At 62.8% G+C, this 115343-nt stretch carries 100 protein-coding genes, 2 tRNA genes and 1 riboswitch (2 of these 103 cut by a window edge); of the genes, 40 read left to right on the top strand and 62 right to left on the bottom strand.

Annotated elements, in window-relative coordinates; translation table 11 throughout:
• Positions 1–2735 carry the 3' portion of a hybrid sensor histidine kinase/response regulator gene (locus tag EKO19_RS26280; protein WP_129780099.1) on the top strand. 115 nt of this gene lie to the left of the window's left edge, so the window shows 2735 of its 2850 coding nt (coding positions 116–2850); the start codon falls outside the window, past its left edge; its stop codon occupies positions 2733–2735.
• 133 nt (positions 2736–2868) lie between these two features.
• Positions 2869–6726, top strand: a complete 3858-nt coding sequence (locus EKO19_RS26275) for an ATP-binding protein (RefSeq protein WP_129780097.1) — start codon at positions 2869–2871, stop codon at positions 6724–6726.
• On the opposite strand, the gene EKO19_RS26270 is transcribed toward EKO19_RS26275, so the two are convergent.
• From EKO19_RS26270 to ccmA, 11 genes are all read right to left on the bottom strand, one after another.
• Entirely contained in the window at positions 6713–7255 is a 543-nt protein-coding gene (locus EKO19_RS26270; protein WP_129780095.1) for a nitroreductase family protein, read from the bottom strand. The genes EKO19_RS26275 and EKO19_RS26270 overlap by 14 nt on opposite strands.
• A gap of 11 nt (positions 7256–7266) precedes the next feature.
• Positions 7267–8154: a MaoC family dehydratase gene (locus tag EKO19_RS26265; protein WP_129780093.1), complete on the bottom strand. Its 888-nt coding sequence runs from the start codon at positions 8152–8154 to the stop codon at positions 7267–7269.
• 46 nt (positions 8155–8200) lie between these two features.
• Positions 8201–9280, bottom strand: coding sequence for a tetratricopeptide repeat protein (locus tag EKO19_RS26260; RefSeq protein WP_129780091.1), 1080 nt, complete (start codon positions 9278–9280; stop codon positions 8201–8203).
• Complete coding sequence (locus EKO19_RS26255) at positions 9277–9708, bottom strand: cytochrome c-type biogenesis protein (protein ID WP_129780089.1); 432 nt, start codon at positions 9706–9708, stop codon at positions 9277–9279. The genes EKO19_RS26260 and EKO19_RS26255 overlap by 4 nt, the downstream gene beginning before the upstream one ends.
• Positions 9705–10238 carry a DsbE family thiol:disulfide interchange protein gene (locus tag EKO19_RS26250; RefSeq protein WP_217705594.1) on the bottom strand — a complete coding sequence of 178 codons (534 nt, stop codon included), beginning with the start codon at positions 10236–10238 and terminating at the stop codon, positions 9705–9707. Before EKO19_RS26250 ends, EKO19_RS26255 begins: the two co-directional genes overlap by 4 nt.
• 13 nt (positions 10239–10251) lie before the next feature.
• Positions 10252–12207 carry a heme lyase CcmF/NrfE family subunit gene (locus EKO19_RS26245; RefSeq protein WP_129780085.1) on the bottom strand — a complete coding sequence of 652 codons (1956 nt, stop codon included), beginning with the start codon at positions 12205–12207 and terminating at the stop codon, positions 10252–10254.
• A gap of 121 nt (positions 12208–12328) precedes the next feature.
• Positions 12329–12787, bottom strand: a complete 459-nt coding sequence (gene ccmE, locus EKO19_RS26240) for a cytochrome c maturation protein CcmE (RefSeq protein ID WP_129780083.1) — start codon at positions 12785–12787, stop codon at positions 12329–12331.
• Positions 12784–12966, bottom strand: a complete 183-nt coding sequence (gene ccmD / locus EKO19_RS26235; RefSeq protein WP_217705593.1) for a heme exporter protein CcmD — start codon at positions 12964–12966, stop codon at positions 12784–12786. The genes ccmE and ccmD overlap by 4 nt, the downstream gene beginning before the upstream one ends.
• Positions 12967–12974: 8 nt before the next feature.
• Positions 12975–13706: a heme ABC transporter permease CcmC gene (gene ccmC, locus EKO19_RS26230; RefSeq protein ID WP_129780079.1), complete on the bottom strand. Its 732-nt coding sequence runs from the start codon at positions 13704–13706 to the stop codon at positions 12975–12977.
• A 7-nt stretch (positions 13707–13713) separates the two neighbouring features.
• Positions 13714–14385 carry a heme exporter protein CcmB gene (ccmB, locus tag EKO19_RS26225; RefSeq protein WP_380595260.1) on the bottom strand — a complete coding sequence of 224 codons (672 nt, stop codon included), beginning with the start codon at positions 14383–14385 and terminating at the stop codon, positions 13714–13716.
• 29 nt (positions 14386–14414) lie between these two features.
• On the bottom strand, positions 14415–15062 hold the full coding sequence (gene ccmA, locus EKO19_RS26220) for a cytochrome c biogenesis heme-transporting ATPase CcmA (RefSeq protein WP_129780077.1): 648 nt from the start codon (positions 15060–15062) through the stop codon (positions 14415–14417).
• 556 nt (positions 15063–15618) lie between these two features.
• Between ccmA and EKO19_RS26215 the strand changes: the two genes are divergently transcribed.
• Positions 15619–16155, top strand: a complete 537-nt coding sequence (locus EKO19_RS26215) for an HAD family hydrolase (protein ID WP_129780075.1) — start codon at positions 15619–15621, stop codon at positions 16153–16155.
• A gap of 82 nt (positions 16156–16237) precedes the next feature.
• Here EKO19_RS26215 and EKO19_RS26210 read toward each other — a convergent pair whose 3' ends face one another.
• Both EKO19_RS26210 and EKO19_RS26205 read right to left on the bottom strand, forming a co-directional pair.
• Positions 16238–16537, bottom strand: coding sequence for an addiction module antidote protein (locus EKO19_RS26210; RefSeq protein WP_129780073.1), 300 nt, complete (start codon positions 16535–16537; stop codon positions 16238–16240).
• 2 nt (positions 16538–16539) lie between these two features.
• On the bottom strand, positions 16540–16836 hold the full coding sequence (locus tag EKO19_RS26205; RefSeq protein WP_129780337.1) for a type II toxin-antitoxin system RelE/ParE family toxin: 297 nt from the start codon (positions 16834–16836) through the stop codon (positions 16540–16542).
• Positions 16837–17149: 313 nt separating this feature from the next.
• On the opposite strand from EKO19_RS26205, the gene EKO19_RS26200 reads away from it, so the two are divergent.
• Both EKO19_RS26200 and EKO19_RS26195 read left to right on the top strand, forming a co-directional pair.
• Positions 17150–18244: a VWA domain-containing protein gene (locus tag EKO19_RS26200; RefSeq protein ID WP_129780071.1), complete on the top strand. Its 1095-nt coding sequence runs from the start codon at positions 17150–17152 to the stop codon at positions 18242–18244.
• Positions 18245–18249: 5 nt separating this feature from the next.
• Entirely contained in the window at positions 18250–19275 is a 1026-nt protein-coding gene (locus tag EKO19_RS26195) for a VWA domain-containing protein (protein WP_129780069.1), read from the top strand.
• 281 nt (positions 19276–19556) lie between these two features.
• Here the strand turns inward: EKO19_RS26195 and EKO19_RS26190 are convergent, their stop codons facing one another.
• From EKO19_RS26190 to EKO19_RS26120, 15 genes are read right to left on the bottom strand one after another with little or no spacing between them, the layout of a single operon-like run.
• Positions 19557–20312, bottom strand: a complete 756-nt coding sequence (locus EKO19_RS26190) for an ABC transporter ATP-binding protein (RefSeq protein ID WP_129780067.1) — start codon at positions 20310–20312, stop codon at positions 19557–19559.
• Entirely contained in the window at positions 20302–21060 is a 759-nt protein-coding gene (locus tag EKO19_RS26185; protein ID WP_129780065.1) for an ABC transporter permease, read from the bottom strand. Before EKO19_RS26185 ends, EKO19_RS26190 begins: the two co-directional genes overlap by 11 nt.
• A 21-nt stretch (positions 21061–21081) precedes the next feature.
• Entirely contained in the window at positions 21082–21531 is a 450-nt protein-coding gene (locus EKO19_RS26180) for a cupredoxin domain-containing protein (protein WP_129780063.1), read from the bottom strand.
• The gene (locus EKO19_RS26175; protein ID WP_217705592.1) at positions 21531–22124 is read right to left on the bottom strand and encodes an SCO family protein; all 594 of its coding nucleotides are present in this window, start codon (positions 22122–22124) and stop codon (positions 21531–21533) included. Before EKO19_RS26175 ends, EKO19_RS26180 begins: the two co-directional genes overlap by 1 nt.
• A gap of 7 nt (positions 22125–22131) precedes the next feature.
• Complete coding sequence (locus EKO19_RS26170; protein WP_129780061.1) at positions 22132–23157, bottom strand: ABC transporter substrate-binding protein; 1026 nt, start codon at positions 23155–23157, stop codon at positions 22132–22134.
• A 58-nt stretch (positions 23158–23215) separates the two neighbouring features.
• Entirely contained in the window at positions 23216–24436 is a 1221-nt protein-coding gene (locus EKO19_RS26165) for an EAL domain-containing response regulator (protein WP_129780059.1), read from the bottom strand.
• A 13-nt stretch (positions 24437–24449) separates the two neighbouring features.
• The gene (locus EKO19_RS26160) at positions 24450–25592 is read right to left on the bottom strand and encodes a protein-glutamate methylesterase/protein-glutamine glutaminase (RefSeq protein WP_129780057.1); all 1143 of its coding nucleotides are present in this window, start codon (positions 25590–25592) and stop codon (positions 24450–24452) included.
• A complete protein-coding gene (locus EKO19_RS26155) occupies positions 25586–26392 on the bottom strand; it encodes a CheR family methyltransferase (protein WP_129780055.1) in 807 nt (268 codons plus the stop codon). The genes EKO19_RS26160 and EKO19_RS26155 overlap by 7 nt, the downstream gene beginning before the upstream one ends.
• 49 nt (positions 26393–26441) lie before the next feature.
• Complete coding sequence (locus EKO19_RS26150; RefSeq protein WP_456107273.1) at positions 26442–28217, bottom strand: methyl-accepting chemotaxis protein; 1776 nt, start codon at positions 28215–28217, stop codon at positions 26442–26444.
• Between the two features lie 47 nt (positions 28218–28264).
• Positions 28265–28630, bottom strand: a complete 366-nt coding sequence (locus EKO19_RS26145) for a response regulator (protein ID WP_129780051.1) — start codon at positions 28628–28630, stop codon at positions 28265–28267.
• 15 nt (positions 28631–28645) lie between these two features.
• Positions 28646–29647, bottom strand: a complete 1002-nt coding sequence (locus EKO19_RS26140; RefSeq protein ID WP_129780049.1) for a methyl-accepting chemotaxis protein — start codon at positions 29645–29647, stop codon at positions 28646–28648.
• Positions 29648–29657: 10 nt separating this feature from the next.
• Positions 29658–30197 (bottom strand): chemotaxis protein CheW, encoded by a 540-nt coding sequence (locus EKO19_RS26135; protein WP_129780047.1) that lies wholly within the window; start codon positions 30195–30197, stop codon positions 29658–29660.
• Between the two features lie 9 nt (positions 30198–30206).
• Positions 30207–31910, bottom strand: coding sequence for a methyl-accepting chemotaxis protein (locus EKO19_RS26130; protein WP_129780045.1), 1704 nt, complete (start codon positions 31908–31910; stop codon positions 30207–30209).
• An 18-nt stretch (positions 31911–31928) separates the two neighbouring features.
• On the bottom strand, positions 31929–33917 hold the full coding sequence (locus EKO19_RS26125) for a chemotaxis protein CheA (protein ID WP_217705591.1): 1989 nt from the start codon (positions 33915–33917) through the stop codon (positions 31929–31931).
• Entirely contained in the window at positions 33914–34222 is a 309-nt protein-coding gene (locus EKO19_RS26120; RefSeq protein WP_129780041.1) for an STAS domain-containing protein, read from the bottom strand. The genes EKO19_RS26125 and EKO19_RS26120 overlap by 4 nt, the downstream gene beginning before the upstream one ends.
• A gap of 269 nt (positions 34223–34491) precedes the next feature.
• Here EKO19_RS26120 and EKO19_RS26115 point away from each other — a divergent pair, with 269 nt between their 5' ends.
• Together EKO19_RS26115 and EKO19_RS26110 are read left to right on the top strand one after the other, a co-directional pair.
• Positions 34492–35127, top strand: a complete 636-nt coding sequence (locus EKO19_RS26115; RefSeq protein WP_129780039.1) for a glutathione S-transferase family protein — start codon at positions 34492–34494, stop codon at positions 35125–35127.
• 171 nt (positions 35128–35298) lie between these two features.
• Complete coding sequence (locus EKO19_RS26110) at positions 35299–36888, top strand: GAF domain-containing sensor histidine kinase (protein WP_129780037.1); 1590 nt, start codon at positions 35299–35301, stop codon at positions 36886–36888.
• Here EKO19_RS26110 and EKO19_RS26105 read toward each other — a convergent pair.
• The 6 genes from EKO19_RS26105 to EKO19_RS26080 all read right to left on the bottom strand — a co-directional run bounded on the left by EKO19_RS26105 (position 36885) and on the right by EKO19_RS26080 (position 42940).
• Entirely contained in the window at positions 36885–37358 is a 474-nt protein-coding gene (locus tag EKO19_RS26105) for a DUF6644 family protein (RefSeq protein ID WP_129780035.1), read from the bottom strand. The genes EKO19_RS26110 and EKO19_RS26105 overlap by 4 nt on opposite strands.
• 4 nt (positions 37359–37362) lie before the next feature.
• A complete protein-coding gene (locus EKO19_RS26100) occupies positions 37363–37866 on the bottom strand; it encodes a DUF6644 family protein (RefSeq protein WP_129780033.1) in 504 nt (167 codons plus the stop codon).
• Positions 37867–38161: 295 nt separating this feature from the next.
• Positions 38162–39112 carry a biotin/lipoyl attachment domain-containing protein gene (locus EKO19_RS26095; protein ID WP_175597193.1) on the bottom strand — a complete coding sequence of 317 codons (951 nt, stop codon included), beginning with the start codon at positions 39110–39112 and terminating at the stop codon, positions 38162–38164.
• A gap of 11 nt (positions 39113–39123) precedes the next feature.
• Positions 39124–39906: a hypothetical protein gene (locus EKO19_RS26090; protein ID WP_217705590.1), complete on the bottom strand. Its 783-nt coding sequence runs from the start codon at positions 39904–39906 to the stop codon at positions 39124–39126.
• Between the two features lie 5 nt (positions 39907–39911).
• Positions 39912–40349, bottom strand: coding sequence for a DUF6152 family protein (locus EKO19_RS26085; RefSeq protein ID WP_129780031.1), 438 nt, complete (start codon positions 40347–40349; stop codon positions 39912–39914).
• A 14-nt stretch (positions 40350–40363) separates the two neighbouring features.
• Positions 40364–42940: a TonB-dependent receptor plug domain-containing protein gene (locus EKO19_RS26080; RefSeq protein WP_129780029.1), complete on the bottom strand. Its 2577-nt coding sequence runs from the start codon at positions 42938–42940 to the stop codon at positions 40364–40366.
• Positions 42941–43314: 374 nt separating this feature from the next.
• Here EKO19_RS26080 and EKO19_RS26075 point away from each other — a divergent pair, with 374 nt between their 5' ends.
• A complete protein-coding gene (locus EKO19_RS26075; protein WP_129780027.1) occupies positions 43315–44769 on the top strand; it encodes an esterase-like activity of phytase family protein in 1455 nt (484 codons plus the stop codon).
• A gap of 206 nt (positions 44770–44975) precedes the next feature.
• On the opposite strand, the gene EKO19_RS26070 is transcribed toward EKO19_RS26075, so the two are convergent.
• The 3 genes from EKO19_RS26070 to EKO19_RS26060 all read right to left on the bottom strand — a co-directional run bounded on the left by EKO19_RS26070 (position 44976) and on the right by EKO19_RS26060 (position 48880).
• Positions 44976–47378, bottom strand: coding sequence for a TonB-dependent receptor (locus EKO19_RS26070; RefSeq protein WP_129780025.1), 2403 nt, complete (start codon positions 47376–47378; stop codon positions 44976–44978).
• A 184-nt stretch (positions 47379–47562) separates the two neighbouring features.
• Positions 47563–48315, bottom strand: coding sequence for a TfpX/TfpZ family type IV pilin accessory protein (tfpZ, locus tag EKO19_RS26065; RefSeq protein WP_129780023.1), 753 nt, complete (start codon positions 48313–48315; stop codon positions 47563–47565).
• Positions 48316–48418: 103 nt separating this feature from the next.
• Complete coding sequence (locus EKO19_RS26060; RefSeq protein ID WP_129780021.1) at positions 48419–48880, bottom strand: hypothetical protein; 462 nt, start codon at positions 48878–48880, stop codon at positions 48419–48421.
• A 184-nt stretch (positions 48881–49064) separates the two neighbouring features.
• Here EKO19_RS26060 and zwf point away from each other — a divergent pair, with 184 nt between their 5' ends.
• The gene (gene zwf / locus EKO19_RS26055; RefSeq protein ID WP_129780019.1) at positions 49065–50528 is read left to right on the top strand and encodes a glucose-6-phosphate dehydrogenase; all 1464 of its coding nucleotides are present in this window, start codon (positions 49065–49067) and stop codon (positions 50526–50528) included.
• Here the strand turns inward: zwf and EKO19_RS26050 are convergent.
• Positions 50525–51214 (bottom strand): PEP-CTERM sorting domain-containing protein, encoded by a 690-nt coding sequence (locus tag EKO19_RS26050; RefSeq protein ID WP_129780017.1) that lies wholly within the window; start codon positions 51212–51214, stop codon positions 50525–50527. The two genes, zwf and EKO19_RS26050, sit on opposite strands and share 4 nt — an antisense overlap.
• A 406-nt stretch (positions 51215–51620) precedes the next feature.
• Entirely contained in the window at positions 51621–53030 is a 1410-nt protein-coding gene (locus tag EKO19_RS26045) for a serine hydrolase domain-containing protein (RefSeq protein ID WP_157995444.1), read from the bottom strand.
• Positions 53031–53201: 171 nt separating this feature from the next.
• On the opposite strand from EKO19_RS26045, the gene EKO19_RS26040 reads away from it, so the two are divergent.
• The 7 genes from EKO19_RS26040 (at position 53202) to EKO19_RS26010 (ending at position 60497) form a co-directional block, all read left to right on the top strand.
• Complete coding sequence (locus EKO19_RS26040; RefSeq protein ID WP_129780013.1) at positions 53202–54821, top strand: amidase; 1620 nt, start codon at positions 53202–53204, stop codon at positions 54819–54821.
• 61 nt (positions 54822–54882) lie between these two features.
• Positions 54883–55869 carry a glycosyltransferase family 2 protein gene (locus EKO19_RS26035; RefSeq protein WP_157995443.1) on the top strand — a complete coding sequence of 329 codons (987 nt, stop codon included), beginning with the start codon at positions 54883–54885 and terminating at the stop codon, positions 55867–55869.
• 110 nt (positions 55870–55979) lie between these two features.
• On the top strand, positions 55980–56195 hold the full coding sequence (locus EKO19_RS26030; RefSeq protein ID WP_129780009.1) for a hypothetical protein: 216 nt from the start codon (positions 55980–55982) through the stop codon (positions 56193–56195).
• Between the two features lie 175 nt (positions 56196–56370).
• Entirely contained in the window at positions 56371–57507 is a 1137-nt protein-coding gene (locus tag EKO19_RS26025; RefSeq protein ID WP_157995442.1) for a DegT/DnrJ/EryC1/StrS family aminotransferase, read from the top strand.
• Positions 57504–58676 (top strand): glycosyltransferase, encoded by a 1173-nt coding sequence (locus EKO19_RS26020; protein WP_129780005.1) that lies wholly within the window; start codon positions 57504–57506, stop codon positions 58674–58676. Before EKO19_RS26025 ends, EKO19_RS26020 begins: the two co-directional genes overlap by 4 nt.
• Positions 58677–58757: 81 nt before the next feature.
• Entirely contained in the window at positions 58758–59411 is a 654-nt protein-coding gene (locus tag EKO19_RS26015; protein WP_129780003.1) for a BON domain-containing protein, read from the top strand.
• A 75-nt stretch (positions 59412–59486) separates the two neighbouring features.
• Positions 59487–60497 carry an ATP-grasp domain-containing protein gene (locus EKO19_RS26010; RefSeq protein WP_129780001.1) on the top strand — a complete coding sequence of 337 codons (1011 nt, stop codon included), beginning with the start codon at positions 59487–59489 and terminating at the stop codon, positions 60495–60497.
• On the opposite strand, the gene EKO19_RS26005 is transcribed toward EKO19_RS26010, so the two are convergent.
• Positions 60490–62613 carry a spermidine synthase gene (locus EKO19_RS26005; protein WP_129779999.1) on the bottom strand — a complete coding sequence of 708 codons (2124 nt, stop codon included), beginning with the start codon at positions 62611–62613 and terminating at the stop codon, positions 60490–60492. The genes EKO19_RS26010 and EKO19_RS26005 overlap by 8 nt on opposite strands.
• A 73-nt stretch (positions 62614–62686) precedes the next feature.
• On the opposite strand from EKO19_RS26005, the gene EKO19_RS26000 reads away from it, so the two are divergent.
• Positions 62687–63970 (top strand): PQQ-dependent sugar dehydrogenase, encoded by a 1284-nt coding sequence (locus tag EKO19_RS26000; RefSeq protein WP_129779997.1) that lies wholly within the window; start codon positions 62687–62689, stop codon positions 63968–63970.
• 131 nt (positions 63971–64101) lie between these two features.
• Here EKO19_RS26000 and EKO19_RS25995 read toward each other — a convergent pair whose 3' ends face one another.
• A complete protein-coding gene (locus tag EKO19_RS25995) occupies positions 64102–66840 on the bottom strand; it encodes an exo-rhamnogalacturonan lyase family protein (RefSeq protein WP_129779995.1) in 2739 nt (912 codons plus the stop codon).
• Between the two features lie 491 nt (positions 66841–67331).
• Here EKO19_RS25995 and EKO19_RS25990 point away from each other — a divergent pair, with 491 nt between their 5' ends.
• From EKO19_RS25990 to EKO19_RS25975, 4 genes are read left to right on the top strand one after another with little or no spacing between them, the layout of a single operon-like run.
• Entirely contained in the window at positions 67332–68879 is a 1548-nt protein-coding gene (locus EKO19_RS25990) for an alpha-N-arabinofuranosidase (RefSeq protein ID WP_129779993.1), read from the top strand.
• Positions 68880–68882: 3 nt separating this feature from the next.
• Complete coding sequence (locus EKO19_RS25985; protein WP_175597192.1) at positions 68883–69206, top strand: L-rhamnose mutarotase; 324 nt, start codon at positions 68883–68885, stop codon at positions 69204–69206.
• 11 nt (positions 69207–69217) lie between these two features.
• Positions 69218–70324: a beta-galactosidase BglB gene (gene bglB, locus EKO19_RS25980; RefSeq protein ID WP_129779991.1), complete on the top strand. Its 1107-nt coding sequence runs from the start codon at positions 69218–69220 to the stop codon at positions 70322–70324.
• A gap of 5 nt (positions 70325–70329) precedes the next feature.
• A complete protein-coding gene (locus EKO19_RS25975; RefSeq protein ID WP_129779989.1) occupies positions 70330–71874 on the top strand; it encodes an MFS transporter in 1545 nt (514 codons plus the stop codon).
• Positions 71875–71878: 4 nt separating this feature from the next.
• Here the strand turns inward: EKO19_RS25975 and EKO19_RS25970 are convergent, their stop codons facing one another.
• From EKO19_RS25970 to aceB, 8 genes are all read right to left on the bottom strand, one after another.
• Positions 71879–72193 (bottom strand): helix-turn-helix domain-containing protein, encoded by a 315-nt coding sequence (locus EKO19_RS25970; protein ID WP_129779987.1) that lies wholly within the window; start codon positions 72191–72193, stop codon positions 71879–71881.
• Complete coding sequence (locus tag EKO19_RS25965) at positions 72186–72560, bottom strand: type II toxin-antitoxin system RelE/ParE family toxin (protein WP_129779985.1); 375 nt, start codon at positions 72558–72560, stop codon at positions 72186–72188. The genes EKO19_RS25970 and EKO19_RS25965 overlap by 8 nt, the downstream gene beginning before the upstream one ends.
• Positions 72561–72704: 144 nt before the next feature.
• A tRNA-Cys gene (locus tag EKO19_RS25960) sits at positions 72705–72778 on the bottom strand.
• A gap of 92 nt (positions 72779–72870) precedes the next feature.
• Positions 72871–72946 (bottom strand) — tRNA-Gly (locus tag EKO19_RS25955).
• A gap of 103 nt (positions 72947–73049) precedes the next feature.
• Complete coding sequence (gene pgsA, locus EKO19_RS25950) at positions 73050–73646, bottom strand: CDP-diacylglycerol--glycerol-3-phosphate 3-phosphatidyltransferase (protein WP_281281108.1); 597 nt, start codon at positions 73644–73646, stop codon at positions 73050–73052.
• Between the two features lie 22 nt (positions 73647–73668).
• Positions 73669–75501: an excinuclease ABC subunit UvrC gene (gene uvrC / locus EKO19_RS25945; RefSeq protein ID WP_129779981.1), complete on the bottom strand. Its 1833-nt coding sequence runs from the start codon at positions 75499–75501 to the stop codon at positions 73669–73671.
• Positions 75502–75580: 79 nt separating this feature from the next.
• A complete protein-coding gene (locus EKO19_RS25940; protein WP_407676666.1) occupies positions 75581–76234 on the bottom strand; it encodes a uracil-DNA glycosylase in 654 nt (217 codons plus the stop codon).
• Between the two features lie 334 nt (positions 76235–76568).
• Positions 76569–78173, bottom strand: a complete 1605-nt coding sequence (gene aceB, locus EKO19_RS25935) for a malate synthase A (RefSeq protein WP_129779977.1) — start codon at positions 78171–78173, stop codon at positions 76569–76571.
• A gap of 101 nt (positions 78174–78274) precedes the next feature.
• Here aceB and EKO19_RS25930 point away from each other — a divergent pair, with 101 nt between their 5' ends.
• Together EKO19_RS25930 and EKO19_RS25925 are read left to right on the top strand one after the other, a co-directional pair.
• Entirely contained in the window at positions 78275–79189 is a 915-nt protein-coding gene (locus tag EKO19_RS25930) for a LysR substrate-binding domain-containing protein (RefSeq protein ID WP_129779975.1), read from the top strand.
• Positions 79190–79197: 8 nt separating this feature from the next.
• Positions 79198–79827 carry a pseudouridine synthase gene (locus tag EKO19_RS25925; protein ID WP_129779973.1) on the top strand — a complete coding sequence of 210 codons (630 nt, stop codon included), beginning with the start codon at positions 79198–79200 and terminating at the stop codon, positions 79825–79827.
• Between the two features lie 80 nt (positions 79828–79907).
• On the opposite strand, the gene EKO19_RS25920 is transcribed toward EKO19_RS25925, so the two are convergent.
• Both EKO19_RS25920 and EKO19_RS25915 read right to left on the bottom strand, forming a co-directional pair.
• Positions 79908–80819: a DMT family transporter gene (locus tag EKO19_RS25920; protein WP_129779971.1), complete on the bottom strand. Its 912-nt coding sequence runs from the start codon at positions 80817–80819 to the stop codon at positions 79908–79910.
• A 3-nt stretch (positions 80820–80822) separates the two neighbouring features.
• Positions 80823–82196: a leucyl aminopeptidase family protein gene (locus EKO19_RS25915; protein ID WP_217705588.1), complete on the bottom strand. Its 1374-nt coding sequence runs from the start codon at positions 82194–82196 to the stop codon at positions 80823–80825.
• Positions 82197–82631: 435 nt separating this feature from the next.
• Here EKO19_RS25915 and ilvC point away from each other — a divergent pair, with 435 nt between their 5' ends.
• The 5 genes from ilvC (at position 82632) to leuB (ending at position 87897) form a co-directional block, all read left to right on the top strand.
• Positions 82632–83630: a ketol-acid reductoisomerase gene (gene ilvC, locus EKO19_RS25910; protein WP_129779969.1), complete on the top strand. Its 999-nt coding sequence runs from the start codon at positions 82632–82634 to the stop codon at positions 83628–83630.
• A gap of 76 nt (positions 83631–83706) precedes the next feature.
• Entirely contained in the window at positions 83707–84663 is a 957-nt protein-coding gene (locus EKO19_RS25905) for a branched-chain amino acid transaminase (RefSeq protein WP_129779967.1), read from the top strand.
• 137 nt (positions 84664–84800) lie between these two features.
• Positions 84801–86207 carry a 3-isopropylmalate dehydratase large subunit gene (gene leuC / locus EKO19_RS25900; protein ID WP_129779965.1) on the top strand — a complete coding sequence of 469 codons (1407 nt, stop codon included), beginning with the start codon at positions 84801–84803 and terminating at the stop codon, positions 86205–86207.
• Between the two features lie 10 nt (positions 86208–86217).
• Positions 86218–86796: a 3-isopropylmalate dehydratase small subunit gene (gene leuD, locus EKO19_RS25895; protein WP_129779963.1), complete on the top strand. Its 579-nt coding sequence runs from the start codon at positions 86218–86220 to the stop codon at positions 86794–86796.
• Positions 86797–86835: 39 nt separating this feature from the next.
• A complete protein-coding gene (gene leuB, locus EKO19_RS25890) occupies positions 86836–87897 on the top strand; it encodes a 3-isopropylmalate dehydrogenase (RefSeq protein WP_129779961.1) in 1062 nt (353 codons plus the stop codon).
• A gap of 662 nt (positions 87898–88559) precedes the next feature.
• On the opposite strand, the gene EKO19_RS25880 is transcribed toward leuB, so the two are convergent.
• The 4 genes from EKO19_RS25880 to metX form a co-directional block, all read right to left on the bottom strand.
• The gene (locus EKO19_RS25880; protein ID WP_129779959.1) at positions 88560–89525 is read right to left on the bottom strand and encodes an NAD(P)H-dependent flavin oxidoreductase; all 966 of its coding nucleotides are present in this window, start codon (positions 89523–89525) and stop codon (positions 88560–88562) included.
• Between the two features lie 14 nt (positions 89526–89539).
• The gene (locus EKO19_RS25875) at positions 89540–91837 is read right to left on the bottom strand and encodes a hypothetical protein (RefSeq protein WP_129779957.1); all 2298 of its coding nucleotides are present in this window, start codon (positions 91835–91837) and stop codon (positions 89540–89542) included.
• A 139-nt stretch (positions 91838–91976) separates the two neighbouring features.
• Positions 91977–93143, bottom strand: a complete 1167-nt coding sequence (gene metB / locus EKO19_RS25870; protein ID WP_129779955.1) for a cystathionine gamma-synthase — start codon at positions 93141–93143, stop codon at positions 91977–91979.
• On the bottom strand, positions 93140–94156 hold the full coding sequence (gene metX, locus EKO19_RS25865; RefSeq protein ID WP_129779953.1) for a homoserine O-succinyltransferase MetX: 1017 nt from the start codon (positions 94154–94156) through the stop codon (positions 93140–93142). The genes metB and metX overlap by 4 nt, the downstream gene beginning before the upstream one ends.
• A 142-nt stretch (positions 94157–94298) precedes the next feature.
• Positions 94299–94419, bottom strand: a riboswitch (SAM riboswitch).
• Positions 94420–94624: 205 nt separating this feature from the next.
• Here metX and EKO19_RS25860 point away from each other — a divergent pair.
• The 10 genes from EKO19_RS25860 to EKO19_RS25815 all read left to right on the top strand — a co-directional run bounded on the left by EKO19_RS25860 (position 94625) and on the right by EKO19_RS25815 (position 103438).
• Positions 94625–94972 carry a YerC/YecD family TrpR-related protein gene (locus EKO19_RS25860; protein ID WP_129779951.1) on the top strand — a complete coding sequence of 116 codons (348 nt, stop codon included), beginning with the start codon at positions 94625–94627 and terminating at the stop codon, positions 94970–94972.
• Positions 94972–95871, top strand: coding sequence for an ATP phosphoribosyltransferase (gene hisG, locus EKO19_RS25855; protein WP_157995452.1), 900 nt, complete (start codon positions 94972–94974; stop codon positions 95869–95871). Before EKO19_RS25860 ends, hisG begins: the two co-directional genes overlap by 1 nt.
• A 189-nt stretch (positions 95872–96060) precedes the next feature.
• On the top strand, positions 96061–97368 hold the full coding sequence (gene hisD / locus EKO19_RS25850; protein ID WP_129780327.1) for a histidinol dehydrogenase: 1308 nt from the start codon (positions 96061–96063) through the stop codon (positions 97366–97368).
• Positions 97365–98441: a histidinol-phosphate transaminase gene (gene hisC, locus EKO19_RS25845; protein ID WP_129779947.1), complete on the top strand. Its 1077-nt coding sequence runs from the start codon at positions 97365–97367 to the stop codon at positions 98439–98441. The genes hisD and hisC overlap by 4 nt, the downstream gene beginning before the upstream one ends.
• A complete protein-coding gene (gene hisB / locus EKO19_RS25840; protein WP_129779945.1) occupies positions 98438–99514 on the top strand; it encodes a bifunctional histidinol-phosphatase/imidazoleglycerol-phosphate dehydratase HisB in 1077 nt (358 codons plus the stop codon). Before hisC ends, hisB begins: the two co-directional genes overlap by 4 nt.
• The gene (gene hisH, locus EKO19_RS25835) at positions 99514–100119 is read left to right on the top strand and encodes an imidazole glycerol phosphate synthase subunit HisH (protein WP_129779943.1); all 606 of its coding nucleotides are present in this window, start codon (positions 99514–99516) and stop codon (positions 100117–100119) included. The genes hisB and hisH overlap by 1 nt, the downstream gene beginning before the upstream one ends.
• Before the next feature lie 7 nt (positions 100120–100126).
• On the top strand, positions 100127–100885 hold the full coding sequence (gene hisA, locus EKO19_RS25830; RefSeq protein WP_157995441.1) for a 1-(5-phosphoribosyl)-5-[(5-phosphoribosylamino)methylideneamino]imidazole-4-carboxamide isomerase: 759 nt from the start codon (positions 100127–100129) through the stop codon (positions 100883–100885).
• Complete coding sequence (gene hisF, locus EKO19_RS25825; protein WP_129779939.1) at positions 100849–101616, top strand: imidazole glycerol phosphate synthase subunit HisF; 768 nt, start codon at positions 100849–100851, stop codon at positions 101614–101616. The genes hisA and hisF overlap by 37 nt, the downstream gene beginning before the upstream one ends.
• Positions 101613–102242 (top strand): bifunctional phosphoribosyl-AMP cyclohydrolase/phosphoribosyl-ATP diphosphatase HisIE, encoded by a 630-nt coding sequence (gene hisIE, locus EKO19_RS25820; RefSeq protein WP_129779937.1) that lies wholly within the window; start codon positions 101613–101615, stop codon positions 102240–102242. Before hisF ends, hisIE begins: the two co-directional genes overlap by 4 nt.
• A 107-nt stretch (positions 102243–102349) precedes the next feature.
• The gene (locus EKO19_RS25815) at positions 102350–103438 is read left to right on the top strand and encodes a glycosyltransferase family 4 protein (RefSeq protein ID WP_129779935.1); all 1089 of its coding nucleotides are present in this window, start codon (positions 102350–102352) and stop codon (positions 103436–103438) included.
• A 4-nt stretch (positions 103439–103442) separates the two neighbouring features.
• Here EKO19_RS25815 and EKO19_RS25810 read toward each other — a convergent pair whose 3' ends face one another.
• The 6 genes from EKO19_RS25810 to EKO19_RS25785 all read right to left on the bottom strand — a co-directional run bounded on the left by EKO19_RS25810 (position 103443) and on the right by EKO19_RS25785 (position 111155).
• Complete coding sequence (locus tag EKO19_RS25810) at positions 103443–104225, bottom strand: DUF4198 domain-containing protein (protein WP_157995440.1); 783 nt, start codon at positions 104223–104225, stop codon at positions 103443–103445.
• Positions 104226–104403: 178 nt separating this feature from the next.
• Positions 104404–106731 carry a TonB-dependent hemoglobin/transferrin/lactoferrin family receptor gene (locus EKO19_RS25805; RefSeq protein ID WP_129779931.1) on the bottom strand — a complete coding sequence of 776 codons (2328 nt, stop codon included), beginning with the start codon at positions 106729–106731 and terminating at the stop codon, positions 104404–104406.
• Between the two features lie 90 nt (positions 106732–106821).
• Positions 106822–107772 carry an EF-hand domain-containing protein gene (locus EKO19_RS25800; RefSeq protein WP_129779929.1) on the bottom strand — a complete coding sequence of 317 codons (951 nt, stop codon included), beginning with the start codon at positions 107770–107772 and terminating at the stop codon, positions 106822–106824.
• A gap of 179 nt (positions 107773–107951) precedes the next feature.
• Positions 107952–108761, bottom strand: a complete 810-nt coding sequence (locus tag EKO19_RS25795) for a copper resistance protein B (RefSeq protein ID WP_157995439.1) — start codon at positions 108759–108761, stop codon at positions 107952–107954.
• The gene (locus tag EKO19_RS25790; protein ID WP_129780325.1) at positions 108758–110668 is read right to left on the bottom strand and encodes a copper resistance system multicopper oxidase; all 1911 of its coding nucleotides are present in this window, start codon (positions 110666–110668) and stop codon (positions 108758–108760) included. The genes EKO19_RS25795 and EKO19_RS25790 overlap by 4 nt, the downstream gene beginning before the upstream one ends.
• A 94-nt stretch (positions 110669–110762) precedes the next feature.
• Positions 110763–111155: a CopL family metal-binding regulatory protein gene (locus tag EKO19_RS25785; protein ID WP_129779925.1), complete on the bottom strand. Its 393-nt coding sequence runs from the start codon at positions 111153–111155 to the stop codon at positions 110763–110765.
• Between the two features lie 234 nt (positions 111156–111389).
• Here EKO19_RS25785 and EKO19_RS25780 point away from each other — a divergent pair, with 234 nt between their 5' ends.
• Positions 111390–111917 carry an EF-hand domain-containing protein gene (locus EKO19_RS25780; protein ID WP_129779923.1) on the top strand — a complete coding sequence of 176 codons (528 nt, stop codon included), beginning with the start codon at positions 111390–111392 and terminating at the stop codon, positions 111915–111917.
• A 68-nt stretch (positions 111918–111985) separates the two neighbouring features.
• Positions 111986–114490 (top strand): serine/threonine-protein kinase, encoded by a 2505-nt coding sequence (locus tag EKO19_RS25775; RefSeq protein ID WP_129779921.1) that lies wholly within the window; start codon positions 111986–111988, stop codon positions 114488–114490.
• Between the two features lie 4 nt (positions 114491–114494).
• Here EKO19_RS25775 and EKO19_RS25770 read toward each other — a convergent pair whose 3' ends face one another.
• Positions 114495–115343, bottom strand: partial view of a bifunctional aspartate kinase/diaminopimelate decarboxylase gene (locus tag EKO19_RS25770; protein ID WP_217705586.1) — the end only. It continues 1770 nt past the right edge of the window; only the last 849 of its 2619 coding nucleotides appear in the window; the start codon falls outside the window, past its right edge; it ends in the stop codon at positions 114495–114497.

Below are 115343 nucleotides of genomic sequence, written 5' to 3'. Positions count from 1 at the left end.
CCGCCCGCTTTCAAGACAGCTTGGTCCCCACGGCCCGCGCAGTGGACAACCTGCTGCTCGATGCCGTGCGCGGCATGTCTCTGCTCGTCGACGATCCCATCATTCACAAAGACACGCGCGCCGAGATGATCGCGCGCCTGCAGAACTTCACCTATGTCTATCCCTACATGCGGCGGATTTATCTGACCAACCTGCAGGGCAAGGTGCTGGCGTCTTCCGATGCAACCGACATCGGTCACTCGGTATTCGACTTCACCGCCGGGCTGGGCGCGAATTTCGCGACTGTCGTGCAACGCGCCGCCGGCTCGGCGGAACTCGTGAGTCTCACGCACGAACGTGACGCTGACGATTCCGCGTTCTACCTCATGATCACGGTACGCGACGCCGACAATCACGTGGGCGGCGTGATGATCGCAGAGCTGCTGGACGCGCCATTCGAGGAGATGTTGCGCGATATCAGCAAACGAGCCTCGGCCGAGCGACAGGCCTACCTGATCGAGCTCGACGGCGACAAGCTGCTTGGCTCGCACGCCTCGAAAGACGACCAACCGCTGCGATCGGTGCTCCAGGCCGATCCGACCTTGCTGGAACGCATGGGCCGCGATGATGCCGGTTGGGCGCTCATCCCAAACACGGATGTGCCCATGCTCGTCGCCTTCACCCGCCTGCCGACGTACGGCGCCAATCGCGCGGGCGGCTGGCGCGTCGTCACCGTCGCCAACTATGCGGACGTGATCGCGCCGCTGCGAGGCATGTTCTTCCAGATCGCCGGGCTCGTCGCACTGGCGCTCGTCTTCTGCGCGGTCGCGGCCATCGTCATCGCCCGCCGCACGGCGCAGCCCATCGTCAATCTCACCCAGGTCGTGCGTCGAATCGCCGCGGGTGAGTCGTCGGCGCGGGCGGTGGTGACCGGTCGCGATGAGTCCACCGAGCTGGCGCGCGCGTTCAACGAAATGGCCGATACGCTTCAGAGCAAGACGATCGCGCTCGAAGCCGAGATGACGGAGCGAATCAAGCAAGCCGAAGAGTTGCGCCGGACCAGTGTGCTCGAAGCGGAGATCGCCGAGCGCGAGCGGCAGGCCGAGGTACTTCACCAGGCGCGTGTGACGGCCGAATCGGCGAGCCGCGCCAAGAGCGAGTTCCTCGCCAACATGAGCCACGAGATCCGCACGCCCATGAACGGCGTGCTCGGCTTCACCAACCTGCTGCTCGATACCGAGCTCGACAAGGATCAGCGCGAGCACGTGCAGATCATCCGCCACTCCGCCGAGTCGTTGCTCCACGTGATCAACGACATTCTGGATTTCTCCAAGGTCGAGGCCGGCAAGTTGCGCGTGGAGATGATTCCCTTCGATCTGGCGCGCGCCGCCGAGGAAGTCGCCGAACTGCTCGCGCATCAGGCGCATGCGAAAGGCCTGGAGATCGGCATCCGCGTCGCGCCCGACGTGCCGGCCATGCTCGAAGGCGATCCGGGCCGCGTGCGTCAGGTGTTGCTGAACCTCGTCGGCAACGCCATCAAGTTCACTCGCAGCGGACACGTGCTCATCGAAGTGGATCGCATCGTCGGTGCGACCGGTACCGGGTTCGTGCGCTGTGCAGTTACCGATACCGGCATCGGCATTGCGCCGGAAAAACAGCCGCTGCTGTTCCAGCAATTCTCACAAGCGGATTCCTCGACCACGCGTGAGTTCGGCGGCACGGGCCTGGGCCTGGTCATCGGCAAACGGCTGGTGGAATTGATGGGCGGTCAGATCGGCTTCAGCAGTGCGCTCGGTAAAGGCTCGCAATTCTGGTTCAGCCTGCCGGCGCCCGCGAGCAACACGCCGACGCTCGATTGGGGAGATGCCTCGTTCCTGTCGCGGCTTCGGATTCTCGTCGTCGATGACGACGCATTGAACCGTCGCCTGCTCAGCGAGCAGCTGCGACTGTGGGGCGTGGATCATGCGTGCGCCGAGACCGGACAGATCGCACTCTCGATGCTCCAGTCGGCACACAACGCGGGACGCGCCTATGACATCGCCCTGATCGACTTCATGATGCCGCAGATGGATGGCCTGGAGCTGGCGCTCCACATCAGGCGCCACGCGGATCTGAGCGACACCGCGATGATCATGCTCATCTCCAGCAGTCAGCGATCGGCTGCGGAGGCCTGCGTCGCCGCCGGATGCACGGTGCTGTTGACCAAGCCCGTCGTTCGACCCGCTCAGCTCCTCGATGCCCTGCGCTGCGCCTGGCCGGTCGATCAGCCCATGGCCGCCCCGGCAGTCGATGGCGATCTCACCGCCAAACTGCCGGCCATCGGCGAAGACGCGCCCGAGGAACAGAGCACTGCTCGCGTCCTCGTCGCCGAAGACAATGCCGTCAACCGGCTGCTGGTAAAGCGTATGTTCGACAAGCTGGGCTGCCGGATCGATCTGGCCTGCAATGGACGCGAGGCGGTGGAGATGGCGAGGCAATTGCACTACGACGTGATCTTCATGGACTGCTTCATGCCGGAGCTGGATGGTTACAGCGCCTCTCGCGAGATCCGCGCGCTCGAACCTGGCGGGCGACGCGTGCCGATCGTCGCGCTCACCGCGAACGCCATGGCCGACGATCGCGCCAGATGCATCGCCGCCGGCATGGACGATTTCCTCAGCAAGCCGGTGAGCCTGGAAGACATCCGCAAGGCGCTGCAACGCTGGGTTTACGACGGGCGCAGCACCCGGCCCACCGGCCACTCCTCGGCCGCGTAATCGGGTCCGCGTCGGCATCCTGCCGACCTCGAGGGTGCCAAAACGGCCCTCTTCTTGGGCCCTCGATGGAACCCAATAAGTACAATCGCTGTTGTGCAGGATCACTTACGCACAGGCGATACCTGGGACTCTGATGCCGCCGTCCGCCACCCCTCCCACCTTCAACAATGGCAGTGAACTGGGTCGCCTGGTGGCCGCCTTCGACTGGTCCAAAACGCCGCTGGGCCCCGTCGAGCATTGGCCGCAGAGCCTGCGAACCGCGGTCAATCTGGTGCTCGATTCCCGACATCCGATGTGGATGGGCTGGGGGCCCGAAGCAACCTTTCTTTACAACGACGCTTACGTTCAAGTGCTCGGCCCCGTGAAGCATCCAGGCGCGCTCGGCCTGCCCGCCGAGAAAGTGTGGGCCGAGATCTGGGACGTGTGCGGCCCGCTCGCCGACAAGGTGTTTCAGCATGGCGAGGCGAGCTTCGTCGACGACGTGCAGTTGTTCATGAGCCGCGGCGACTTCATCGAGGAAACGTATTACTCGTTCTCGTACAGCCCGATTCGCGACGAAACCGGCCGCGTCGCCGGCCTGTTCTGCCCGAGCGCCGAGACCACTCATAAGGTCCTCAACGCGCGTCGCCTGCGCACGCTGTCGGAGCTCGCGGCCAAAGCGCTGGTGGAGCGCTCGGTCGATACCGCCTGCGCGTCGGCGATCGACACGCTCGGCAAGAATCCGGAGGACGTGCCGTTCGCCCTGCTCTATTGGATCGACCCCGTGAATCGCCGGGCCGTGCTCAATCGCAGCGCTGGCGTGGTCGCGGACGATCACGAATGCGCGCCACCGGTGCTGGGTCTGGACGCCGGGAGCGCGATGTGGCCGGTGCAGGAAGTGGTGGAGACCTGTCAGCCTCGCGCCATCCATATCGAACCCTGCAAATCGCTGCCGCTCGGGCCGGCCGGACGCCCCATCGTCGAGGCGATGCTGGTGCCGGTCATGTCGGGCGGCCAGGATCAGCCGACCGCGGTGCTGATCGGCGGCGTGAACCCCACGCGCCGGCTCGATGAGGAATACCTCACCTTCTTCAACCTGATCGCCAGCCACGTCGCCACCGCGATTCACAATGCCCGCGCGGTCGAAGAGGAACGCGAGCGATTGGAAAAACTGGCGGAGCTGGATCGCGCCAAGACCACGTTCTTCTCCAACGTCAGCCATGAGTTCCGCACACCGCTCACGCTGATGATGGGCCCGCTGGAAGACGCGATCGCCGATGCGGACGCCTCGCTGCCGATGGCGCAGAAGGAACGTCTGCATACCGCGCATCGCAACTCGCTGCGACTGTTGCGGCTGGTGAATACGCTGCTGGATTTCTCGCGCATCGAAGCGGGCCGCACCAAGGCCAGGTTCCAGCCCACCGATCTTGCGATGTTGACTGCCGAGCTCGCTTCCACGTTCCGCTCGGCGCTCGCTCGCGCCTCGCTCGAGCTCGTCGTCGACTGCTCGCCCCTGCCCGAGCCGGTGTTCGTCGATCGGGAGATGTGGGAAAAGATCGTCTTGAACCTGCTGTCCAATGCATTCAAGTTCACCTTCGCTGGTGGTGTTCGAGTGAGTCTGCGCGCCACCCCGCAGGGCGCGGAGCTGACCGTACGAGATACCGGCGTCGGCGTGCCACCCGAGGAACTGCCGAAGCTGTTCGAGCGGTTCCATCGCATCGAGGGACAGAAGAGTCGCACGCACGAGGGCAGCGGCATCGGCCTCGCCCTCATCCTGGAGCTGGTGCGCCTCCACCACGGCGTGATCCACGCGGAAAGCCGCGTGCACGAAGGCACGACCTTCACCGTCACCGTGCCTTTCGGCTCACAGCATCTGCCAGCCGATCAGATTTACGACGCGACCGCCGAGCGCACGGGCGAGCGCTCGCGGGCCTTCGTGCAGGAGGCGTTGACGTGGCTGTCGAATGACGGCCTGGGTCTGCAGGAATATCACGATGATGCCGCGGGCGATGATCTCGCGCAGGTCGAAGGCTCCCGACTGCTGCTCGCGGATGACAATGCCGACATGCGTCGCTACGTCTCGCGGCTGCTCAGTAAACATTTGCAGGTCGAAGCGGTGTCCGACGGTGCTGCCGCCCTCGCCGCCATTCGCGCCAGCCGGCCCGATCTGGTGCTGACGGACGTGATGATGCCCGAGCTCGACGGCTTCGGTTTGCTCAAAGCGATTCGCGACGATGCCGAGCTGCGCGATCTGCCGGTCATCATGCTCTCCGCGCGCGCTGGCGAAGAAGCTCGAATCGAGGGGCTGGATGCAGGCGCGGATGATTATCTCATCAAGCCTTTCTCGGCTCGCGAGCTGACCGCACGCGTGCACGCCAACCTCAAGCTCGCCCACGTGCGCCGGGAAAGCATGGCGGCGCTGGCGGAAAGCGAGCAGCGCTTCCGAAACATGGCGGAAAGCTCACCGGTGATGATGTGGATCACCGATGCCGACGGTCAGTGCATCTATCTGAACAAGAGCTGGTACGACTGTACCGGCCAGGCCGAGGCGGATGCCCTCGGGCTGGGCTGGACGAACGCGGTTCATCCCGACGATCGCGGGGCGGCCGCGCGCACCTTCGTCGACTCCAGCGCGGCTCGAAAGGAATTCCGCATGGAATATCGCCTGCGCCGGCGCGACGGCGAATACCGCTGGGCCATCGACGCCGCCTCCCCCCGCTTCACCGGCGAGGGCGAATTCCTGGGCTACATCGGCTCGGTGATCGACATTACCGAGCGCAAGCTGGCCGAAGAAGCCTTGCTGAATCTGAACGAGACACTCAAGCAACGCGTCGAGGCTGAAATCGAAGCGCGCGGCGACGCCGAGAAGGCGTTGCGCCAGGCACAGAAGATGGAATCGCTCGGCCAGCTCACCGGCGGCATCGCGCACGACTTCAACAACATGTTGAACGTCGTCATCGGTAACCTGGACATGCTGTTGCGACGACTGGCGCGCGGCGACTCGAATGTGCAGCGGTTTGCTTCGTTCGCATTGGATGGCGCCACGCGCGCCGCTCAGTTGACCGAGCGGCTGCTCGCCTTCGCCCGTCAGCAGCCGCTGCGGCCCGAACCGATCAATGCAAACAAACTGGTGGCGGGCATGTCAGATCTGTTGCATCGGACCCTCGGTGAGACCATTCGCACCGAGACCGTGCTCGCCGGCGGCCTGTGGCGGCTGCACACCGACGCCAATCAGCTGGAGAGCGCGATCCTGAATCTCGCGGTCAACGCCCGCGATGCGATGCCCAACGGCGGCAAGCTCACCGTCGAAACCGGCAATGCGCATCTCGATGACATCTACGCCGCTCAACACGCCGGCGTGCCACAAGGTCAGTACGTGATGATCGCGGTCTCCGACACCGGCTGCGGCATGTCCGCCGACGTGATCCAAAAGGCGTTCGATCCGTTCTTCACCACCAAGTCCGTCGGCAAAGGCACGGGGCTGGGGCTGAGCCAGGTGCACGGCTTCGTGCATCAGTCCGGCGGACACGTGAAGATCTACAGCGAGATCGATCAAGGCACGACGGTGAAAATCTATCTGCCACGCTTCTATGGCCCGTCGGAGGAGATCCTGGCGAATGCCCGCTTCACACCGGCGCTATCCGGCGCCGGCACGACCATTCTGGTGGTCGAAGATGAGGAAAGCGTGCGCCACGTGAGCGTCGAGGCGCTCAACGAGCTGGGCTACAACGTGCTGGAAGCCAATGGCGCGGCGACGGCGCTACAACTGCTCGACCAGCATCCCGAGATCGGCATCATGTTCACCGACGTGGTGATGCCGGAGGTCAACGGCCGCATGCTGGCGGATGAAGCGCGCCAGCGGCGACCGAATCTGAAGGTGCTGTTTACGACCGGCTATACGCGCAACGCCATCGTCCACAACGGTGTGCTCGATCCCGGCGTGCATCTGATCGGCAAGCCGTTCAACCTGGAACAGCTCGCCCGCAAACTGGCCGAAATCAAAGACGAGTGATGTCCACCGGCGCTTCGACCAGCGGACCGGGCGACGCCACGGTGCCGAGATACACGATCGCCACGATGTGATCTTCCGGCGCGAGGCCACAAAGCGCTTTGACGCCCGCGTCGTACGCAGCCGCGCCCGTCTTCCACTGCGCGCCGAAGCCGAGGGCCTGCGCGGCCAGCAGCATGTTCTGTACCGCTGCGGCGGTGGCGCACACCTGCTCGATCTCGGGGATCTTGCCCTTGCCGATCTTCGCGCCCACCAGGATCACGACCGGCGCGCGCATGGCCTTGTTCTTCTCGGCATCAAGATGTTCTTGCGGCGAGCCCGGCACGCGCGTGCGCAGAGAATTCGCCATTGCATCGCCGAGCTTTTCGCGAGCCGCGCCCTCGAGCACGGTGAAGCGCCAGGGACGCAGGCGTCCATGATCGGGAGCACGCGTGCCGGCGCGAATGATCTGCTCCACCTGCGCGGCGCTCGGCGCCGGCGCGGCGAGCTTCAACGGCGACGTCCGCGACTGAATGCCTTCCAACAAATCCATCGTCTGTCCTCTCAGATCGTCCGCACTTGCATGGCCAGATGCAGCCGGTCGCCCTTCATCGTGCACATCGAAATGTCGGCGCCGCCCGGCACGGCCCAGGTCCGGGCCAGCGCCTGCGAAGGAATGTAGACCGGCAGCTTGAACTGCGTGTCGATCTGAATCCTCATGTTCGGAATGTGCGGCGCCGCCGCCGCCAGACACCGGCCCATGGACCACATGCCGTGCGCCACCGCCTGTTTGAAACCAAACATCTGCGCGGTACGCGCCGTCAGATGAATCGGATTGAAATCGCCGGACACGCGCGCGTAACGCCAGCCGGTGTTGTCCGCCACCTCGACCGGATCGGTGTGCGTGCCGGTCTCGGGATGATTCGAGCGCTCGATCACCGGCCGCTTGCTGCCCTCTTTCGGGCCCGACGTGCCGCGAGCAAACATCGTGCTGATCTCTTCCCACACCCGCACGCCGTTCTGCTCGTAGCTGGTGGTGAAGTCATACTCCTGGCCGAAATCCGTCAGGCGCATGGTGTCGAAGTGCACGCTCAGCCGCAGCGGCGCGCGCTCATCGACCGGCGCGAGCACGCGGATCGTATTGCGCAGATGGATCAGGCCCAGCACCTTCACCGGGAAATTCTTCACGACGAACAGCTGCATGTGAAGCGGCATCGCGAGCACGTGCAGATACGCCGGCGGCAATCCCGTCGTCGACGCAGGCACTGCGCACACGTCGCGATAGCTGCGCAGATGCGACGCTGACAGCACCACCTTGCGCGCTTCGAGCACGACCGGCTCGATCACCGTGCCTTCGGGGGCGCTGTACGGCTTCTTGCCGAGCAGCACACGCGCGTACGCAGGCACCATCGAAGGGCGGCGGGCAAAAGAAATCTTGGTCGGTGCTGACATCAATAAACGATCAGTGAGCGGGCTGAGTCAATGACGGTGGCGCGGCTCAAGGCACGACGCGGTCGATGATGATAGCCAACGGACCGCTGCTCTTGCCGAATTCATATTCGGCCTCGCCATAGTAGTCTCCGCTTTGCTGCTGAGGCGCGCCTGAGCGCGACAACCGTGCAACAACTACCACCTTCGGCACGGTGGCAATGGAGCGGGATGGAATCATCGCATCCCTTTCCGAGAGTGTCACATTCAGCGGCAGCGAATCGGAGCTGTGCCGCTGCACGGCAAGCGGCGGACCGCCCGCACTCGGGTCCCGCGCCAGGATGAAAAGCGGCAAGGTGCCACTGACCTGCGGGCGCAGTTGCGGTGACAAAGCGACGGATACTTGTATTGCACGCCCTGGGCCTGCGGCCGGCGCTGCGGAGGGTTGAGCAGCAGAGGCTCCACCTTCGCCCGAAGCTGCGAGCTGCTCGTCCAGGTCCTGGATCTGCCGAGCCAGCACGCCGCGGATTTCCTCGGGCGGATTCTGCGCCATCAGCATCTGCAGGCGGTCCCGCCCCAGACGCAGATTGCCCGAGCGCAATGCCGCCACGCCGCCGTACCACAGCGCCTTGGGATGATTCGGCGCCATCGTCAACGCCTGATCGAACAGCTGGCCGGCACGACCATTCAGCGAGGCCTCGTCGGTCAGCGCCAGCGCTTCACCGAGGCCGACCAGCACTTCGACGTTCTGGCCCTTCGACAGGTCATACGCCTGCTGAAACGCATCGGCCGCGCGCGGATAGCGGCCCATGGCCACATACGAGCGACCGAGCATGATCCAGCCATCCAGGTTGTCGGGATTCTGCTTGAGCTTCTCTTCCAGCCCGGTGACGGCCTGCTCCATGTTGGCCGCCTGCGTGGTCTCGACCTGCACGGCCTTCCAGTCCCAGTTGCTCAGACCGGCGTACATGACGATGGCGAGCACCGGCACCAGCAGCGCCACGGCGAGACCGGAGAAACGACGCTCGGAGCGATACGAGGCGAGCTCCGCCGAGTCGGCGGTCGACTTCGCCGAGCGCACCAGCGGCAACACCATCCACAACAGCGCCGCCACCAGCATGGCGACGCAGACGACGATAAAAGCGGTCACGTGTCACCCAGGCCGGGATCGGCGGGATCGGTGTCGGAAAGTTTGGACTTGCGCGAGATCACGATGGCCGCGGCGATGCCGCCACCGATGACCAGCAACGCCGGCGCCGCCCAGAGCAACCAGGTGCGAGGCGAAACCGGCGGCTTGTACAGCACATAGTCGCCGTATCGATCCGTCATGTACTTCATGATCTCCTGATCGCTCTTGCCGGCGGCCATCAGCTCACGCAGCTGCCGGCGCAGATCGGTGGCGAGTTGCGCGTTGGAATCGGCGATGGTCTCGCTCCGGCACACCAGACAGCGCAGCTCGCGCGACAGTCGCTCATAACGAGCCTGCTGCACCGGATCCTCGAACGCCGGCGCCTTGTCGATCGCGAAAGCCTGCAGGCCGCACAGCGCAAGCACCAGGGCCAAAAAAAACTGTTTCATGGCGAACCCGCCTTTGCCTGCGGCAGCAGCGGCACGAACTCCTGCTCCCAGATCTCCACCGTCAGCGGCGCGATGTGTTTCTTGATCACTGTACCGTTCGCGCCGACCAGAAAGGTTTCCGGCGCGCCGTACACGCCCCAGTCGATGGCGGCGCGGCCCTCGCCGTCGAATGCGGTCACGGCGTAGGGATTGCCGAGTTGCTGCAGCCAGCCCAGCGCCGCTTCCCGATCGTCGTTCCAGTTCAGACCGACGATGGGCACTTCGCCCCGACGCGCGATCTCGAGCAACGCACCGTGCTCCTGACGGCAACCCACGCACCAGGTGCCCCAGACATTCAGCACATAGGGCTTGCCGGCAAGCTCGGCGTTCGAAAAGGTTTTCGCCGGATCTTCCAGGCGCGTCAGCTCGAAGACCGGCGCGCTCTTGCCGATCAACGGCGACGGCAGCGTCTGTTTGTCGCGGCCCAGACCGAAATACAGAAAGCCGACCAGCGCCGCGAACAGTCCGATGGGAACGAGATATTTAAGCATTCGGTGGCGAGGCTCAGGCCGTCTTCGCGCCGGCCGCGGCGGCGGCGCCTTCATCGACGGTCACACGCTTGCGATAGCGCCGGTCGCAGATGGCGATCAATCCGCCGAGCGCCATCACGGCCGCGCCCAACCAGATGAATCGAACCATCGGCTTGTACTGCAGGCGCAGGCTCCAGGCGTCGCCCCCCAGCGGCTCGCCCATGGCGACGAACAGGTCGCGGTTCCAATGCGCGTCGATGCCGGCTTCCGTCATGGCGTTCTTCTGCACCCGATAGACCCGCTTCTGCGGATGCACGACCGCCACTTGCTTGCCGTCGCGCGTGATCACCACTTCGCTCTGAACGGCTTCGTAGTTGGGACCTTTCACGTCGCTGAGCTGAGTCATGGTGAACGTGAAGCCGGCATGCTCGGCCGACTGGCCGGGCTTCAGGCTGAGGTCCGTCTCCTGCTTGTACGACTCCACTGTGGTCGCGCCAACGATGAACATCGCGAGGCCAAAGTGCGCGACGCTCATGCCGATGATGCTCGCCGGCAGCGAATGACCTTTGCGCCAGCGGCTGATCGGATCGACCAGTGCCGCGCCCGCCACCCAGAACGCCGCCGTCAGGCCGACGATGGTCATCACCGACTTCCAGCCGTACACGCCCACGGACACGACCAGTGCGAGCACGACCGCGACGACCAACAGCACGGCCAGAATCTTCTTGGTCGACTCGAACGATGCCTTCTTCCAGGCCGCGTGCATGCCCGGTGCGAGCAGGAACACCATCGGCAACATCGGCACCAGGAACATCGCTTCGAAATACGGCGGGCCGACCGAGACTTTGTCGAGCCCGAACGCATCCATGAACATCGGATAGGTCGTGCCGATCAGGATCACCGCGGTCGCACCCACCAGCAGGATGTTGTTGAAGAGCAGGAACGACTCACGCGACACCGGCGAGAAGCCGGCATTCGAACGAAACAATGGCGCGCGCCAGGCATACAGCCCCAGAGCTCCGCCGACGCACACGCCCAGGAACGACAGGATGAACAGGCCACGACCCGGATCGCTCGCGAACGCGTGCACCGACTCGATCACGCCGGAGCGGACCAGGAACGTGCCGAGCAACGACAGCGAGAACGCAGTGATCGACAGCAGCAGCGTCCAGCTCTTGAACAGGCCGCGCTTCTCGGTCGCCGCCAGCGAGTGAATCAGCGCCGTGCCGATGAGCCACGGCATGAACGAGGCGTTCTCCACCGGATCCCAGAACCACCAGCCGCCCCAGCCGAGCTCGTAGTACGCCCACCAGCTGCCGAGCGCGATACCGCAGGTCAGAAACATCCAGGCGACGGTGGCCCACGGACGCACCCAACGCGCCCATATCGAATCAAGCTTGCCTTCGAGCATCGCAGCGACGGCGAATGCAAAGGGCACCGAGAAGCCGACGTAACCGATGTAGAGCATCGGCGGATGAATCGCCAACGCGGGGTCCTGCAGCAGCGGATTCAAATCGCGGCCATCGGGCGCGGCCGGCCACAGGCGCAGGAACGGATTGGAGGTCAGCAGAATGAACAACGCAAAGCCGGCACTGATCAGGCCCAACACGCCGAGCACGCGACTCGTCATCTGTTGCGGCATGTTGCCGCTGAACGCCGCGACTCCAAGTGCCCAGGTCACCTGCACCAGCAGCCACAGCAACAGCGAGCCTTCGTGCGCGCCCCACACGGCGGCGAATCGATAGAACGTCGGCAGCTCCGAGTTGGAGTTCTGCGCGACGTACAGCACCGAGAAATCGTTCTGATAGAAAACGTACGACAGACAGGCGAACGAGAACAGCGTGAACACCCACTGCCCGGCGACCGCGCGATTGGCGAGCGCGATCCAGTGCGGACGACGCCAGTGCGCGCCCATCAGGCCGAAAAATGCCTGTGGCAGCGACAGGCAGAACGCCAGGATCAGCGCGAAGTGTCCGAGTTCGGCGGCCATGTCACTTCCATTAAATCTCTAATCTCAATTCAGTCTTCGCACAGGGTAGCTTCGACGAACGAAACATCCCAACCAGTGGATGGATTGCCCAGTTCAGGGAAGTCGATGCATTCGAGCTTCCCTAAGTGGTGGGCAACGGCCCGCTGTTCGTGGGCTTCTCATGCTGCTTCTTCAGCGTCTTCGCCACTTCCGGCGGCATGTAGTTCTCATCGTGCTTGGCGAGCACTTCCTCGGCGACGAACACGCCGTCCGCCCCCATGCGACCGCGCGCGATCACACCCTGCCCTTCACGAAACAGATCGGGCAACACGCCGGTGTAGCTGACTTTCACTTCGTGCGCATAGTCGGTGAGGATGAAGTGCGCCTCGAGGCTGCCCTGGGCGCGCGTGAAGCTGCCTTCCGGGACCATGCCACCGACGCGGAACACGCGGTCCGTCGGCGCCTTGCCGGCCGTCACATCCGAGGGTGAATAGAAGTACAGCAGGTTGTCCTGGAACGCGGTGAGCGCGAAGGCGGCGGCCGAGCCCACGCCCAGCACGATCAGTGCGACCATCACCATGCGGCGGCGGCGAGGGGTCATGACGATGGCGACTCCGGGCTGATCGATTCAGACATCTTCAAACGGCGCCTGGCACTGAGTACCTGCTCGGCCAGCGAGCGTTTCCCGAGCCACAGGTTGAGCACCAGCACGGCAAACGTCAGCCCATAGCAGGACCAGACGTAAACGCCGTAATCCCCCATGTCAAGTACGTCTTTCAAGTTCATGATCAGGCAACGCTTTCGCTCAACCAACTGGCGTTCCGCTCACGCCGGAGGATTTCCGCCCGCAAGCGGTCGCAGACCACCGCGCCGACATACAGAGCGAAGGCCAGCAGCATGACCAGCAACGGCCAGAGCATGGACCCCGCGATCGAGGGGGCGGCAATCTTCGAGATACTGGGGCCTTGGTGCAAGCTGTTCCACCAGACCACCGAGTATTTGACGATGGGCACATTGACCACGCCCACGATGGCCAGGATCGCACTGGCCCGGTCGGCCCGCTGCGTGTCGTCAAATGACGCTCGCAAGGCCATGTAGCCCAGATACAGGAAAAGCAGGATCAATTCCGAGGTCAGCCGCGGATCCCACTCCCACCACGTGCCCCACATGGGCTTGCCGTAGATGGAGCCGGTTGCCAGGCACACTGCCGTGAACCACGCCCCGATGGGCGCGCAGGCCGCGGCGACCGCATGAGCCAGCTTGATCCTCCAGATGACGCCGACCGCCGCGCCCACCGCCATCACGGTGTAGATCGACAACGACAGGATCGCGGTCGGCACATGGACGTAAATAATGCGAAACGCATCCTTCTGTTGGTAGTCCTCGGGCGCAAGCAGCAGGCCGCCGATGGCACCGACGATCATCAGCACGACCGCCGGCCAGAACAGCCACGGGCGCACCAGACCGGCCGTGCGGTAGGCGTAAGGCGGCGAGCTGAGCTTGTGAAACCACAGCCACATAGCTTTTTTAGGACTCCACACTGATCCGCATGGCGGCAGCCATGGCGAAGGGCCCGAGGCTGACGAAGAACAACAATAGCGCAGCCAGCAAGTTTAACGGACCGGCCACCGGTTCGCCGTGCATGGCCAGATCCACGGCGCGGGCGCCGAAGATCAGCACCGGCATCTCCAGCGGCAGCACCAGCAACGCTAGCAGCACGCTCCCCCTTCGGACACTCACCGTAAGAGCGGCGCCGATGGCTCCAAGGACGGACAGCGATCCGGTCCCCAAGGCCAGCGTTGCCGCCAGTACCGGCCATACAGACTGCGGCATTCCCAAAGCAGTTCCCACGATCGGCGCCATCAACACCAGCGGCAGCCCGGTGAGCAGCCAATGCGTGCCGGTTTTGGCCAGCAGCAGCAGCGACAGCGGCTGACCCGACAGTACCCACTGCTCCATGGTGCCGTCTTCGACGTCGGGCCTGAATAGCGATTCAAGTGCCAGCAACGAAGCCAGCATGGCCGCGACCCACACCACGCCCGGCGAGATCTTGCGCAGCTCGTCCAGTGCCGGACTGATCGCCAGCGGGAACAGGGTCGTGACGATCACGAAAAAGATCAGCGGCTGGAGCACCTGATCCCAATGGCGCACGGCCAGCCGCAGATCGCGCGCCAGCACCAGCATCAGGATTTTGCCCAGTCCGGGCGTCGTCTGAACGGACGACTGCATCAGCGCAGCTCCAAGGTGCGCACGTCGGGCTGGCCCTGTAGCAGCAGTTGGTGGGCCGCTGTGAGGATCATGCCGCCAGCTCGCATGTGCTCGGCGATCCGCGCCTCGAACAGCGCGATGCCGGCTTTGTCGAGATTGGTGATGGGCTCGTCGAGAATCCACAGCGACGCGCGCGTCAGCATGATGCGGGCCAGAGCGACTCGACGCTTCTGCCCCGCCGACAACGAGCGCACCGGCAAGTCTGCGCAAGACTCGACGTGCAGTAACTGGAGAGTTTCGCGTAACTCCTCCGTAGTGACGCCGCGCCGGACCGACACGCCGAAGCGCAGATTCTCCAGCGCCGTAAGGTCGGATTTGAGGCCGTTGACGTGCCCGAGATACGCCAGCTCCCGATGAAACCCCTCGAGCCCGGCCGACAGCGCCTGGCCCTGCCAGACGATCTCGCCCTGCTCCGTCGGCAACAGCCCCGCCACACAGCGCAAGAGACTGGTCTTGCCCACGCCGTTCGGCCCGACGATCTGCAGCAGCTCGCCGCTGTAAAGGGCAAAGGACACGCCGCGTAACAGGTGTTTCTCGCCGCGCCAGAGATGGACGGCGCGCGCTTCTAATTGCGGCTGCGGCGAAGTCGCAGCGACCTGTGCAAGCATGCTGGGGTGTCGCGCTATGTTCTGTGTGTAATGGTTTGTGCGCGCTTAGTTTAACACGCTGCCCCCGAGTGGCTTACAATGTCCGTCCCGCCCGTGCCTGGGTGGCGAAATTGGTAGACGCAAGGGACTTGAAATTTTGAGCACCCGGCTCGGAAACGGCCGGTGTGAATGGGGTCAAATTCGGGGAACCAGCCTCACGCTCCGCCTGATCGCGCGCGTGCCTGCAATCCCGAGCTAAGCCCGGGCCCTGCCCGGGAAAGTGTAGAGACTTGACGGCCCCTGTCTAACTTCCGCGACAGCGGGACACGACAAAGAGAAAGTCCAGACTCCAAAGGCCAACTGATTTGTCATCAGCGGGTCGCAGCGAAAGCTGTAGCGAGTACGAAAATCCCTCGGGGGCAACTCCGTACCGGTTCGATTCCGGTCCCAGGCACCATCTCTCGATCCGCGAGCATTCGGCACCGCCGCTGTGTTGCCAGATCGCCTGGCGATCGAACATGCTCCATGCATGAGCGGCCCATCGACCACCGTCAGCACTTCCAGCGTGGATTCTCGGATGTTATTGGTCCTGGATCTGGACGAGACGCTCGTGCACGCGACGGAAACGCCGCTCGCGATTGAACCGCGGTGCGAAGTCGCTCCCTACTATCTATATCAGCGCCCGGGACTGCCGGAATTTCTGGAGCACGTGTCGAAGCTGTTTCGGCTTGCGGTGTGGACGTCATCGTCGCCTGCGTATGCACGCGCGGTCTGCTCGCTGGTCTTTCGGAATACAGAGTCGTTGGAATTTGTTTGGGCCAGCGATCGCTGCACACCTACTCGCAACTTCGAGCTGGATGCCTGGTGCCAGGCCAAGCCGCTGCGAAAGATTAAACGTCGTGGTTATGACTTATCGCGAGTGGTGGTGGTTGACGATAGTCCGGAGAAACATACGCGGAACTATGGAAACCTGGTCCGCGTCGCGCCCTTCCTGGGCGATCCAACTGATGACGAGCTGGCGCATCTCGCTTTGTACTTGCAGCAGCTTGCCGCATCGCCTGATGTCAGACGGATCGAGAAGCGCCATTGGCGACGCCGGATGGCGTCTGATTGACTCGCTCACCGGTCACGATCGCACTGATCGCCTTATGCGGGCCACCTTCATTATTCGCCTTGGCCCCAGTCAGCCCAAGCGCTCACGCGACCTTGGGCGCCAACTTCAATCCCAGCGCTTTGAGGACCTTGAGCACTGTTGCGAGACTGGGGTTGCCGTCGGGCGAGAGCGCTTTATATAAACCTTCGCGCGAGATGCCCGTGTCTTTTGCAAGTTGCGCCATGCCGCGCGCACGAGCGACGTCTCCCAACGCCGCGGCGATATAAGCGGCATCGTCCCCCGCCTCTTCCATGCAGGCTTCGAGATAGGCCGCGATGTCCTCCTCGGTCTTGAGGTAGTCGACAACGTCGTAACGAGAGAACTTTTCTTTCTTGCGCACCATGGTCAAGCGCTCCAATCTTCCGCCATCTCGATCGCACGCTCGATGTCGGCGTGCTGTGTACGCTTATCGCCGCCACACAGAAGAAGAATCACAAACTGACCGCACCGCGTGAAGTACACGCGATAACCTGGCCCGTGATCGATTCGCATCTCACTCACGCCCGAACCGACGGACTTCACATCGCCCGCATTTCCACGAGACAACCGCAGAATCCGCGCCTCTATGCGCGCCCGAGCACGCGAGTCGCGCAGATCGCGTAGCCAGCAATCAAATGTGGTGGACCTGAATATCTCGAGCATCATTACTGTAAACCATAGTTAACACACCGTCAACCATAGTTCACACGCACCCGCGCATTGGTCGATACGACGCTGGCAATGCCGGCAGCGTCGCATCGTGCTCCCGGGCAAAAGACTGCGATAACTGAGCAATACCCTCCGAGGAGCCACTTCCTGTCGTCTGAATTTGTGATAGTCGCGATCGAATGTCCGCGCTGTCCGAAGCCGGCCGACATCGTTACGAAATCTTAAGCAACTCTTCATCCTTGCCCGCTCGCGAGGTTCTTACCATCGATGTCAGATCTGGCGTCGACGGTGCTCCCGAAGGCCTGCCATGCCGCGCCGTAAAACCGAAGTTTTCAGCATGTCGTTCCTCGACTGCATCACCTGCGCGTTCGGGTCGGTGGTGCTGGTCTTCACGCTGATCAACGCGCAAGGTGGACTGCGGCGGATTACTGAAGAGCGCTCGAGCGATGCGGAAGTCAGTCAGCTCGAAGATAAGGTGCTGGAGGGCGACCAGCAGCTGGTCCAGCTGCGCAACTCGCTGGAACAGACCCAGGCCGAACGCGTCCGCACCGAAGGCCTGGCGCCGCGAGTGCTCGCACAGATCGAACACACCAAGCTGCAACTGGCCGACTCCGACAAACAAACGCTGGCTCGGCACGAAGATATCGCGCGTCTCGAAGCCGATCTGAAATCGATGGAGGAAGGGCAACGCCGGCTCGAAGGCGGCGCCCACAGTCCGGGGCCTCGCGGTACCAGCATTCGTGGCTTCGAGGGTGAAGGCAACCGCCACTATCTGACCGGCCTGAAAGTCCGCGGCGAGCGCATCCTGTTCTTGATCGATTCCTCCGCCAGCATGCTCGATGAAACGCTGGTCAACGTCCTGCGACTGCGCAACATGTCCGATGACCGCAAGCGCGCGGCGGACAAGTGGCGACGTACGCTCGCCATCACCGAGTGGCTGGCAGCGCACATTCCCGAGACCAGCAAGTTTCAGGTCTACTCGTTCAATACCCACTCGTGGCCGCTCATGAAACAGAGCGAAGGAAAATGGCTCAACGGCAACGACGCCGATGCGCTCGATGCGACCATGAAGGCGTTGCATGAGCTGGTTCCCAATGACGGCACCAGTCTGGAGAACGCCTTCGCCGCCATCACGGCGATGAACCCGGCGCCGGATCGGGTGATCCTGATCACCGATGGCCTGCCGACGCAGGGCGCCTCCGCGCCGGTGATCCGCAAGATGATCGACGGCGATGGCCGCTACAAATTATTCGAGAGAGCCATGGCGAAATATCCTCACAACGTGCCGCTGAGCGTGGTGCTGTTGCCCTTCGAAGGCGATCCGCAGGCCGCCAGCGCCTTCTGGGTCGCCGCGCGCCATAGCGGCGGCGAATTCATGATGCCAGCCAAGGACTGGCCCTGACCGTCATGCCACGTCGTCACATCCGCCGCGAAACGGAGGTGTTCAGCATCTCCTTCCTCGACTGCATCACCTGCGGACTGGGCTCGGTGATCCTGCTGCTGGTGCTGAGTAACGTGCGCAGTCCCGCCATCGAAGAAGCCCAGCAGGCGACCCATGCGCACGTGCTGAACCTGCAAGACCAACTGGTCGACATTCGCGGCGAGAGCGAGATCTTGAATCGGGATCTGCGCGCCCAGCAGGAGCAGCTCGCGGATGAGAAGGCCCGCATCGCCCGCTTGTATGGCGACTTGAGTGCGCTACGCGGCAAATTCTCGGCATCGAACAAAGACTCAGATGCGGCCAACAAGATTCAGGGGCAACTGGTCGCCGCGCGGGAGAAGCTGACCGAAGAAATGAAACGGCTGTACGCCGGCCCCGAGTTCAAGCATCAGAACGGCGACATCGTCGGCGGCGTGCCCATCGACAGCGAGTACGTGGTCTTCATCATCGACACCTCCGGCAGCATGTTCAACTATGCCTGGCCGATGATGCTCCAGAGCATGCAGGAGATCCTGAACATCTATCCGCATCTCAAGGGCATCCAGGTGACCAACGACGTCGGCACACCGATGTTCTCGGGCTATCAGGGCAAGTGGATCAACGACACTCCGGAAGCGCGCAAGATGGTGCTCGATCGACTGCGCACCTGGAATGCGTTCTCGGCCTCCAACCCCTCACAGGGCATCGTCAGCGCGATCCGCACCTACTGGGCCGCGGACAAGAAGATCAGCCTGTACGTATTCGGGGACGAGTTCACCGGCCCCTCGATCGACACGGTGGTCAAGACCGTCGACATGGTCAATCGCACCGACCAGAGCGGCGAGCGCCGCGTGCGCATTCACGCCATCGGATTTCCCGTCACGCCGCTCGCACCCCAATACACCAGCATCCGTTTCGCGACGATGATGCGAATCATCTGTCAGAAGAACAATGGCACGTTCGTCGGCATGCACGAGGCCGACAACCGCGGCCCGAGATTCAAGATCAGCTAGGGCCTGTGAACACTCATTGGATGGGCTGCGTTGCGCCTCCAATCGCCTGCAGCAAGGCGCAAAGCGCAGCCCATATGTCGATATGGGCAAGCTTTGTAACGCAGCTGCGGGCGATTCGAGGCGCAACCCATTTAATGAATAAATACATTTGATGGGACGAGCTATTGCGGTTCAGGACGTCGTTGCTCCTCCCTTATGTACGGAGAGTACACGGCGGTCGTCGCGCCTAGCCCTGAACCGCAATAGCTCGTCGCAGCCCGTCCAATGAGTGTTCACAGGCCCTAGTCCTCGCTCTCCACGCCCAGCTCTTTCAGAATCGCCACGCGCAGCTGCTGCACTTCGGGACTCGTGAGCTTTCTTGGATGCGGCATCTTCACCTCGAACGTTGCCTGAATCCGCGTGGGTCGCGGCGACAGCACCATCACGCGATCGGCGAGATGAATCGCCTCCTCCACGTCGTGCGTGATGAGCAACACCGTGTGCCGCTCCTGCCCGAGAATCTTCCGCAGCTCGTTGCGCATCCGTAAGCTCATCAACGCATCGAGTGCCGAGAACGGCTCGTCCATGTAAAGAATGGCGGGCTTCACCGCGAGCGCGCGGGCGATCTCGACGCGCTTCAACATGCCGCCGGACAGCTCGTGCGGATAGCTGCTCTCGAATCCCTTCAATCCGACGATGTTGGCGTAGTGATCGGCGCTGGCGATCTTCTCGCGGGTCGACTCGTTGCCGTTCAGGCCGAACATCAGATTCTCCTGCACGGTGAGCCAGGGGAACACCGAGCCGTGCTGCGAGATCAGGATGCCCTGTGGACTCGGCTCAGTCCGAGTCATGCCGTCGATGAGAATGCGGCCGGAATCCGGCGGGATGAAGCCTGCGATCATGCGCATCAGGGTCGACTTGCCGCAGCCCGAAGGCCCGACGATGGCGATGAACTCGCCGTCGCCGACCTGCAGGCTTACATCGTCGACGACGCCGAGCGTGCCCTTGTCGGTGGCAAAGCTCTTGCGCAGCCCCGCGACTTCGATCTTAGTGGGCATAGCGCCACCGCACGATCTTCAATCCTTCCAGCAGGCGCATCAGCCCATCCAGTAACAAGCCGATCAAACCGATGATGATCATGCCCGCGATGACCAGGTCATAGCGATTGCCGGCGTTGCGCGAGTCGATGATCAGATAACCGAGCCCGGAACGTAGCGCGATCATCTCGGCGGCCACGACCACCAGCCAGGCCACGCCCAGGCCGATGCGCATGCCGACGATGATCTGCGGCAACACTGCCGGGATCACGACCTGAGTAAACAGTTTGTAACGGGACACACCGAAGTTCTCCGCCGCGCGCAGATAGCGCTTCTCGATGGTATGAACGCCTGCGACCGTCTGCACGATCATCGGAAACACCGAGGAGATGAAGATCAGATAGATCGGCGAAGCATTGCCGACGCCGAACCAGAGAATCGCGATCGGAATCCAGGCGATCGGCGAGATCGGCCGCAGAATCTGAAACAGCGGATTGAGCGTGTCGTAGGCGCCGCGCATCCAGCCCATCCACAAGCCGAGCGGCACGCCGACCAGCACGGCCAGAGAGAAACCCGCGCCGACGCGCCCCAGCGATGCGCCAATATGCATCCACAACGTGCCATCGCGAATCAGCTCGACGGTGCCGGTGACCACTTGCCAGGGCTTTGGAAAGATCACGCTGCGCGTCAGGGTCACGCTCACCCACCAGGCGCCGATCAACAGCACGATGATCGCGATGCCCGGCAGAGATTGCCGAAGTCTGCTCATGCGCAACAACTCGGGACGAAATCAGGTCGTCGGTTCATGGCTCTTGTTACCGAAGCTCTCGATCAGTTTCAGCGCCCGCCAGCGCAGCTTGCCCCACGCAGAGGCAGGAAAGGGGTCGACGATGATAGTCATTTGACCGCTGGCGTGCGCGGTGCAGGCGAATTGATAGTCGGAGGCAACTTCGAACGGCAAGCGAAAGCTCTGTCCCGGCATCAGCAACGCCGGGCCGAACGTCTGTGGCACCGTATCCTGATTCTTCAGCAGCAGCACGTCGTTGATGCCGAGGGTGAGACGAATGTGCTGTGGAAGGATGTCGACCGGATCGCCCGACATGCGTCGCTGCCAGGTGCCCTCGGGAATGACGAATGGTTGCTCACGAGTCGAGCGCTCCGGCAGCGGCGTCAATGCAGCCCAGCTGACGCCCACCAGCACGCCCACAGCGACGATGACCAGCCAGCCCCGGCGGTTCATCACTCGCTCAGCAACGCGCGAACGTCGTGCACGTAATCATCAGGCAATCGCCCGTACGGCATCATCCCTCGAAGCAGGCCCTTCGGGTCGATCACGTACACCGATGAGGAATGCGCAACGGTGTAGCTGTTACCGAACGGCTTGCGCTCGGCCATCACGCCATAATTCTTGCGAACTCCCGCAAGCTGCTCCGGCGTGCCGGTGCCGCCGACGAAGCTCGTATCGAAGCCGTGAAGATAGGCGCGCATTCGATCTGCATTGTCACGCTCAGGATCGACGGTGACATACAGCACTTGCAGCTGTTCGCCCTGCGCGCCGAGTCGCCTGCGCGCCTGCGCCAGGGTCGCAAGCGTCGTCGGACACACTTCAGGACAAGAGGTGAAGCCAAAGCCGAGCAGCACGACCTTGCCACGATAATTCGCGAGCGCGAGCTTGCCCCCGCTCGATGCCTCCAACGACAGCTCCGGCGCGGCACGCGGCGGCTCGAATACGCCGGCCTTGAGCGTGGGGCGATCGGCCGCGAGCGCGCACATCGCGCTCAGCGACACCATCATCGCCGTCAGCCAGCCAGTAATGCGTCCGTGATGTTTCATGCCGGCATCAGATATTGATGGCCGCCGCCTGCGCCGCCTTGGCGAAGCTTTCGTCCATATAGGCTTCGTAAGCGATCGGATGTTTGATCGTGCCCGCCTGGATCGACAGCTGCATCAGCTCCTCGAACTCGGCGCGGATCATGCGCAGATCGCCGTAAGTCACCCGGTCGGTCGGATTCTCCATCACGAAACGAATGATGTTGGGATCCTGATTGAAGTATTGCTTGCCGGCGGCAATCTGCACCGCCTTGTCGCGATTGCCCTGTTGCAGATCGAGCCACTGGCCCGCGCCGAGCACGTAATTGACCAGATCCTGAACCAGCGGGCGATTGGTTTGTATCAACTCCTCCCGCACCGTGAGCACGCAACAGATGTAGTTGCGCCATTCATCTCGCGTCATGCGCAGCGGACGCGCATAGCCGGCGCTCTGAGCTGCCGCGCCAAAGGGCTCGCCCGTGCAGTAGGCGTCGACCGCGTTCGCATACAACGCCGCGGGCATGTCCGGCGGCGGCATTTCGACGATCTCGATATCGGCCGGCGTCATGCTCTCCTGCGCCAGCATCTTGCGCAGAAACAGGAAGTCCACGGCGAACCGGCTGGGAATGGCGATGCGTTTGCCGGACAGCTGACGGAACGTCTGATACGGCGAATCGGTGCGCACCATGATGACGGCGCCGGAGCGATGGCCCAGCGACACGATCTTCACCGGAATCTTCTTGTCCGCCAGGTCCATGACCAGCGGCGCCAGCATGTAGGCGGCCTGGATCCGGCCGGCCATGAGCGATTCCTTGATCTCCGGCCAGCCGCTGTACTTGCTGTACTGAAAGGCAAAACTCTGCCCGGCGGCCTGCGGCGCCCGGGAACGTGCGACGCACGCGACCGGCAAAGTCAAATTACAGGTGACGGGCAAGCCACCGACGACCAGCGGGCCCGCCGATGTTTCACTGGAACAGGACATCAGGCCGACCGGCACGGCCGCGGCCATCATTGCCTGAAGCAATTGTCGACGCTGGATGCGATAGCTTTCGGACATTGCCAGTACGAGCCGAAGGGAAATCGGCGCGTAGTGTAGCGGAATGGCCGAGGCAACCCTAGGCGCGCAGCTGTGCCGCCTGCACGCGATATTGTTTCATCCAGCCGATCAGGTCCTCGCCGGACATGGGCTTCGCGATCAGCCAGCCTTGGCCGAGGGTGCAGCCATACTCCTGCAGCATGCGCCACTCATCGAGCGTCTCGACACCCTCGGCGACCGTGACCAGCCCCAGCCGGTTCGCCATCTCGATCGCGGAGCGCAGGATCACCTGCAGACTCTCACGCTCCGGTGCACCTCGTACGAAGCTGCGATCGATCTTCAGCTCGGTGAACGGAATGCGTGCGAGCTGCTGCATCGATGAGAAACCGGTGCCGTAGTCGTCGATCGACAAACCGAAGCCTCGCAGACGCAGCTGAGCCAGCACACTCAATGCCGTGCCGACGCGGGTGACCAGCGAGCTTTCGGTGATCTCGATGACGATCTGATCCGGCGTCAGACCGTGACACTGCTGCAACGAGGATATTTCCAACGCGAGGTCGGAACGCTCGAGTAGCATCGGCGACAGATTGATCGCGACTGGCAGATGCAAGCCGCGAGCGCGCCACGCGGCGTTCTGCAACATCGCCTGATTCATCACATCGATGGTCAGACGATGAATCAACTGACTGCGCTCGGCGACCGGAATGAACTGATCCGGCGGCACCTGGCCCATCGTCGGATGTTTCCACCGCGCCAGCGCTTCCACGCCGCGGACGATGCCGGTGCGAATGTCGGCCTTCGGTTGATAGTGAACGTAAACTTCGCTGCGCTCCAGGGCATCCGATAGCGAGGTGGCATCGACGCCCAGATCCACACGCTGCGAAGCGCGCGCGAGCTCTCTGCCCTTCGCGTTCTGAATGGCCTGCCGCAGAACGTCGGCCTGCAACGGCTTCTGAACGGCGGCGAGCACATGCAAACCGAGCACGCCGCCCATTTCGCGAACCGTGTCGATCAACGCCCGCTCGCGCGAGGAGGCGACGATCACAGGAATATCGAAGCCGAGCTCCTGCAACTTCACCAGGAACTCCGGGCCATCCATGGTCGGCATTTCCAGATCGACGATCACCAGGCCGGGACGCGGTGAGATCGCGGTCAACAGCGCCAGCGCCTCGCGGCCATTGCTGGCCTCGTGGATCCTGGCAATGCCCAGCGCCTTGCAGATCGACACCGCGTGGTCACGTTGCACGAAACTGTCGTCGACGATCAGCACGGAGGCAATCGACACAGGCGGCGCGGTCATGCTGCTTCCCTTCCTACTTCCCTTCTATTCGCTTGCCGGCACCGAAGTCCAGCATGGAGCGCGGCAAGTCGCCGAGCGACAGCACGCGCTGCGCGCCGCCCATGCGAATTGCTTCCTTGGGCATGCCAAACACCACGCAAGTCGCCTCGTCCTGCGCGATCGTGGCGGCGCCAGCGTCCCGCATTTCCTTCAAGCCACGGGCGCCATCATCGCCCATGCCGGTCATGATGATGCCGAGCACGTTCGCGCCGGCGCACTTCGCTGCCGAACGAAACAAAACGTCAACCGAGGGACGGTGCCGGTTCACCAGCGGACCGTCGATGATTTCCATGTAGTAGTACGCGCCGCTGCGCTTCAGCATCATGTGCTTGCCACCGGGCGCAATCAACGCCAGACCGGGCAGCAAACGATCGCCGTGCCGGGCCTCGCGCACTTCGATCTGACACAGACTGTTCAAGCGACTCGCGAAGGCAGCCGTGAATTTTTCAGGCATGTGCTGGACGATCGCGATGCCTGGGCTCACTCGCGGCAGACACGTCAGCACCTGCTCCAGCGCCTGCGTGCCACCAGTCGATGTGCCGATTGCAATGATGCGCTCGGTCGTCTGCTGAAGCGCTTTCGGGCCGCTGGGCGAGAGAATCGCGTCGGCCGTGAGCTTTGGCGGCACACCGAGCGCCTGCGCAGGCTCCGCCGACATTCGAGGCGCCGCGCGCAGCCTGCTCACATTCGCATGCGAGGCCGCTTTCACCGCGGACGCAAGATCCGCCGACGCATCTTCGATGAACCGGCGCAGGCCGAGCTTGGGTTTGGTAACGATGCTGACGGCGCCCGCCGCCAAGGCTTCGAGCGTGGTAGCCGCCCCGGCCTCGGTGAGCGTCGAGCAGATGACGACGGGCGTCGGTCGCTCGGCCATGATCTTGCGCAGGAACGTCAACCCGTCCATGCGCGGCATCTCGACATCGAGCACGATGACCTGCGGCCACTTCGTCTTCATGCGCTCCATGGCGAGCAACGGATCGGCGACCGCACACAGCACTTCGATGCCGGGATCCGCGTTCAACACCTCGGTCAACGCCTGGCGCACGACCGCCGAGTCGTCGACGATCATCACCTGCACGCGCCGCTGGCTGGCTTGAAGGGGACGCGTGTTCAACATGGCTTGCGATAGATCGAAGGAGCCACCGCCGCCGCCGATGCATTCAAATCGTTCAAGGTCTCCGAGTGTCCGATCAGCAGATAGCCGCCGGGTTTGAGGGTCGACAGCACGCGCTCCACCACCTGGCGCTTGGTGTCGGCGCTGAAATAGATCATCACGTTACGCAGGAACACGAAATCGAACGGCCCGATCTTGGGCAAGGTCGTATTCAGGTTCACTTGCATGAACCGCACTTTGTCCCGCAGCGGACGGTCGACGAGGACCGTCCCTTCCTGCGCGCCGGTGCCACGCAGACAGAACTGCTGCAAGTAGGCCTTGGGCGTATGAACCGTGCGCGACACCGGATAGTGGCCGGTGCGAGCCCGCTCGAGCACGCGCGAGCTGATATCCGAGCCGAGGATTTCGAACGGTGTGGTCTGCAGCGTCGCTGCGAGCACCATGGCGATGCTGTAAGGCTCCTCGCCCGTCGAGCACGCCGCGCTCCACACCCGGAACGGTTGGCCCCGGCCGCGCGCCTGTTCCGCCTGCTCACGCAGCAGATCGAAATGTTTCGGCTCGCGGAAGAAGTACGTCTCGTTGGTGGTCAGCAGGTCGATCGCAAGCTGCACTTCCTGCGCATCCTGCCCGCTCGAGAGCACCTTGAAGTACTCGGCGAACGTTGGCAGTTTGCGCAGGTCGAGCCGCTTGGACAGCCGGCTCATCACCAGCGCCTTCTTCGATGGCGACATCGTGATGCCGGCCGCGTCGTAGATGAAGCGCTGGAACAGCGCGAACTCCTTATCAGTGATGGCAGTCGTCATCGGCGCGGTCGTCGTCTATCCAGGGGGCTGTGAGCTGAAAACGTTTCAATCAGAACTTGGCGAAGCTGCCGAGGTCCGGGTCGCCGGCGGCCAGCGCCAGGTTACCAACGACCGCCGGCGCGCCTTTCTTGATCGTGGCTTTCTCGGTCGGCGCTTTCCCACGCGCCGGCTTGGCGCCGGAACTGAACACCCCGCCCTGAACGCGGAAGAACGCCACGGTCTGCAACAGCTGCTCAGCCTGACCGCTCATTTCTTCGGCGGTCGCCGCCAGCTCTTCGGAGGAGGACGCGTTCTGCTGAGTCGTCTGGCTCAACTGAGTCATCGCGGAGTTGATCTGATTGACGCCCGACGCCTGCTCCTGCGAAGCGGCCGAGATCTCCTGCACCAGATCCGAGGTCTTGGTGATGCTCGGAACGATTTCATCGAGCAGCTTGCCGGCGCGCTCGGCCAGCTCGACGCTGTTGATCGCGACCGTGCCGATCTCCTGAGCCGCCACCTGGCTGCGCTCGGCGAGCTTGCGCACTTCAGCCGCCACCACCGCGAAGCCCTTGCCGTGCTCACCGGCGCGAGCCGCTTCGATCGCCGCGTTGAGCGCGAGCAGGTTCGTCTGATACGCGATGTCGTCGATGATGCTGATCTTCTGCGCGATCTGTTTCATCGCCGAGACCGTGGCCTTCACCGCCTCGCCACCCTCGCTCGCCTCACCCGCGGACTTGCGGGCCATGCTGTCGGTGACCTTGGCGTTCTCGGTGTTCTGGGAGATCGACGCCGTCATCTGTTCGATGGACGCGCTGGTCTCCTCGACACCCGCGGCCTGTTCGCTCGCAGCCTGCGACAACGACTGCGCGGTCGTGCTCACCTGCTGGGACGCGCTCGACATGGCATCGGTCGCGGTGTTGATCTCACCGATGATCATCGAGAGCTTCAGCACGGTGCTGTTGGCGTATTCCTTCATCTCGTTGAACACGCCTTCGTAATTCTTGTCGATGGTCTTGGTCAGGTCGCCCTCGGAGATGGCGCGCATCACCTTCGACACTTCATCGATGCTGCCGCCGGCGGCGGTCACCATGTCACGCATGGCACGGAGCATGTCGCCGACTTCGTCCTTGGACTCCGATTCGATGGCGACCGAGAAGTCACCCTTCGCCAGGCGATTGGCCGCCTGTACGGCGATACCGAGCGGACGCGTCACGCCGCGGCTGATGACGAGCGCGAGCACGATGCCGATGATCACGCCGGCTGCGAGCGTCACGAGGATCCAGTTGCGGCTCACCGAGTAGACGGCGCCGGTCTCCACGAGCGCTTCGGCCGCGCGCGTTTCCTTCTGCTCGGTCAGCTCACTCATCATGGCGTCGAGCTGATCGGCGTGCTGACGCACCGTATCGAGCGAGCGCACCAGATCTTCACTGCGCGACTGCAGCGGCTGCTTCGCGGCCAGCGTGAGCGCGCGCTGCATTTCAGCGTCGTATTCCGCCCAGGTCTTGCCGATGTCCGAGAACAGCTGCTTGGCGCGGTCGGAGACGAACAGCGGCTGCGCCTCCTCCATTGCCTTGAGCGCATCGGTGGAGTTGGTCTTGATGGATTGCAGGTGTTTGTCGCGCTCGGCCTCGCTGGTCGCGAGCAGGAAGTTGGAGCGCGCCCGACCGATGGCGATCAGTTTGATGTTGGCTTCCTTGATGTGCGACAGACCCATCAGTTCCTTGGTGTACATCTGCTCGGCCTTGTCGTCGATCTTGCCGGCGCCGTACAGGCCGACCATGCCGATGACGATGCTGATCAACACCAGCATCATGAAAGCCGCGATCAATCGAGGGCCGATCCGCATATTCGAAAGCATTGCAATCTCCAATTATTGTTCTTGCGGGACGCGCTTCAGGCCAGGCAGAGCTTGGCGACCGCGTCCAGCATGGTCTGAGGTTGAAACGGTTTGACGATCCACGCTTTGGCACCCGCCGCGCGGCCTTCATTCTTCTTGTCCTCGCCGGCTTCGGTGGTCAGCATGATCACCGGCGTGAACTTGTAATTCGGATGGGCCTTGACGGCCTTCAGGAACGTGATGCCGTCCATGCGCGGCATGTTCACGTCGCTGATGATCAGGTTGATCTTGCCCGCGAGCTTGGTGAGCCCATCCTGGCCGTCGGTGGCCTCGATGACTTCGTAGCCCGCGCGGGTCAGCGCGATGTTCGACACCTGCCGCACCGAGGCGGAGTCGTCGACGATCAGAATTCGCTTAGCCATTGCCATTCACTCCGTTCAAAAGAATTCGACGTCCGACCCGCCCTGTACCTTGAGGGTCGGTGCGGGAACGCTGCCCGCCGTGACTTGATGATTTCTGCGCTGTTCTTCGGTGGTGTACGTGCTGACCATCTGCGCCATGTAGGCGGCAGTGTCGATCTGCAGCTGTTCACCGCGTGCCACCGCGCCCGCCCGCTCATCGAGGTCTTGCATGCTGCCGACCACCTGGGCCATGATCTGGCCGACGCGGTCCTGGAACTGCAGCTGCACCAGCGAATCCTCGATCTCGCCTTTGATGACCCCGCTTTCGCGACGCAGATCTTCGGCGGAACGCGCCAGGCCTTCGCTCATGTCGCCGAACTTGCCGAGCACGCCCTGAATCCGATTGCCCGAGTCGTGCAGCGCTTCGCCTTCGCGCGCCGACACGGTCTCGTTGGTCGTGATGATTTCCTCGAGCGACTGATTGACCAGCGCGATCTTCTGCGTGATGCCCTTGCCGGTCTCGCGCGAGGCGGTGGCGAGGTTGCGAACCTCGTGAGCCACGACGGCAAAGCCGCGACCGGCCTCGCCCACGTGCGCCGCTTCGATGGCCGCGTTGAGCGCGAGCATGTTGGTCTGAAACGCGATCTGTTCGACTTCGCTCGCCATCTTCGCCAGCTCACTGCTGTGCGCGGCCAGCGCGCGGATCTGTTCGGCCAGCGTCGAGCGGCTCTTGTGAATCTCGTTCAACGCACTCATCACTTGCGCCAGCTCCTGCCGGCCCTCGTCCAGGGCCCGCGACAGATCGGCGCCGCCGGAGTTGTGCTGAGACGCATCGAGCGCCAGATCGAGCCGGTTGACGATGCTGGCAAAGCGCCCGCTGAGCGCGATGATGGCCTCTTCGCTCTGCACCCGCGCCGTCTCGACCTGTTTGGTCCAGATCGGCAGGGCCTGGATACAGACGGCGTCGGCAGCATGCACTTCGGTCTGCGCCGGCGCCGCAGCTCGGCCGCGAGTAAACAATTTCACAACGTTTTGCACTGTTTCGGTCCTATGCGGCCGGCTGCACGACTTCGCCCGAGGCGGCGGCGTGGGTCAGCATCTCCATCTCCTCGACGCACAGCACGCGGTCGACGTCGAGGATGATCACGAACTTGCCCCGCACCTTGCCCATGCCCTGAATGAAGTCGGCGCGGATCGAGGCGCCGAAGCTCGGCGCCGGCTCGATCTCGCTATCGGGAATCTCCAGCACTTCGTTGACCGCATCGACCACCACGCCGATGACGTGGCTTTCGTCTTCGACCCGGGTCTCGATGATCACCACGCAGGTCTTCTTGGTGACGGCCGCGCTCGGGCGGCCGAAGCGCGCGCACAGATCGACCACCGGCACGGCGGCACCGCGCAGATTGACGACGCCGCGAATGAACGCCGGCATCATCGGAATCTCGGTGGGCGCCGAGTACTCCAGAATCTCCTTGATCGACAGAATCCCGAGCGCGAACGTCTCGCGCCCGAGCACGAACGTCAGATACTGGTTCTGGTCGTGCCGGCGCTCGGCGTCGTCCGCCTTGGCGGCAGTATTGTTTGTCATCGTCTGCTCCTAGAAGCGCACGAACTGATCCATCGTCACGCTATGGTCATGGCCGTTGCCATTCGCTTTGCCGTTGCCGCCGTGGGCATGCGCCGCCATCGCGACCGCGGCTACGGGCATCTCCACCGGCGACTTCGGCGCCCAGCTCGACGGCACGCGATTCACGCGCGTCGCCGGCTTGGCCGCCGGCCTGGACGCAGCACCCGAGCTCACACCCTCGACCTTGAAGAAGGAGATGGCGGCCTGCAGTTGCTGCGCCTGGCTACTCATCTCTTCGGCAGTCGCGGCCAGTTCTTCACTCGACGACGCATTCTGTTGCGTCAACTGTGACAGCTGCGTCATTGCGGTGTTGATCTGGCCCACGCCTGAGGACTGTTCCTGGCTCGCCGCAGTGATTTCCTGCACGAGCTCGGAGGTCTTGCGAATCGCGGGCACCATCTCATCGAGCAACTTGCCGGCGCGCTCAGCGAGCTCGACCGAGGAGCCGGCGACTTCACCGATCTCCTGCGCGGCCACTTGCGAACGCTCGGCGAGCTTGCGAACTTCGGCGGCGACGACCGCGAAGCCTTTGCCATGTTCGCCGGCACGAGCGGCTTCGATCGCCGCGTTCAGCGCCAGCAGGTTGGTCTGATAAGCGATGTCGTCGATGATCGAGATCTTCTGCGCGATCTGCTTCATCGCCTCGACCGTCTGACGCACGGCCTGACCGCCTTCGGAAGCTTCGGTCGCGGCCTTGCTCGCCATCTGATCGGTGATCTTGGCGTTGTCGGTGTTCTGACCGATCGACGCCGTCATCTGCTCCACCGACGCCGAGGTTTCCTCGACGCTCGCGGCCTGCTCGGTGGAGGCCTGCGACAGCGACTGCGCGGTCGCCGACATTTCTTCGGAGGCGCTGCTCAACGTATCCGAGGACTGACGCACCTCGCCGACGACCTGCGACAACCGCTCAGTCATCGTGCTGATCGCCAGCAGCAGCATGCCGGCTTCGTCACGCGAATTCGCGGTGACGCGCGCGGTCAGATCGCCCTCGGCCATGCGATTCGCCACCGAGGCGGCAAGCCCGATGGGACGCGTGATCGACAACGTCACCCACACGCCTGCGATGAGCGCGAGCAGCGCCGCAATCGCCGCGCCGGTCATCATCATCTTGCTCGCCTGGAGATAAGTGTCTTCCGCGGCCTGACCGGCCTCGTTCACCGACGCCTTCTCGTGATCGAAATACGCATCGGTCGCTGCCGTCATGGCTTCGCGCGCTTCGCGCTGATCGGTACGCAGCCAATGCACTGCCTCCTCTCTCTTGCCCGCCTGCAACAGCTCGACCATCACGTCCTGCGCCTTCGCATACTCGAGGCGGGCACGCACCACGCCGGCCAGCTTTTCCTTGCCGCGCTCGGACGTGACCGTCGCGGTCAATTCATCGACGATCTTGGCGTTGCGCTCGCGTACGCTCAGCATCTGCTGAACGGCCTTGTCGAGCTGCTTGGCGTCGGTGGCGAGCAACTGATCGCGGGCGACCAGGCCCAGGGTCTCGGCATTCTTCTGTAACTCCAGCGCCAGCTCCATCTTGGGGACCCGATTCTCGACCACGTCGTCGGTGCTGACTTTCATCAGCTTGAAGCCGTCGATACCGATGTAGGTCACCGCCCCTAACAGGATCAGGATGAGCGCGAAGCTCAGCCCGAGCCGGATTCCTATCTTCAAATTCCTGAACATTGACTACTCCAATATCAATCAATCCGTGAGCGCGCGGCGCGGCGCGACCTGGACCTGACGCGTGTTCAGGCACAAGTCGAGCAGGCTGGGCACATCCAAAATCAGGGCCAGCTGGCCCGTTCCCAGAATCGTCGAACCACCAATGCCCCGGATGCGGCTGAACAGCCGCGACAAGGGCTTGATCACCGCCTGCATTTCTCCGAGCAAGTCATCGACCACGATGCCGATGCGCTTGCCGCCGGAGCGGATCACCACGATGCTCTCCCGACGCGATGCAGACGAACGAATAGAAAACATTTCGCGCAGGCGGACGAACGGCAGCACTTGCCCGCGCAGATTGATGTAACGCTGGTCGCCGTCGGCCGCGCGATGTTCATCGCCCAGCTCGACGCACTCCTCGACCAGCTCCAACGGAATCACGAAGGACGAGCCGCCCACGCCGACCAGGAAGCCGTCGATGATGGCGAGGGTGAGCGGCAGGCGGATGCGCACTGTCGTGCCCTGGCCTTCCTTGCTGTCGAGCTCGACCGTGCCGCGCAGCGCATTGACGTTGCGCTTCACCACGTCCATGCCGACGCCGCGGCCGGACAGGTTGGTCACCTGCTCCGCCGTCGAGAAGCCCGGCTCGAAGATCAGCGCGAACGCTTCGCCGTCGGTCAGCGAGCTGCCGTCGGTGATCAGGCCGCGCTCCATTGCCTTGGCAATGATGCGCTCACGCTTCAGGCCGCCGCCGTCGTCGGCCACTTCGATGACGACCGAGCCGGAGTCGTGATACGCGTCCAGACGCACCACGCCTTCGACGTTCTTGCCGCGGTTACGACGAACCTCGGCGGTCTCGATGCCATGATCGATGGCGTTACGCACCAGATGGGTCAGCGGATCGGTGATGCTCTCGATCAAGGTCTTGTCGAGCTCGGTCTCGGCACCGCCGATTTCGAGCCGGATTTCCTTGCCGATCTCGCGCGCCACGTCGCGCACGATACGCTGGAAGCGCGAGAACGTCGGTCCGATCTGCACCATGCGCAGCTTCAGGGCCTGATCGCGCACTTCTTCGACGAGCCGCGCCAGGCGCAGCGTCGATTCATTCAATTCCGACAAACCCGCCTTGCGGGCGGTGATCGTCGTGGTGGCACCGGCCGTCACGAGCTCGCCGATCAGATCGATGAGCGCGTCGAGCTTGTCGCCATCGACACGCAGCGAACGGTCGCTGTTCTTGGCGGCCTTGGTCTCCTTGGCATCGGAAGCCTCACGCTTCTCGGCTACCGATTCGCTGGCCACCGGCGCCTTCGGACGCACCTGCAAAGTGCAATCGTCGCGCACGAACTCGAACGCGCCCTCGATGCGCTGCTGAGTTTCACTGCTCGCCAGCTCGATCTCGAAGCCGAGATAGCAAGCTTCGGCGTCGAACTCTTCCGCGGCCGGCAGACGCTCGGTGAGCAACGTCAGCTCGACGATCTCGCCGAGCGTGCTCAAATAACGAATGAATGACAGCGGGTCCATGCCATTGCGCAGGACCTCAGTATGAAACTGCACCGTAATCTGCCAGCCTGCGGCCGGCGCAACGGGAGCAGAGGCCGAAGCAGAGGCAGACGCAGTGGCAGTAGCGTGTGTGGTAGCGGGGCCGCCGGCGCGGGCGCTGAGTTTCTGTAGCAGGCTCTCGCCTTTGGTGGCGAGCTGCACGTCGTCGGGCTTGCCGTCGGCAACCGCGTCCACCAGATGTTCGATATGGTCGCGACATTCGAGCAGGATGGCCGCCAGCGTACGATCCATCTGCAAGCTGTTGGCGCGTACGCGATCCAGCACGCTTTCGACCACGTGAGTGAAGGCAACGATGCCGTCCAGGCCGAACAGGCCGGACGAGCCCTTGATCGTGTGGGCCGCGCGGAAAATGGAGTTGACGGCTTCGGCGCCGCTCTCACCCTGCTCGCATTCGAGCAAGGCGGCTTCCATCTCGCGCAGCAGCTCGCGACTTTCCGCGATGAAAGTAGGTAATGCTGCGTCGGTCATGATGCTGCCTGCACTTCGTTGTTATTGAGGGCGACGTTGCACAGCTCGAGCACCTCGGCCACGCACTCGCTGGGCTGCACGACATCGAGGCGATGCCCGTTGGCCTCCACGATGCGCCGGGCCATCAGCACGAGTTGCAGGCCGGCGGTGTCGAACTCCGTCACGTCCGACATATCCAGGCCCACGTCGCCTGTCTGTGCACGCACGGCGTCGAACAAGGTCTGCGCGACCTCGGTGGCACGGTAGATGGTCAGTTCGCCATCCACTCGCAGCTCGCTCATCGAAAGTTTTTGATCCTGGTCCATCACTTAGTCCTTCGGCTCCACGGACCGTATCGGCCGGGAACGGTGTCGGATAAAGCGCGGCGAATCCCTGAATGTCCTGAGGGTGGGCCACCCGCGGACGTATAAGACATCACCGTAATCGGTGGTCGGACTGTGCGGGCCGGTCCTGCGCGTCCCTGCGCCCCCGGCATTCGGGCATCCTGCCCAGCATAAGTCCGCCGCGGCAATTGATTCTTCTATCGCGAGCGCCGTACGGTTACGTTGTTGTTGAAGTCGATCACGGAACTCACATGACCTCATTGCAAATCGTCGGGCGACGCAGCTCGCATTTCACCCGCATCGCACGCATCTTCGCCGAAGAGCTCGGCGTGTCGTACGACATCCTTCCCATTTACGACATGACGGCACAAAACCCGGCCATCTACGCCGACAACCCCGCTCTGAAGCTGCCCATCCTGCGCGTCGGCGCCGACGTTGTGTTCGGCACTGAGAATATTTGCCGCGCACTGGCGGATCACGCGCATGAATCCACCGCCATCGTGTGGCCCGAGCAGTTGCGAACGGCTGTGTCGAGGAATGCGCAGGAACTGGTCTGGCATTGCATGACCGCGCAGGTGCAGATCGTGTTCGGCACCCTGGTGGCGAGGCTGCCGGCGGACAATCTCTACTTCGAGAAGGCACGCACGGGGTTCGAGGGCGCGCTCACCTGGCTCGATGCTCACCTGCCCGAGGCGCTCACCGCGCTACCCGAGGCTCGACGGCTGAGCCTGTTCGAGGTCTCGCTGTTTTGCATGATCGAGCACCTGCACTTCCGCCAGACCCTGCCGATCGAGCCGTACTCGAAGCTCGAGGCCTTCCGCAAAAGCTTCGCGACGCGCCCATCGGCGCAAAACACGTCCTATCAATTCGACGTGGCGCCGGCCTGAGCCCGAAAACACAGCGTGTAACTTCTGGCTCACAGGCAGCGTGACTCGGATCACTGCGAGGCATTCCGGGGCGTTTCGGCAATCCCTGACTTGAGGTGAACGGCCTCTCAGTTCAGCAATGCGCGCTGGCCCGGATCCTCATGGCACGGCTGCCTCGGCCGAAGAGTTGGTATGTCTTCTGAAAGTTCCCGCGTTCCCATACCGCTGAACGAGTCGTCGCGACTGCTGGCCTTGCAGTCCTACGACATCATGGATAGCGGGCAGGAATTGCGCTACGACGACATTACACTGCTCGCCTCGCGGATCTGCGGCACGCCCATGGCGCTGATCACGCTGATCAACGAGGACCGGCAGTGGTTCAAATCCAAAGTGGGCCTCGATGGGACCGAGACGCCGCGCGAGCTGGCGTTCTGCGCGCATGCCATCGTGGAGCCGGATAAAGTGCTCACGGTCGTCGACGCACGTACCGACGAGCGTTTTTCCGCCAATCCCTTTGTCACAGGCGACCCGCACGTTCGCTTTTACGCGGGCGCGCCGCTCGTATCGGCAGATGGTCATGCACTGGGTACTCTTTGCGTGATCGATCGCGAACCACGACACCTGGAGCCCGGGCAAAAGGAGGCGCTGCTCGCCCTGTCGCGTCAGGTGATGGCACTGATGGAAGAACGGCGCACGTCGGCGGCGTTGCGTGGAGCGATGCAAGCACTGACTCGCAGCGAGGCATTGTTTCGCGAGGCGTATGAAAACGCGCCCATCGGCATCGCGCTGGTCTCCCCCGAAGGCGAATGGCTGAGAGTGAACCAGTCTCTGTGCGACATGCTCGGCTACCCGGCCGATGAGCTGAGGCGCACCACGTTCCAAGCCATCACGCATCCCGAAGATCTGGAGTCGGATCTGCTCCTGGTGCGACGAATGCTGACCCGGGAGATTCGTACGTATCAGTTGGAAAAGCGCTACCTGCATCGCACCGGCCATGCGGTGTGGGCGCACTTGAGCGTGTCGCTGGTGTGGGACCGGCAAAAACCGCTCTATTTCATTTCACAAATCCAGGACATCACCGAACGCAAGAACATCGAGCGCGGCAAAGCCGAGTTCCTGACGATGGTGAGTCATGAGCTGCGCACGCCCGTGACGGCACTGCGCGGCGCGTTGGGAATCCTCGCAGCCGGCGCCGCGGGTGAGCTGCCGCCAAAAGCTCAGGCGCTGACGGCACTCGCCGATCGCAACGCCGATCGACTGCATCGTCTGGTGAACGACATTCTGGATATCGACAAGCTCGAATCCGGCGCCTTTGCCTATCGACGCACCGATGTAGACCTGAATCAGCTGGTCACGCAAGCCGCGGTCGAACTTCGACCGTACGCGGATCAATACCAGGTCAAGATCGAGGTGCACTCCGACCTGCCCCGGGCATTCTTACATGCCGACGCCGACCGGCTGATGCAAGTACTGGCGAATCTGATCTCGAACGCCGTGAAACATTCGCCGGCGGGCGGCACGATCGATGTGCACGTCAGCCGCACCAACGAGGCCATCCGCGTGGGTATCACCGACCGTGGCGACGGCATTCCCGAAGAGTTCCGCCCGCACATCTTCGAGAAATTCGCGCAGGCCAACTGGACCGCGACCAATCGCAAAGGCGGCTCGGGGCTCGGCCTGAACATCAGCCGCGCGATCATCCAGCATCACGGCGGCGTGCTCGGCTTCGAAACCGAGCTGGGCAAGGGCTCGACGTTCTTCTTCGAGCTGCCCATTCTCTAAATGAAGCCGATCATCCGCCCCGCCATCGCGACGCTGAACCAGGCGGCCAGCGAGATCCCCACGCTGGCGCGGGCAAACGCCGGTGTCGGCGTTTTCTGAGACGCGGTCTTGCGAAACAACGCCAGCTGCACGATCACGGCCACGAAGAACAGAATCATTTTCAAGCGGAACGCCGGATTGTAGAAATACAGCTTCGGCGTGGCGATGAACATCAAGGTGCCGCTGAGCGCCGTGAGCGCAAGGCCGAGCCACACCAGCTTCGTCGCCTCCCTGGCGATGTCCGTGGTGGGCTGATGTTTGAACGCCAGGCCCGCAAGATGCAGGCCGATCAGCACCAGCGACGCGAGCAACGCCACCAGCCCCATGACATGAACGATCTGCAGCCCCGCACCGACCAGGTGATCGGTCTTGCTGATGGTATGGGCCAGCGCGCTGTCCTGCAGCCAGTTGAGAATGTCTGTCGTCGTCATCGCGTCAGCCCCAGGTCGGCAAATAAGGAATCAACCGGCCGCACACCACGACCAGGGTCCACAGACCAAACGAAGCAACGCCCGCCACCGTGACGCTCGTGGGCAGCACCGGATGGCTCTCCTGAACGGGCGCTCGCTGCGCGATCACCAATTCGAAATACAGCGCGTTGAGCCCCGCGAAGAACATGAAGATCATCTTCGCGACGAACGCCGGACTGTCGAGCATGCGCGCCGCCGCCGACCAGAACAGCAGCCCACCGGAGAGAAACACGGCGATGAAACCGCCAACCACATACGGCCGCAGGTGACGCAGCACGTCGATCACCGGTACCTTCTTCAGGAACAGATTCATCAGCCGCAAATCGGTGAGAAAGATCAGTCCCACCGAGACCGACAGGCCGATCAGATGAATGCCCTCGATGATGGGATAGGCATAGCGCGACTCGGCGATGGCCACGCCGATCGCCGACGCCTCGATCTGCTCCGCCAATGCATATAACGTAGACATGAGCCTTTCCTTAGGGCCTGTTAACACTCATTGGATGGGCTGCGTTGCGCCTCCAATCGCCTGCAGCAAGGCGCAAAGCGCAGCCCATATGTCGATATGGGCAAGCTTTGTAACGCAGCTGCTGGCGATTCGAGGCGCAACCCATTTAATGAATAAATACATTTGATGGGACGAGCTATTGCGGTTCAGGCCGTCGTTGCTCCTCCCTTATGTACGGAGAGTACACGGCGGTCGTCGCGCCTAGCCCTGAACCGCAATAGCTCGTCGCAGCCCATCCAATGAGTGTTAACAGGTCCTACTTGGCGCCGAGCACGGCAACGTTACCGAACGGCCCGTTGTTCTCGACGCAGATGCGCTCATAGCGCTCGATCAGCGGCGGCTTGCCGGCGGGTTGATTCGCCAGTGCCACCTCGTAGTGCCAGCCATCCGGCTCGTCTTCGAGCGTGAAGCGCCGGGCCGGAATGGTCGCGGTCCACGGACGCGTGAACACGGTCGGATCGGTGATGGTTGCGACGTAGTTATATCGAGTGCCATCGCTGTTGAAGATGTAACGCTCTTCGATGCGCGCGTTCTCACTGAAGAACTCACCAGTGCGAGCCAGGCGCGCCTTGGCGTTGTTGTTGGTGACATCGACGATCAACGTGTTGCCTTCCCAGCGGCCGCGAGAGTCGGCGTTCCACAGCTTGATGTTCTCCGGCAGGTGCGGCTTGCCATCCAGATGAACGACGCGCGTACCGGAGTTGAACAGGAACACCACGTAGCCCGGGAACTGCCGGATCTCATAGCCATGCCACGTGAATGACTTTGGCACACCGGCTGGCGCGCAACGGGCGAGCGGCTCGACGTACTGCTCCTTGGTCGGGTTGTGGAAGTACTGCAGATATTCCTGCTGGACCGCTCGCGCCCAGGGCTGAAACGGCAACTCGCCGTCCGGCGGATCACTGACCCGACTCGGCGCACGCTCCGAACGCTGCGTCTTCGGCGTGGCCCGGGGATTGGGATCGCCCGGCACGCCCCCCTGCGGATCGGTCCAGTTGTTGTGATTGGCGATGGTGTTCGACCAATGCCCTTCCACATCCGGCTGGCCGTCGGCCAGTCGCTTGCCCGTCCACTTGCCGGACTCGAGCTTGGGCACGCTCTTCTCACGTTGAATGCCCGCGCCCGGTGGCGGCTGTTGCCCGTGAGCCTGCGTCCCGGCGAGCACCGCCGCCACCGTCGCGACCGTCACCAACCATCGGGTCTTCATTCTGTGCGCCATCATTCGTGCGTGCCCTGTTGCGGCACCGGGTAGAACTTGTCGTAGCCCAGCGTGAAGCAGTAGTTCTCGATGAGCTGGAAATCTTTCTCGCGATGCCGGTTCAGGTGCACGCGCAACGTCCAGGGGCGTGAGAACACCTCGGGGTCTTCGAGCGTCGCCCGATACTCGAGAGTGTTTTCATCGAGGAACTTCCAGCGCTCCACCACGTGCAGCTTGGGGCCATGGAAATTGCCGGCCCGATCCAGCCAGGTTTCGGTATTGAAATCGGTTACGTCGACGACCAGCGTGTCGCCTTCCCAGCGACCCCGCGAATCGCCGAGATAGAACTCGTTATCCGTGACCTCCGGATGCAACGTGCCATTCGTATGTATGGTGCGTACCGAATGACCGAACTGGAACAGCAGTGTCAGATCCCGATCGCGCTGGAAGATCTGGAACGGCTCGCGATAGTAGATGCCGCGCGGCGTGCCGAGCGTCCAGCACTTCAGGCGCGGATCTTCGGTGCTCCGGGCAGCGAAGTTTTTCTTCTTTTGCTCGAGCGCCGCGGGCAAATACGGAATGGTCTTGCCATCGATCACGCCGGCGCTCGGGGGCGCGTCGGCGCGGCCGGAATGCGGCTCCAGGTCATACTCCGCGGCACTGGTGGTTTCCCAGATGCCGGAAAAATCCGGCTTGCCGCTCTTCAGTCGCGGAATCTTCGGTGCGGCGGTGGCCAGCGAGACGGCCAGCATCCCACCGACCAATACCGCCGCGACCCGGGCTGTCATCAGTGAACGCATCATTGTCCTCACTGAGCCAGGCCGGCGGTCTGGGCAGTCGGCGCGTCCTGCGCCCCGCCCGTCTGGAACTTCCGGCCATCGGGCAACGTGACGATTACCGAATAGCCGTACGGGCCGCCGTTCTTGGCCCTGTAGCCGCGAATGTGAACTTCGGTGCCCGGCGCGACATCGGTCTTTTTCAAGCCGATCTTCGCCAGCTGATTCGGCGCGCCGAACTCCACGCCCCAATTGGTCACGGCGCCCTTCGCGTCGGTCACATCGAAGTACAACCAGCTGTGCGGGTTGACCCATTTGATCTTGGTCACCTTGCCTGTCAGGTCGAGCGGCTTGTCGGCGTCGAACTCGGCGGCGAACGCGTGATGCGCGGCGACCTGGCTCGATCCCGCTAGCAGCACACCGGTGGTGAGCACGGACAGGAATGTTTTGCTGACGATGGCTTTGCTCATGTTGCTGCTTCCGATCAGAACGAGAAGGTCACGCCACCCTGGACGAAACGGCCGGAGGCGCCGTTGGGCGCGATGAACGAGTACGGGTTGATGCCACTCGACCGATTGCCGTTGACGTACTTCTCCGGGTACTTGTTGAACACGTTCTGCACCAGCAGGTTCAAGTGCAGGCCTTGCAGCAGCTCGTAGTCGAAGCCCAGATCCACGTACGTTTCAGGTGAGAACTCCTGATCGATGTTGCCGTTCGGCGTGGCGAGGCCCGGTGTGTCGCCGACGTTGTAGGTGTAGCTGTCGTAGTACGTGCCGGTCACTTCCAGCGACCAGGGGCCCTGGCTGTAACGGCCATTGAGGATGTACTTGCTCTTCGGCACACCGGTCTCGGCATCGCGAATGCGCGAGTTACCGATCACGACGATGTTCGCGCCGCCCACGTTCACCGACCGGTTCACGCTTTCCACCTCGGTATCGAGGAAGCTTGCCGCCGCGGTCAGCTCGAGCGTGCCGGAGAGAATGTTGAATTGCTGACGGCCGACGAGATCGACGCCGCGAGTGCGCGTATCCCAGGCGTTCAAGTAGTAGGTCGCCTGGGTGTACCCGGCCAACCCGATCGCGTTGAACGCGGACGTCACCGTCGCGCCCTGAATCGTGTCCGTGATCGTGATGACATCATCCACATCCAGCTGATATGCATCGATGGTCACCGAGCTGCTGCTGGTCGGACGCAGCACCAGCCCCAGCGAGATCGTCGTCGACTCTTCCGGATCGAGCGGCCTGGCGCCGAAGCCCGCGGCCTGAGCATCGTTCGAACGGAACAGACGCGTGCGGCCCGGGGTCAGAATGCTCTGGCCGTTGTTGGTAAAGGTGCTGGTGTAGCCGGTCGACTGCTGGCCCAGCTGCGCGAGGCTCGGCGCATGGAAGCCCGAGCTCAACGTGCCACGCAAGGCCACCGCCGGAATGAACTCGTAACGACCGGTCAGTCGATAGTTGGTCGTGCTGCCGAAGTCGGAGTAATCCTCGAAACGCGCGGTCAAGCCGAGATCCAGCTTGTCGAACACGGTGAAGTCGAGGCCGGCGTAGCCGCCATACACATTGCGCGTCACCGAGCCCGCATCGATCGGGTTGATGCCCGAGGTCGAGGAACCCGTCGCGCCCACCACCGACGTATCGGCGGCGAAGTTCACGCCCGGAAACAGCGACGCGTACTGGTTGTAGATGCCGCCCGGACGATACAGCGAAGCAATCGTGCGGCCCGCGAGCGGACCACTGGTGTAGCCGAGCGCATCGCCCAGGTCCGCCGTACCCCAGTATTCGTGTCGATACAACGCACCGGAGGAGAGCACCGTCGACTGCAGACCCGGAATGTCCAGGTCCTTGGTGTAATCCAACGTCACGCTGGTGGTGCGACTCTTCCACGAACCGAGATAGAACCGGGTCGGGCTGTCCGGGCCGTAGCTCGGATTGATGGTGCTTTCGGTGGTGCGTCCGGTCTCGTTCTGACCGAAGGACACTGCGAAGTCGAGATCGCCGAGCGATGCACCCTCATAGCGCACACCGGCGACCGCAGCGATGTCCTCGGCGTCGTAAGTCATGAAGGGCTGATAGCCATTCGGATACACCGGAATGACCGCGGTCTCGGACACGCGAGTCGGATCCGTCGCGGACGCGACACGAGTATTGGCTTTGACGATGCGCTCGGGATTGACGTAGTTCAGCGCCGACTTGTCGGCATAGTTGGCCCAGCCGTAAGCCCGCACGCTGTCGCTCAAGCCGATCTCGGCATTGATCAACGCGGTCCAGTTGTCGCGGGTGGACTGGCCCCATTGACCGTACTGTTTATTGAACGTCTGGTTGCGCGAATCGCCGTTCGGGAACAGCTGGCGCCAGTCGGCCTCGCTGCGATCGACGTTGTCGTTCTTCAAACGATCGATGCTGACGTTGATGAAGCCATCCTCACCCAGCGCCGTAGCCGCATTACCTAAGTACTGCCGCGTCTCGCCGCCGCCATCGCTGTAACCGCCATAGCGTCCGCCGACTGAACCGCCGGACGAGTCTTTACGGAGCACGATGTTGATGACGCCCGCGATCGCATCCGAGCCGTACTGAGCAGCGGCGCCGTCACGCAGGACTTCAACGCGCTCGATCGCATTCACCGGAATGGTGTTGATGTCGACGACCTGCGCCGCCGGCCACGGATCGGTGCCAGAGAGCTGAGCCGAGAGATGACGACGCTTGCCGTTGACCAGCACCAGCGTGTACGCAGGCCCCACGCCACGCAGCGACGCCGAGCGCACGCCCTGCCCCTTCACAGCGTTCTGACCCTGCGGGAAGTTGAACGACGGATGCAACTTCGAGAGCGCCTGATTGACGGTGACCGCACCGGTCTCACGCAGCTGTTCGGGCGTGATGACGTCGACCGGCGCGGTGCTGGTCAAGGCCGTGGTGTTCTCACGCGCCGTGCCGAGCACGACGACACTATCGATCACGCCGGTATCCGCACCGGTTCCGTTGGCGTCCACATCCTGTGCGTACACTGTCGCAATCGAGTTGATGCTCAACAAAGAAACAAAGGCCGCAGCAGGGACGCGACGCATGATGGCAATTCTTCCTTCGGAAACCTACGGGCGGCGCAATCTAGCGACGCCGGTGGCCGCGGCGAAATGCCGTGTCGTTATTTGAATTGCATGCAACCTTATGTGATCGCTTTCTAACCGGGTGACGACCGAAAGCCGGTCGAATAGTGACCGCCGTGACCGTTGCACCGTGATCGTGACCGGCGTGTAACTTCGACTGTCTGTCGCTGTTACCCGTCAACGGCGCGCTTCGATGGGAATTCAGCGCCGCCACGCGCAACCGATGAACCGTCTCATTCCGGTCATCGAACAGACATATCACCCCACGATTATGTCGCGGCCGCTACTTGGAACGCGTCGAGGTCGGCGCGTGAGCGCACCGGAGTCGATAAAACATGAAGAGTCTGAACCACCCTCTGCGTTCCGCCATGGCGCTGATCGCCATGGGCATCGCAGCCTCCACCGTACAAGCCGCCGAACTGCTCGAGCGTGCGGTTCTGCCCAGCGCCAGTTTCTCCACCGGCCCAACGTCGGGTCAGTTCGCCACCGGCGGCAACGGCGTCGCCACGCCCTTCATCAACAAGCAGCCCGTGCAGGGCTTCTCGGCCGTGCTGCCCGGTCCGCACGACGGCACTTATATGGTGATGGCGGACAACGGCTTCGGTAACAAGGCCAACTCCAACGACGCGCTGCTGCGTGTCTACACGGTGCGCCCGGATTTCGAGGCAGGCACGGTCACGCCGGTGAATCGTTTCACGGGCGACAACCTCGATGCGTTCACCTCCGACAGCTACATCACGCTGAGCGACCCGTGGAACAAGGTGCCGTTCGCCATCGTCGCCGACGGCACGGTGTATCCGAGCGCGCCCGTGGGCGGCGGTGCCGCGATCCCGGTCGATGCGTCCATCAAGGCGAATCGTATGCTGACCGGCTCGGACTTCGACATCGAATCGTTCCGTCGCGCGCCGGATGGCACGCTGTGGTTCGGCGATGAATTCGGCCCCTATCTGATTCACACCGACGCCAAGGGTCGCGTGCTCGAAGCGCCGATTCCGCTGCCGAACTTCCGCAAGCTGCCCGGCACGATCGGCGGCACCGACGTGAACCCGTTGATCCAGGCGGTGAGCAACCCGGTGCGCACCCTGCCCGCGAATCTCGCCGACTCCGGCGGCTTCGAAGGCATGGCGCTGAACGCCAGCAAGACCAAGCTGTATCCGCTGCTCGAGAAGGCCGTCTCCGGCGACTCGGAACGCACGCGTCTGCTGATCAACGAGTTCAGCCTCAAGGATCGCAAGTACACCGGCAAGACGTTTGCCTATCCCATGGAAAGCGCCAGCAACGCCATCGGCGACATGACCGCGCTGACCGACACGCAGTTCCTGGTCATCGAGCGCGACAGCGGTCAGGGCGATGCCAGCGATCCGCGCTTCACCAGCCCGGCCCGCTTCAAGAAGATCTACAAGATCGACCTGAAGCGCAGCGACGCCAACGGCTTGTTGATCAAGCAGGAAGTGGCCGACCTGATGAACATCTACGATCCGCGTGACGTGGCCGCCGACGGCAAGGCCAAGAACGTGTTCACCTTCCCGTTCACCACCATCGAAGACGTGCTGATCCTGGACAACAATCGGCTGCTGGTGATCAACGACAACAACTATCCGGGCTCGGCCGGCCGTGAGTTCGGCGTGCCGGACAACAACGAGTTCATCGTGCTGCACACCGCGCCGCTGCTCGATTGCGACAACGACGGCAAGGGTCGAGGCAAGGCTAAGGACAAGTACGATTATCGCTGGGACGATCGTGGCCATGGTCATGACGACGACCAGGAGTGCCGTCCGGCGAAGGAATGAGTCGGAATAAATGTTGATTACGACATAGCTCCGAGGCTCGAACCGGCCGCGCGGTCATAGGATCGCGCGGCCGTTACGAGTCAAGGCTCCACGCATGCAATCAAACGCGCGTGCATCGACCGCGTGCCTTTGAAGTCATCCTTGATGAGCACGATCGGCGTGCCGGCGGCCAGGAACGAATCGTCTTCATGTGTTTCCCTGATGAATCAGAAGCTGGAGCGAAGGATCACACCGACGTAGCGACGCGGACCGATGCCGTCGTAGCCCACCGGCGCGCTGTTGCTGAAATCGTTGACGCTGGTGGTGTACTGGGTGTCGAAAGCGTTCTTCGCAACGACGCTCAGCTCGTACCTCGCTGAATCCGTCTCGTGCGTGATGCCCGCACCCAGATCCGTGAGCGAATAGCCGGACTGCTCGCCATAGGGCGACAGCAGCTGTTCCAGGTTGTGCCTGGAGCGATAGATGTGATTGCCGAAGAAATGCGCGCCGAAGCCCGACGCCAGTGGCAGTTGGTAGTCGAACCCAACGATGCCGGTCCAGCGAGGCGCACCCACGATCTGACGCCCCGTGTTGTTGCAGACCGCCAGCGACGATGGGAACGATCGCGGGCACGTGGCCGTCGACCAATCGGTATATTCAGCCTCGTTGTATGCGCCGCCCGCCGTGATCTGCAGGTTCTCGCTGACGCGAACAGCGGCATCGAACTCCGTGCCGACCGCGCGGATCTCCGGAATGTTCCCCAGGCGCGAGCTGAAGCCCGTCGGTGAGGTCGGATCCGGCTCACTCGTGACGTTCTGATAATCGCGCACACGCGTGTAGTAGACGTTCACATTCAACGTCAGCAGATGGTCGAACAGCCGGCTCTTCACGCCGGCCTCGAAGTTCAACGATTCCTCCGGCGCGACGTTGGCGATCCCGCCATTGTTGTCGAAGGCGACCGCGCCGGACTTCTCGCCGGCACTGGCGGATGCATAGACCAGCACGTCATCGCTCAGCTGGAAGCTCGGATTGATCAGCCAGGCAATGGCGTCGTCCTTGATGCGCTGGCCATCGATCACGCCGTAGTCCGCGCCGGTCTGGGCCGAGCGAATCGCATCGGCCGTGGCATTGCCGGTCGAGACCAGCGCCGAGCCATTCAGCAGCGTCGTGCGTCGATAGACCTCGTTGGTCTTGTATTCCCAGGTCTGACGCAAGCCCAGCGTCAGGCTGGCGCGATCGGTCAGATGCCAGTTCACCTGGCCGAACACCGCGGCGCTGTCCGACACCGGCTTCTGATTGGTGATCGAATAAACATCGCGCAGCGACGCTTGTAGCTGCTGCCGGCCCGCGACTGTGTTCAGCGTTCGGTACTGCGAGTCGCTCGCGTAGAACGCGCCGGCATCCGCGCCGTACGTATTGCGACTGGTCGTATCCGTATCGATGTTGAACAAATAAATACCGGTTTGATAATCGACGCGATCATTGATGTCGCCGCTGAGCCGCAACTCCTGCGAGATCTGACGCGTGTCGACCAGCGTACCGCTGCGAGCGATGGGAAAGCGGGTCTGCTCCTGATCGTTCTTGGCGTCGAAGTGAAACCAGCGCACGGCCGTGATCGACGTGAGCTCCACGGGGCCTGCGTCCCAGGTCACGACCGCGGACGCGCCGTAGTTGTCCGTGACCAACGGCCGCGCCATGTCCAGCTCGATCTGGTCCCACGAGCCGACGATCGGCGTGTACCCGCCGAAATAATCGCGGGCGAGCCGCGTGCTGTACGTCGTCGCACGCACCGAGCCGTCGTTCAGCGTCGCGGGATCGACCATGAACGGTTTGGTGTTGCTGTTCTCGTCCGTGAACGCACCGTCGAGATTCAGCTTCACCGACAGCGCTTCGCTCGGCTGAAGCAGGAACTGCACCCGACCGCCGTAGCGATTGCGCTCGTGCCAATGCCCGCCGTTGGCGACGTTCTCGATATCGCCTTCCTGATTGTCGAAGAAGGCGGACGCACGCAACGCCAGCAGATTCTCGATGAGCGCGTTGGAGTACGAGCCGCGCGCCTTGTACGACTCGGTGCCCAGACCGCCTTCGAGCTCCAGCCTGGCCTCCGGGCTGAACGACGGCGCACGACTGGTGTATTTGATCGCGCCCAGCGAGGTGTTCTTGCCGAGCAGCGTACCTTGCGGACCGCGCAGGATCTCGACACGCTCCAGATCGGTGAAGTCCTGATAGGTCATGCCGACGTGACCCAGGAAGACATCGTCGACGATCACGCCGACCGCCGGCTCCATGTTGTCGTTGCCGCTGGTTTTGCCGATGCCGCGAATCGAAATGCCGGAGCGGCGCGCATTCGGCGTGGTTGCAGTCAGGCCGGGCGCACGCTGGCTCAACTCAGCGACAGTGAAGGTGCGATCGCGATCGAGCGTGGCGCCACTCACGACCGAGATGGGAATCGGCACCTCCTGCAACCGCTCCGAGCGGTTGCGTGCCGTGACCACCACCTCCTCCACACCGCGACCGGCCGAGCCCGACTCGCCGCTGGCATCCTGAGCTAACGCAGGAACATTCAGCGCCACGCCGCCGCTCAGCGCCGTGACCAACCCCAACCAATGTTTCATATGATGAGACCGCATGCCGCGCCCCTCCCTGAGGGCAGCTGCAATCTATGACCGGAACGGTCAGCGGATCAGTCACGAAGCGGTTGCGGCTCAGTCATCGGCCAGGCAGGGTTGTGACCGCTCGCGACGTCACGTACCGCCGATACTCCAGCGGCGGCGGTAACAAAGCATCAATAGATAACAAAACGATCCGAGACCGTCAGTAGTACGGATCGACCGGCAGATACGCGAGCGGCGGCCCGCCATTCGCATCCAGCAGCACGGTCCAGAACGTCTTGCCCCGGATGGGCAGCCAGCGCAGTTGCGCTTCCGGAATCTTCAGCCCGGCCTCCGCGACCATTTGCCGGGCCTCGGGATGATGTTTGTAGAGGACCTCGAGCGGCTGTGCCTTCTGCTTGACCTGTTCTCTCACCGCCTCGTAAGGCACGAAGTACTTCGGAAACATCTGGATGTCTTTGCCCGAGACCGCTGAGAACAGCAATGCATTGCGTTCTTCTCTATTGGTCGGCGATTGGGTACCGACGACTTTCGGGCCCCACTTGGGACGAGTGCGGTATGGATCCTTGGCGGCCTGTAGATCCTGGTCCTCCAGATCCCCCGCCAGCGCCACCTCGAACGCATCCTTGGCGAAGGCCACATACGCGGGCCGTGCATCCGCGATGGACATGACGCCATATCCAAATGCCGCGAGCTGCACGATGCCGATGACGGTGTAGTCGAAGATCAGCGCGCGGCGCGTCTTCTTGCTGTTGTAGACGATCAGCGACGACAGTGGCCCCAGCACCAGGTCGATGCCGCTGATCAGCAGAAACAGTCGGGTGCCGCCCAGCATTTGCTGGAACGGATCCGGAAACCACACGAGAAAGATCACCGCGGCGGCGAGGGCCGCCATGGCGGCGGTGACCAGGAAATGCAGCGACAGCGCACGAAACTTTTCGCGCCAGGCAATCATGGGACAGTCAGGCTCCGACAACTCGCCAGCGGCGAATTATCCGGCGCGCCCCCGGACGCTGCCAAATCCGGGGCAGCCGCAATCGGCCGACCTGTGCGTTGGATCACATCGCCTGCGCCTTGCGGCTGGCGAGCGCGATCGGCACGCCGATCCCGAACGCATGCACGATCAGGCTGGTGATGAGCAGAATCGGGACGAACTTGACCTGACTGGGAAAGGCCGAGAGCGGCAGCACCACCAGGTTCATGACCCAATACACCAGGAATCCGTACAACGCGCCCCACCCGACCGGCCGTGCCACCAGGAACCGCAGACGGGTACTGGCGAAATAGAAGATCGCGGCGATGATCATCATCAGCACGAAGTGCAGCACCAGGCCAAGGGTCGCCGTCGCGTTGCCGCCCTGGTAGGCCGGAGAGCCCAATAGGCCGCTCGCGACCGATTGCAGAATTCGCGATGGCGGCACGCCGCGCGTGGCCGAGAAGCCGACTGCGTAGCTGATATCGATGAGCCCGGCGATGAGCCCGCCCCACAGGATGGCGTAAGCGGCACGATTGCGCGGCATGACTGGTCCCCATTCCGACGGCGCGTCAGCGCCCTGTTTTCGTGCACCGGTGAGTTATGCCGGCAATCTAGCGAATCGGTCGACAAATGTCTGCGGCTCGGCCGTACGTGCTGTGGCATGTGTCGATCAGCAAAGACCGCGCGCTGCGCTATGCTGCCGGCAGCTTCCGTTTCGGATGAACTCGATGGCAAAAATTCCTCCTGGCGTCGGTCCGCGCTTTCCCCAGGTCGTGGTGCTGTTCGGCGCCACCGGCGACCTGGCCCGACGCAAATTGCTGTCCGGTCTGTTTCATCTGACCAGCGTCGGCTTCATTCCCGGCTGCCGGATCGTGGGGGTGTCGCTCGATGAGCTGAGCGCCGATGGCTTTCGCGATCTGGCGCGACGGGCGCTCACGGAGTTCTCCGCCCGTCCCGTGGCGGACGCGGAATGGCAGGAGTTTGCCAACAGCCTGGACTACGTGCCGCTCAGTGCGGGACCGGCGGCGCTGAAGGCCGCGGTCGAAAAGGCCGAAGCGACCTTCACCGGCGAGAGCCGTCGTCTGCACTATCTCAGTGTGCCGCCGAACGCGGCGTTGTCCGCCGTGCGCATGCTGGGCGAGGCCGGGCTGGTCGAACGATCCCGCATCGTGATGGAGAAGCCCTTCGGCGTGGATCTCGCCAGCGCCGTGGAGCTGAACAGCCGCCTGCACGAAGTGTTCAAGGAAGATCAGATTTTTCGCATCGATCATTTCCTGGGCAAGGAGCCGGCGCAAAACATTCTGGCGTTCCGCTTCGCCAACGGCTTGTTCGAGCCGATCTGGAATCGCAACTTCATCGATCACATCCAGATCGACGTGCCCGAGAGCATCGGGCTCGCAACGCGCGCAGCGTTCTATGAAGCAACCGGCGCGTTTCGCGACATGGTGGTCACGCACCTGTTCCAGATTCTGGCGTTCGTCGCCATGGAGCCACCGACGTCGCTCGAGCCGATTCCCATCAGCGAGGAGAAATACAAAGTCTTTCGCAGCATGTGCCCCATTCAGCCGGGCGACGTGGTGCGAGGTCAGTACGCGGGCTACCGCTCCGAGGAAGGTGTGAATCCGCAGTCGGAGACCGAAACGTTCATCGCATTGAAATGCCTGATCGACAACTGGCGCTGGGCCGGCGTGCCCTTCTATCTGCGGACCGGCAAGCGCATGGCCGAGGGCCAGCGCATCATTTCGATTGCATTCCGCGAGCCACCGAAAAGCATGTTTCCAGCCGGCTCGGGCATCGGCGACCGCGGGCCCGATCACCTCACGTTCGATCTCGCCGACCAGTCGAAGATGTCATTGTCCTTCTATGGCAAGCGCCCGGGCCCGGGCATGCGCCTGGACAAACTCAGCCTGCAATTCGCGATGCGCGACACGGGCCTGATCGGCGACGTGCTGGAGGCCTACGAACGTTTGATCCTGGATGCGATGCGCGGCGATCGCACGCTGTTCACGAACGCCGAGGGCATCGAACGACTGTGGGCATTGTCGACGCCGCTGCTGGAAAACCCCACACCGATCCGGCCCTATCCGCAAGGCTCGTGGGGACCGAACGCGATCCATCAACTGATCGCGCCACGCGCCTGGCGATTGCCTTTCGAGCGCGTGTGGCGCGATCCGGATAAGTTGGGGAGTTAGGCCGTCTTGCGACGGCGGCCGGCGAGCAGACCGAGGCCACCGAGGGCGAACAGCGCCATCGTGCCGGGCTCGGGAACGTTGACGGCGTCGACCACCAGATTGTCGAGGAAGAACTTGCCGTCGCCTCGGATGCCGGGAATGCCCGAAATGACCAGCCGGTCCATCACGCCGAGATTCGCGCCGTTGAAACCGAACAGCCAGCTCTGCCCGCCGACCCACGCGGCATAGTTGGACGGATCGGCCGCCGGGAAATAAACATCGGAGCTGGAAGTGAGCGCGCCGTTCAGATAGGCGTCGAAGCGCAGCGACATGCCGTGATTGTTCAGGCCACTGAGCACATCGATGCTGGACAGCGTGAACTCGCCGTCCGCGGTGATCGACAACGGACCGTAGGCGGTCAGCAGACCCGAGTCGTTGAGCGCACGATCCGACAAGAGTGCATCGGGATAGTCACGCGCGTAATTGGTCTCGTAGGTGCAAAGCGTTTCAGACGAAATGGCAACCGCCGAAGCGCCGTAGGAGCGTGCGCATTTCTGCCACGGATCCATCGAGCCCGCGCTCTGATAGTTGGCGTATGAGAATTCGGGCGAAGCATCGAAATCGTTGAATCCCACCGAGACCATGCCGGCGTGCGCCGTGCAAGCAAACCCTGCTGTCAGAACCGTTGCCAAGACAATGCGCTTCATCGCTGCTCCTTGAACCGTCAACCCGGGCTGCTGCTCGGGCTGGGCCGCACTATGTCTTGACAGGTTATGTCGCGCTAGTGTCGCGTTGCTGTACAGGACAAACACCGACAGTTGCGACGTCGTTTCATTCGAGGAGATGGGTCGCGACCGACAACTGTGACGTCGCGCACTGAGCGCCTATGAAAATATGTGAACCGGATCGCAGAACGAGATCCGGCAGATGAACTAGCCCGCGCCGTGCCGGTCGCAGGCCCCCGCGGGACGTGCGCAAATGAACTGGCCGACTTCGTTGCCGGCCGCAGGCCACGTCGGACGTGCGCAAATGAACTGGCCGACTTCGTTGCCGGCCGCAGGCCACGTCGGACGTGCGCAAATGAACTGGCCGACTTCGTTGCCGGCCGCAGGCCTAGCGACGCGACGTGCGCTCGAATTTGAGGCCTTGAATCTCATCCGCGCCGAGCACGAAGCCCTTGCCGCCGAACGTCAACGTCACATCGTGCTGCTTGCTGTAGAAGCGCTGACCCTCGACGGCATACAACGTGAGCGGCGGCTGATAGCCCACCACGGCCTGCAACGCCTCCCCCACCACGCTCAGCGTGTAGCTCACACCCAGCTCCTCGCTGTAATACGTCCCCGCGAGCTTCTTCAATTCCGCCACGGCGGGCTGACGTTGAGCCGGCGGCGGAACGTTCGGTTGCTCACGCGGTTTCGGTACTTCCGGCCCTTCGGGGAACTTGCCATCCAGATAGATATCTGCGATGGCCTTTGCCGCCACGCGCGCCGGGCCGCCGCCGACGTTGCACAAGATCGTGGTCGCAAACTTCTGCTCCGGGAATCGCAGCATGTAGGTGTTGTAGCCGGGAACGCTGCCGCCATGCCCGACCGTGGGCAGGCCGCGATACTTCTCGATGACGAGTCCGAGCGCGTACTCGAGCTTCTTGCCGTCGTTGAGCACGCCCGCCTGCGTCATGTCCGCGAGCAGTTGCTGAGGATTGCGGCCGAGCTTGGGATACAGAAAGTTTCTATCCCACAGCGCCATGTCCTGCACGGTCGTGAGCAACGCGCCGTCGCCGACGATTTCATACGTCGGGCGCCACACTCCGAAACCGCCGCCCGGCAACTTCACATGTCCGATGGCGCGGCTCTTCATGATCATCCGGCGATCGTCATAGAACCGGGAATGCAACATCCCGAGCGGCTGGAAGATGTGATCGCGCGTGAACTCGCTGAATCGCTGCCCGCTCACTCGTTCCACGATCACGGCCATCAAGTAGTAGCCGGAATTGCTATAGGAATATTGGCTGCCGGGCTCGAAGTTCAGATGTTTCTGCCGGGCGAGGACCTCCAGCGCATATTGCTGAGGCACCGCGTCCAGCCAGTTCCAGCCGGCCAGCGCGAGCACCGAGGGCAGATCGCGGATGCCACTGGTGTGATTGGCCAGGTGACGCAACGTGATGCGCCGGCCGTAGTCCGGCAGCTCGCTCACATACTTGCGCACATCATCGTCGAGCGACAGCTTGCCCTGCTCCTGTAGCAACAGCAGCGACACGGCAGTGAACTGCTTGGACAGCGAGGCGATATTGAATACCGTGTCCGGACGGATGGCGACGCCCTGCTCCAGATCCGCCATGCCATAGCCGCGTTCCAGAACGATGTTGCCGTCCTGACTGACCTCGACTGCGCAGCCCGGGCCGTCGGTGCGCGCCCAATCCTTGAGCACCTGATCGACCTGCTGGGTGCGGTCGACGTCGGCGGCGGCGACATTGGCACAGAGAATGGTCGCCGTCAGTGCGGCGGCAAGATTGATTGTTTTCATGCTCATCCCCGTGCCTGTATACAGAAGAGCGCCGGAGCATACCGGCTGCCTCGACCCGCGCTTTGCCCAGGGGGCCACATGCTTGTCGGTTCGGGCCTCGTACCGCTTGTCGCCGGGCGGCAGGTTGGATATACGTGCCCGACAAGCCAATCCAGGCATGGGGAACCGATAATGCTGTCGAAGGGAAGCCTGCGGGCATCGCTGCGTCGTTCATTGGGAATGGTCGTGGCACTGTCGATGGGAACCGCCACGGTGCACGCGGCCGATGAGCCCGACACTCGCACGTTGAGCGAGCTGCGAGCCGATCTGGACGCACGCAAGACCACCTCGGTCGAGCTGGTCGAGGCGTTCACCCGGCGCATCGAGGCCATCGATCGCAACGGCCCGCAATTGCGTTCGATCATCGCCATCAATCCCGACGCACTCAAGCAGGCGCGCGCCCTGGATAAAGAGCTGCAAACCAAAGGCCCGCGCGGCCCCTTGCACGGCATCCCCGTGCTCCTGAAGGACAACATCGAAACGGCCGACCCGATGCCCACCACCGCCGGCTCGCTGGCCCTGATCGGCAACGTGACTCGACGCGACGCGCCCATCGCCGCGAACCTGCGCGCCGCCGGCGCCATCATCCTGGGCAAGACCAATTTGAGCGAATGGGCGAACTTCCGCTCGCGCAGCTCGACCAGCGGCTGGAGCGCAGTCGGCGGTCTGACCAAGAATCCCCACGTGCTCGATCGCACGCCCTGCGGTTCGAGCGCCGGCAGTGGCGCGGCGGTCGCGGCGGGCCTCGCACCGGTTGCCATCGGCACCGAGACCGACGGCTCGATCATTTGTCCCTCGGCGATGAATGGCGTGGTCGGTTTGAAACCCACCCTGGGGCTGCTGTCCGGCAAATACATCATTCCGATCTCGCACAGCCAGGACACCGCCGGTCCGATGGCGACCAATGTGAAAGACGCGGCGCTGTTCCTGGCCGCGCTGGTTGGCGATACGCCCGCGTGCGATCCACCGTCGGCCGGCTGCGCCAAGTCCGATTACACCAAGGGCCTCGTGCCCACGGCGCTGAACGGCAAGCGGATCGGTGTATTGCGCTTCGATCCGCCGGGCCGCAATGCCTATGTCACTCCTGTGTACGAGCGCGCGCTCGCTCACTTGAAAGAAGGCGGCGCCACCCTGATCGAGATCAAGATGCCGGACTTGCCGGGGCTGGATGAGGCCGAGGACCTGGTGCTGCATGCCGAGTTCAAAGCGGATCTCAACGCTTATCTCTCAGGCTCGCCCGCCAAGATCGGCGTGCGCTCGCTGGAGCAGCTGATCGAGTTCAACAAGAAGACGCCGGCCGAGCTGGCCCTGTTCGGTCAGGATACGTTCGAGAAAGCGAACGCCATGCCGCCGCTCAGCGATGCGAAGTACATGACGGCCCGCGCCGATGGCAAGCGTCTCGCGGGTGTCCAGGGCATCATGAAGATGCTGGCCGAGCATCAGCTGGATCTGATCGTCGCGCCGAGCACCGGTGTCGCCCCGCGCGTCGACTCGATCAATGGCACGCGCTCGCCCGGCTCCTTCACGTCCCTGCCCGCGGTCGCCGGCTATCCGCATCTCACCGTGCCCATGGGGGAGTTGAAGGGCTTGCCGCTGGGAATTTCCTTCATCGGCGCGCCCTGGTCCGAGGATGTGCTGCTCTCGGCGGGCTATGCGTTCGAGCAGCGGGCGCAGGCGCGCATCATTCCAAAGTTCATTCCTTCGATCGAAACACAGGAACGTGCGTTCGCCCCGGCGGTGCCTTCGCCCTGACCGGGGCCCCGAGCATCGCCGTCGCTGATGCCTGCCACCGCGTGCAGGTAGAATGCGCGGCATGTCCACGCCCGAACCCACAGCCCCGCCCCGAGCGCCCGCATCGATCAGCGTCATCGTGCCCAGCCATGATGGCGGCACGTTCATCGCCGAAGCGCTCGATTCCATCCTCGCCCAGAGCCTGCCGGTCCAGCAGATCCTGATCATCGACGACGGCTCGAGCGACAACACGGCGGAAGTCGTCGGGCGCTACAAAGATCGCCGCATTCAGTACATCCGCACGCCGCCGGCCGGCCTGGTCGCTGCCTGTAACGTCGGCCTCGATGCCGCCCGCGGCGAATTCGTGACGTTCCTGTATCCCGACGATCGCTGGAGTCCCGCGTTCGTCGAGCGCATGTACGACTACCTCGCCGCGGATGCGGGCATCTCCTGCGCCTTCAGCAATTTCGTGCATCTCGATGAGGCGACCGGCAAGATGGTGGGCGATCAGTTTCGCTGCTATCCAGAAATCAAACGTCCGGTGCTGCTGAAGGACGCACCTCACGCGCACGGTCGCATTCCACAAGAAAAAGCGTTCGGCGCGCTGGTGGCCTGCAGTGACATTCCAGCCTATCTGCAGGTGATGATGTTCCGACGAAGCGCGATCGAGCCGCTGCGTTTCGAGCCCGGTCTCGGGCGCGGCGCGGCCATCACCTTCGTGCTGCGGGCGTTCATGCAAGGCCTGGTGGTGTTCACCGACGAGGTCCTCGCCATCGTGCGCCGACACGACCGCAAAGCGACCCTCGATCGAGGCAACCTCGCGGTTCAACAGCTCGAAGGCTTGCAAGCACTTGCGCCGCATGTGACTCGCGAGCGCGATCTGGCGCCGTATCGCGAGCGGCTCGGCCAGGCCCAACTCGACGCGGCGATCTCTTTGATGAAAGCCGGTCAGACGCGTGCAGGTTTTCGCGCCTGGCGCGAGTCCCGCAAGTTACCCGCTGCGGGCCTGAGGAAATTTCAGGGGGCGTTGCGCTTGCTCGCGGCACTGCCACAGGGATTGTTGAAATAGCGCAGTCACTTCCCCGTATGGCCTCGCGACGCCCGAGATGACTTAATTCATGTCGATGTCCTGAAACTAAGACCAGCGGCGTCTGAGAGACAGATACCGCGGGAGTGGCGATGGCAATCGGTAGAGCAGTGCTGCTAAGGGAGTCGGGTGCTGGTTCCGCGTCGGCCGAATGGGCCCGGCGACTCTGGCGCTGGCGTCACTGGGCTTTGTTTCTTCTGGCGTTGCTCGCCGCCGCGCTCGCCACCTTCAGCCTGGTCACCGATCCCCCCCGGAAGCCGCCGATAACGACCAGTTATCTCCCCGAGCCGCGCAGCGACGTTCCCTGAACGGCATTTTCGCAATCCATAAGCCGCTGTCGTCTCGAATTGACCGGGGCGACGAAACCAACTACATACTCTCGACGTTTCGCAGGTTGGGGGCGGTGAGCGCGCGGACCGCCCTTTAACTTAAATCAACAGCGACTGGCACGCGCGGGAGTACCGAAAATTGACTGATTGGCGCGTGCCACTATCCGTGCTGGACTACGACGTGGCAGAAGCAGAGGCCGCGCAACGGGTCATTGCCAGTAAATGGTTGTCCATGGGCCCCGAAGTGGAGGCCTTCGAGCGCGAGTTCGCGCAGATGCAGTCGGCTCGCCATGCCTTCGCCGTGTCCAGCGCCACCGCCGCCCTGCATCTGGCGATGCATGCGGTCGGCCTCCGGCCCGGCGATGAAGTCATCCAGCCGGCGATCAACTTCGTCGCCTCTGCCAACATGACCTTGCTCGCCGGTGCCACGCCGGTATTCGCGGATATTTGCAGTCTTGCCGAGCCAACGCTCGATCCGGAGCACGTCGAGCGGCTGATCACGCCTCGTACCAAAGCCATCGTTCCCATGCACTACGGCGGCAATCTCGCGCGCATGAGCGAGCTGCTCGCGTTGTGCAAGCAACACGGCCTGGCGATGATCGAGGACTCCTGCCACGCGGTGGGCACCGCTTATCATGATCCGAAAGGCCGCGAGCCTCACGGTGTCATGGCCGGCAGCATCGGCGATCTCGGCACGTTTTCCTTTTACGCGAACAAGAATCTGGCGTGCGGCGAAGGCGGCATGCTGGTGACCAACCGTGACGATCTGGGCGAGCGCATTCAGATGATGCGCAGTCATGGCATGACGCGCTCCTCCTGGGAACGTCACCACGGCCGGCCCGGCTCGTACGACATCGCGCTGGCCGGCTTCAACTATCGGCTGGATGAGTTGCATGCCGCGCTGGGCCGGGTCCAACTCGCGAAACTCCTGCCGGGCAACGCGCGGCGGCGTGAACTGTTGGCGCGCTATCGCGAAGGCCTGCAGGGCGCCGAGCGCTGGACCATGGTGTTCGCCGATCAGATCGAGCATTCCTCCGGCCATTTGATGGTCGTCGTGGCGGACTCGACCGAGACGCGCGCCAACGCCGCCCACACGCTGCGTGAGGCGGGCATCCAGACGAGCATGCACTACCCCTCCATCCTGGAATTCAGCGGCTTCCGGGGTCGTTTCTCCGAGCGGCTGGAGTTGACGCATCAGTTCGCCAACCGCGCGATCACGTTGCCCATGCATCCGGGCCTGGGCACCGAGCAGGTCGACGAGATCACGCACCTCCTGCGTGCCGCTGAGTGAAAGTCATCCTGTTTGCCGCCCCCTTCGGGCAAGGCGGCCAGATGCACATTCATTGCCGACGATATCTGCGGCTGATGCAGCTGGCTGGCTGCAAGGTGACGCTGATCGAGCATGGCGGCGCGCGGTCGCTGCCGATACCCGGCGTCGACCAGCGCAACTATCCCCGGCGCCTGCGCCGGCTCGACGGACTGCTGACCACACAGGCGCTATCGTTTCTCCACAAGCGACGTCTCGAACCCCTGTTGCGCTCGGTCGCCGCGGATCTGTGTCACGTGCAATGGATGGACGAACGCGTGCTCGATGTGAGTCTCGCGGGCGGTCGTCCGTTGATTGCAACCGCCTGGGGCAGCGATCTGAACGTGCCGGCCCAGGCGGCGCCGGACGATCGGGCACGGCAACGCATCGGTGCCGCCCTTCGCGAGCTGGATCTGCTCATCGTCGATGCCGATGACAGCGCCGCCACTGCGAATGTGCTGGCCGGCACTCGCGTGCCCGCCGTAACGCTGCCGATCGGCATCGACACGCAGCTGTTTCATCCTGAGTTAGCCAAGGAGCGGGCGCGGTGGCGCCAGCAATGGCAGATCGAGCCCGATGCCCGCGTCTTTCTGTCAGCGCGACAGCTCGGTGCCGTCTATCGACCGGGCGAGATCATTGCCGCGTTCGCGGCCATGCCTGCCGCCGCTCGCGAGCGCTCCTATCTGATCATGCGAACCTTCGGCCACAGCGTCGGCACATCGCTCAGCGCCCTACGACAGCAGACCGAAGCGCTCGGCATCGCAGCGCGCGTGCGTTGGGTTGGCGGCATGCCCTATGAGCAGCAGCCGGGCTTGTTCGTCGCTGCGGACTTCTCAGTGAACTTCCCTCACATGGACGCGTTTCCGGTCACGTTCCTGGAAAGTCTCGCCTGCGGCGTGCCGGTGCTGACCAATCGCTTGAAGGCCTATGAGTCGAACGGTGCCGAGCCCTATCTGGCGTTCACCAGCGAAGACTCTGTCGCCGCACTCAGCGCAACGATGGCCACGGCACTCGCCAACGTCGACGCCCTTCGCACACAAGCTGCCCGGGGCCGCGAGCACGTCGTGCGCAACTTCGATGAGCGAGTGAGCGCCGCTCGACTGAAAGAAATCTACGATCAGGTACTGCTGCGCCATTCCGCAGGGAACCGCTGAAACGCCAACCCGTTTGTTCCTTGCTGAGCGGCGCGCCGTTGCGTAGCCGTCGGGAAATCACCGAAGCGCGAGGACATCACCATGGCATTGAAAGACTTCTTTCGCGGCGGCCATCGTCATCGAGACGAGCGCACCCGCTATCCGCTGGATCCGCTGTCGCGCGAATCCTGGCACGAGGAAGCCGACGCCCGTTACGGCGCGGACGTCTACCGGGATTTCGACGACGAGCGCCGCAGCTACAACGATCGCTGGGAGAACTCATATAGCGGCGCGGGTTACGGACGCTTCGCCAATCAACGGCGTGACGTCGAGTACGGCGGCTCGAGCAGCAATCCCTTTTACGGCGATCGTCCTCTCACGCGGGCCGGCTCCATCTACGACTCCGATTATTTCGGCTCCAAGGCCGGACTGCCGATGACCCAATGGCGAGGCGAGGCCAATAACGAGCAGCTCGGCGAACTGGCGCATCGCGGCCCGTTCAGCGGTATGGGGCCGCGCGGCTATCGTCGCTCCGATGAGCGCATCAAAGAGGATGTGTGCCAGTGCCTCACCGACGATCATCACATCGATGCCAGCGACATCGAAGTGACCGTGCAGGATCGCGAAGTGACGCTGACCGGCACCGTCAGCTCTCGCATGCAGAAGCGGCACGCCGAGGATTTGATCGAACACCTGTCCGGCGTGCGCGACGTGATCAACAGTCTGCGCGTCGTCGGCGAGACGCGGAATCTGTAACCACTCTGAAATGGACACGCCACGCCTGCGCGGGCAGCATGCGAGTTTATTCACCTCAACGACGAGGACCGTTGCATGCATTGCTGGCTTCTCTTTCATCGGGAACTTCGTCGCGACGTTCCCGAAGCAGCGGAAGTCTTCCGCTTCCAGCAGTCGGCCGTGCAGGCGGGCATTCGTCTCGACGTGCTCAATCCCCGTGATTTCGAGCTCATCGTCGATTCGACCGAGGGCTGGTCCGCGGTTTATCAAGGTCGCAAGCTGCCCAAGCCCGACCTGATCATTCCGCGCACCGGCAGCGAGACCAGCTATTTCACCCTGGCGGTGCTTCGGCATTTCGAGCGCCAGGGCATCGCGATGGTGAACAGCCCGGCCGCGGTCGAAGCCGTGGCCGACAAGCTGCAAACTTTGCAAATCCTGTCCGGCGCCGGCATTCCGATTCCAAAAACCATCCTGGGTAAATTCCCGGTCGATGTGAACGTGATCGAGCGCGAGCTGGGCTTCCCAGTGGTCGTGAAAACTTTGCGCGGTACTCGCGGCAACGGCGTGTTCCTGTGTGCGAATCGCGAACAGTTCAACGATCTCGCGACGCTGCTCGATGGCGCGCAGTCGAGCGCGGACTTCATCTTCCAGGAGTATGTGAAGGCGAGCCACGGCCGCGACGTGCGCGTGCTCGTGGTCAACGGTCGGGCCATCGCCGCGATGGAACGCCGCTCCACGGACGGCAGCTTCAAGTCGAACATCTCGTTGGGCGGTGTGGGCTCGGCGTTCGAGCCGCCGCCGGAAATGGCCGAGCTCGCCGTTCGTGTCGCGAATACTCTGGGCCTGGATGTCGCCGGCGTCGACATACTGCTCGACGCCGATGGCTATCGGATCTGCGAGGCCAATTCCTCGCCCGGTTTCCAAGGCCTGGAGAAGGCCTGTCGCATCAGCGTGCCCGACGCGATCTTCGGCGCCATGCGCGATCGGCTCGGGTTGCCGGCACAGACTCGTCGCCGCACTTCGTGGCAACGCCTGCTGGACTCGCTGCGTAACGCCGTCCGCATGGACAGCCGCCCTACTCCCAACCCGGTGCGCGAGCCTACTTAGCCTCGGCGGCGTGCGCCGTGCCTCGAAGACGCATCAGCGGCCAGACGCTGCTGTATTGATCCGTCCAACCGTCGAATGACGGCGCCGCCGTCGCCTCGTACGTAGTGGCGTTTTGGAATTCGGGCCGCGCCAACAACGGCTGATTCGAGGTCACCAGCACCCAGATGCTGGTGTCGTAGGTGCCATCGCTGATACTGCGGACCACTCGCGCCGATCGATTCACATGCTCAGCGGATCTTGCGCACACTGGCACCAGATCGATGTATCGATTCGAGATGTGCACGGCCAGCACGCCGCCCGGCTGCAGATGCTTGAAGTACAGCTCGAACGCCTCGTGCGTCAGCAGATGCGTCGGAATGGCGTCGCTCGAGAATGCGTCGATGGCCAACAGATCGAACCCTTGAGGTGACTGACTCTCCAGCGTCAACCGCGCATCGCCGAGCAGCACGTCCACATCGCCAGCCTTCCTTGCCGCGGGCAAGAACGTGAAGTACGAGTCCGCGATGTCGACGACGGCTGGATTGATCTCATAGAAGCGCGCGTAGTCGCCCTCTCTCACATAGCCCGACATCACGCCCACGCCCAGGCCCACGACCCCCATCCGCACCGGCCCCTCGGACTGCAGCGCCGCCAATGCGAGCCCGGCGCCGGAATGCTTGGAGAAATACGAGGATGGCAGGCGGCGAAGTTCCTCGTGCAAGTACTGGTAGCCATGACTGATCGTGCCGTGGATCAAATAGCGGCGCGCCAGCTCGAAACTAGTCGGATCATCCTGCACGCTCAGCACGCCATAGAAGTTTCTTTGCACCAGCACGCTCAGCCGGCGTTCCTGGTACTCCGAGCGCAGCAGCTCGCCCATCAGCGTGAGCACGCCGAGAATCATCACCACACGAAACAGCCACTGCGTGCGTCGCGCGCCGCGTCGGTACCATTGCAGGATCACATAGAGCTCGGCGATCAACACCACCAGCAACGGAAACTCGACGTACGTTTTGAAGATCACGGGCGCGATCAAGCCGACGAACGCGCCCCCCACCACACCGCCCAGGGAAATCACCAGATAGAACCGCGTGAGATAACGCCCCGCGGGTCGACGCATCACCAGCTCGCCATGACAGGCCATGCAGATGACGAACAGGCTCAACAGATAGCCCGGCACCACGTATTGAATCGGCCAGTTCTCCAGCCGATTGATATACAGATACGCCAGCCCCCCGAGCGACAGCGCCACCAGCGGAAAGAACCAGGTCGGGTGATAGAACCGGTGATTTCCAAACGCCAGGATGAACGTCGACAGGTACAGCGCGAGCGGCACCACCCACAGCAGCGGAATGGGCGCGACGTTGGCACTGAGATTTGCCGAAACCGTGACGAGCAAGCCGGATGCACATGCCGACAGTAACAGCCACACCATCATGCGCCATACCGTCGGCGCGACTGCCTTCGACTCAAACTCGGGCTCAGTCACGTCCGCCGCTTGGGAAACGGTTTGCTTACTGTTGAGAAACGCCAGGCCCGCGCAGAGTGCCGCGAACACGACGAACAACGCACTCCATCCCAACGCCAGCGCGCGTGAACTGAATGCCGGCTCCAGCAACAACGGAAAACTGAGCAACGCCAACAGCGAGCCCGCGTTGGACCAGGCGAACAACCAATACGGCGGCTCACTGCCGGTCCGACGCATGTACCAGACCTGTAGCAAGGGACTGGTCGCGCTCAGCATCAACGACGGCAGACCCACGGTCACCGTCAGCAGCAACAGGATCTGTAGCGCGGGATCGCCGCCGCCCTCGGGTCGAAAGGACTCCGACGGCAGAATGGGCATCATCAGGCAGCTGACGATCAGCAACGTGCCGTGAATCAGACTTTGCCGCCGTGGCGAAATGTGCGTCGTGAGCCAGTGCGCGTAGCTATAACCGCCGAGCACGCAGGCCTGAAAAAACACCAGGGCCGCGCTCCACACCGCGGAGGTACCGCCGAACCAGGGCAGGATTATTTTCGCGATCAGTGGTTGAACGAGGAACAACAGACACGCGCCGACGATCACAGTGACGGCGTATAGCGGTGTTCTGTATACCCAGGCTTTGGGCAGCGATCCGACGGTGGAGGCGCTCATCGCGCGGAGGATAACGCATATACTCCGCAACATGATCACCCCCTTCAACCAACGAGACATCGCGAGACAACGTATGCATCAGACGTATAAGCATTCATCGCTGCTGAAGGCGGCCATCTTGTCGCTGTTGGCTCTGTGTGCCGCCTGCTCACGCGAAGCGGCGCCGCCCGCGGCGGATGCGAATGCCCCTGCTGCATTGGCCTCACCACCCATCACGCCGGGATCACCACTGGAGACGCGGCCGCCGAATGGCACGGACTTCAAGCCCGCGTTCGCCGGTCAGACGCGCGCGCCCGCCATCAAGAGCGAGTTCCCGCTGGATATCTCCGTGGTCGCGAAGGATTTGAACGGCGCCTGGTCGTTCGAATTCCTGCCGGATCAGCGCATCCTGGTCACCGAGCGCCAGGGCAACCTGCGCATCGTCGGCAAGGACGGCAAGGTGTCGGCACCGTTGAAAGGTCTGCCCAAAGTTTATTTCGAAGGCCAGGGCGGTCTGCTCGACGTGGCCCTCGATCCCCAATTCGCAACCAATCGCACCCTCTATTGGAGCTACGCCGAACCGCGTGACGGCGGCAACGGCACCGCGCTCGCCAAGGGCGTGCTGTCGGCGGACGAAAGCACCGTCGAGAGCGTCAAGGTGATCTTCCGCCAGATGCCGACCTGGGATTCGAAACTGCACTTCGGTTCGCGCATCGTGTTCGCGCCCGATGGCAAATTGTTCCTGACGCTCGGCGAGCGCTCGCTCCCTGAAACACGCGTGCACGCGCAGGATCTGAACAGCCACTTCGGCAAGGTCGTGCGCCTCAATCCCGATGGCAGCGTACCGGGCGACAATCCGTTCGCCGGGCGCAGCGATGCCAAGCCGGAGATCTGGTCCTACGGCCATCGCAACGTCCAGGCCGCGACGCTCGATTCACAGGGCAAACTGTGGACCATCGAACACGGCCCGCGCGGTGGCGATGAGCTGAATCAGCCGCAGGCCGGTCTGAACTACGGCTGGCCCGTCATCACTTACGGCATCGAATACGCCGGCCCGAAAATCGGCGAAGGCATCACCGCGAAGGAAGGCATGGAACAGCCGGTCTATTACTGGGACCCGGTCATCGCTCCCTCCGGCATGACGTTCTACGACGGCGCCCTGTTCCCCGAGTGGCAAGGCAATCTGTTCGTCGGCGGTTTGGGCAGCACCAAGCTGGTTCGTCTGCAGATGCAGGACGGCAAGGTGGTCGGCGAGGAGTGGCTGCTGCAGGATCGCGGCAGTCGCATTCGTGACGTGAAGCAAGGCCCCGATGGGGCGGTCTACGTCGTGACTGAAGCGGCGGATGGTCAGTTGCTGAGGATCGGCCGGAAGAGCTGATTCGGCTGCGCAAGGATCTGTCTGAAATTCTGTGGTCCAGGCAGCGAGGATCGCGTGCGTCACATTTGCTGAGCACGCGATCCTGCTGACACCACGAAGAAGCGCCACGCGTCAGCGTTGGCGCGACCCGCTCAGCCAAGGTCGACAGTGAACGCCAGGCACTCGATCGCCGCCAGCCCCCACTGGGCCGCCGTGTTGGTCGACACCCACGCCGCTTCATCGACCGCGTTCATCACCGCCGGCCCGGCAATCCGCCGCGTTTCAAATCGCTGATCCGGCGCAAACCCCGCGCGCCCCGCGTAAAACTCTTCCCACGCTCGCTTGGCGAGCGCCGGATCTCGTTTGATCCTGGCGGCATAGGCAGTAAGCCGCGAGTGCCCCTGCCCAAGATTCAGCTCACCGAGACTCTCACCCAGCACCGCCTTCTGCTGCTCCGGAGGTGCGTTATAGAGCATGCAGTACTCCACCCACGCCCGCTCAAACTCCGGAATCTTCAACAACTCGATCAACTCCGCGCAGACCTCCGGCAATCCAAACGCCGCGCTGAGGTGAGAAACATTCAGCGCTCTATCATTGGATATATCGAACGCGCCGGTCCGCAGGTTCATGCGCCCACCGCCGGTAAAAAAACCTCTCGGCTGCGAACCGATCGATCGCATGCTCGCAACCAGCCGATCGCGCATCTCACGAGATCCGGTTCTCTCCCACTCCGTCAGCCATGCGCCTGCAATCGACCCCCAGTCGGTTCCAAAGCCGAGTCGCGCATAGTCGCCGTCCGCACTCTCAACAACACGGTCCTGGGCCTCGGGCAGCTTCCGTTCGGGAACTACCGCCCGAAGCGTGCGCGCCGCCTCCAACTGCTCACGCAACAAATCGCCCACGCGCTCATCGGCTGTGAGGAAGTAGTAGTAGCGACGATTCAACGCTGTGCTGATGCGCAGCTGCTTGGCGCTGCAGCCCCAGTGCATGACGTTGTGCCGCGACCCAAGGGGCGCGAACTTGCCCAAGTGATGAACGTCGACTTCTCCGGTATGCCGCGTCATCGCCTCGGCGAATCGATAGACATCTGCGCGCCCGGTGCGCAGGAAATAGAGCCAGAGCCAGATATCCGTGGACAGCTCGGAGTTGTCCCACGCATAACCGCCAACGTCATATCGCCAGGTGTGACGATCCGCATCGTAGGTATGCATCACGTCGCCATAGTTCCAGAACCCGCACCAACTATGTTGATCCCGCTGCTTCTCGTAGAAATCGAACAGGAAGTCCAGCTGCTCCTCGAGGCGCGCCTGTTTTGCATTGGATCGATCAGGCAGCGCAAACGTGCCGCCGAACACGCCCGCTCGATGCAACGTCTGTGGCACGGCGACCATCGCGGCGGGCGCACGCACCGCTGCCGCGAGCTGCACTAAACGTTCGCGAGCCGGGGTCGCTTCGAGCAACCACAATCGCATCTCGCTGGTTCGCGCAACGCCCACCGGTGTACCGAAGCCCGGCTCGTAATCCTCATAGGTGATGTTCAGACCTTGAAGCTGCTTCTCGTGCGTATCCTGGCCCAGACCGTCGTGATAGAAACGCAGATCCATCGGCGGCGCATCGGGCGCCCACAGCCACATCGTGACTTCGGCACGCTCGGTGCGGGCCTTACGAATGTCCAGTTGTGCCGGGTGGCTCTCCCAGAAGTTACGAATGCCGAATGCCACACCGCCGCTCGGCCCACCGAGATAGCCCAACCCAGAAGCGCGCCCCCCACGACTCGAGTCGAGCCATGCATAGCCGGCTGCAGTCCGCTTGCGGATCTGAAACGAATCCGCCGTGGGCTGCAGCAGCGTCCAGTCGCCGAAGGCAGGAATCAATTCCAGTCCTTCCGCCACTCTCGGACCAATCGACTTCACCTCGCGCCCCGCAATCTGCGCCTGGCGTGCCTCGATACCCGGATCGCGACGCAAGCCGGTCAAACCACGCACCGCCTCGCCGAACACACCATCGTTCTCGCCGACGAATCGGACGTGTCGATTGTGAAGCGCCTCCGACAGAGGAACATCGAAGCGCAGGCCCAGACCTCGGATGAAATCCCGCGATTCCTCGCCATCGAAAACGAAGGTGTGAACGACGCGCACATCGTCACCGCCCGCGTAGAAATACAACCGCAGCGTGAAGGGCAGCCAACGCCGCCCCTTCGGACGTGCATGCACACCGGTGATTTTGATTACCGCTCGGAGCGGGCCTTGATGCTCGATCTCGGCCGACTCGACCAACGACTCGAATGTTTCCACTTTGACGGTCGAGTCCGCCTCCTCCAGCGGCGCGTTCTGTCGAAGCGCGACCAAACGCCCACCGGCGAGCAGCTCCTTATCGCCGCGGCGGATCGACTCGATACAGACCGCACTATGCCGTAGCACCCGGCAAGTGATGACGCCCGTGTCGATCTCAATTGCCCCTGCATCCTGCTTGATTTTCAACGTCGCCGCGGGCGCCGGACCTTTCTGACCCGGCTCGACTTGAAATGCCGTGCTCGCCAAAGTCACATCCGGTGCAACCGCATGCGCCGTCCACTTCAGCGAACCATCCGGCCAATACGCAAGCGGCCACGTTTGCAACGGCACGGGTTTGCCCTCGCGATCACGCAATGAAAACGACGTGCGTGGCGAATGTTTGCTACGCGGCCACGGCATGCCCCAGGTCACACCGGTCGCGACATCCGGTGCGCGATCGTCTAACCAGTGACACCACGCCCCCTGCGCGAATGTTTCCTCCGTCAGAACCGCTGTCGGCCCGCGCGTCATTGCCTGTGAGCTCGATGCATCGCTGAGCGCTGTGGTTGCCAGAGCGCTCGCCGCGATGAACTGCCGTCGCGAAATCCCCTGTGCCATCCCATCCCCCTCATTCAGGCCCGGTAACGATTGCAATTGATCGATGTAGCCGGTCTTTTGCGTCGCAAAGACAATTTCTCTGACAAATGATTGCAAATTCGATCAAACTAGCGCAAATATTAGCAACGGGCCCCGGAGTGTCGTGTCGGATTGTTACCGGTGTCAGGGACGCTTGCCCGAGTCGACTACAGCACCGCCACGCGGTCGCAGGCACGAAGGCGGACAGAAAAGACCGGAGATTTTGGGGGATTGCATGGCGAATATCCTTGGATGTCGCGGCTCGCGCTCTGCAACGTGCGCACCGTGGACTTTGACCGCCCCGCTGCCGTTCTTACGACGCATCGCCAATGAGACTTACGGATCGCGCTACTTTCTCAGAGTGCGAGCGCGATTGTGAGTACGGTTCGAGGCGACGCGCGGCATGACAGCCCCCTTTCATCGCTGCGCGTCGTCTCGCAACCGGGTTCCTGCCCCATGGATTAAAGAGCGACATGACCATTCGAGCATCGACCCTGTTCCTGCTGTTTCTTGTTTCTTGCTCCGCCGCGCCGGCGGAATCGCTTCGAGCCAGCGTGACGGTACGCACCGACCAGCCCGGCAGCGTGATCGATCCCGGCATCTACGGTCAGTTCGCGGAGCATCTGGGCCGCGGCATTTATGAAGGCGTCTGGGTCGGCGAGAACTCACCGATTCCGAACACACGCGGCTTGCGCAACGACGTTCTGGCGGCGCTCAAAGAGCTGGGGGTGCCGGTGCTGCGCTGGCCCGGCGGCTGCTTCGCCGATGAGTATCACTGGCGCGATGGCATCGGTCCGCGCGATCAGCGACCGACACGCATCAATACGACCTGGGGCGGCGTGGTCGACGACAACTCCTTCGGCACGCACGAGTTCATGGACTTCGCCGAGCTGATCGGCGCCGAGGTCTATGTAAATGGCAATGTCGGCACCGGCTCGACGCGCGAAATGGCGGAGTGGGTCGAATACATGACCGCCGACAACAACTCCACGCTGGCACAACTGCGCCGTGCGAACGGTCGCGACAAGCCCTGGCGGGTGCACTACTTCGCCGTCGGCAACGAGACCTGGGGCTGCGGTGGCAACATGCGGCCGGAGTTCTACGCGGATCTCTACCGGCAGTACGCGACTTTCATCAAAACGCCGCGTGATAACAAACCTCAACGCATCGCGAGCGGCGCGAATGGCAGCAACACCGAATGGACCGACGTGCTGATGCGCGAAGCGGGCAGGCACATGGATGCGATCAGCGTGCACTACTACACCCTGCCCCGCGGCGCCTGGAAGGAAAAAGGCGCCGCCACCCGCTTTCCAGAATCCGAATGGATCTCCACCTTCAGGCGTACGCTGCGCATGGATGAAATCCTGACCAATCACAGCACGATCATGGATCGCTACGATCCGCAGCGGCGCGTGGCGCTGCTGGTCGACGAATGGGGCACCTGGTACGACGTCGAGCCCGGCACCAACGAAGGCTTTTTATATCAACAGAACAGCCTGCGCGACGCGCTGGTCGCGGCGGTCAATTTCAATATCTTTCACCGTCACGCCGCACGGGTGCGCATGACGAACATCGCGCAGATGGTGAACGTGCTCCAGGCCATCATCCTCACCGACGGACCGAGGATGCTGAAGACCCCGACCTATCATGCATTCGCCCTGTACAGGCCCTTTCGAGGTGCCACTCATGTTCCGGTGGAGATTTCGACGGCCGAGTACCGACTCGACGCAGAGAGCATTCCGGCTGTGCATGCCACGGCCGCGCGAGACAAAGCCGGCGCGCTGCATATCGCGCTCACGAATCTGGATCCGCACCGACGCGCCGCGGTCGAGCTGCACCTGCCGGGCCAGACTGGCAAGACGCTACAAGGGCAGATCCTGACCGCGGCCACCACCGACGCCATCAACACCTTCGAGGCTCCTGATACTGTGCGCCCTGCTCCGTTCAAAGCCATCAAAGTGAAGGGTGAGCTGCAGGTCGAGCTGCCCGCCAGGTCACTGCTCGTACTGAGTCAGAGGTAGCTCATGAGCCAGTCCAGAACGATCGCCTTTCGGATGCAGCTGAAGCCTGGCAGGGTCGATGAATATCGGCGGCGCCACGACGAGCTCTGGCCGGAGCTCGCCGAAACGCTGCATGAAGCGGGCATTCACGATTACTCGATCTTCCTCGATCCGAAGACGCTGCAGCTGTTCGCGGTACTCAAGCTGCGCCCCGGACATCGCCGCGAGGAACTGCCCGATCATCCCGTCATGAAGCGCTGGTGGCTGTACATGGCGGAGCTGATGGAAACCGAACCCGATCTGCGACCGCGCGAGTGGCCCCTCGTGCCCCTGTTTCATCTCGATTGAAGGTAAGTTTCATGCCCGTTCCGCTTCGCGACTACGACACCGCGCACCTGCATGGCACCGTCCAGCTGCTGATCTCCAATCTGGTCGATCTGAAGGATTCCTCCGGCGAGTTCCTGCTGAAGCTCGACGACGGTCGCGTCATCGACACCAAGGGATGGAACGATTGGGAATGGACGCACGGCATCGGGCTCTACGGCATCCAGCAGTATTATCAGCTCACCGGCGACCCGCGCTGCTTGCAAGTCATCAAGGACTGGTTCCGCGATCGCTTTGCCGCCGGCACGCCGACCAAGAACGTCAACACGATGGCGCCGTTCCTCACGCTCGCGAATCTCTACGAGCACTACCGCGATCCGACCTATGTGCCCTATCTGGATACCTGGGCCGAATGGGTCATGAACGACATGCCGCGCACCGATGAAGGCGGTTTGCAACACATCGTGTTCAACTCAGAGAATCCGCAGCAGTTGTGGGACGACACGTTGATGATGTGCGTGTTGCCGTTGGCGCGCATCGGTCAGGTGCTGGGACGGCCGCAGTATCTCGAAGAGGCGCGACGACAGTTCCTGCTGCACGTCAAATATCTTCACGACCGACGCACCGGGCTGTGGTTTCACGGCTGGACGTTCGATGGTCGCCACAACTTCGCCGAGGCGCTGTGGGCCCGAGGCAATTGCTGGGTGACCATCGCGATTCCCGAGTTCATCGAGATGCTGAATCTGCCGCCCGGCGATGCGCTTCGCGAGTTCCTGACCGATACCTTGAAGGCCCAGGTGCGCACACTGCAGAAGCATCAGGATGCCAGCGGCCTGTGGCACACGCTGATCAATGACGAGTCGTCCTACTTGGAAGCGTCCGCCACCGCAGGCTTCGCGTACGGCATTCTGAAGGCGGTGCGCCGGCGATATCTGCCCGAGAAGTATCTGGAGACCGGCCTGCGCGCCGTTCAAGGCGTGCTCGAAAACATCGCCGACAACGGCGAGCTGCGCAATGTTTCTTTCGGCACCGCCATGGGCTCGGATCTGGAGTTCTATCGCAAGATCCCGTTGACACCCATGCCGTACGGCCAGGCCATGGCCATGCTGTGTCTGGGTGAATACCTGCGCACGCGCATCTGACCACCATGGCCATGCGCACGGTTCGGTTCGGCCACTACGTCGCCTACGGAAGCAACGACTTCCTGGGCGCCGGCGCGATGTCGGTCATCAGCGGCTGGATCCTTTTCTTCTACACGACCTTCTGCGGTCTCACCGCCGTGCAAGCCGCCGCGATCTTCGCGATCGCACGGCTGTTCGATGCCGTGGCCAGCCCCCTGATCGGCTATATCTCCGATCATTTCCACCGCACTGCCCTCGGCCGACGCTTCGGCCGTCGACGGTTCTTCATTCTGCTCGCGGTGCCGCTGCTGCCCAGCTTCGCGCTGATGTGGATCGACGGCATGAGCTTCTGGTACTACCTCGTCACTTACGTGTTCTTCGAGGTCGTGTACGCGATGGAGCTGATTCCATACGAGACACTGGCCGCGGAGATGTCGCCCGACTACAAGGTCAAGGCGAAGTTCGCCGGCGCTCGGATTCTGTGCGGCCAGGTCGCCGCCATTCTGGCCGGCGTGCTGCCGGGCCGGATCATCGAAGCGTTCGGCAAGAGCTCGGCCGAGACGTTCTTCTATCTGGGTGTGATCTTCTCGGCGATCTTCATGCTGGTCGCGCTGGCCGTATTCATGTTCACCTGGGAGCGGCCGCGCGAGCAGATCGAGAGCATCGCCATCGAGCACGGCGACCCATCGCCGCTGCGACGACTGACGCAGCTGTATTCCGACTTGATCGCGACGCTGCGCATCCGCGCCTTTCGGCTGCATCTTGGCATGTACCTCGGCGGTTACATCAGCCAGGACATCTTCAACGCCGTGTTCACCTATTTCATCGTGTTCGCCATCGGCGGCAGCGTCGTCATTGCCTCCAACCTGATGGGCACGATGGCGTTCGCCCAGTTGCTCGCCGTCGCTGCGTTCATTCCGATGTGCCTGCGCTTGCATCCGGCGCCCTCCTATCGGATCGCCGTCAGCCTGTACGCGACCGCCGTGCTCGGCTTCGTCGCGCTCTATCAGATGCACCCCGTGCCCACAGGATGGATCTACGTGCCCGTGCTGATGGCTGGCTTGGGGCGCGGCGGCCTCAACTACATTCCCTGGAACACCTATAACTACATGGCCGACGTCGATGAGATCGTCACCGGCCGCCGCCGCGAAGGCGCCTTCGCCGGCGTCATGACCTTCATTCGCAAGACCTCGCAAGCCGCCGCGGTCATGGGCGTTGGCTTCATCTTGCAGGCCGGCGGATTCATTTCCGGAAACACCACTCAATCGCCCCAGGCAGTGCAGACCATCGTGCTGATGCTCGCGTTGGGCACGCTGACCCTGCTCGCGTTTGGCTGGATCGTGTCGCTGCGCTTTCATCTCGATCGCGATACACACGCCGTGCTGATGCGCGAGATCGCGCGCTTCAAAGAACAACCCGATCCCGTGCCCGATGCGGAGAGCCGACGGATCGTGGAGGACCTCACGGGATGGAGCTACGAAGCGTTGTGGGGCCAGAAGCAGCGACTGACGGATAAGTCATCCCAGCCAACCATGAATGCCGGTACTGCTATGACCCCCAGCCGCGACTAAGACATTATGAAACCGCTGCCAAACCGTTCTTCTGAACGAGATGAAGCAGTTTCAGGGCGGTGCCCGTCGGTCGCTTCTGACCAATCTCCCACTTCTGCACCGAGGACGTGCTGGTATTCAGAATCGCTGCGAAGACCGCCTGACTCACGTTCGCAGCTTCGCGGATGCGCTTGATCTCGGCCGGGCGCAACGGGGGAACAGGCTTGAGGCAGAGCTGATCAAACTCTCGCATGGTCACTTGATCGATAGCGTCGGCTGCATGCAGCCCACGGGCGGTCTCATGCACGGCGTCGAGAATCTTCGATCGCTTCTTACGCATCGCAATCCACCTCCGTCACCTCGCCAGCTAGCTTCGCTTTGCTCAAGGCCGCCGACGCCATCGTCAACAGCGTCTTGGCCAATCTTTTCAGCGCCGCTTCTTCCTCGCAATCGATATTGCTTCGTTCGTTCTTGGCGAAACCGTAGACGAAGAACCACCGGCCAGCGCAATTGGTTGCGACTATCGTGCGGAAGCCGCCACGTTTTCCCTGACCCGGCCGGGCAATCCGCTTCTTCAGCAAGTTTCCGCCGAGATCGGCCTCGTAAGATCCCTTGCCCATTTCCTTCACAGCTTCGCAAAGCGCTGCGTCGGACAATCCTTGCTTGCGCGCCCAACGAGTGAACCAGCGAACCTTGTAGATCGACATACCTGTCCTGCGATTCCATATAGCACTGAGTGCTACAGCCTTCAAGATCAACCAGTCTGAAGGAAATGAAGATGCAGTCGGCACCAACTACGTGGCGGGCCGACCTGGAGCCAACAGAACGGAGAACGCAGGGAACGAAGGGACTGGAGGCTCGGGCCGGAATCGAACCGGCGTAGACGGCTTTGCAGGCCGCTGCATAACCACTTTGCTACCGAGCCGTAGGAGTGGGTAGGAGTGGTGAAACCCCAGCTCCCGCCGCTGCCGCCTTGACCTTATCGACGTTCTAAGTGGCTGGCGGCACTGAAGAAATTGGAGCGGGAAACGAGGCTCGAACTCGCGACCTTAACCTTGGCAAGGTTACGCTCTACCAACTGAGCTATTCCCGCGTCGCGTCCGGTTGGCGTGGCCACCGGAGAGGCCGCTATTCTAGGGTTGAGCGGCAAAGTGTCAAGGCAAGTTGTGCACTTAATTGCATCTTTGTTCACAACTTTATCTAGAACCCGACCGCATCAGGTCCGGCCAGGCGGCCCGTAGGTAAACCACCATGGACCACAGCGTCAGCGCGGCCGCCGCCACCAGGCAATAAAACCCGAGCTCGAAGGCCGGGATGAACCACACATCCTCGCGAAACAGCATCATCGACAGGCCGGTCATCTGGAAGATGGTCTTGAGTTTGCCCATCGAGGACACAGCCACCTTACCGCGCGCGCCCATCTCCGCCATCCATTCACGGAGCGCGGAAATGGTGATTTCGCGGCCGACGATCACCGCCGCCGTCAGCGTGATCAAGGTGTGTGGATCGAACTTGATGAACTGGAGCATCGGCGGGTCGTAACTGACCAGCAGGATCAGCGCGACCGCGACCATCAACTTGTCCGCCACCGGATCGAGGAACGCGCCAAGCGCCGACATCTGGCCGAGTTTGCGCGCCAGGTAGCCGTCGAGCGAATCGGTGACGGCGGCAAGAATAAAAATCCAGCCGGTGGCCGCCTTGGCCCAAGGCTCCGGCATATAAAAGAGAACGACCACCAGCGGAATCATGATGATCCGCGCCACAGTCAGGATATTCGCGATGGGAAAAGTCACTGGGGCGAATTGTAAGGACTTTTCAGCCGTTCGCGTGCAATGTGTCATAGATAGATTGCGCCAGTTTGCGACTGATGCCGTGAACCTTGGCCAAATCGTCGATTCCCGCGCGAGTCACCCCTTGGAGACCGCCGAACTGGCGCAGCAGTTCCCTGCGTTTGCGCGGCCCGAGCCCCGGCACCGTCTCCAGAACGGACTGAGTCCGCGCTTTGCCCCGCCGCGCCCGGTGGCCGGTGATCGCGAACCGATGCGCCTCGTCGCGCACGCGCTGAATCAAGTGCAGGGCGGGTGAATCCGGCGGCAGCACGGTCGGCAGCTCGTGCCCGGGCAGGAACAAGCGCTCCTGTCCCGGCCGGCGATCCGCGCCCTTCGCCACACCCGCGATCAACACATTATTGATCTCCAGCTCGTTCAGCACTTCCGTGGCCTGGGCAAGCTGGCCCGGACCACCGTCGATCAGCAGCACGTCGGGGGTCGGGGCTTCGCCCTTCTTGATGCGAGCATACCGTCGCGACAGTGCCTGGCGCATGGCGCCGTAGTCGTCGCCGCCCGCAATCCCCTCGATGTTGAAGCGCCGATAATCGCTCTTGATCGGCCCTTCCGGACCGAACACGACGCACGACGCCACGGCACGCTCACCCATCGTGTGACTGATGTCGAAGCACTCTATACGCGCCGGCGGATTTGGCAGATTGAACACCTCTTGCATAGCTTGCAGCTGTTCGACACTCGTCGCCTCGGTCGCGCGGCGCATCTTCACGCCCAACTCGGCGTTGGTACGCGCCATCTCCAGCCAACGCGCACGGACACCGCGAACGTTCGGCCGGATACGAACCGAACGCTGCATGCGCTCGGTCAACGCCTGCTCGAGCGTGTCGGCATCCTCGATCTGCTCGTTGATCAGGATCTCCGCCGGCGCCTCGCTGCCCAGGTAGTACTGCGCGAGGAAGCCCGAGAGCAACTCACCCGCTTCGGCGATACCCGGCTTCGGAAAGAAGTTGCTGCTGCCGAGATTGCGCCCGCCACGCACGAACACGATGGACACGCAATGATCGCTGCCATGGGAGACGAGCGCCACGGCGTCGATATCCTCGGTGGCGTTGCGCGTCACCGATTGAGTCGAGTGGATCGACTTGATGCCATTGATCTGATCGCGCAGTCGCGCGGCCTTCTCGAACTCCAGCGCCTGCGAGGCCTGCTCCATGCGCTGAGCCAGATCGTCGATCAGCTCACCGCCCTTGCCTTCCAGCACCTTGATCGCATCGTTCACGTCCTGGCCATACTCCTCCGGCGAGATCAACCGCACACACGGCCCGGAGCAGCGCTTGATCTGGTGCTGCAGGCACGGGCGGGAGCGATTGGCGAAGAACGAGTCGCTGCACGGACGGAGCAGGAACAGCTTCTGTAGCAGCAGGATGGTTTCGCGCGTGGCCCGCGCGTTGGGGTAAGGCCCGAAGAAGCGGCCCGGCAGCTTGCGACTGCCTCGGTAGAAGCTGACGCGTGGGTATTCCTGTTCGGTTGTGACGTAGAGGTACGGAAAACTCTTGTCGTCGCGCAGAGTCACGTTGAAGCGCGGCCGATGCCGCTTGATCAAGTTGTACTCGAGCAGCAGCGCCTCGGTCTCCGAAGCCGTGACCGTCACTTCGACATTGGCCACCTGCGAGACCATCGCCATGGTCTTCGCCGCCTGCGCCTTGCCGACGAAGTAGGTCGTGAGCCGGTTCTTGAGATTGCGCGCCTTGCCGACGTACAGCACCTCGCCGTCGGCGCCTATCATGCGATAGACGCCCGGGCGCTGGCTCACGTTGGCCAGGAACAGCTTGGAGTCGAAGGGGGCGCTCGATGAACCGGTCATGGCGCCATTTTAGAGGATGAAGCCAGTCAGCGCTGGTCAGGCATTTCGGGACGTTCCTGGATCGGCGGTACGACCCCGATCAATGAGCCGATCCGATCAGTTGCTTCGCGCGCGCGAACACCGCCTCGAACATCTCTTCCGTCAGCCGTCGCGTATTGGTGTTGTAGCGGCTGCAGTGGTACGAATCGATCAGCCACTGTCCGCCCGGCAGCTTGAACTCCGCGGCGTGCCCGAACTTATACTCACTCGCCTTCAATCCGAGCGTGCGCAGAACCGCGTTGTGACCGATCGAGCCCAACGCCAGCAGTACGACATTCTTCGGTGTACTCGCAAGCTCAGCCTGCAGATAATGATTGCAGGTCGTGATCTCGACCGGCAGCGGCTTGTTATCCGGCGGCACGCACTTCACTGCGTTCGAGATGCGGGCATCGATCAGCTTCAGGCCGTCATTGCGATGAATCGACTCCGGCTTGTTGGCAAATCCAAACTTGTGCAGCGTCTGGTACAGCAGCACACCCGCGTAGTCGCCGGTGAACGGGCGGCCGGTCGCATTCGCCCCATGAAAGCCGGGTGCGAGGCCGATGATGATCAGGCGCGCCTTGCGATCGCCGAAGGGCGCGACGGGGGCGCAGTAGTAGTCGGGATGTTGCTTCCGCCCCTCCTCCAGAAACGCCGCCAGGCGCGGGCAATCGGTGCAGGTACGGTCGAAGACTTCCCCATCCGAAGGCCACAAGCCGTTCGAGGGCGCGTCATCGCTCAGCGCGAGCTGCTTGAGCGGCGCGCTCTTGGTGCTGCGAGGAATGGAAATAGGCTCGGCGCGCTTGGCCTTGCGGGCGGATGGCTTGCTCATCCCTGCATTGTAGCCACCCTACGGGTACATGAATGTACCCCGCCGCCTCAGGCGGCGGCGAGCAGCAAAAAAGTCACGCCTTTTTGCCAGCTCGCACGAGGGTCGCGGCACGATGCCCGATCCCTCGTTTCAATCAGGTCTGCAGGCTTCCCGCCACTTCCTGCTCTTTAGCTGTGGCACTGAGCGGGCGGGAAGCCGCAGTAGCTTTTCGCGCGGCCTAGTGGATGACCCGATAAGCCGGCAGCGTTATGAACGTCTCGAACTCAGCTCCCGTCGTGATCTCATCGATCAACGCGGCAGCCCGCTCGAAGTTGCCCGTGGCGAAGGCTTTGTCGCCGACAGCGGCGCGCAACTTCGCCAGCTCTTCCTTGCTGATCGCGCGGAACAGCTCCGCCGTGACCTTGCGCCCGTCATCGAGCACGCCGGCGGGATGTTTGATCCACTGCCAGATCTGTGCGCGAGAAATTTCCGCAGTCGCCGCGTCTTCCATCAAATTATTGATGGGCACGCAACCCAACCCCCCGAGCCATGCAGCGAGATATTGAATCGACACGCTCACGTTGCCGCGCAACCCGGCTTCGGTGATCGTGCCCTGCGGAATCTGCAACAGATCCTTGGCGGTGACGTCGATCTCGGGAATCTTGTCCAGCTGATTCGGCGTCGGCATCAAACGATCGAACACTTCCATCGCCACCGGCACCAGGCCCGGATGCGCGACCCACGTGCCATCGTGACCGTCACCGGCCTCGCGCTCCTTGTCGGCGCGCACCTTGGCGATGGCCTCATCGTTGGCTTTCGGGTCGTTCTTGATCGGAATCTGCGCCGCCATGCCGCCCATCGCGAACGCGCCGCGACGATGGCAGGTGCGAATCACCAGCTTCGAATACGAACGCAGGAAGTGCGTGGTCATGGTCACCTGCTGCCGATCCGGCAGCACGAAATCCGGCCGGCGCGCGAACTTCTTGATGAAGCTGAAAATGTAGTCCCAGCGGCCGCAATTGAGCGCGACGATGTAGTCCTTGAGCTCGAACAGGATCTCGTCCATCTCGAATGCCGCGAGAATGGTCTCGATCAACACCGTGGCCTTGATGGTCTGCGAGGCGAGCCCGAGCTTGCCCTCGGCGTAACGGAACACATCCGCCCACAACCGCGCTTCCAGATGACTCTCGAGCTTCGGCAAATAGAAATACGGCCCGGTGCCACGGGCTTTCAGAGCGGCGTGGTTGTGGAACAGATACAGGCCGAAGTCGACGAACGCACCCGGCGCGCGGCGGCCGTCCACATAGATATGTTTCTCGAACAGATGCCAGCCGCGCGGACGGACGATCAGCGTTGCGATCTGCGGATTGAGGCGGTACTGCTTGCCATCGGGATTCGAGAAGGAGATCGAGCGGTTCACCGCATCGCGCAGATTGATCTGGCCCTGCACGACGTTGTCCCAGGTCGGCGTCATCGAATCTTCGCAGTCGGCCATGAACACCTTGGCGCCGGAGTTCAGCGCGTTGATGATCATCTTGCGATCGGTCGGGCCTGTGATCTCGACGCGGCGATCCTGCAGGTCGGCGGGAATGGTCGTCACCCGCCAATCGCTTTCGCGAACACTGCGCGTCTCGGCGAGAAAGTCCGGCAGCGCGCCGTCATCCAGCTGACGCTGGCGGGCGCTACGAGCCTCCAATAGCGCGGCCACACGATCGCCAAATCGACGCGTCAGTTCGGCGATGAAGTCCAGGGCATCGGGGGTCAGGATCGCCTCATAGCCGGGCTTCATCGCCCCGCGAAGCTCAATACCCGTGGTCGGGTTCACCGCCGGATTGGTCGCCATTGCCGCTCCCCATTTGCCAAAGTGGGCGCACCTTAGCGACTTCTCGCCTGTGGGTAAAATATATGGTGAGTTAGAAACCGATATCTGATAAATATCTCATCATGGAACTGAGACATTTGCGCTACTTCATTGCTGTGGCTGAAGAAAAGCACATGACCCGGGCCGCTGAGCGCCTGGGCATTCAGCAGCCGCCGCTGTCCATGCAGATCCGGGCGCTGGAGCAGGAGCTGGATGCCCAGCTGTTCCGTCGCCAGCCGCGCGGGGTCGAGCTGACCGATGCCGGCCAGGCCTTTCTGGATCGGGCCCGGGCCATCCTGGACCAGGTGGATCGGGCGGTCGCGACCACCCGCCGGACCGCCCGCGGCGAGGAAGGCCGAGTGGTCGTCGGCTTTACCAGCTCCGCTCCGTTTCACCCGTTCGTGCCTCGAGTGTTGCGCGCGTTTCGGGAAGCGGCGCCGCTGGTTTCGATGATGCTCGAGGAAAGTGGCAGCAGCGAGCTGGTGCAGGGATTGCACAACGAGGACATCGACGCGGCATTCATTCGATCGCCGGTCGCCGATGTGGTCGGACTCACCGTGCAGCCGTTGCTGGAGGAGAAAATGCTGGTGGCGTTACCGACCGGCCACATCTTCGCCCGTCGCAGCAGTTTCAGTCGCAGCGTGCTGCTACCCTTGTCCGAGCTCGCAAAAGAAACATTCGTACTTTACAAACGTCCCGGCGGTCCGGGCCTGTATGACACCATCATCGCCGCTTGCCGAAGCGCGGGATTCAGCCCTCGCGTCGGACAGGAAGCGCCGCGAATCATTTCCACGCTGAATCTCGTCGCCGCCGGCATCGGCGTGTCGATCGTGCCCGCCTCGTTGCAACGTCTGCAGATGGACGGCATCGTCTATCGCAAGCTCGAAGACATGCCACAGCTCACGGCGCCGCTGATTCTCGCCTGTCGACGTGGCGAAAATGCCGCGGCCGTGCAACGCTTCATCGATCTGGTGCGCACGTCCGCCGAACATATTTGATCCGCCCGATGGATTCGCCTGCCCTGCTCCTGCTCAACAAGCCGTTCCGCGTACTCACGCAGTTCACCAGTGAGGACAGCAAGGCGACCCTGCGTGATTTCGTGTACGCGCCAGGCATGCGGCCGGCCGGTCGACTCGACTACGACAGCGAAGGACTGGTGCTGCTGACGAACTCGGGACCGTTACAGACCAAGCTGGCCGATCCGCGCTGGAAACAGCAGAAAACTTATTTCGTGCAGGTCGAAGGAGAGATCGGCGATGACGCTCTGGCCCGACTGCGGCGAGGCGTGCAGTTGAACGATGGAATGACCTTGCCGGCGGGCGCCGAGCGCATGGACGAGCCGCAAGAGCTGTGGCCGCGCGATCCGCCGATCCGGTTTCGCAAGGCCATTCCGACCGGTTGGCTGAAGCTCACGATTCGCGAAGGTCGCAATCGTCAGGTACGACGGATGACCGCCGCGGTAAACCTGCCGACACTGCGATTGATCCGATGGTCGGTCGGACCGTGGACGTTGGATGGACTCGCACCCGGCGAGTACCGCCCCATCGACGCAGTGGAGATCGCGAAGTTCATGGCGCCCATGGCCGCACGGCCGGCCATACGAACAAACGCACCACCGAGCAAGCGACGGCGATAGCCTGCAGCCAGACGGATCGTGCCTGAGGAGCCGGGCGACGGCGATAGCAGCGAGGGCGCGAGAGCGCCACTCGCGACTGCTCAGGTGCCGGTATCGACCAGCCTCTTCTCGCGCATCACCACGATGAACACGCCGATCAACGTCACGGCGCCACCGAGCAACATGCGCGCGGTCAACTGATCGTGTAACAACGTCACGCCGAAGAAGATGCCGAACAGCGGCGACAGCAATGTGATCGGCGACAGGCTCGTCACTGGATATTTGCTGACCAGGTAGTACCACGCCGTGTGCGCGAGCAAGCTCGACATCAACGTCGTGAACGCGAGCGCCGTCCATGCCTTCCAGTCCGCCGCCCGAACCGCTTCCATCTGATCCTGCTCGAACAGCAGGCTCAACAGCATCAGCGTCGAACCGCCCGCGACCGCGATCCAGGCCTGTAATTCCAGTGCTTTGATGTTGTGCAGGCGTTTCACGAAAATCAAACCGAGCGAGGCGAAGAACGTCGACGTCACCACCAGCGCCAATCCTTCCCAATACGCAAACACGCGCGGATCGAAGCTGATGATGACCATGCCGCCGAACGCGAGTGCGATGCCGAGCGTACGACGCCATCGAATCGTCTCACCGAGCAGCCAGATCGAGAGCAGCGTGGAAATTGGCACGCTCATCTGGCTCGCGATCGCCACCGTTGCCGCGTCCTCCGCGTGCTTCACCCCGAGAAACAGCAGCGAGAATGCCGCCGGCCCGGTCAGCATCGCCGCCAGTAGCAGATTGCTCATCTGACCGCGATGGATTTTCAACAGCGGCAATAGAAACAACGCCAGCGATCCAAAGCGCAGCGCCGTGAACAGGATGGGTGGAAACTGCGCGACGCCGATCTTCGAGGCAATGAGGTTCAGGCCCCAGACCAGGTTCATCAAAACCAGCAGGACCAGATGCCGGGGCGCGATCGAAGCGGCGTCAGCCACGTCGGGAGTAGAGCTTGCAACCATCAATCAACGCGCATATCGCTGCTTGAGGAAAGCGTACAACGCACGAATCGTGTGTGGTTCCGCGCCGACCGGCCGACCCGGGCGTTCTTTGTTATTCCAGGCATACAGATCGATGTGCAACCAGGTCCGGGCGTTGCTCACGAAGCGACGCAGGAACAGTCCCGCGATGATGGAGCCCGAGAAGCCCGAAGTGGATACGTTGTTCACGTCGGCGATTTTGCTGGAAAGCTCATCGTCGTAACCCGGCCACAAGGGCATGCGCCACAGCGGATCGGATTCAGCGGTGCCTGCTCGCAAGACTTCCTCGGCCGCCGCGTCATCGTTGCTGTACAACGCCGGCAACTCCGGCCCGAGTGCAACTCTTGCCGCACCGGTCAGGGTGGCGGTGTCGATCAGCAAGTCGGGCTGCTCTTCATCGGCCAGCGCCAGAGCGTCGCACAGGATCAAGCGTCCTTCTGCATCCGTGTTGCCGACTTCAACTGTGAGTCCCTTGCGCGTGCCGAGCACGTCACCCGGGCGCAACGCGTTACCTGCGATCGAGTTCTCGACCATCGGCAGAATCACGCGCAAACGAACCGGCAGCTTCGCATCCATGATGGTCTGCGCCAGCGCCAGGGCGATCGCGGCACCGCCCATGTCTTTTTTCATCAACAGCATCGATGCGCCGGGCTTGATGTCCAGCCCGCCGGTATCGAAGCAGACCCCCTTGCCCACCAGGGTGACTTTCGGCTTCGAGGCATCGCCCCACTCGATGTCGACCAGCCTCGGTGCGACGGCGGCGGCCCGACCGACCGCGTGCACGGCCGGAAACCGTTCTTTCAGCAAGTCCTCGCCGATGATGACGCGATGACGCGCGCCATGACGGCGAGCGACATCGATTGCCACTTGCGCCAGCGCCTCGGGCGACATGTCGTTGGCGGGCGTATTGACCAGATCGCGCGCCAGCGAAGTGGCGGATCTCAATCTTTCCACCTCCGAGGTATCCGCGCCTTCAGGCAGCCGCAACTGCACCGAGCGCTGTGGACCGCCGCGCTTGTAACGCTCGAAACGATATTGCCCGTGCCCCCAGCCGGCGGCGAACTGAGTCGCGGCCCGCGCCGGCAATGCACTCGCCAGATGGTACTGGCCATCGGGCAGCCGGTCGGCCAGACCCGCACCGATCCAGTAGCTCACTTCCTCGCGTGGATTGTACTTGCCGAGACCGACAATCACCGCTATCGGCCGGCCTTGCGGGCCCGGCAGCAACAGCAGTTTGTTTCGTTCGGCCTTGAAGCCGTGCGTCGCCGCCCAGTTGCGCACCGGCTCTTCTTGAGCCGTCCGCCACTGCTCGAATTCATCTTCGTGGAGCAGCTGCAAAGGAATGGAAATGGTGGTCACGGTCGGAGGCGATCGTCAGCTGATTTAGGGAGGTTCATGTGCCGCTCACAGCCGTGACGCAGCGCTCACCAGTGTAGCGCTGCTTGACAAGTTACGCAGCCATATGGTGCCATTTGCGCGCTTTCACGCACCAAATCAGACGCGACCCACCGTTTCACCCGTCGTTACAAGTTAGGCCATGCCCGCCGTCACGCACGCTTCCGCCGAGATCGTCGGCCTCGCAATGATCGCTTCGATCATTGTAGCAGAGCGTGTAGTCGTCTCCGGCCTGCCGCGGCGGGTCGAGTGCGGGACCGGCGTCTGACCATCACAGGATAGAGATTCGCCACACGAACCCCGCACCGGCCCAGACCGAGGCGGGGTTCGCTCGTTTTTGAGATACAGATTTCTTTCAACACACACACGCTTTTTAGCTTGTTTTACTCGGAGAGCGACATGCCGCAGATCTACTCGCAGAAGGACGTCAACAAGAAGGCCTTGGCCAAGGCCCGCATCGCCATCCTGGGCTATGGCAGCCAGGGCCGCGCGCATGCGCTGAACCTCAAGGACAGCGGCTACGACGTCATCGTCGGCGTGCGCAAGTCGGGCGACAGCTTCGCCAAGGCGAAGAAGGACGGCCTGGCAGTGGCCGAGCCGGTCGAGGCGGTGAAAGGCGCCGATCTGATCGCGTTCCTGACGCCGGATCTGACCCAGAAGGATCTGTACCAGGCCGTGATCGGCAACATCAAACAGGGTGCCACCATCCTGTTCGCGCACGGCTTCAACATCCACTTCAAGCAGATCAAGCCGCGCAAGGATCTGAACGTGGTGCTGATCGCGCCGAAGGGCCCGGGCGGCCTGGTGCGCCGTCAGTATCAGCAGGGTCGCGGCGTGCCCTCGCTGCTGGCCGTGTATCAGGACACGAACAAGCAGGCGAAGGCCATCGCCCTCGCCTACGCCGATGGCATCGGCGGTACTCGCGGCGGCGTGCTGACCACGACCTTCGCCGAAGAGACCGAGACCGATCTGTTCGGTGAGCAGGCCGTGCTGTGCGGCGGCGCCACCGAGCTGGTGGTCAAGGGTTTCGAGACGCTGGTGGAAGCCGGCTATCAGCCTGAAGTCGCCTACTACGAGTGCCTGCACGAGCTGAAGCTGATCGTCGACCTGCTGCACGAAGGCGGTCTGACCAAGATGCATCAGTTCATTTCCGAGACCGCCAAGTACGGCGATCTGACGCGCGGCCCACGCGTGGTCAACAAGTCCACCAAGAAGGAAATGAAAAAGATCCTCACGGAAATCCAGGACGGCAAGTTCGCACGTCAGTGGATCGCCGAGAACAAGAGTGGCCGCAAGAAGTACAACAAGATGATGAAGGCGGACTTCACCCACAAGATCGAGAAGGTCGGTGCCAAGCTGCGCGAGCGCATGCCTTGGTTGCAGGAAGAGAAAGCTTGATTTCACGACGGTCGTGAACGGAAACGGCGCCTCAGGGCGCCGTTTTCGCCTGCGGCCCCCTCACAGGAGAGTCGACATGCCCCTCGATGCAGCGAAACACATCTGGTTCAACGGCAAGCTGGTGCCCTGGGAAAAAGCCACGGTCCACGTACTGACCCACGCGCTGCATTACGGCTCGACGGTATTCGAAGGCGAGCGCGCCTATCCGACCCCGAACGGCCCGGTGATTTTTCGTCTCAAGGATCACACCCGTCGGCTGTTCGATTCGGCGAAGATTTATTCCATCGAGATCCCCTACACGCAGGACGAGATCAGCGCCGCGTGCAAGCAGATCATCAACGTCAACGGCCTCACCGAGGGCGCCTACCTCAGGCCGTTCGCATTCCGCGGCTATGGCGAAATCGGTGTCGCGCCGAAGATTGCCCCGCCCATCGACACCGTCGTCGCGGCCTTCGAGTGGGGCTCGTACCTCGGCTCCGAGGGTCTGGAAAACGGCGTCGACGTGATGGTGTCATCGTGGCAGCGCCTCGCACCGAACACCATTCCCGCGCTCGGCAAGGCGGCCGGCAATTACCTGTCGAGCCAGCTGATCAGCATGGAAGCCAAGCGACTGGGCTTTGCCGAAGGCATTGGCCTCGGCGTGGATGGCACCATCAGCGAAGGCGCCGGCGAGAATCTGTTCATCATCCGCGACGGAGTGATCTACACGCCGGGTCTCGCGAACTCGATCCTCCAGGGCATCACTCGCGACACCGTCGTGACACTCGCCCGAGCCCATGGGTTTGAAGTACGCGAACAACCGCTGCCGCGTGAGTTCCTGTACCTCGCGGACGAAATCTTCATGACCGGCACGGCCGCTGAAATCACGCCGGTACGCTCGGTCGACAAGATCACCGTCGGCGCCGGCAAGCGCGGCCCGATCACCGAAGCCATTCAGACGGCCTTCTTCGGCCTGTTCACCGGCAAGACCGCGGACAAATGGGGCTGGCTGGAGCTGTGCGACGACAGCTCGAAGCAGGCCGTCGGCGCCTAAGCAGTTGATTCAAAGGGGCGCCGCTGCAATGGCGGCGCCCCATCGCTGCCGACGATGCCCCCCTCGGCAATCGTCACCCCCGCGCCCCACCCGCCCTGGCATCCTTGCCGCTTCATCATGCTCAATGGTCTAGCTCCATGACTGCCAAGACCCTGTTCGAAAAAGTCTGGGAACAACACCAGGTCGTTCCCGAATCCGCCGACACGCCGGCGGTGCTGTACATCGACCTGCACCTCGTTCACGAAGTCACTTCGCCGCAGGCCTTCTCCGTGCTGCGCGCCCAGAACCTGAAAGTGCGCCGGCCCGAGCGCGTGCTGGCGACGATGGATCACTCCACGCCCACCGATCCGGACGAAGTGTTCGGTCGCGTGCCGATCAAGGTCGAGTCCGCCGCGCGTCAGGTGAAGGAGTTCGAGAAGAACTGCCGTGAATTCGGTGTCGAGCTGCACGACATGAGCAGCGACACTCGCGGCATCGTGCACGTGATCGGTCCCGAGTTGGGCGCGACTCAGCCTGGCAAGACCATCGTTTGCGGCGACAGTCACACCGCGACTCACGGCGCGTTTGGCGCCCTCGCCTTCGGCATCGGCACCACCGAAGTGGGCCACGTGCTCGCGACCCAATGCTTGCTGCAGCGTCGGCCGAAGACACTTGCGATCGAAGTGACCGGCAAGCTGCGTGCGGGCGTCACCGCCAAGGATTTGATCCTCGCCATCATCGGTGAGATCGGCGTGTCCGGCGGCACCGGCTACGTCATCGAATACCGCGGCTCGGCCATCGAAGCCTTGTCGATGGAAGAGCGCATGACCGTCTGCAACATGTCCATCGAAGCGGGCGCGCGTGCCGGCTTGATCGCACCGGATGAAACAACGTTCGCGTACCTCAAGGGCCGTCGCTTCGCTCCGCAAGGCAAAGCGTGGGACGAAGCCGTCGCGCGCTGGCGTGAATTGAAGACCGACCCGGGCGCGAAGTTCGATCGCGTCGTCAGCATCGACGCAAGCAAGCTCGAGCCGATGATCAGCTACGGCACGCATCCTGGCATGGTCGTTCCCATCAGCGGCACCGTGCCCGAGGTCGCCAACGATCCGGTGCACGCGAAGGCGCTGAACTACATGGGCCTGCACGGTGGCGAGCCGATGGTCGGCAAGCCCATCCAGGTCGTGTTCATCGGCAGCTGCACCAACGGACGACTGTCCGATCTCGAGCTCGCCGCCGGCGTGATCAAAGGCCACAAGGTCGCGAGCGGCGTTCGCATGCTCGTGGTGCCCGGCTCGCAGCAGGTGAAGCGTGAAGCCGAGCGCCTGGGGCTCGACAAGATCTTTACCGAGGCCGGCGCGCAATGGCGAGAGTCGGGCTGCTCGATGTGCATCGGCATGAACGGCGACACCGCAGGTCGCGGCGAATACGCGGTCAGCACCAGCAATCGTAACTTCGAAGGCCGTCAGGGCGCAGGGGCACGCACGCTGCTCGCGAGCCCCGCTACAGCGGCTGCCGCTGCGATTGCAGGCAAGATCGCCGACCCCCGCGCCTACCTCCCTCACTGAGAACCCGACCATGCAACCCATCCGCACGATCGAGTCTCGCACTGTCGTCATTCCGGTGACGAACATCGACACCGACCAGATCATTCCCGCGCGCTTCCTCACGACGACGACGCGCGAAGGCCTGGGCAAACAAGCCTTCGCCGACTGGCGTTACGACGCCAATGGCGCGGTGAAATCCGATTTCATACTGAACAAGCCCGAGGTCGCCGGCTGCGACATTCTCGTCGCCGGCCGCAACTTCGGCTGCGGCTCGTCACGCGAGCACGCGCCTTGGGCGTTGCTGGACTACGGCTTCCGCGCCGTCATCAGCACCGAGATCGCCGACATCTTCCGTAACAACTCGCTGAAGAACGGCCTGCTGCCCATCGTCGTCGATGAGCAGACCCACCAGTGGCTGACGAACCATCCCGGCGCGAACGTGAAAATCGATCTCGACACGACCACGCTCACGCTGCCGACCGGTGCGACCGCGAAATTCCCCATCGAGGGCTTCGCGCGCGTGTGCCTGATGAATGGCGTCGACGAGCTCGGCTTCCTGCTGCAACAAGCGCCCGCGATCGAGCGTTACGAGCAAGCCCGCGGTTTCTGATCCGACCCAGTCATTAGTCACCAGTCAGTAGTCATTTCCATGGAAGCAAGCATCGTAGTACTCGGCGGCGACGGCATCGGCCCGGAAGTCACTCAACAGGGCGTGCGCGTGCTGGAAGCGGTTGCGAGCCGTTACGGACACGATTTCAAGTTTGCGCATCACCTGATCGGTGGCGCCGCGATCGACGCGACGCAGAGTGCGCTGCCCTCGCAAACGACGTCCGCGTGCGGCACTGCTGACGCGGTGCTGCTCGGCGCGGTGGGCGGTCCGAAGTGGTCCGACCCGAACGCCAGGATTCGCCCTGAGCAAGGCCTGCTCGCGTTGCGTAAAGCGCTCGGCCTGTTCGCGAACCTGCGCCCCGTCTCATTGCACACCGACTTGCTCGATGCATCTCCGCTCAAGCCTGAAGTGCTCAAGGGCACCGACATCATGGTCGTGCGCGAGCTGACCGGCGGCATCTACTTCGGTGAGAAGACCCGCACGGAGAATTCGGCAAGCGACTTGTGCACCTACTCCGTCGACGAGATCACCCGCGTGACCCGTGTGGCCGGCAATCTCGCGCGAGGCCGCCGCAAATTCATCACGTCAGTCGACAAGGCCAACGTGTTGGAAACATCGCGCCTGTGGCGCAGCACCGTCGAGAAAGTGCTGAATGAAGAATTTCCGGACGTGAAGTACGAGCATCAGCTGGTCGACTCGGCGGCGATGCTGCTGATCCGCAAGCCGGCGCACTTCGACGTCGTGCTCACTGAAAATATGTTTGGCGACATCCTCACCGACGAAGCGTCGATGCTCGCCGGCTCACTCGGCCTGTTGCCGTCGGCATCGCTCGGTGCCGGCAAGCTCGGTTTGTATGAACCCATCCATGGTTCCGCACCCGACATCGCGGGCAAAGGCATCGCGAATCCGTTCGGCACCCTCCTCAGCGTCGCGATGCTGCTGCGTCACTCGCTCGACCTGCCGAAGGAAGCCGAAGCGGTCGAAACGGCGGTCCGAAATGTCATTTCCGAGGGGGTCCGGACGGCCGATATTGCCGCCGGTGGAGTGGCTGCGAGCACCGCTCAGGCGGGTGATGCGGTCCTGGCCAAGTTGCTGAAGTAAAATCGTAAGTTATTGATTTTATTAGCCCGGAAAAAATTTGTCCGGTCGCAGAATAATCTTGACCACAATCCGGGCGAACCGGTTATGATCTGTCCCAGGCGACGGATTCGATCTCTTCCGCCGCTTCCGCCTTCGGGCAAATCTCCATGTCTCGACCACTACGGTCGAGGTGTCTTTGGTGGAAACGGGACTCGTGTCGGGTTAGTCCCCAAGGCCGGTATCGGCTCAAACCGATGCCGCCACGACGTAAGTCTTAAGTTGCCACATCCCAGGCCGGCCTAGCGCCGGCCTGTTTTTATCCACAGCTCCCCCACTTTCAGCCCCGCCCCCTGGGTCAATCCAGGCGCCGGGTCCACTCCTTAATATAAGGAGTGGCAGATCGGTACTGAGCCGGCCGTCGAACTCCGACGGCCGCTTTTGCAGGAGCGACCGGCCCCCTTCCTTGCCGCCCCTCGGCACCGGCGTGAAACATGGCCAGTGAGTCGATCCGGTGAGCCTCCACCCGGAGGGGGCTTTGCGCGGAGTTCCGGTATAGACCCATTCCAGGGCCTGCCCGACGCCGACGATCCGCGGAGGAACAGGCCTCCGGGACGATGCCGACTTTTCGGAAAATGGACCCGATCCGGGCCTGCCCGGGGGCTAGGCGGCTGTCCACGGCGAGCTCAGGCCACGAGCTCCGCTGCCGCCCGCAGGTGCGCCCGACAATCCGCCACGATCCGTTCGACCAGCTCGGCACAACTCGGCACGTCGTCGATCAATCCGATCACCATGCCGGCGCTGATCACGCCGCCGTCGATGTTTCCTTCCTTGAGCGCCTGCCTGCCGCGGACACCGGCCACGAGCGGACGCACTTCCTCGAACTTCGCGCCCTGCTTTTCCATCGCGACCACCTCGTTCGAGATCGCATTCTTGAACACGCGCGCGGTGTTGTGCATGGTTCGGAAGATCAGATTGGTATCGCGCTCGCCGGCCTTCGCCAGCGCTTGTTTGATGTTGTCGTGAAGCGGCGCTTCTTTGGTGATCATGAAGCGCGTGCCCATGTTGATGCCATGAGCGCCCAGCGCGAACGCCGCGGCCATCCCTCGCCCGTCGCCGATTCCACCCGATGCAATCACGGGAATCTCGAGCGCACGCACGGCGGCCGGAATCAGAATCAGATTGGGAACATCGTCTTCACCCGGATGACCGGCGCATTCGAAGCCATCGATGCTGACCGCATCGACACCCGCCCGCTGCGCCGACAACGCATGACGCACCGACGTGCATTTGTGCACGACCCTGATGCCGCGCTCCTTGAGCTTGCCGATGAAATCCTTGGGATTGTTGCCGGCGGTCTCGACGATCTTCACGCCGCTATCCATGATCACCTGCAAATATTCCGCGTACGGCGGCGGCGTGATCGCCGGCAGGATCGTGAGATTCACACCGAACGGCTGATCCGTCATCGTCCGGCAGCGTTCGATCTCTTTACGCAGATCTGCCGGCGTCGGCTGGGTGAGCGCCGTGAGAATGCCGAGTGCGCCGGCGTTGGAAACGGCCGACGCCAGCTCAGCGGTGCCCACCCATTGCATGCCGCCTTGAATGATGGGATAGCGCGTGCCGAGCAGCTCGGTGACTCTGGTTCTCATGTGAAAGCAGGTCCTCAGTTCACATCCACCACGACGATCCGCTCAGGACCGGCGAGGAACAGGTAACGTCCATCGCGGCTCATGACTGCCGCAACTGACAGCGTGGCGCCAGGATAGAGCGCGATGTCCGCGTTGTATTGAATGACATCCGCGGGCAGCGCGACCTGATCGATCTCTGGATACTCCGGGGTGGGCGTCGCCGTGAGATCGTGAACGGCGAGACTGCTGCCGCTCGGGGTGCGCACGAGCCGGTAGGCTCGCTCGCCGTTCGGCGACAGGGTCGCGAAGTTCTGAATGTAACCCCCTGTTGGCAGTCGGCCGAGCAATTGACCAGAGAAGTTATAGACCTGAGCGAAGGACTGCAGGATGCGCGTCTCGGAGTGACTGATCTGGATCGCTATCGAACCGCCGGTCTGGATCGGCGTGGTTCGGGCCCCGAGCAGACCGGTGGCGATATCATCGCTGTCGTACAGCCAGGGAGCGATCGGCGGCGATACCCCATACTCGCCAACCATCAGATAGCGGCCAGTCGGGCTCTGCGCCAGCTGCGCCTCATAAAGAGACTCGAAGTTGAATCCTGTCGGCGCGTCGCGCAGGATCGAATCGAACCGCAGGATCGAAGTGTTACCCGAGAGGCCGGCAAAGTGGTAGGTCTGGGCGATCAGACCGACGCCGAGCTCATTGAGCTGAATCGTATTGAATGAGGCCGTCCGGTTCTGCCCCGACGGCAGCGCCCACACCTCGGTGCGCGGCTGCGAAAGATCATCCGCATCGAGCGCATAGATCGCGTGACGCGCGACGACGATCACCTCCTCGCCATTGCGAGTGAGCACCGCATCGGCAATCTCCGGAATCGTCAGCGTGATCTCCGCCGCCCAGGTCGCACCGTTCCAGCGATAGCTCTCGAGTTGAGACTGGGTGCGATCGATCGCGATCAACCGGCCGCGCTGCTCATCCAGCACCAGTCGTTTCGCGTTCGGCGACTGGATCACCCCTTCGCCCAAATTCGACGCCTGCACCACGACGCGTGCGGCTGAGCGCGTGAGCCCCGAAGCCGTATTGAAACGAATGGGATAGACACCGGCGCCCAAGGCGGGCATCTGCAGCGTCACGCTATCCGCATCGACGCGCGTGAGCGTGGCCGCCGATGCACCGTCAACCGACAACGACGACATATCGACGTCGCGGATGTCCTGCCCCCGTAACCGCAGCGTCGCCCCCGCGCCAGGCGCGAGCAGATAAGGCGAGGCCGCGCGGGCGAGCGGCATTCGTACGTTGAGCGTGACAGGCAGTTCGGCCGTGCGAGCGCTGCCACCGCTATCCTGATAATTGAAAGTGATGCTGGTGTTGTACGTGCCCGATGGCAGCACGTTCAATCGAGCGGAGTCGAGGCTCACCGTCAGCTGTTGATTGGACGCGGAGCTTCCGGCCCCGCTCGAGAGCGTCAGCCACGGAGCGCCCGTAGTCGCAGTCCACGTGACTCCCTTCGCTGCGTTCGTTCCGTTCAGCTCATCCGACACGGTGAGCGAGCGAGTGAACTCGGTCGCAAGTGTTTGCGGCGTGACCGTGTAATCGAACGTGCTTGCACTCAGCGCGATGCGCGCTGGCCGGATTTCGAACGTCACGGGGAACGTCAGGGTGCGGTTACGCCGGTCGTCGATGATGGAGATCTGCGCCGTATGCACACCCAGCGGGAGGCTTTGACGGTTCGCAGTGATCGTGAGATTGCCCGCCTGCGTGCCGCTCGTAGCTCCGAAGCCTACCCAGGGCTGATTCGCAGTGGCCCGCCACTGGAGATTCTCGCCGACGATCTGGATCGCGGAGGGCCCGACGGCCGTCGCGCTGGTGGCGCCATCTGCCTGCACGAATGCCAATGGCGCGGCGACAGACGCATTGAACGGCGTGTTCACGCGCAGAGTAACCGTCAGGTCTGCGGTCTTGAGATGGCTCTGATCTTCGCGGCCCGTTACGAACCGCAACGTGGTTGTGTAGGTACCGCGTGGCATCGAATAGGCAAACGCACGCACCGAGAAAACGACTTGCGTCGTCGTCGAATTCTCCGGCACGGGCGACAGCAGCCAGGTGGGCATCGTTTGGCCCGGGAGCGTGCCGACGACGACGCCTGCTCCGCGAAAATTGACGGTGAGCGTCGAGCTCGCAAAGCTCGTCGAACCCAGGTCGGCATCCAATGTGATCGAGCTGGTCGATAGCGAGATCGAGGTGTCATCGCCACCGTCACCGCCGCCTCCGCCGCCGCACCCCCACAAACAGCAGAAGAGCAGCGCGAGCGCCACCACACGAAATCTCATCACGATCATTCCTCCCAGTTCGTCCGTGCGTCGCCGGCGATTCTAGGATCGCTTTGACGGCCGGGAGGTTGATAGCAGACTGCTGCGGCAGCCGCAACCGCAGCAACGAGTCAAGAAACAATCAACTTGACATATATTTCCGCTATTTCACGGCGGCGGCACGATCCAATCCGGCGCGCAGATCCTGGAGCAGATCCTCGACCGATTCGATGCCGACCGAGATTCGCAGCAGCGTCTCGCTGATACCAGCCGCGCGCTGAGCGTCGGCCGGCATTGCCGCGTGAGTCATTGACGCGGGGTGCGCCACCAGGCTCTCGACACCACCCAGCGATTCCGCGAGCGAGAATGTCTCCAGGCCTTCCAGAAAGGCGCAGACATTCGGGATACCGCCACGCAGTTCGAAGCTCAGCATCGCGCCGAAGCCGCTCTGCTGGCGCTTCGCCAGCTCGTGCTGAGGATGCGACGGCAAGCCCGGGTAATACACCTTTTTGACCGCCGGGTGATCGTTCAGCGCGTTGGCAATCTGGAGGGCATTGTCACCATGCACTTTCAAACGAGCATGCAGCGTGCGAATGCCTCGCAACGTCATGAAGCTGTCGAACGGCGCGCCGGTGACGCCGATACAGTTCGCCCACCACACCACGCGCTCGTGCAGCTCCGGGGTGGAAGAAACGATCGTGCCGCCGACCACATCGCTGTGACCATTGAGATACTTGGTCGTTGAATGCAACACGAAGTCCGCGCCCAGCGACAGCGGCTGCTGCCACACCGGCGACAGGAACGTGTTGTCGACGAGCAGCCACGCGCCGATCGCATGCGCCTGGTCGGCGACCTTCTGAATGTCGACGATCCGCAGCAGAGGATTGCTGGGCGTTTCCACCCACACGAGCTTCGGCTTGCGAGCCAACGCGGCGGCCAGGGCGGCTTCATCCGTCTGATCGACGAACTCGACCCGCAGCTGGCCACGGCGCGCGAGATTGCTGAACAGGCGATGCGTGCCGCCGTAGCAGTCATGCGGAGCAATCAGCAGGTCGTCATGCGACAGCAGCTGACACGCGAGATGGACGGCGGCCATGCCGGACGCTGTGACGACGGCGCCCGCGCCCCCCTCGAGCGACGCGATCGCCTCGCCCAGCGCATCCCGGGTCGGATTGCCCGATCGCGAATAGTCGTAGGTGCGCTTCTCGCCAAAACATTTGAACGAGAACGTCGATGTGAGATGCAGCGGCGGCACCACCGCGCCGTGCTGGGGGTCGGAATCGAGAGCGGCACGGACTGCGCGAGTCGCGGCCGAGGGGCGCCAGGTCATTTCAAATCTCCGGTAGTCGACAGTGCACGGGTGAACACCTCATGCAGTGCCTGCGTCTCTTTCAAGAAAGCATCGTGGCCGTACAACGACGAGAACTCGGCGAGCTGCACCGGGCCGCTGACCGACTGTCTCAGCATGCGCATGTCCGACAGCGGCACGAGCTGATCCTCGATGACCGCCACCAGCCAGGTGGGCACGCGAATCTTCGCCGGATCGACCTGATGCAGATCGATGGACTCCGACAGGCACACGAAAGCTTCGGGAATATAGGCGGCGGCGTAGGCATCGCCACGCGACAGCAGATAGGACTCGACCGGGAATTGGAAACGTCCATCCACACGCGTCGCCGGGCCGGCGAACCGTTGTTCGAACTCGGCGGGACTGCGATACGTCGCCATCGCCAGCGCGCGAGCCAGACGCAAGCCTTCGGCGCCCTGCCCATTCTGGGCTGCGTAACGAACGACCGCGCGCTGCACGCTGCGCCAGGCCGTCGACATCGGATGTGACCGATGCGCGGCGCTGATCACGACGATGCGCTTCACCAGATCAGGAAATCTTTCGGCGAACGCGAGCGCGACCATGCCGCCGTAGGACGCGCCGACGATCGCTTCCAAGGATCCCAGGTTCAGATGCACCAGCACTCGACGTAGCAGCTCAGCCTGGTCTTGAGAGGCGATCGAGGGGAAGTCATTCTGGCCGGATCGCGGGCCGGTACTGCCACCACTGCCACCGACGAAGTCGATGCCGAGAATGCGATAGCCACTGCTGTCGAGCGCACGGCCGGGGCCGATGATGTCGCTCCACCAACCTTTTTCATTGGGCGTGTCGACGACGGCACGACCGGCGGAAATGCCACCGAGCGCGGCGATGACGGGCGCGGCAGGATTGCCGACCAGTCGCCACGCGACCCGGACGTCTTTCAGCTCACCGCCAAAATGCAGCGGCAAGGGTTGATCAAGCTCCAGCACGCCCTCGTGAACAATCACGGGGGTGCGCGCGGGCACAGCATTCATGAATCGAACACTCCGTATCGACTTCAGTCGCGGCCGAAGGCCGGGACTGAACAGGTTTCGCTCATCGCAGAAACCCCACGGAGGTCCGTAGAGGCGGGTCGCCGTGCCCCACCGCCCGGCAATGCCTGGCAGCTGCAACAGCAACTCATCTGTCGGGGCTCCAAATGGAGTTCCCCGCAGGAGTTGGCACCTTTTCGAGATGGTTAGTCTCGACGGTTGCCCCGGCTTCAAAGGGCCTGACCCTCAGCCGGTCTCGATGAGTAGCGCCGACTGTAGCGTCAACCGGCGGATTCGGTCAAGAAAAGCCTGCCCGGTTGCCGACCTGGGTCACGAAAAAATCACCACGATTTCTTCGTGTTAGCGGTTCCAGGCCGGTAACGGGCTTGCCCCAACCCGCATCAATGTATTAACGTGCTAATACACTAGTACAGTCACTCCTCGTACCGGCCTCCAAAGATTCGGGGCACCATGAAAGAGCATCGGGCATTGACGCCGCGCCAGGAGGCGCTCGCGGAACGAGCGCTGTTTGGCGCCATCCTGACCTTACGCAGCATCGAAGAATGCCGCGCGTTCTTTCGCGACCTGTGTACGCCGGCGGAACTGCAGGCGCTCGCGGATCGATGGGCTGTCGTGGCCCTGCTCCAGCAAGGAGTGCCGTACCGGGAAATTCACAAGCAGACCGGCGTCAGCGTGACCACCATCGGTCGCGTCGCGCGCTACCTGCTCAACGGCAATGGCGGCTATACCTTGGCCGCCGAACGCATGAAAGATTCCACCGACCTCCGTTCACCCGACTCAGGGCGCGTCCGACCATGATGGACAAAGCAACCCGTCTCAAAGTAGCCCTGCAGAAGTCCGGGCGCCTCACCGAAAACTCGCTGGACTTGATGGTCCGCTGCGGCTTGAAGTACAGCCGCGGCAAGGACCAGCTGATGTGTTACGGCGAGAACATGCCGCTCGATCTGCTGTTCGTGCGCGATGACGACATTCCGGACCTGGTGCAACAGGACGTGTGCGATCTCGGCATCGTCGGCATCAATGTGATCGAGGAAAAGCGCCTCGCGTTCCAGGCGAAAGGCGTCACGCCGCTGTTCGAACAGTTGATGACGCTCGACTACGGCAAGTGCCGCCTGTCGATCGCCGTGCCCGATGGCGTCGAATACAAGGACGCGCGCTCCCTGAACGGCAAGCGCATCGCCACCACCTATCCGAACATTCTCGGCCGCTACCTGCGTCAGCGCGACGTACAGGCTGAGATCGTGACGTTGTCCGGCGCCGTGGAAATCGCGCCTCGCCTCGGCCGCGCCGATTTCATCTGCGACCTGGTGTCGAGCGGCTCGACTCTGCTGGCCAATCACCTGTGGGAAGCGGAAACCATCCTGGAGAGCCAGGCCGCGATCATTACCACGCCGGTGCCGGTCTCCCCTGAAAAGCAGGACTGGATCCACCGCCTGACGATGCGCATCGATGGCGTGCAGCAGGTGAAGGAAAGCAAGTACATCATGCTGCACGCGCCGCGCTCGAAGCTTGCCGATATTCGCAAGCTGTTGCCCGGCAGTGAGTCGCCGACCATCGTGCCGCTCGACGGCAACGGCGACAAAGTCGCCGTGCACGCCGTGTGTCGCGAGAACGTGTTCTGGGAAACGCTCGAAAGCCTGAAGAGCGCGGGCGCGAGTGCGATCCTGGTGCTGCCGGTTGAAAAGATGCTGGCCTGACGCCAGCAAGGTTGAGTGGGCCGCAAGCCCGCCATCTGCTGTATTTGGTTGTCGGGCCGCAAGCCCGACAACATGAAACGGATGTTGTATTTGTTGGTCGGGCCGCAGCCCGCCAACCTGACGCCGATGATGTATTTGTGGGTCGGGCCGCAGGCCCGACCCACTTGACCAGAGAGGTTGATCGTGAGCTTGTCGTTGCTGGAGTGGTCGAGTCTTTCCGCGGATGAACGGCGGGCTGCCTTGCGGCGGCCGGCGCAGGCGGATACCGACGGCTTGCATCGACGCGTCAGCGAGATCATCAAGGACGTTCGTGCTCGCGGCGATCAGGCCCTGTTCGAGTTCACCGAACGCTTCGACGGCGTGAAGCTCACGTCCCTCGAAGCCGATGCCGCCGAATTCGCCGCCGCGGACAAGGCGCTCAATGCCGAGCAGCGCGCAGCTCTCGAACGCGCCATCAGCAACGTGCGTCGTTTCCACGAAGCCCAGCTCGGCACCCCGCTGCGAATCGAAACATCGCCCGGCGTGATCTGCGAACGTCACTTCCGCGCCATCGATGCGGTCGGTTTGTATGTCCCGGCGGGCGTCGCGCCCCTGCCCTCCGCCGCCATCATGCTGGCCGTGCCTGCAAGCATCGCCGGCTGTCCGACTCGAATCATCTGCACGCCGCCTCGCAAAGACGGCACCGCTGATCCTGCCGTGTTGGTCGCGGCCCGATTGTGCGGCGTCGAGCGCGTATTCAAAGTCGGCGGTGCGCAAGCCATCGCTGCGATGGCCTATGGCACGGCATCGATTCCGAAAGTCGACAAAGTGTTCGGCCCTGGCAGTGCCTGGGTCACCGCGGCGAAGATTCTCGCGGCGAACGATCCGGATGGCGCGGCCCTCGATCTGCCGGCTGGCCCGTCCGAAGTGCTGGTCATCGCCGATGAAGACGCCAACGCCGAATTCGTCGCTGCCGACCTGCTCGCCCAGGCCGAGCACAGCGCCGACGCTCAGGCCATTCTCGTCACCACCTCACGTAAGCTCGCCGAAGCCACGTTGGAGCAATTGGAAGCGCAGATGCGCCGCCTCGGCCGTGAGAGCACGCTGCGCGAGTCCATCAATCACGCGCGTTTGTTCCTCGTCGACTCGCTGCAAGCGGCCTTCGATCTGAGCAACGCCTACGCGCCGGAACATTTGATCGTGCAGGTCGCCAAGCCTCGCGATTGGTTGCCCAGCATTCGTAACGCCGGCTCCGTGTTTCTCGGTGCGTGGACGCCCGAAACGATGGGCGACTACTGCAGCGGCACGAATCACGTGTTGCCGACCTATGGCTTTGCCCGCGCCTACAGCGGCCTGTCGCTGGTGGATTTCCAGCGGCGCATGACGGTGCAGGAACTGAGCGCCGAGGGCCTGCGCGATCTCGGCCCGACCGCCATCACCATCGCCGGCCTCGAAGGTCTGGACGCACACGCCAACGCAGTGCAAGTGCGCCTGCGCCAACTCGCGAATCCCACATGAACCCGATCCTGAATCTCGCACGGCCCGACATCCTGTCGCTGCAGCCGTATCAACACGCGGCGTGGGAACCGACGCTCGAGCGCCTGCACGCCAACGAAATGCCCTGGCGGGCCGACGGCGACGCGTCGCATGCCGGCCTCAACCGCTATCCCGAGCCGCAGCCCGATGAGCTCATCGAACACCTGGCCAGGCTCTACGGCACCTCGCCGAAGAACGTGATCGCGGGCCGCGGCAGCGATGAAGGCATCGATCTGCTGGTTCGTGCTTTCTGTCGCGCTGGTGAAGACAGCGTGCTGATCTGCCCGCCCACCTTTGGCATGTATAAAGTCTCGGCGCGCATTCAAGGTGCCGGCGTCATCGAAGTGCCGCTGCTCAAAGAGCGTGGCTTCGAGCTGGATGTGCAGGGCGTACTCGCCGCCTGGCGCGAGAACGTCAAACTGGTGTTCATCTGCACGCCCAACAATCCCACCGGCAATCTGCTCGACCGCGCTTCGATTGAAGTGCTGTGCGCGCAGCTGAGCAACAAGTCGCTCATCGTCGTCGACGAAGCGTATATCGAGTTCGCCAACATCCCGAGCATGGTGCAGGACCTGGAGCGCTTCCCGAACCTCGTGATCCTGCGCACGTTGTCGAAAGCCTATGCGCTGGCTGGTGCGCGTTGTGGCGCCCTGATCGCACACGAAGACATCATCAGTCTGCTCACCCGCGTGATCACGCCATATGCACTGCCTACACATACCATCGACTCGGTACTGCATTTGACGGATGACGAGCACGTCGCGGAATCGAAGAAGCGCATCGAGCTGATCCTGACCGAGCGCGCCCGTGTCTGCGAAGGCCTCGCCTCGCTGCCGCTGATTCGCGAAGTGTGGCCCAGTCATGCCAATTTCATCCTGGTCGACTGCAACGACGCCGACGCCGTTCTGCGCGCCGCCCTGTCGGCCGGCTTGATCATTCGCGATCCTCGCTCGCAGCCCGGCCTCGGCAGCAGCCTGCGTATTTCCATCGGCACGCCCGATCAGAATGATCGACTCATCCGTGGTGTGGCCCAGGCATCGGGAGTTCCGGCATGAGCGGCCAACGCGTTCTATTCATCGATCGCGACGGCACGATCATCACGGAGCCCGCCGACAAGCAGATCGACAGCTTGCAGAAGTTCGGACTGGTGCCGGATGTGATCGCAGCTCTGCAGCGACTGCGCGATGCCGGCTACACGTTCGTGATGGTGAGCAATCAGGACGGCCTGGGCACCGAGAGCTTCCCGGAGCCGACCTTCCGGGAGCCGCACGATTTCCTGCGCGAATTGTTGAAGTCGCAAGGCATCACGTTCGCCGAAGAATTCATTTGCCCACACCAGCCGGCCGACGACTGCGAATGCCGCAAACCGAAGACCGGCCTGCTCGATGATTACCTGAAAAAGACTCCGCTCGATCGCGAGCACAGCTACGTCATCGGCGATCGCGAGACCGATCTGCAGCTCGCAACCAACCTTGGCATTCAGGGCATTCGGGTGCGCACGGAAGAAACACCGGGCGACACGTGGCCCGAGATCGCCGCTCGCCTCACCGCGCGGGCTCGTACCGCCACGGTGGTTCGCAAGACCAAAGAAACCGACATCAAGGTCGAAGTGAACCTGGATCGCGAGACGCCGATCCACATCGAGACCGGCCTCGGCTTCTTCGATCACATGCTCGAGCAGATCGCCAAGCACGGCGGCTTCTCGTTGCAGCTCACCTGCAAGGGCGATCTGCACATCGATGAACATCACACCGTCGAGGACTGCGCGCTGGCGCTTGGCCAGGCGTTGAAGCAGGCGCTCGGCGACAAGCGTGGCATTCATCGCTACGGCTTCCTGCTGCCCATGGACGAAGCGCTGGCGCAGGTCGCCATCGATCTGTCGGGCCGGCCCTACTTCGTGTTCGAGGGTCAATTCGGTCGGGATTCCGTCGGCCAGCTGCCCACCGAGCTGGTGCCCCATTTCTTCCGCTCGCTGGCGGAGACCCTGGGCGCGGCGATCAATCTGAAAGTTCAGGGCGAGAACACTCATCACATGATCGAAGCCTGTTTCAAAGGCGTCGGTCGTACATTGCGCCAGGCGTTTCGTATCACGGACACGGAATTGCCGAGCACCAAGGGCACGTTGTAATGCAGCTCGCGATCATCGACAGTGGCGGTGCCAACATCGCCTCCCTCCGCTACGCCATCGATCGACTCGGCGTGGCCTCCGAGCTCACGACCGATCCTGAGCGGATTCGCGCCGCCTCGCATGTGATTTTGCCCGGCGTCGGCGCCGCGGCCGATTGCATGGGCCGGCTGCAGAAGATCCCCGGCCTGGTCGATACGATTCGCAAGCTGCGGCAGCCCATGCTCGGCATCTGCGTCGGCATGCAGCTGTTGTTCGAATCCTCCGAGGAAGGCGAAGTGCCCTGTCTCGGTCTGCTGCCCGGACGCGTGCGTCGCTTCGCCGATCGCGACGATCTGCCGGTGCCGCACATGGGCTGGAATCAACTGGAGTTCGAGCCCGGCTCACCGCTGCTCCAGGACATTCAGCCCGGCGATCATGTTTATTTCGTGCACAGCTATTCGGCGCCGGTCAGCCCGCTCACCGTCGCGACCTCGACCTATGGCGAGCAATTCTCCGCGCTGGTCCAGAGCGGCAACGTGTTCGGCGCGCAGTTCCACCCGGAACGCTCGGCGCGTATCGGCGCGTTGCTGCTGCGTAATTTCCTGCAACTGCAACAGACTCATTGAAAGAACCATGGAGCTGATTCCTGCCATCGATCTGAAGGAAGGCCGGTGCGTGCGCCTGTTCAAGGGCGACTTCGCCGCCGAGACGGTGTATTCGAACGATCCGGCCGAAATCCTGGCCCGCTATCGCGCCTTCGGGGCGCGCCGCATTCATGTCGTCGATCTCGACGGCGCGAAGGACGGTACCCAGGCGAACCGCGAGGCTATCGTGAAGTTCGCCGGCGACCGCTCGCTCAAGCTGCAGGTCGGTGGCGGCCTGCGCTCGCTGGAGCGCGTCAAGGCGCTGCTGGAGACCGGCGTCGAACGCGCCGTCGTCGGCAGTGTCGCCATCAATTCACCCGACGTGGTGATTTCCTGGCTGTCGGAAGTCGATCCGACGCGTATCGTGCTGGCATTGGACGTGCGCCTGGATGACTCAGGCCTGCCGATGCTCACGACGCACGGCTGGCAACAGACCAGCAGTGTCAATCTGTGGAGCCTGGTCGAACGTTACATGCGCTCCGGCATCAATCACGTACTGTGCACCGACGTCGCCCGAGACGGCGCGCTCACCGGCCCGAACTTCGAGCTGTACGCGGATGCGGTGCGCAGATTTCCCGAGCTGCAGTGGCAAGCGTCCGGCGGTGTCGCCACCGCGCGTGACCTGATCGCCCTGCGCGACTGCGGCGTTGCTGCCGTGATCAGCGGCAAAGCGCTGCTGGAAAACAAGATTTCACCTGAGGAGCTGCGGCCATTCTTGCCAAACGCATCATCCCCTGTCTCGATGTAAGAGACGGTCAGGTCGTCAAAGGCGTGCGCTTCCGCGACCACGTGGTCGTGGGCGACATCCTGGAACTGGCGCAGCGCTATCGTGACGAAGGCGCCGATGAGCTGGTGTTCTACGACATCACCGCGAGCCCCGATGGACGCACGGTGGATCGCAGCTGGATCCGTCGTATCGCTCGCATCCTGGATATTCCTTTCTGTGTGGCAGGCGGCATTCGTAGCGTCGCCGATGCGGAGGAAGTGCTCGGTGAAGGCGCGGAGAAGGTGTCGATCAACTCTCCTGCCCTGGCCGATCCTGAATTGATCAGCCGGCTCAGTGCGCGTTTCGGCGCGCAGTGCGTGGTGGTGGGTATCGACAGTCAGACGGTCGACGGCGCCTATCAGGTGTATCAATTCACCGGCGACCCGGAACGCACTCGTAACACCGCGCGCAAGACGTTGGATTGGGTGCGCGAAGTGCAGGAGCGTGGCGCGGGCGAGATCGTGCTCAACTGCATGGCGAGCGACGGCGTGCGCAAGGGATACGACATCGCGCAGCTCAGCGCCGTGCGAGCGTTGTGTCGGGTACCGCTGATCGCCTCGGGTGGCGCAGGCGCGAAGGAACATTTCGCCAGCGTGTTCAACGAGGCGCACGTCGATGGCGCATTGGCCGCGAGTGTGTTTCATACGGGCGCACTGCCGATTCCCGATTTGAAGACCTATCTGCGCGATACTCATATCGAGGTCCGGCCATGAAGCTCGACCAGATCGAATCCTTCGACTGGAGCAAAGGCGACGGCCTGCTGCCGGCGGTCGTGCAGGACGCGACCACCGGCAAGGTGCTCATGCTCGGCTACATGAATCGCGAAGCGCTACGCAAGACGCTGGGCGAGAAACGCGTGACCTTCTACAGCCGCAGCAAGCAACGGCTGTGGACCAAGGGCGAGACCTCCAGCAACTTCCTGCAGCTGGTCGATGCCGCCATCGACTGCGACAACGATACGCTGTTGATCACGGCCAGGCCGGATGGCCCGACCTGCCACAATGGCACGGCGAGCTGCTTTGGCGATGAGATCGGCACGACCGCGACCCGCCTCGCCTTCCTGTCCCGGCTCGAGTCGGTCATCGAGAAGCGGGTCAGCGAGCGGCCCGAAGGCAGCTACACCGCGCGGCTGTGGGCCGATGGTCCGACTCGCATGGCGCAGAAGGTCGGCGAAGAAGGCGTCGAAGTCGCGCTCGCGGCGGTGACCCAGAGCGACGACAAGCTGGTTGGCGAAGCTGCCGACCTGCTGTTCCATCTGACCCTGCTGTTGAAGAGCCGCCAGCTCTCTCTGGGTCAGGTCGTGGAGGAACTGGAACGGCGTCACACCGCCAGGAAGTGAGCCAACGGCGACTGCGTCCGGGTAATCGGTCTGAAGGCCCCTTATAATCCGCTGCCAGCCCCGCTATACCCTCCCGAATAACAAAGCGGGGTCGAGGACGCACGCGCATGGGCAATGTGTTGATGGTCGCCAACTACGAGCCGGACGTGGGCTATGCCTGGAACTTCATCCAGCAGTTCTGGGTGGTGCTCGCGAACAAGTTTCCCGGCCGCTGTCACCTGGCCTATCCCCTGCATGGCGCGGTGCCCGCCGTCATCACCGACGCGGGCATCAAGGTGCATTGGCAGAACATGCGCGACCAGAGCTCCACCGACTTCATCCGGCAGCACCGGATCGAGCACGTGTATCTCACCGACTGGACCGGCCTGAACCCGTTGTATGCGCGCTGGCGCCTGGCCGGCGTGAAAGACATCGTCGTTCACGATCACGTGCCTGGCGACCCGCCCCCTGCCCGAGGCTGGAAAGGCGCGCTCAAAGCATCATTGAACCGCCTGCGCGTGATGTCACCGACACAGTGCCTGGCCGTCGCCGAACACGTGACCAAACGTCACATCGAGACCTGGCGCATGGATCCCAGCATCTGTGTCACGGTCACCAACGGCATCCGTCCGTTCGAGGTCGATCCGTCATTGCGGCCCTCGGTGCGAAACGAGTTGCAGCTGCCGGCCGACGCAAAGGCGTTCCTGATCGTCGGTCGAGCCACCCGGTACAAAGGCATCGACTTCGCCGTGCGTTGTCTCGCCAGGCTGCCGCCTCATGTGCATTTCGTGCACGTCGGCGATGGGCCGGATCTCGAGGAATTTCGGCAGCTCGCTGCTGAGCTCAACGTCGCCGGGCGCATGCACTTCCTGGGAAAACGCAGCGACGTGCCACGAATCATGACGGGCTGCGAGGCCGCGTTTCATCCCAGCCGCGGCGAGGCGATGTCGCTCGCCATTCTCGAATACATGTGCGCCGGCCTGCCGCCGGTCGTGCCGAGCCTGCCCTCGGTGTCCGTGGCCGTCGAGCATCAGGTGACGGGCCTCGTCTATCAGAATCTCAACGTGGATGCCGCCGTCAGTGCGCTCGGCACCCTGGCCGATGACGATACCCTGCGTGCGCGGCTCGGTTCGGCCGCGCACGCCAAGGTGCTCAGTTCCTACACCATCGAACAGACGATGCGAACGTTCGCTGAGAAGATCGCCATCCGGGCGTAGCGGTTCACTCCGTCGCTTCCAGCACCACCGAGTAGGTGTAGCTCACGCCCTGCTGGCTATCCTTCGCCGGTGTGGGCCGATGACGAGACATCGCGAGATATGCGCCCGGCGCGCTCGGCTTGAAGCTGAAGCGGCCGTCCTTGTCCGTCGTCACTTCGGCAAACGGCTTCTGATCCGCCGAGAGTGCCTTCGCTCCGTATACCGACACAGCATGGTTCGCGAGTGGCTTGCCATCGAACAACACTTCGAACTTCACGTCCTGACCGACGAAGGCCGAGCTCGGATGTGACAGCGCACGATATTCGAGGCCGGTGTTACGTGCAGCCAGTGCCTGATCGTTCGGCTTGCCTTGCGTTACATACACTTCGGCCATCGTGATGCTGGTCACGTCGTAGATCCTGGCGCCGGCCGGCGCTTCCTCCTTCGGGCCGAGGAACTTCCAATCGCCATTGACCCACGCGGCCTTCGCCATCCGACCGCCGCGTTTGCCGGTGGAGATGCGATAGGTGCCCGCCTCCTTCGTATCGGCTTCGACGATGGCCAGGTCACGCGTGTACACCGGCGTGAGCTGAACCTTCGCGCCTGCCGGCGTGACGACGTGATAGTCATCCGACTTCATCACCACGTCCGGCGAGAAGAACTCCTCGGTGAAGGACCCTTGCACGGTCACGTGATCGCGCTTGCCGAGGTCGAACAGGTTCGGCAGCAGGAATGGTGAGTGCGCCTGCGCGGTGCCCGCACCCAGCAACACAGCGCTCATCGCCAACACAACACCAGGCTTGATCATACAATCCATCTCCAATACTCGACGAATCAGAACACCGCGAGGCGTGCTAACGCACGCTCGCTGAGGTTGGGGCCGCGAGGCGCGCTCACGCGCGCTCGCGTAGGTTAGGCCGATTGCAAATCGAAACGACGCTGCGGATGTGGCGTTTGGACGCTCGGGCAGGTCAGGTCGACGTTGGTCAGAACTGCCACGACAACGACACGCGGAAGTTGCGTCCCGGCTCGCTGTAACGTCCGATGCCGTCGCCGGTGACGTAGCCATACAGCGTCGTCGTGCCTTCGTTTACGTAGCGCACGCGCGGCCACTGGTAGTACTTCTTGTCGAAGACGTTATAGACGCCGGCGTTGAGGCGCAGATCCTTGGTGATGCTGATATCCCCGAACAGATCCAGCACGGTGTACTCATTGCTCAAATAATCCGGCACCAGCGATGTGAAGAAATCATTGGCCGCCGTCTGCGTCAGCGTCGCGTCTTCGAGCTTCTTCGCCTCGGTATGTGTGACGTTGCCCGTCAGCGACCAACGCTGAGTCGGGGACTGATAACGAATTCCGAGCACGCCGCTGGCTGGCATGATGCTCGGCAGCGGATCGCCGTTACCCTGCTCTCCCTCGCTATAAGCCCAGGCGAGTCGCGCCGACCATTGCTGAGCGATCTGCCAGCGACCCTCGACCTCGACGCCCTTGACCGTCACCTCGCCCACGTTGGCGGCCATCGTATATTCCTTGCCCTGCGTGACGGTACAGGTGCTGCCCGAGCAGCTACGATACTGCGTGCCCGGATTCAGAATGAACTCGGCGCTCTCGATGAAGTTGGTGTACTTGTCGCGATACACGGAGAGGCCGATCTGCACGCTGTCGGTCTGCCAGCGATAACCCAGCTCGGTATTCAAGCTCTCCTCGGACTCCAGATTCGGGTTGGACGCCGAGTCCCACAACGACACCTGACGGCCGGTTGCCACTTCGGTCACGGTGGAGCTTTGCGTCGGCGCATACAGCTCACCCACCGTCGGCGCACGGAAGCCGCGACCGACTTGCGCCCACACGGAATGCTCCGGCGTGAACTTGAAGTCGACACCGGCCTGCCACGTCGGCGCCGAGAACTCCACGTCGCGTACCGAGCCGGTCGAATCGACGAATTGCGTATCGAGGTTCGGTGAGTATTCCGTGCGGTCGTAGCGCGCACCGGCATGCAGCGTGAGCCGGTCATTCAGCAGATAAACACTGTCACGCAGGTACGCGCTGTAGGCCGTGACATCGGTGTTAGGCACTTGATCCGGATCGACGGTCACGGAGCTCGTGTCGCGGGTCGTGCCGATGTACCGCGAATCCACCGCGACGAAGTCGACTTCACGCTTCTGCCACGCGAGGCCATAGATCAGATCATGACCCACACTTCCAGTCCGCCATGCCTTCGTGAGATCCAACGCCGAGCGGTCGAGCACCTGATCCGTCGCGCGATTCTCACTTCGCAAGCACGGCACGACATTCGCTGGCACGCAGCCGGTGCCGGCGAGAATCGTCGTCAGTCCGCGGCTCTTGGTCTCGACGCGATCAGCCGTCCATTCCAAGCTGTCGAAGAAGGTGCCGGCCGCATCCCAGGAATAACGAATGCCGTAGCGGTCGCGGTCCTTGTCATCATCGGCGCGGCGCGTGAGATAGCCGGGGCCACCGACGCGAGAAAGATTGTTGACCTCGTTCGTGGCGCGGCTGTACTCGCCGACCAGGCCGAAGCGCTGGTTTTCGCCGATCAGGAAATCGACCTTGGCGAGCACGCTGTCGCTGTCGTGGTCGATTGGATCGGGCGTGCGACGCCCCGAGCCCGCCACGATCGGCGATGAGTCATACCACGACTCTGCTTCGTGGCCACGCCGCCGCGTGTACAACAGCATCGACTCCACCGGACCGGTGCGATTGGCGAGCGTCGCCGTCGTCATCAGCTCATCGGTGCTGCTGGTATAGCCCGTCTTGATGCGGAAATAACTATCGTTGCCCGCCGGGCTCAAATAGTCGTACGGATCCTTGGTCGTGAACATGACCGCACCGCCGAGCGCACCGCTGCCGGCCGTGATGGAATCGGCGCCCTTGACGACTTCGATGCCCTTGAGCGAGTCGATGTCGATGTCGCCGCGCCCCGAGCGAAAGAACTCGTACGCCGGCGTGGTCTCCAACGATTCGGCGAACGACAAGCCATCGACAGTCAGCGCCACGCGATCACCTTCGAGACCGCGGATGTTGAAGCCATTATCGCCGAAGCGTCCCAGGTCGACGATGCTCACGCCCGGAATGTAACGAATCGCATCCTCGAAATTCTGCGCCTGCTCGTCCTCCAGCTCCTTGACGCCGACGACTTTGGCATTGCCGACTGTGGAGCGGGCTTCGTCTTCGGCGGTGACGTTGATCTTGTTCAGTTGCTGCGCCTTGTCCTGCTCGGCGGCAACGCTGGGACGGAACGCCGACAACAAAGTCGCGGCGACCGCCAGTGACAGAACGGTACTCGAGGTACGCATGAGAAACTCCAGACAGAATGCATTTGAAGCGATGCCTGGTTGGCGTCCTGCGCTGACTGGGCGTTTGTTGGTGTAATTAGTGAGTGCGAATCAAGGTGTTTGCACCTGGCTGGTGACAGCCCGCTGATCCTGGCGCGGCTCACGCACGGGCGGCGGATCGTCCTGCGTGATGACGCCATCTTTGTTGGTGTCGGTGCGATCGAACATGCGCGCGCTCATCGCAAAGTATTCGTCGCGGCTGATGTCGCCGTTCTCGTTGGTGTCGATAGCCTTGAAGCGCACGCGCCCCTGCTTGAGCTGCGCCTGGCGGCGGTCTTCGATGCGCAGGCTCAGCCGCGCCACGAACTCCTTCACATACTCATCGTGATCGAGCTTGCCATCCTTGTTCGTATCGGTGGCAGCGAACACTTTGGGCCGCTCCGCGTCGTACTGGGCACGCGTAAGGACGTCATCGCCATCGTCGTCGTAGATCTCGAGCATGCCGGCGAGAGTGTGCGAGGTCGGCATGCCGATGACCGAACGACGCCGCGGCTCTTTCCTGGCATCGGGCTCGGCGTCGTCATTGGTGATCCGGCCATCCTTGTTCCGATCCAGATGCACGAAGGCGCGCTCGCCCGAGCTGTCATACTCGGCGCGGCTGATGAACTTGTCTTCGTCCTTGTCCAGTGCTTTGAAGCGAGTATCGGTTTGTTTCAGCGACGCGTCGCGCTCATCGGCGATATCGCGATCCAGGCGGACCGCATATTCGTTCACGTACTCCTCGACGGTGAGCGAGCCGTTGTGATCGCTGTCGGTGGTTGCGAAGCGGGCTTTGCGAACCGTTTCATATTCGGCGCGGGTGACTTTGCCATCGCCATCGTCGTCCCACGTGGCAATGAACGCATTGCCGGTGTGGCCGCCGGTGGGCAGCTCCTTACCCGCTTTCGCCGTTTCCGCGCCATGAGCCGTGCCGACCATCGCCGAAACCACGGCGGCGAGACTGCAAATATGCAAGGCATGACGAACCATCAGCGGTGCTGATGCGCGAGAAGAAACAGACATGGCGGGGACTCCCTTGTTATCGGACGCACGATTTCGGTCCGCAGGGTCGGCAGCAATGTCGTTTGGCTCAGCCGTCCGTTGCGGACTGTTGTTTGCTGGCCCGAGAGCTGGCGGCTCGCTGGAGAACCCAGCGAGCGCCAGAGATGATAACGATTCTCAACTGGTTGGCAAGTGCCTCGTTAGAACCAGACTCGCAACCCGGCGACCAGCTGCAGTTCATCTGCATCGTCGCCATGGTTTCGCGCCAGGTCCGCAGTCTCACCAAACTTCCGTGACCACACCACCCCAAGATAAGGCGCGAACTCGCGGCGAATCTCATATCGCAGGCGCAGTCCCAGCTCGGTACTGCTGAAGCCTGAGCCGATGCCGTTGGCTGGATCGTCCTTGCCGTACAGTTTCAATTCCAGCTTCGGCTGCAATACCAGCCGCTGCGTCAGAAACATTTCATATTCCGCGGAGAAACTGGCCGCGGTCCGGCCCTGCTCTCCCACATATGCCAATGCTTCGACCTCGAACCAATACGGCGCGAGTCCCTGCAACCCGAAGGCCGCCCAGGTTCGCGACGGACCCTCGCCAAAATCGTGGGCCACACCGCCTTGCAAACTCCACCAACGTGAAATGACCCGATCCCACAGCAGCTCGACCGAGCCTTCATACTCGCCCTCGAAACGCTCGCCTTCGGTCTTGAGCAAGGCCTTGTCGTAGTCGTTCCCGAACCAGGCACGGCCATCCCAGAACAGCGTGTCGCCGCCATCGCTGTCACGCCATTCGAGTTGATCGAAGGCCACCATGCCGAACGGCGCGGTGTCGTCCATGTTCATCAGCTCCGCCATCTCCTTTTCCGACATGTCCCCCATTTCGTGCTGAGGCGGGTCTGGTGGAATGTGCGCACGCTCACTCTCGGTGCGCTGCTCGTCTTGAGCGGCAGCGGTCGTGACAACGGCGGCGAACAACGCCAGCGCGACGTGCAGTTTGATCAGAGCGCTCATGAGTGATCTCCATGACCACCCCGACCCGCGACGCCCTCGCCGGGCTCGACGTGTACCTCCCGCATCATGCCCGCTTCCATGTGATACAGCAGATGGCAGTGATACGCCCATCGACCCGGCGCATCGGCCGTGACGGCGTAGCTCAGCTTCTGCCCCGGCTGCACATTCACCGTATGCTTGCGCACCTGGAAGTTGCCCGACGCATCTTCGACTTCGCTCCACATGCCATGCAGGTGAATCGGATGCGTCATCATCGAGTCATTCACCAGCGTGATCCGCAGCCGCTCGCCGAGCTGGAACTTCAGCGGTTTGGCGTCGGAGAACTTCTGGCCGTTGAAGGACCAGACGAACCGTTCCATGTGACCGGTGAGATGCAACTGGATCTCGCGTCCCGGCTCGCGACGATCGATGGGACCGCCGATGGTTCGAAGATCGGCGTATGTGAGCACGCGCCGTCCATTGTTTCTCAAGCCGACGCCGGGATCGTCGAGTCCGACCCGAGGCTGATCGACCTGCATGTCGAGCAAAGGCGTCCGCTCCGTCGCCGGATGCTCGACCGTTGTCGACGAACCATGCCCCATTGCGGCGTGGTCAACCGCTGTCGATGTCCCGTGACCCATTGCGGCGTGATCAACCGCCGTCGATGCCCCGTGCCCCATTGCCGCATGGTCAATCGCTGTCGCTGACTCATGGCCCATCGCCGCGTGATCGACGGCGCCTTGCGCCTGCGCCCCATGATTCATCTGGCTGTGATCAACCTGGCCAGCGGGAGCGGCCGAGCCATGCCCACCATGCCCCATATCACTCATCGTCAGCAGCGGTCGCGGATCCAGCGCCGGAACCTCCGCCACCATTCCCGGGCTCGGCGCCAGCGTGCCGCGCGCGTATCCCGACCGATCCATCGCCTGCGCAAAGATCGTGTACGCGCGATCGTCCTTCGGCTCCACGATCACATCGTAGGTTTCCGCCGCGCCGATGCGGAACTCATCCACCGACACCGGCTCGACATCCACACCGTCGGTCGCAACGACGGTGAGCTTCAATCCCGGAATGCGCACATCGAAGAACGACATCGATGAGCCATTGATGAAGCGCAGCCGCACTTTCTCACCGCGCGAGAACAGGCCCGTCCAGTTGCCGGTCGGTGTCACGCCATTCATCAGATACGTGTACGCATAGCCCGAGACATCGAGCATGTCGGTCGGATTCATGCGCATCTCGCCCCACATGCGGCGATCGGCGAGGGTTGGCCCCAAACCGTTCTTACGTACGTCGGCGAAGAAATCGCCGGCGGTGCGGCGGCCGAAGTTGTAGTAGTCGCTGTGCTTCTTCAGCACCGCGAAGATCCGCTCCGGATCCAGATCGGTCCAGTCGGACAGCATCACGACGTAGTCACGCTCGGTTGGAAAGCGCTCGCCGCCGCGACGCTCGATCACGATCGGGCCATAGAGCCCGGTCTGTTCCTGAAAGCGCGAATGCGCGTGATACCAATAGGTGCCGGCCTGGTTCACCTTGAATCGGTACTGATATTCGCCACCGCTCGGAATGCCCGCGAAGCTCAGGCCCGGCACGCCGTCCATGTCCGCCGGTACGATCATGCCGTGCCAATGGATGGAGCTGCGCGCGGCGAGTCGATTCGCGACCCGCAACGTGACCGTGTCGCCTTCGCGCCAGCGGAGCAATGGCCCGGGAATCTGCCCGTTCATGACGGTGCCGATCCGGCGATTGCCGGTGAAGTTGAAGGCCGCCTCGCCGATCTGCAGATCGAACTGGCTGCCCGTCAGTACGGTCTGGGTCTGATTCTGGGCCCACAGCTCCTGTTGACCCAGTACGAACAGTCCAGCGCCTGCCGCCTGCATGAAACGCCTGCGCGAGAGCTGCGGCAGGCGCGCTCGCGATGATTGCATCGATGACATGAAATTCTCTCGATCAAATATTCGACATGCGCGCACCGATACCTCGAGGTACCCGCGGGCGCTCGGCAAACATCAGCCAGGAGAATCAGGCGGGAGGTCGGAATAGCCTGGAGGGGCGCAGTGACGTGACGGTCTGCACGCCCTGGGGAATGCTCAGTAATGTAATCGCAACAGGATTCATGACAGCTGCATCGAGCGCCACGCAGGGCGCGTGCAAGCACGGACATTCGCAATCGCCGGCTTTACAGCAGTCGTGCTCACCATCGGAGTGCGCGCTGGCGGCGTCGGAAGCATCGGCCTGATGGGACATGCCACCCGCATCGTGCTCGGCGCAGGCGGGATCGACAGCCATCCCGGTCGCGGCGTGCTCGAGCGGCGACATGCCGGCCATCGGCATCGCATGACCCAGCTCGCCGATGACCAGACGGGCCATCAGCAGGAAAATCAGGGTCCAGCGTTGCCAGCAAAATCTACGCACGGCGCGAGAGTACAGGCCAGGGCTGCAGCCTGCAATCGCGCCGGCATCAAGCCTCAAGTCATTCAGCGGCAACGGCGATGATGCCGGTACACAGCTGGATGGGGGACGGGGCGCAATGACCCGTCTGACAGCGCGTCGGACACGGCTGAAAGCGAACACCACCAGCCGTGACCGGCCTGGAACTTGAGTTGGCGTATTACGTTGAATGAGTACTTCGAGGCAAGGGAGCTTCTCATGAAATCATTCTCTTCCAGGCTCATTCCGGTCGCGGTCGCCAGCGTTCTGTGCGGAGTCGCGCTGGCCGGCGGCGGCAAAGACGATCACATGAAAATGATGGACAAGAACGGCGACGGCAAGATCACGGCCGCCGAGTACGCCGACGGCTCCAAGGAGATGTTCTCCAAGATGGACGCCAACAAGGACGGTTCCGTAACCGCCCAGGAAATGGATGCCATGCACGCGTCGATGATGAAGGACAAGGGTCATGCGACGGCGCGCACCGAGAGCGGCCCGACCGAGGACAAGATGGCCGACAAGAAGGCCTACGATCCGAGCGGCACGGGCAAGTCCATGCCGAAGATGATGTCCTCGGAAGAAAAGATCGCCAAGCTGGACACGAACAACGACGGCAAGCTGAGCCAGGCCGAGTACATGGCCGGTAGCAAGGAACGGTTCAGCAAGATGGATAAGGACGGTGACGGCACTTTGACGGCGCAGGAAATGCGCGATGGCGAACGCGCCATGATGGCGAGCGACGAATAGCACGTAGGAATTGACCCCGGGCGCGCGCCGGGATTGTTACACTCCGGGTCTCAAACCCGGGCGCGCCCTTGCAACTCGACCGCTGGCATCAGATCAAGGACCTGTTCTCCTCGGCACTGGAACATCCCACGGCCGAACGCTCGGCATTCCTGGATCGATCCTGTGGCGAGGATATCGAGCTGCTCGCCCAGGTTCGCTCCCTGCTCGACGCCCACGAGAGCAGCCTCGGGTTCATCGAGCGCCCCGCCGTTGAGCGGGCCGGCCTCGCCCCCGCCCTCGAGCCGCTGAATTGGCAGGGTCGTCGCCTCGGCAACTATCGCATCATCAGCGAGATCGGCCGCGGCGGCATGAGCCACGTGTACAAGGCGGCACGCGACGACGATCAGTACTACAAAGAAGTCGCGATCAAACTGCTGCGCCCGGGCCTGGACACGCACAGCCTGCTCCAGCGACTGCGGGACGAGCGCCAGATGCTCGCCCAGCTCAGTCATCCGAACATCGCACAGCTGCTCGATGGCGGCGTCACCGAGACCGGCGCGCCCTATATCGTGATGGAATACGTCGAGGGTCAGCCCATCGACGCCTATTGCGAAGAGCGCGGGCTGAGCATCACCTCGCGCCTCGATCTGGTACGCACCCTGTGCGGCGCCGTGCATTACGTGCACCAGCACCTGATGGTTCACGGCGATCTCAAGGGCAGCAACATTCTCGTGACCCGGAGTGGCGTCGTGAAGCTGTTGGACTTTGGCATCGCCAAGTTGCTCAACGCCGCCAGCGATCCGTCTCACACGATGGTGAATCAGGTCGTGGCGCTCACGCCGGCATACGCCAGCCCCGAGCAGATCCGCGGCGAACCGATCACCACGGCAAGCGATGTCTATTCGCTCGGCGTGCTGATCTACAAATTGCTCACGGGCACCTTGCCCTTCGAGGTGCCAGGCGAGTTGTTCGGCTGGGAAGCTGCCGCGGCGGTCGGCGATCGTCCGCCTCGCCTGCCCAGTGTCGCCGCTGCAGAAAGCAACGCGCCTGCGTATCGTCGCATCGCCCGCCAGCTGCGCGGCGATCTCGACGCCGTCGTGATGAAGGCGCTGTCAAAGGAGCCCGAAGATCGTTACGGCTCCGCCGAGCATCTGGCCGAAGAGCTGCATCGCTATCAGCGAGGCTTTCCGGTGCACGCGCATCCGCCCCGCCCTTTGTATCGCACGCGAAAGCTGGTGATGCGACACAAGGCCGCGACGGTCGCGATCAGTTTGTTTGCTGTGGCAATCGTCACGGGCGTCGTTACGACCGCATGGCAAGCGCACGTGGCACGCATGGAGCGCGCGCGTGCCGAGCGTCACCTGGCTGAGATTCGCAAGCTCACCAACACCTATCTGCGAGACGTCTACGGCGCGGCGGTCAACCTGCCCGGCGCCACCGAAGTGCGCAAGCTGCTGGTCGAGAACTCCCTGAAACATATCGCCGCGCTGGAAGGTGAAGCGCAGGACTCGCTGGACTTCAAACGCGAGCTGGCGCAGGCGTACCTGCGGTTCGGCGACGTTCAGGGCGACTATCTCGGCGCCAACATCGGCGACACCGAAGGCGCCGTGCAGAGCTATCGTCGAGCACTCCGTCTGCGCGAACAGGTCGCTGAGCAGAGTCCGACGGTCACCGACCTGTCCGACCTGCTGCGCAGTTACATTTCGTTGAGCGAGCTGCTGGCGGCGCAAAGCAAGCTCGATGAGGCGATCCCATTGGCGGAATCCGCCAACGCCGTCGGCAAGAGACTGGTTGCCATGCCCGACGCCCGCAGCGAGGATCATCGAATGGCGGCGGCCGCGCAGATGTTGTTGGGAACGGACCTGAGCACGGTCGATCTGCCGCGGGCACTGGCAACGCTCCGGTCGGCGCAAGAAACATTCGAGCGCCTGCTCGCCGAGCAACCCGAGGATCCAGGGGCCCGTCGCGACATGGCGCTGATCCACAGTCGCATCGGCTTTGCCCATATACGGGCCGAACAATACGAGCCCGCGCTGGAGCATTACCTGAAGTCGTCCGACTATGCCGAGCAGCTCGCGCAGGAATATCCGGCCGACGCGGCAGCACTACGCGGCGCGGCGTTCGTCGGCGTCAACGTGGGCGAGGCTTATAACCATCTGAAGCAGCCCGATCCGGCGCTGGAGAAGATTCAGGTGGCGCTGTCGCGAGTCGAGCATTTGCAGCGAACCGATCCGGCGAACGAGCAGGCCACGCTCGCCATCGCGTATGTGCTGAATCATCTCGGCGACAGTTATCTCTTGAAAGGTCAGCCGGAGACGGCGCTGATCCATTTGAATCGGGCGCTGCAACTGGTCAACGAAGCGCCGCCCGCGAAGCCGACCGATATCGCCGAGATCCGCATGCTTCCCGGGATGACGAATTTCCGCCTGGGCAAGGCGCATTCGATGCTCGGCGAGCAGCATCAGCGCGACGCTGCGACCTTTCTCCAGTCCAGCGTCATGCGTCTGCAAGACCTCACCAACGATCCCGTCATCGGCAAGGATGCGCAGCGCCTCACCGATCAGGCGAGGCAGCTGCTTCAGGACGTCAGCTGATCGGTTAGACCAGCACCTCGATGGCCGGCTCACGCAGGTTGTACGTCGAGCTCATGGCCCGTCCGTATGCGCCCGCCGTCGCGATCAGGAGCACATCGCCCTCCTGCGTCGGCGGCAGCAACCGGTCATTGCCCAGCTGATCGCCCGACTCACAGATCGGACCGACGACGTTGTAGACCTCGGTCGCGAGATCGTCGATGCGCGTGAGATTCACGATCTCATGATGCGCGCCGTACAGCGCCGGACGGATGAGTGAGTTCATGCCCGTCGCGACACCGACGTAGTTCACTTCGCCCTTGCCCTTCAGCTGGGTCACTTGCGCGATCAGCACGCCGGCTTCGGCAACCAGATAGCGGCCCGGCTCGATCCACAGCGTCAGCTTCGGATGCGCGGCCTTCAAGGCGGCCAGCGTCTCGCCGAACTCGGAGAGCTTCACGCCCTGCTGTCCCAGACGCTCCGGCACACCGAGGCCGCCGCCCAGATCGACGATCTGCACGTCCGTGAAGCGCTGCGTGAGCGCAGTCAGCGTATCGCCCACCGACTTCCAATTGTCGACGGTGAACACACCGCTGCCAGTGTGCGCATGCAAGCCGACCACGCGTGCGCCCGCCGCCTTGACCAGACGCTCGAGCTCATCCATTTCGAACAACGGCACGCCGAACTTCGAATGCACGCCCGCCGTGCGCACCTTGTCGTGATGACCGCGGCCATAGCCGGTGTCGATGCGAATGAACACATCACGGCCCTTGAACACTTCCGGCCACGCCTTGAGCGGATGCAGGTTATCGAGCGTCACCCAGATGCCTTGGCTCACGCCCCACTCGTACTCCGCGCGCGGCGCGAAGTTAGGCGT

It is taken from the genome of Peristeroidobacter soli (assembly GCF_004138485.1).
Lineage (GTDB): Bacteria > Pseudomonadota > Gammaproteobacteria > Steroidobacterales > Steroidobacteraceae > Steroidobacter > Steroidobacter soli.
Note: the sequence above shows the minus strand (reverse complement) of the source record. Positions and strands in the feature narration are given on the sequence as shown.

What these genes read in the sequence shown, in the direction of transcription:
- EKO19_RS26205 (WP_129780337.1), bottom strand. Translation starts at nt 16,836, where the DNA reads ATGCTCGAGATATTCAGGTCCACCACATTTGATTGCTGGCTACGCGAT.
- EKO19_RS26050 (WP_129780017.1), bottom strand. Translation starts at nt 51,214, where the DNA reads ATGAAGCGCATTGTCTTGGCAACGGTTCTGACAGCAGGGTTTGCTTGC.
- EKO19_RS26120 (WP_129780041.1), bottom strand. Translation starts at nt 34,222, where the DNA reads ATGGACCAGGATCAAAAACTTTCGATGAGCGAGCTGCGAGTGGATGGC.
- hisG (WP_157995452.1), top strand. Translation starts at nt 94,972, where the DNA reads ATGGACAAAGCAACCCGTCTCAAAGTAGCCCTGCAGAAGTCCGGGCGC.
- EKO19_RS26105 (WP_129780035.1), bottom strand. Translation starts at nt 37,358, where the DNA reads ATGACGACGACAGACATTCTCAACTGGCTGCAGGACAGCGCGCTGGCC.
- ccmA (WP_129780077.1), bottom strand. Translation starts at nt 15,062, where the DNA reads ATGCTTGCACAGGTCGCTGCGACTTCGCCGCAGCCGCAATTAGAAGCG.
- hisA (WP_157995441.1), top strand. Translation starts at nt 100,127, where the DNA reads ATGGAGCTGATTCCTGCCATCGATCTGAAGGAAGGCCGGTGCGTGCGC.
- EKO19_RS26060 (WP_129780021.1), bottom strand. Translation starts at nt 48,880, where the DNA reads ATGCCGCGCAATCGTGCCGCTTACGCCATCCTGTGGGGCGGGCTCATC.
- EKO19_RS25995 (WP_129779995.1), bottom strand. Translation starts at nt 66,840, where the DNA reads ATGGCACAGGGGATTTCGCGACGGCAGTTCATCGCGGCGAGCGCTCTG.
- EKO19_RS25985 (WP_175597192.1), top strand. Translation starts at nt 68,883, where the DNA reads ATGAGCCAGTCCAGAACGATCGCCTTTCGGATGCAGCTGAAGCCTGGC.
- EKO19_RS26080 (WP_129780029.1), bottom strand. Translation starts at nt 42,940, where the DNA reads ATGCGTCGCGTCCCTGCTGCGGCCTTTGTTTCTTTGTTGAGCATCAAC.
- EKO19_RS26170 (WP_129780061.1), bottom strand. Translation starts at nt 23,157, where the DNA reads ATGTCCGAAAGCTATCGCATCCAGCGTCGACAATTGCTTCAGGCAATG.
- EKO19_RS26195 (WP_129780069.1), top strand. Translation starts at nt 18,250, where the DNA reads ATGCCACGTCGTCACATCCGCCGCGAAACGGAGGTGTTCAGCATCTCC.
- EKO19_RS26125 (WP_217705591.1), bottom strand. Translation starts at nt 33,917, where the DNA reads ATGACCGACGCAGCATTACCTACTTTCATCGCGGAAAGTCGCGAGCTG.
- EKO19_RS26130 (WP_129780045.1), bottom strand. Translation starts at nt 31,910, where the DNA reads ATGTTCAGGAATTTGAAGATAGGAATCCGGCTCGGGCTGAGCTTCGCG.
- EKO19_RS26175 (WP_217705592.1), bottom strand. Translation starts at nt 22,124, where the DNA reads ATGAAACATCACGGACGCATTACTGGCTGGCTGACGGCGATGATGGTG.
- EKO19_RS26270 (WP_129780095.1), bottom strand. Translation starts at nt 7,255, where the DNA reads ATGGATTTGTTGGAAGGCATTCAGTCGCGGACGTCGCCGTTGAAGCTC.
- EKO19_RS25790 (WP_129780325.1), bottom strand. Translation starts at nt 110,668, where the DNA reads ATGCAATCATCGCGAGCGCGCCTGCCGCAGCTCTCGCGCAGGCGTTTC.
- EKO19_RS25920 (WP_129779971.1), bottom strand. Translation starts at nt 80,819, where the DNA reads ATGGTTGCAAGCTCTACTCCCGACGTGGCTGACGCCGCTTCGATCGCG.
- EKO19_RS25800 (WP_129779929.1), bottom strand. Translation starts at nt 107,772, where the DNA reads ATGTCTGTTTCTTCTCGCGCATCAGCACCGCTGATGGTTCGTCATGCC.
- EKO19_RS26095 (WP_175597193.1), bottom strand. Translation starts at nt 39,112, where the DNA reads ATGAAGACCCGATGGTTGGTGACGGTCGCGACGGTGGCGGCGGTGCTC.
- leuB (WP_129779961.1), top strand. Translation starts at nt 86,836, where the DNA reads ATGGAAGCAAGCATCGTAGTACTCGGCGGCGACGGCATCGGCCCGGAA.
- EKO19_RS25975 (WP_129779989.1), top strand. Translation starts at nt 70,330, where the DNA reads ATGGCCATGCGCACGGTTCGGTTCGGCCACTACGTCGCCTACGGAAGC.
- aceB (WP_129779977.1), bottom strand. Translation starts at nt 78,173, where the DNA reads ATGGCGACCAATCCGGCGGTGAACCCGACCACGGGTATTGAGCTTCGC.
- EKO19_RS26000 (WP_129779997.1), top strand. Translation starts at nt 62,687, where the DNA reads ATGCATCAGACGTATAAGCATTCATCGCTGCTGAAGGCGGCCATCTTG.
- ilvC (WP_129779969.1), top strand. Translation starts at nt 82,632, where the DNA reads ATGCCGCAGATCTACTCGCAGAAGGACGTCAACAAGAAGGCCTTGGCC.
- EKO19_RS26030 (WP_129780009.1), top strand. Translation starts at nt 55,980, where the DNA reads ATGGCAATCGGTAGAGCAGTGCTGCTAAGGGAGTCGGGTGCTGGTTCC.
- EKO19_RS26255 (WP_129780089.1), bottom strand. Translation starts at nt 9,708, where the DNA reads ATGAAACAGTTTTTTTTGGCCCTGGTGCTTGCGCTGTGCGGCCTGCAG.
- zwf (WP_129780019.1), top strand. Translation starts at nt 49,065, where the DNA reads ATGGCAAAAATTCCTCCTGGCGTCGGTCCGCGCTTTCCCCAGGTCGTG.
- EKO19_RS26035 (WP_157995443.1), top strand. Translation starts at nt 54,883, where the DNA reads ATGTCCACGCCCGAACCCACAGCCCCGCCCCGAGCGCCCGCATCGATC.
- EKO19_RS26275 (WP_129780097.1), top strand. Translation starts at nt 2,869, where the DNA reads ATGCCGCCGTCCGCCACCCCTCCCACCTTCAACAATGGCAGTGAACTG.
- bglB (WP_129779991.1), top strand. Translation starts at nt 69,218, where the DNA reads ATGCCCGTTCCGCTTCGCGACTACGACACCGCGCACCTGCATGGCACC.
- EKO19_RS26245 (WP_129780085.1), bottom strand. Translation starts at nt 12,207, where the DNA reads ATGGCCGCCGAACTCGGACACTTCGCGCTGATCCTGGCGTTCTGCCTG.
- leuC (WP_129779965.1), top strand. Translation starts at nt 84,801, where the DNA reads ATGACTGCCAAGACCCTGTTCGAAAAAGTCTGGGAACAACACCAGGTC.
- EKO19_RS26070 (WP_129780025.1), bottom strand. Translation starts at nt 47,378, where the DNA reads ATGCGGTCTCATCATATGAAACATTGGTTGGGGTTGGTCACGGCGCTG.
- EKO19_RS25990 (WP_129779993.1), top strand. Translation starts at nt 67,332, where the DNA reads ATGACCATTCGAGCATCGACCCTGTTCCTGCTGTTTCTTGTTTCTTGC.
- uvrC (WP_129779981.1), bottom strand. Translation starts at nt 75,501, where the DNA reads ATGACCGGTTCATCGAGCGCCCCCTTCGACTCCAAGCTGTTCCTGGCC.
- EKO19_RS26010 (WP_129780001.1), top strand. Translation starts at nt 59,487, where the DNA reads ATGCATTGCTGGCTTCTCTTTCATCGGGAACTTCGTCGCGACGTTCCC.
- ccmC (WP_129780079.1), bottom strand. Translation starts at nt 13,706, where the DNA reads ATGTGGCTGTGGTTTCACAAGCTCAGCTCGCCGCCTTACGCCTACCGC.
- hisB (WP_129779945.1), top strand. Translation starts at nt 98,438, where the DNA reads ATGAGCGGCCAACGCGTTCTATTCATCGATCGCGACGGCACGATCATC.
- EKO19_RS26075 (WP_129780027.1), top strand. Translation starts at nt 43,315, where the DNA reads ATGAAGAGTCTGAACCACCCTCTGCGTTCCGCCATGGCGCTGATCGCC.
- EKO19_RS26145 (WP_129780051.1), bottom strand. Translation starts at nt 28,630, where the DNA reads ATGGCTAAGCGAATTCTGATCGTCGACGACTCCGCCTCGGTGCGGCAG.
- EKO19_RS26115 (WP_129780039.1), top strand. Translation starts at nt 34,492, where the DNA reads ATGACCTCATTGCAAATCGTCGGGCGACGCAGCTCGCATTTCACCCGC.
- EKO19_RS26185 (WP_129780065.1), bottom strand. Translation starts at nt 21,060, where the DNA reads ATGAGCAGACTTCGGCAATCTCTGCCGGGCATCGCGATCATCGTGCTG.
- EKO19_RS25925 (WP_129779973.1), top strand. Translation starts at nt 79,198, where the DNA reads ATGGATTCGCCTGCCCTGCTCCTGCTCAACAAGCCGTTCCGCGTACTC.
- EKO19_RS25860 (WP_129779951.1), top strand. Translation starts at nt 94,625, where the DNA reads ATGAAAGAGCATCGGGCATTGACGCCGCGCCAGGAGGCGCTCGCGGAA.
- EKO19_RS26210 (WP_129780073.1), bottom strand. Translation starts at nt 16,537, where the DNA reads ATGGTGCGCAAGAAAGAAAAGTTCTCTCGTTACGACGTTGTCGACTAC.
- EKO19_RS25965 (WP_129779985.1), bottom strand. Translation starts at nt 72,560, where the DNA reads ATGTCGATCTACAAGGTTCGCTGGTTCACTCGTTGGGCGCGCAAGCAA.
- leuD (WP_129779963.1), top strand. Translation starts at nt 86,218, where the DNA reads ATGCAACCCATCCGCACGATCGAGTCTCGCACTGTCGTCATTCCGGTG.
- hisH (WP_129779943.1), top strand. Translation starts at nt 99,514, where the DNA reads ATGCAGCTCGCGATCATCGACAGTGGCGGTGCCAACATCGCCTCCCTC.
- EKO19_RS26160 (WP_129780057.1), bottom strand. Translation starts at nt 25,592, where the DNA reads ATGTTGAACACGCGTCCCCTTCAAGCCAGCCAGCGGCGCGTGCAGGTG.
- ccmE (WP_129780083.1), bottom strand. Translation starts at nt 12,787, where the DNA reads ATGACCCCTCGCCGCCGCCGCATGGTGATGGTCGCACTGATCGTGCTG.
- EKO19_RS26100 (WP_129780033.1), bottom strand. Translation starts at nt 37,866, where the DNA reads ATGTCTACGTTATATGCATTGGCGGAGCAGATCGAGGCGTCGGCGATC.
- EKO19_RS26250 (WP_217705594.1), bottom strand. Translation starts at nt 10,238, where the DNA reads ATGCTTAAATATCTCGTTCCCATCGGACTGTTCGCGGCGCTGGTCGGC.
- EKO19_RS26265 (WP_129780093.1), bottom strand. Translation starts at nt 8,154, where the DNA reads ATGTCAGCACCGACCAAGATTTCTTTTGCCCGCCGCCCTTCGATGGTG.
- EKO19_RS26005 (WP_129779999.1), bottom strand. Translation starts at nt 62,613, where the DNA reads ATGAGCGCCTCCACCGTCGGATCGCTGCCCAAAGCCTGGGTATACAGA.
- EKO19_RS26090 (WP_217705590.1), bottom strand. Translation starts at nt 39,906, where the DNA reads ATGATGCGTTCACTGATGACAGCCCGGGTCGCGGCGGTATTGGTCGGT.
- EKO19_RS26155 (WP_129780055.1), bottom strand. Translation starts at nt 26,392, where the DNA reads ATGACGACTGCCATCACTGATAAGGAGTTCGCGCTGTTCCAGCGCTTC.
- EKO19_RS25880 (WP_129779959.1), bottom strand. Translation starts at nt 89,525, where the DNA reads ATGAGAACCAGAGTCACCGAGCTGCTCGGCACGCGCTATCCCATCATT.
- tfpZ (WP_129780023.1), bottom strand. Translation starts at nt 48,315, where the DNA reads ATGATTGCCTGGCGCGAAAAGTTTCGTGCGCTGTCGCTGCATTTCCTG.
- EKO19_RS25930 (WP_129779975.1), top strand. Translation starts at nt 78,275, where the DNA reads ATGGAACTGAGACATTTGCGCTACTTCATTGCTGTGGCTGAAGAAAAG.
- EKO19_RS26085 (WP_129780031.1), bottom strand. Translation starts at nt 40,349, where the DNA reads ATGAGCAAAGCCATCGTCAGCAAAACATTCCTGTCCGTGCTCACCACC.
- EKO19_RS26150 (WP_456107273.1), bottom strand. Translation starts at nt 28,217, where the DNA reads ATGCGGATCGGCCCTCGATTGATCGCGGCTTTCATGATGCTGGTGTTG.
- EKO19_RS26135 (WP_129780047.1), bottom strand. Translation starts at nt 30,197, where the DNA reads ATGACAAACAATACTGCCGCCAAGGCGGACGACGCCGAGCGCCGGCAC.
- metB (WP_129779955.1), bottom strand. Translation starts at nt 93,143, where the DNA reads ATGACCTGGCGCCCCTCGGCCGCGACTCGCGCAGTCCGTGCCGCTCTC.
- EKO19_RS26110 (WP_129780037.1), top strand. Translation starts at nt 35,299, where the DNA reads ATGTCTTCTGAAAGTTCCCGCGTTCCCATACCGCTGAACGAGTCGTCG.
- EKO19_RS25810 (WP_157995440.1), bottom strand. Translation starts at nt 104,225, where the DNA reads ATGATCAAGCCTGGTGTTGTGTTGGCGATGAGCGCTGTGTTGCTGGGT.
- EKO19_RS25795 (WP_157995439.1), bottom strand. Translation starts at nt 108,761, where the DNA reads ATGAGCGCTCTGATCAAACTGCACGTCGCGCTGGCGTTGTTCGCCGCC.
- EKO19_RS25815 (WP_129779935.1), top strand. Translation starts at nt 102,350, where the DNA reads ATGGGCAATGTGTTGATGGTCGCCAACTACGAGCCGGACGTGGGCTAT.
- EKO19_RS25970 (WP_129779987.1), bottom strand. Translation starts at nt 72,193, where the DNA reads ATGCGTAAGAAGCGATCGAAGATTCTCGACGCCGTGCATGAGACCGCC.
- hisC (WP_129779947.1), top strand. Translation starts at nt 97,365, where the DNA reads ATGAACCCGATCCTGAATCTCGCACGGCCCGACATCCTGTCGCTGCAG.
- metX (WP_129779953.1), bottom strand. Translation starts at nt 94,156, where the DNA reads ATGAATGCTGTGCCCGCGCGCACCCCCGTGATTGTTCACGAGGGCGTG.
- EKO19_RS25805 (WP_129779931.1), bottom strand. Translation starts at nt 106,731, where the DNA reads ATGCGTACCTCGAGTACCGTTCTGTCACTGGCGGTCGCCGCGACTTTG.
- EKO19_RS26215 (WP_129780075.1), top strand. Translation starts at nt 15,619, where the DNA reads ATGTTATTGGTCCTGGATCTGGACGAGACGCTCGTGCACGCGACGGAA.
- hisIE (WP_129779937.1), top strand. Translation starts at nt 101,613, where the DNA reads ATGAAGCTCGACCAGATCGAATCCTTCGACTGGAGCAAAGGCGACGGC.
- EKO19_RS26040 (WP_129780013.1), top strand. Translation starts at nt 53,202, where the DNA reads ATGCTGTCGAAGGGAAGCCTGCGGGCATCGCTGCGTCGTTCATTGGGA.
- EKO19_RS25780 (WP_129779923.1), top strand. Translation starts at nt 111,390, where the DNA reads ATGAAATCATTCTCTTCCAGGCTCATTCCGGTCGCGGTCGCCAGCGTT.
- EKO19_RS26180 (WP_129780063.1), bottom strand. Translation starts at nt 21,531, where the DNA reads ATGAACCGCCGGGGCTGGCTGGTCATCGTCGCTGTGGGCGTGCTGGTG.
- EKO19_RS25905 (WP_129779967.1), top strand. Translation starts at nt 83,707, where the DNA reads ATGCCCCTCGATGCAGCGAAACACATCTGGTTCAACGGCAAGCTGGTG.
- EKO19_RS26165 (WP_129780059.1), bottom strand. Translation starts at nt 24,436, where the DNA reads ATGACCGCGCCGCCTGTGTCGATTGCCTCCGTGCTGATCGTCGACGAC.
- EKO19_RS26045 (WP_157995444.1), bottom strand. Translation starts at nt 53,030, where the DNA reads ATGAAAACAATCAATCTTGCCGCCGCACTGACGGCGACCATTCTCTGT.
- EKO19_RS26200 (WP_129780071.1), top strand. Translation starts at nt 17,150, where the DNA reads ATGCCGCGCCGTAAAACCGAAGTTTTCAGCATGTCGTTCCTCGACTGC.
- EKO19_RS26190 (WP_129780067.1), bottom strand. Translation starts at nt 20,312, where the DNA reads ATGCCCACTAAGATCGAAGTCGCGGGGCTGCGCAAGAGCTTTGCCACC.
- EKO19_RS26015 (WP_129780003.1), top strand. Translation starts at nt 58,758, where the DNA reads ATGGCATTGAAAGACTTCTTTCGCGGCGGCCATCGTCATCGAGACGAG.